The sequence below is a fragment of the Azospirillum terrae genome (assembly GCF_053470425.1).
The window spans coordinates 1-110780 of sequence record NZ_JBPXMR010000008.1 but is presented as its reverse complement, the minus strand read 5'-3'; the positions used below and the strand labels follow the sequence as shown (position 1 = coordinate 110780).

Below are 110780 nucleotides of genomic sequence, written 5' to 3'. Positions count from 1 at the left end.
CAGTATGAAAATAGTTAACGATAGGTAAATACTTTGCTGTGTGGGCTGAGTGTGATGCGGGTGACTTGACTTTTTATATATGCCGGCAGTAAATGTTTCCCGCCCAACCGCGATATCAGCGGCTTTCGACGGACGTTGCCAGAAGGCGGTGCCGTATGCTGGTTTCCATCGTCGGGCACCGCGAGGTTTGTCCCTCCCGCCGGCCGGTGTGCGCTGCGCTGCACCAGCGGGTGGAAAAGGGGGTGACTGTCACGACCGTTTCATCGTGCTGAGGTATGAACGGCCGGTCGCGCAGAGCAGCAAGCAAGAAACCGAGCGCCTTCCCTCAGGAGCATCTAGTATGGACACCGTGTTCGACGTCGCTAAGAACGGGACCACCATGATCGAGAACGTCACCTTCGAAGAGATCCAGATCGGCCAGTCGGCCAGCCTGTCGCGTCGTCTGACGATGTCCGACATCGAGCTGTTCGCGACCGTGTCGGGCGACATCAACCCGTCCCACCTCGATGAGGAGTACGCGGCCGACAGCCTGTTCCATAAGGTGATTGGCCACGGCATGTGGTCCGGCTCGCTGATTTCGGCCGTGCTCGGCACGCTGCTGCCCGGCCCCGGCACCATCTACGTCGGCCAGGATCTGCGCTTCAGCCGCCCGGTCGGCGTGGGCGACGTCATCACCGCCACCGTCACCGCCCGCGAGAAGCGCAACGAGAAGCAGGTCGTCGTCTTCGACTGCGTCTGTCTGAACCAGGACGGCAAGGAAGTGGTCTCCGGTCAGGCGGAAGTCATCGCGCCGACCATCAAGGTCCGCCGCGAGGCGCACGAGCTGCCGCAGGTGCAGGTCATCCGTCACGACAAGCATGACGAGATGCTGAAGAAGTGCGAGCTGCTGCCGCCGGTGCCCACCGCCGTGGTGCACCCGTGCGATGAAAGCTCGCTGCGCGGCGCCGTCGAGGCCGCCGAGGCCAACCTGATCGCCCCCGTGCTGGTCGGCCCCGAGGGGAAGATCCGTTCGGTCGCCGAGAACTTCGGCATCGACCTGTCGCACTGCCGCATCGTCGACGTGGAGCACAGCCACGCCGCCGCCGAAACCGGCGTGGCGCTGGCCCGCTCGGGCGAGGTCGAGGCGGTGATGAAGGGCTCGCTGCACACCGACGAGCTGATGGCCGAGGTGGTCCGCAAGGACAAGGGCCTGCGCACCGGCCGCCGTCTCAGCCACGTCTTCGTGATGAACGTGCCGACCTACCCGCGCGCCCTGCTGATCACCGATGCGGCGATCAACATCTACCCGACGCTGGAAGACAAGGTCGACATCGTGCAGAACGCCATCGACCTGTCCAAGGTCCTGGGCGTCGAGACGCCGCGCGTCGCCATCCTGTCGGCCGTCGAGACCGTCAACCCGAAGATCGAGACCACCTTGCAGGCCGCGGCGCTGTGCAAGATGGCCGACCGCGGGCAGATCAAGGGCGGCATCCTCGACGGCCCGCTGGCCTTCGACAACGCCATCTCCATGGAAGCCGCGCGCACCAAGGGCATCACGTCCGAGGTGGCGGGCCGTCCCGACATCCTGCTGGTCCCCGACCTGGAGGCCGGCAACATGCTGGCCAAGCAGTTGTCGTTCCTCGCCAACGCCGACGCCGCCGGCATCGTGCTCGGCGCCCGCGTGCCGATCATCCTGACCAGCCGCGCCGACAACGTCCGCACCCGTCTGGCGTCGTGCGCCGTCGCGGTGCTGGTGGCCGCGGCACGCCGCCGCGCCGCCATCTCGGCGGCCGAGTGAGGAGCGCCGGCATGACCAATGTTAGCACGGGCAAAGGCAACGCCATCCTCGTCATCAACGCCGGTTCGTCGAGCCTGAAGTTCTCGGTGTTCCGGGAAGTCGCGGGCGGCGACGTCGCGGTCGCGATCAACGGCCAGATCTCCGGCATCGGCACCGAGCCGAAGTTCGAGGCCAAGGACACGTCCAAGCATCTCCTGGCCGACAAGGCCTGGGGGCCGGGTGAGAAGAGCGACCGCACGGCGCTGCTGGGCTACCTGCTCGACTGGGTCGAGGAGCACCTGGACGGCGCCAGGCTGATCGGTGCCGGTCATCGTGTCGTGCACGGCGGGTCGAAGTACTCGCACCCCGTGCGGCTGACGCCGGAGGTGATCGCCGAGCTGGAGGCGCTGGTGCCGCTGGCGCCGCTGCACCAGCCGCACAACCTCGCGGCCATCAAGGCGCTGGCCGAGGGGCACCCGGAGCTGCCGCAGGTGGCCTGCTTCGACACCGCCTTCCATCGCGGCCAACCCTGGCAGTCGCAGACGTTCGCGCTGCCGCGGGCGATGACCGAGGAGGGCATCCGCCGCTACGGCTTCCACGGCCTGTCCTACGAGTACATCGCCCGGCGCCTGCCGGAGGTGGCCCCGGAGCTGGCCGGCGCACACACCGTCGTCTGCCACCTGGGCAGCGGTGCCAGCATGTGCGCCATCAAGGGCGGCAAGAGCATCGACAGCACCATGGGCTTCACCGCCGTGGACGGGCTGCCCATGGGCACCCGTACCGGCCGGCTCGATCCGGGCGTGCTGATCTACCTCATGCGCGCCAAGGGCATGGGGGCGGACGAGTTGGAGAAGCTGCTGTACAACAAGTCCGGCCTGCTGGGCGTGTCGGGCGTGTCCAACGACATGCGGGTGCTGCTGGAATCGGCCGACCCGCACGCTGTCGAGGCGGTCGAGCTGTTCTGCCACAGCGTCGCCAAGGAGACCGGCGCGCTGGCCGCCTCCATGGGAGGGCTGGACGCCATCGTCTTCACCGCCGGCATCGGCGAGCGCTCCGCGCCGGTGCGCGCGCGGGTGGCCAAGAAGCTGGCGTGGCTCGGGGTCAGGCTCGACGCCGACGCCAATGACGCCAACGAAACGAAGATCAGCACCGCCGACAGCCGCATCCCCGTCTTCGTCATCCCAACCGACGAGGAGCGCATGATCGCCCAGCACACCGTCGAGGTGATGGAGGCGGTCTGACGCCATCGTCGTTCAACGAAAAAGCCCTCCCCGGCAGGCCGCCGGGGAGGGCTTTTTCGTGTCGGTGAGGCGGCTATATACCTTTCCAGGCGCGCAGGTAATCCAGCAGCTTGCGCTCGTAGAACGGCTGCGGCTGCGAGTAGCGGGCGACGAGGCCGGCGGTGCCGTCCATCTTCACCACCGTACCGTGGCAGGCAAACTCGATGTGGTCTTCGCCGAGCGTGAAGGCGATGCGGAAATCGAACTGCTGCTTGGCGATCAGGTCGCCGTCGTAGGGCCGGATGCGGAACGAGCCCACCGCGAACTCCGCCGGCTCGTACTCGTTCCGGTCGATGAGGACGCGCGGCGGCCCAGCGGGGCGCTGTTTCTGTTCCACGGCGGTGGCGGCGGAGGTGGGCTTGCCCTTGCCCTTGCCGCTAAATTTCGACAGCCACGACATGACGATCAGCGCCTTTTACAGTACGGCGAAACGCCGTTAACCGAAATCTTGCCGCAGTGTGAGTCGAATACCGTTGAGCAAACGTTAACATTGCCTGGTGATCGCACGTCGCCGTGGGAACGGCCAGCCGGCGGCACCCCCTGATGGCAATGCTGGGCTGTTATGTCGCATGTCGGTAGGTCATGCCTACCATGCTTCCCATTCGGGTGCGAATACTCGTGCAAGTTCTCAAAACGGGCTAGTCTTTGCTGTCAAAGACCGGCGACTCATCACGACTTGGTCTTTCTGGCTGGTCTTCGCATTCGCAGCAAAATATTGTGCGTTTGCGAAATCTACAGGCGCTCTAAGGTTCTGTTTTGGGCAGTTTCGTCAAGCCCTTATACCGGCAAAAAGAGGAACGCAGCCATGATGCACCGCAATGTCGGGGAGATGCTCAGCAATCGTCGTGTTGTGGCCTTGCCGCCGGACGCCTCGGTCCGCCAGGCGGCCACGGAGATGAAGGCGGCGCACGTCGCCTCTGTCGTGGTCACTCACGCCGGTGATGATGGCCTGGAGGGCATCTTCACCGAGCGCGATCTGGCCGAACGCGTCGTCGCCAACGGCCTCGATCCGGAGCAGACCCGGCTTTCGGACGTTATGACGCCGTGCCCGATCACCGTCGACCTCGACACCAGCGTGCGCGACGCCTTGCGGCAGATGTCCGGCAATGGCCTGCGCCACCTGCCCATCGTCCACAGCGGCAAGGTGATGGGCGTGGTCTCCATGCGCGACTTCATGGGCGAGGAGCTTGCCGTCCTGGATCGCGAAAAGGAACTGATGGAGAGCCTGACCGAGGTTCTCTAAGTTTTCCCTCAGCCCCTCCTGTCGCTCTCCCGGCGGGGGTCTCTGAAACCGCCGGGAGCGGGGAGGGGCTATCGTCTACCGCATCATCACCGCCCGTCGGCGGGATTCCGCTTCGTCGCTGGTCAAAACCTCCGTACCGATGGGCCACAGCGCCAGCCCGGCCAGCTTGAGGTGCGCCCAGGCGAAGGGCAGGCCGATGATGGTCACCGCCAGCCCGACCGCCGTGATGAGGTGGCCGAGCGCCAGCCACCAGCCGGCGAACACGAACCACACGATGTTGCCCAGCGTGCCGAGCACGCCGGTGCCCAGATCCTCACGCCCGTAGGCGTCGCGCCGCACCGCCGTCTGCCCGAAGGGCAGCAGCGTGTACCACGCCATGGTCAGCGCGGACCGCGCCCACGGAATGCCGACGATGGTGACGACCATGACGACCGCCGCGACCAGCCAGGCAATCGCCATCCACAGGCCGCCGAACACAACCCACAGAATGTTCAGGACGAGGCTCAGCAAGGGCATGGCATGTTCTCCTTCCGCCAACATGTGGGGAGGCGCGCGCGGCACTCAAGGACCCTGGTCCTCCATTCCGCGCCGGCCCGTGCTATACAGGCGGGCATGAGCCGGACCGAGAGATTGCAGTTCGACCTGCGATGGGCGTGCGACGCCCTGCGCGCCGTCAAGGAAGCGCTTGCCGGGCCGCCCGAGCGCTGGGCGCCCGGCGAGCGGCGCGACGGCGTGGAGCGGCGTTCGCTGGGCGGCATCAGCTATCTGGCGGCCGGCGATCCGTCCGGCCGCCGCGTCGTCCTGGTGCACGGCAGCCCGAGCGTGGCCGAAGAATGGGCGGGCCTGTTGCGCGGCGTGCCGCCGGGATTGGAGTTCGTCGCCGTCGATCGGCCGGGCTTCGGGTACAGCGGCCCCGCCGCGGTGCCGGTGGTGCTGGCGGAGCAGGCCGCGGCCATAGCGCCGCTGCTGGAAGGGCGGGGCGGCAGGCGAGCGCTGCTGGTCGGCCACTCGATGGGGGCGCCGGTCGCCATGCGGGCCGTGCTCGACCATCCCGAGCGTGTCGGCGGGCTGCTGCTGTCCGGCGCCGCGCTGGCGTCCGAGCTGGAGCGCGTCCACCCCATGCAGCGCGTGGCGGCGCTGCCCTGGGTGGCGCCGCTGCTGCCGCGGGCGCTGCGCAACTCCAACGCCGAACTGATCGCGCTCAAGGAACAACTGGCGCTGATGGAGCCGCGGCTTGGCGAGGTGGCGGTGCCGGTGACCGCCGTGCACGGCACCGACGACCCGCTGGTGCCCTTCGCCAACGTCGCCTTCCTGCGGACGGCGCTGAACGGCCCCGGTGCCCGGCGCTTCGTCGACGTGCCCGGCGCCGACCACTTCCTGCCCTGGAGTCATGAGGACCTGATCCGCTCCTCCATCGCCGAACTGGCGACGGCTGCGGACGCCGCGGGGGTGTGAAGCCTTACATCCCCTGAGCCGTCAGCGCCGCCTGGGTGCGGTTGCGTACGCCGAGCAGGCGGAGAATGGCGGTGACGTGGACCTTCACCGTGCCTTCGGTGAGGCCCAGTTCGTGGGCGATCTGCTTGTTTGACTTGCCCTCGCGCAGACGCTCCAGCACCTCGCGCTGGCGGGGTGTCAGCTGTTCGCCGCCGCCGGGGCCGACATTGGTCAGCGTGTCGTCGGCGATGAGGTCGTGTTCGGTGATCAAGTCGCCGCGGATCGCCTGGGTCGGCACGTAGATGCCACCGGCCAGCACCAGCTGCAAGGCGCCGAGCAGCACCTTGGCGCTGGACGATTTGGGAATGTAGCCGGCCGCGCCGTTCTCCAGCGCCGACAGCAGGTCGGCGCGCCGCTCCGAACCGGACACCACCACCAGCAGCGCGCGCGGAAGCCGCTCGTGGATGTCGCCCAACTCGTGAAAGCCGGTCCATCCCGGCATGCCCAGATCAAGCAGGATCAGCTCGAAATCGGTGTCGCCGTCGGTCAAGGCCCTGACCTCGTCGAAAGTACTGGCCTCGAAGAAGGTCATGTCGTCCTTGAATTGCGACAGCAGCCGCCTCAGCCCGTCCCGGAACAGCAGATGATCATCAGCGATCAGTACGTTCATGGATAGGCCCTTTGGCGGTTCTGGGGCGGCCCAATGCTACACCTGAGTGGAGGGCGGCCGATCAAAAACGTTTGTCAATTAATGCTGAGGGAGTGTGCGGGTAAAGTGAGCTTTTGGTGCTAGGACTGCCCATATAGCCGGAAAGCCAGGGGCAAAAAGGAAAGGCCGGCCGCAGCGAAGCGGCCGGCCCGCACACGGGGCGCCGGTATCGATACAGGCGTGGGTGTGGCGTCAGACCATGGAGGCGCTGACCCCCTCGGTATCGGCCGTCTGGTCGCCGATGCCGTTGTTCAGCGCCCAGATGGCGGCCTGCGTGCGGTTCGAGGCGTTGATCTTGCGCAGCAGGCTCTTGAGGTGGACCTTCACCGTCGCCTCGGTGATCTTCAGGTGGTTGGCGATCATCTTGTTGGAGTTGCCGTTCAGCAGACAGCGCAGGATCTGCACCTCGCGCTGCGACAGCCCCTTGCGGCGGGTCGGCGCCTCGCCCCCCATCTCGTCGGTGCGGCCGGAGACCAGCAGCGCCGCGAGGTGCGTGGGGAACACCTTCTCGCCCATCATCACCAGGCGCAGCGACTGCATCAGCGCCTCGCAGGCGATGTCCTTCATCAGATAGCCGTCGGCCCCGGCGCCCAGCGCCCCGGAGAGCAGACGCGTGTCCAGCGTGCCGGTCAGGATGACAACGCGGATCTGCGGGTTGCGGGCGCGCAACGCTCGCAGCGCTTCGACTTCGTCGTCACCGCCGCTGGCGAGGTCGATGAGGATCAACTCCGGACCACCGCCCGCCGCCTCGGCCGCGGGGAGGCCTTCCCGCAGGCTGCCGGCCTCGCCGATCACTTTGAACGGCGAACTCTCGAACAGCCGCTTCATGCCTTCGCGGAAGAGCTTGTTCGCATCGATGAGGAAAACGTTCACGGGGTCCATCGTCGTCTGCCCGCCTTTTTTCTGTGTTCACGTCGTCGGGGTCGTCTCGTTGCCACCCATCGGTGCCGGGAGTGCTACATTCCGACGTGACCATACCCCAGATTCGCACAACAGAAAATTTCCCCAAAGTGGCAGGTTGCGCATGAAATCGGCATATGCCCAAAGCTGTGCCAAGACAAACCATCCGGCGTGCAGTCGCTGGTGCCATGCAATGGAATAATAATGCATCAAAAACCACTGTGAACAATCGCGTGCTGTGGTCGATGCAGGAGGGAATGCATGCGGTGCCTCGGGCATGTCTTATGATCCGCGGTGCGGTTCCCTCAGCCAAGGGAAATGGTGTCGGCCGACCGGAACGCCCAGAGGCGTATGACCGAGGGCCGAGGTGCTCGGGCTCGGTCAGCCCCGTGCTCCTGGGGGCTTCGTCGCGCGCGCGAGCGTGCTATATGCTGCGGTCATGACCGATGCGTACGACGACGACCCGCTGAGCCACGCCGGCCCGCCCATTGGCCCCCACGCCGGAGCCATGTCACCGGCCCCCCGCTTCGCCTACCTGGACGGCCTCAACCCGGTCCAGCGCGAGGCCGTGGAGGCGCTGGACGGCCCCGTCCTGGTGCTGGCCGGCGCCGGCACCGGCAAGACGCGGGTGCTGACCACGCGTCTGGCGCACCTGCTGATGACGCGCAGGGCGATGCCGTTCCAGATCCTCGCCGTCACCTTCACCAACAAGGCGGCGCGCGAGATGCGCGAGCGCGTAGCATCCCTGGTCGGCATGGAGCCGGAGGGCTGGTGGCTCGGCACCTTCCACGCGCTGGCGGCGCGCATCCTGCGCCGCCATGCCGAACTGGTGGGGCTGAAGTCCAACTTCACCATCCTCGACACCGACGACCAGATCCGACTGATCAAGCAACTGCTGGAGGCGGAGAGCGTCGATTCGAAGAAGTGGCCGGCCCGTCAGGTGCTGGGGGCTATCGAGCGCTGGAAGGATCGCGGCCTGACCCCCGACAAGCTGTCCGAGTCCGATGGCGGCGACGTGGCCGGCGGGCGTCTGGTGGCGCTGTTCCGCCAGTACCAGGACCGCCTGCGCACGCTGAACGCCTGCGACTTCGGCGACCTGCTGCTTCACAATCTGACGGTCTTTCAGAACCACCCGGACGTGCTGGCCGAATATCACCGCAAATTCCGCTACGTTCTGGTGGACGAGTACCAGGACACAAACGTGGCGCAGTATTTGTGGCTGCGCATATTGGTAAGTGGAAACAAGAATATCTGTTGCGTCGGCGATGAAGATCAATCAATTTATGCTTGGAGAGGCGCCGAGATCGGCAACATCCTGCGTTTCGAGACCGACTTCCCCGGCGCCAAGATCATCAAGCTGGAGCAGAACTACCGCTCCACTGGGCACATCCTGGCCGCCGCGTCGGGGCTGATCGCCCACAACATGGGCCGGCTCGGCAAGACGCTGTGGACGCAGGCCGATGGCGGCGAGCGCGTGCGCGTCAAGGCCGTCTGGGACGGCGAGGAGGAGGCGCGCTGGGTCGGCGACGAGGTGGAATCGCTCCAGCGCCAGGGCGTCCCGCTTGGCCATATGGCGGTGCTGGTGCGCGCCGGCTTCCAGACACGCGAGTTCGAGGAGCGCTTCATCACCCTGGGCCTGCCCTACAAGGTGATCGGCGGCCCGCGCTTCTACGAGCGGCAGGAAATCCGCGACGCGATGGCTTATCTGCGCGTGGTGAACTCCCCCGACGACGATCTGGCGTTCGAGCGCATCGTCAACGTGCCCAAGCGCGGCATTGGCCCGGCGGCGATGCAATGCCTGTACACGGCGGCGCGCGGGCAGGGCCGGTCGCTGACCGAGGCCGGCTGGGCGCTGACCGAAACCGACGAGTTGAAGCCCAAGGTGCGCGCCACCGTGCGCACGCTGTTGCAGGACTTCTTCCGCTGGCGCGGGCTGGCGCTGACCATGCCGCACACCGATCTGGCCCGCATGGTGCTGGACGAGTCCGGCTACACCCGCATGTGGCAGGAGGACAAAACCCCCGAGGCGCCCGGCCGGCTGGAGAACCTGAAGGAACTCATCACCGCCATGGCGGAGTTCGAGAATCTCGGCGGCTTCCTCGAACACGTCAGCCTCGTCATGGAGAACGCCGAGGCCGCCGGCTCCGAACAGATCTCGCTGATGACGCTGCACGGCGCCAAGGGCCTGGAGTTCGACATCGTCTTCCTGCCCGGCTGGGAGGAGGGCGTGTTCCCCAACCAGCGCGCGCTGGACGAAACCGGCATCGCCGGCCTGGAGGAGGAGCGCCGCCTCGCCTATGTCGGCCTGACGCGGGCGCGCAAGCGGGCCTACGTGACCCACGCCGCCAACCGGCGCCTGTACGGCAGTTGGGTGAGCGCCATCCCCTCGCGCTTCGTCGACGAACTGCCGCCGGGGGATGTCGAGGCCGAAGCCGGATCCGGCCTCTATGCCGGGGCGAGCGCCGCCGGCTTTGGTTCCCATGGCAGCGGCGGCGGGGCTCGCGAGTCGTCCGGCGGCTTCAATTTCCGCCAGCCGCAACGCCAAGCACCGGCGCCGCGCGGCGTCACGCTGGAGGGCACCGCCTACCACGTCGAAGCGCGCCCGCGCCCGTCCTCGCCCTACGGCGAGGGGGAACGGGTGTTCCACAAGAAGTTCGGCTACGGCACCGTGGTCGCGGTGGAGCAGGACAAGCTGGAAATCGCCTTCGACGAGGCCGGCACCAAGAAGCTGATGGATTCCTTCGTCGTGCCCGCCGACCAAGCGGACTGAGGGCCGGGCTGAAGAGGCGCGGCGAAACCCGTTGATCCGCGGCCCGGTTCGGCCTCAGGATCGATCGGAGCTGTGGAGGTGGCAGGCCTTGTTCAAGGGTGCCCTGTTCGAGGTGCAGGTTCGCATCGACGACCGCTGGCGGATGGAGGCGACCTTCACCGAGGAGCAAGCGGCGCTGTCCTGCGCCCGCGTCCAGCTCACCGTGTCCGGCGTCCAGGAGGTGAAGGTCTTCAAGTCGCGCAGCCTTGCCGGCATGGCCTTGCAGACCGCCATCTTCCACCGCAAGGCGCCGGAGCAGAAGACCAAGCCGCTGGGCATCACCGGCACGGCCGAGGGGGCGCCCTACTGCACGGAACTGGCTGAACTGTACGGGTTCGGGAGCCGCATCGTCATCGGCCGCCTGTTGCGCCAGTTCCTCGATAAATTTCAGGTGACGCCGACCGAACTGCTGCACGGCTGGAGCTACGCCCGCCGGCTGGACGAGCAGGGCACGCTGATGGGGGCGGCGATCCACGCCGTCGCCCGTCACCACGGCGAAACCCAGAAGGTAGCGGTTGCCGCGCGGGTGAAGGATCTGCGGGCGCTGGTCGATCGGGCCTTGGTCCGGGCGCGGGATTTCGCCGCTGAGCGCAAACGCCTGCCGGCCTTCGACGACGGCGATTTGAGCGAGACCAGCCGCAAGATCGAAGCCGCGGTGGGGGCGGAGCAGCACGACTTCGTCTTCTTCGCCATGCTCACGCAGTATTTGAGCGCCGGCAACACGCTGACCGGCAAGCTGGACCTGCTGGTCAAGCTGATGGCCGGAACGGACGACGAGCGTCCGTCGGCGCTGCTGGAGGGCGTGATCGCCGATGGGCTGGGCGCGGCCGAGGTGGTGAAGGAGTTGCTGGGCGCGCAGCCAACGCTCGCCGATGGGCTGTGCGCGCTGGCCGACACGCTGTACGGCCGGCCGCCCGGCGACAAGGGCGCGCCGGTGAACCCGTTGCTCACCCGCATCGGCGCGCTGATCGCCGCTGGGCGGGCGCCGTGCTGCCGGATCGTGCTGGTGGAGCGTGTGCGCTCGGCGCTCAACAGCGACCAGCCACTCGACCGCCGCGACGCCAAGTCCGAGGCGATGCTGATCGAGACCGTCATCGCCCGCCTGAAGGGCGCCGACGGCACGCTGCTGGGCGGCGTGGAAACCGAGAAGGCGCTGGCGAAGCGCCTGCTGCGCCATCGTCAGGCGATCTTGCGCGAGCAGGGCATGCACGACATCGCCGACCGCCTGTCGACCACCTTCCGGCCGGGCGAGGGTGGGTGAGGGGCGGCCTCGCGTGGTTCGAAAGATCCCGCGGGGGGCACAACATTCACACGGATTGCACGGATTGAGGCACGGATTACACGGATTTTTTGATGCTTGCAGGGCGTCGGGTCATCCCGAAGGCCGCTGCTGCGCACGAATAAGAAAAATCCGTGTAATCCGTGTTCAAATCCCCAAAATCCGTGTGAATGTTGTGCGCACAGCGTCAGTTGCGGAAAGACCGCAGGCTCAATACCCGCCCTTTTTCCCGGTCCCCACGAACTTGAAATCCCCCTTGAACTCGAACGGCTTCCACCAGGCGGCCACGCCCGTCTCCTTGTCGGTGTGCCGCATGAACGCATGCTCGCCGCCGCCCGCCGGGGGAGCGATGCGGAAGGTCACGTCGTACTGCCCCGGCCCGCTCAGCGCCACGTTGGCGCCGTAGTGCGGGCCGTCGTTGGCGACCATCGGGTGCAGCATTCCCTTGGCCTTCCAGTCGCTGCCGCGCTTGGCGATGGTGTAGTCCACCATCAGGTACGGAACCCAGGAATCCTCGCGGAAGCCGTTCGGGTTGTCTTTCAGCGCCTTAATGTCGGCTTCCAGGTGGATGTCGGTCTTCTTGGCGTCCTGGTCGGCCATGGCCGGCTGCATCACCACCGGCTGCAAATAGACGCCGATGACGTTCAGTCCGTTCGCTTCGAGCGGCTGTCCAATGGGAATCTCACCCGCGAGCGCCGGCGTCGCGGCAAGGCCGAGGGCGAACACCGAGGCGGCAATGGGGCGTGCGAGAATCATCATGCAAGTCTCCAGAAAGGGGCGAGTGAAAAAGGTCAGGCGCCGAACAGCGCCGGATACCAGGCGGCGCCGATGGCGAAACTGCCGAGCGCACCGGGAAGGAGCGGGAGCCATCGCCACGTGGCCGGCACGCCCTGCGCCGCCAGCAGGCGGTCGCCGAGGCGCAGGCTCCACAGGGCGCCCAGCGCGAAGACCAAGCCCTTGGCACCGAGCACCGCCGCCGGCTTTAGGCCCAGCAGGGCCAGCGTGTCGAACAGCCCGCTGCCGAGGCCGAGCAGCAGCGACACCATGGCGACCGGCGCGTACTGGTAGCCGAGTTGGACGAAGCGCGCCCGCACCCCAGCCACCCCCGGCGCCAGCCGCGCCGACAGCCACGCGGATGCCGCCGTGGTGGCCGACAGGGTGGCGGTCAGCGCCGCCAGCCAGCTCAGCATGTAGCCGACGATCAGGATGAAATCGAGCCAGCGGAACACCTCGCGGCGCTCCGGGTAGACCGCCATCAGCCAACTCGGCCCCGCCTCGCCCAGCCAGTACCAGCCGTGGTCGATGCCCCAGTCGCCGACCGCCATGCGCAGGTTCTGGTACGACGGTAGCACCAGCCACAGGAAGCCACCCAGCGCCACCCCGGTGCCCATGAACAGGAACAGCACCTCGGACAGGCTCGGGTTGTGGGCGGCGACGGTCTCGATCTCGGCGCCGGGCGCCCGCAGCTTCAGGTACAGCCCGCCCTGGGAGGACGGGCCGACGCAGCGGAAGCACTCGATGCAGTGGCGCGATTCCGTTTTGCGCTTGAGGTCGATCAGCGTCGGGCAGACGGTCTTTTCCGTCCAGCGGTCGCCACCGGTCTCCGGGCGCTTCGGCGCGAACTCGACGGCGCCCAGGCGGGAATAGACGCCGAGCAGCAGGCCGATGGGGCAGGCGTGCCGGCACCACGCGCGCTTGCCGCGCCCGAACAGGAAACCGATGACCAGCGCCGCTGCGAACACCGAGCCGAACAGTATGGCGGCGGATTCCGGGTGGTCGCGCACGCCCACCGTCTGGCCCCACACGGTGACCAGGATGAAACTGGCGACCGGCGTGCCCGGCCAGCGCAGCCACGCCGGCACCGGCCGTTTCAGCCCGACCTTGCCCGCCCATTCGGACGAGGCGCCCATGGGGCAGAGCAGGCCGCACCAGCTACGCCCGGTCAACACCACCGACAGGAAAGCGAGCGGGAACCACACGCCCCACAGCAACGTGTGCGCCAGCACGGTGACATGGTCGAACGGTCCGGCGTCGGCCGGCGGATCGTCGAACAGCAGCGGCACGAATAGGATGGCGAGGAACCCCACGAACATCACCGCGTGCACCGCCGGCAGCCACGGCCGCAGCCATACGAACAAGCGCTCCGCCGCAGCGCCCAGCCGCACCAGCCGCCCGCCGCGCCGGAACGGGGCGCGGCGGCGGGCGGCGTCGGCATTCTCTATCGTGGTTGGAACCCCGCGGGTGTCCATGGCGTACTCGACACTAAGAATGAAAGTCGTTCGCGCATGAAGCCTGCATTTGAGACTGAATCGCAATGCGACAGCCGGTCGCACCTCTGTGGTTGTTGTGGTTGGCGGTTTTACAGGTAAATGCGAGCAACGCAGTACTCGGTGCGAATGAAAACTGTGCGCCGGGCAGCACGTCCAGAAAATCCGTGTGGAACCGATCCGCATCGCAGGGGTTAACCGGTCTGCTGTGCTGCAACGCACAAACCCACGCCGGAGGTCCCCGTGACGACAATCCAGCAGACCCAAGGCTCCGTTGGTTCACGGGCGTCGCGCAAAGGCACCCTGATCGGCATCGCCGCCGCGGCGCTGGCGGCGACCGCGGTGATCAACGGCTATCAGGCGCGCCGGGCCGAGCGGCGGAACCCTCCCAAAGGGCGGTTCGTGGACGTCGACGGCGTTCGGCTCCATTACCTGGAAAAGGGCGCCGGACCGCCGGTCGTCCTCATCCACGGCAACATCGTTTCGGCCGAGGACTTCGCGCACAGCGGCCTTCTCGACCTGCTGGCCACGCACCACCGGGTCATCGCCTTCGACCGCCCCGGCATGGGCTACAGCGACCGCCCGCGCGGCACAGTGTGGACACCCACGGCGCAGGCGACCCTTCTCCAACACGCCTTCGACGCGCTGGGCATCGAGCGCCCGGTCGTCCTCGGCCACTCGTTGGGAGCCATGGTGGCCGTGGCGCTCGGCCTCGACCATCCCGAGGCGGTGAGCGGCCTCGTTCTGCTGGGCGGCTACTACTACCCGACCGCACGCGCCGACGTCGCCCTGGCGGCACCGCCCGCGATCCCGGTCCTGGGCGACGTGCTGCGCTACACGGTCTCGCCGCTCGTTGGGGCCGCGTTGCTGCCGGCTTTCATCAAGGGCATGTTCGCGCCGTGCCCCATCCCCGCCCGCTTCATCGAGACCTTCGCTCCGGCCATGGCGTTGCGCCCCTGGCAAATCCGCGCCATGGCCGAGGACGGTGCGATGATGATCGGCGCCGCGGCGGCGGTGGACCACAGGTACAGGGAACTGACGATGCCGGTCGCCATCCTGGCGGGGGCCGAGGACAAGGCCGCCGATGTCGCGCGGCAATCGGCCCGTCTCCATACGGAGATCCCGCACAGCACGCTGAACCTCGTGCCCAACGTCGGGCACATGGTCCACTACGCGGTGCCCGGCGAGGTTCTGTCCGCCATCGACACCATGACGGCGCCGGCCGCCGGCCCGAAGGCCGACCGCACGGTGTCCGCGTGGCAGTGAGGGGAGGGCGCTCTCCTACGCGAACAGCGCGTCGATGTCCGACTGGGAGATGTTGCCGGCCACCGTGTCGTCCGAGGGGCCGTGCAGTTCCAGATCGCCGTCCATGGCGGTGGTGGTGGCCGGCAGCGGCATTGCCTCGAACTCGCGGCGGTTCCACAGGTTCATCATCGACTCGATGCGCTCCTCAATGAAGGAGAGGGCGCGGACGACCTTGGTGATGCGCTGGCCGGTCAGATCCTGGAAGTTACAGGCCTCGTAAACCCGCACGACGACCTCGTGCATGTCGTTGAGGCGGTCCTTCTGATAGGCGTCGGTCGACGACGCCTTCAGCTCGTTGACGATCTCTTCCAACTCCTCGGCACAGCCCATGATGGTGTTGGTCGCCGCCTCGGTCGAGGAGACCACCGCGCTCAGTTCCTGCGACGCCTGGATGAAGCGGTCCTCGCCGGCCAACGGGTGGCGCAGCGCCGCCATCTCGACCTTGGTGGCCTTGATGCGGCCGGAGATGTCGGCGACCTCGGTCTGGATCTGGTCGATCTGCTGGATGTCCAGCGCTAGGAAGCGGTCGATCTTGGCGCCGACGTCCTGGATGGCCTTGAGGACTTCCGACTGGTCGATGGCGATCGGGCCGGACAGCGCAGCGATGGGAGACGCCGCGGCCGCCGCGGTGGCGGCGACGAAGGGGTTGCCGTTGCTGCGCTGGGATTTCTGCAGCTCGGCCATGAACGGCTTTTGATTGTGCTTCATGAGGCCCCCCGCCTCTCGTCCCGGTGGCCCGGTTTCTGCGCTCCGGCCGGTGGTGATGTTGACCCGCCGGTACAGCGGCGGCGCGAAAAACTAGCAAACCTGGCGCATTTTCGCGCTCGTTCTTTTCCTGGACTCCGGTCGTCCGTCACCCGAACAGCGCGTCGATGGCCGACTGATCGAGCGCCGGTATGGCGGCCTCCGGCGCGGGTGCCGGCGCCGGCGCCGCCGGCTTGGCGGCCGGAGTGGGCTTAGGCGCCGGCTTGGCCGGGGACGCCAGTGGCTTGGGCGGCAGCTTCGGGGGCGGCTTGAGCGCGGGCGGCGCCGGCTTGGCGGCCGGAGCCGGGGCCGGGCTGTCGAACATGCTGTCGATGTCCGACTGGTTGACCTGCGCGGGCGCTGCGGGTGCCGGGCTGTCGAACATGCTGTCGATGTCCGACTGACTGGCTTTCGCCGGCGCTGCGGGTGCCGGGCTGTCGAACATGCTGTCGATGTCCGACTGGCTGGCCTTTGCCGGCGCTGCGGGTGCCGGGCTGTCGAACATGCTGTCGATGTCCGATTGGCTGGCCTTTGCCGGAGCAGCCGGTGCCGGCTCCGGCTCCGGCGCCGAAGCCGCCGCCGCAGGGGCTGCCGCCGGGCTGTCGAACATGCCGTCCACATCGGCTTGGCTGACGCCCAGGCCGTCCAGCTGCGGACCGTTCAGCAGGTGCGCGTCCGGCCGCGTGTCGGTGGACTCGTGGTGGATGCGGATAGCCGCCAGCGCATCTTCGCCGAAGATGCCGATCATGGCGTTGATGCGCTGCTCGATGTAGCGCAGCGCGTTCACCACCTTGTTGGTGCGCTGGCCGGTCAGGTCCTGGAACGAGCAGGCGGTGAAGATGTTGGACACCTCCCCCTCGATCTCGTTGCACAGGCCGCCGTCGGCGCCACCGGCGCGCAGCTTGTTCGACAGCTCCATCAGCTTTTCGGCCGCGTTCAGGATCTCGAACGAGGCCCGTTCGGTGGAGATGACGATGGCGTCCAGCTCGTTGGTGGCCGACAGGATCTTGTCGTTGGCCCCATCGGGGGGACGCAGAGCTGCGACCTCTCGCCGCGCCGTCTCGATGGAGCCGGCCATCTCGATCAGCTCGCGGCGCAGGACGTCCACGTGCTTGGCGGATTCGGCGACCATGCTCTGCTGTTGCCAGGAGTTGCGAAACTCCGTCAGCATGCCGCGGACTTCCTCCGCCGAGGCGCCCATCGCCCGGCGATGGAAGCGGCGCAGGAACGCACGCCCCTTCGCCGTCCGAGCGACCGCCTCTTCGATCTGGTCGAACTCTTCGTCGCTGAGCTGCGGCAGTGTCTCCACCGGGTGGCTCCTTGCCCGCCGGGGTTAGCCGCCGATGACCGACTGGATCTTCTGCTTCAGCGTGTCGGCGTTGAACGGCTTGACGATGTAGTTGTTCACGCCGGCCTGCTTGGCGGCGATCACGTTCTCGGTCTTGCTCTCGGCGGTGACCATGATGAACGGGATGCCGGCCAGCTTGGCGTCCGCGCGCACTTCCTTGAGGAGCTGGAGGCCGGTCATCGGCTCCATGTTCCAGTCGGAGATGATCAGGCCGAACTTGGACTCGCGCAGCTTCGCCAGCGCGGACACGCCGTCGCCCGCCTCGTCGATGTCGGTGTAACCGATCTGGGTGAGCAGGTTGCGAACGATGCGCCGCATGGTGGCGTAATCATCGACGACGAGGATCTTCATCTAGGCGTCTCCGCGTTTTCCGTTGGCTCAGCCCGCCCTCGCGTCCTGCGCGCGTGCTGGCTGGACTGTATTGCCTCAAATCTGGGGAAATGTCATCCCTTTGAGCGACTGTGCCGCAGGTGGGTAAACAAGGGGTTAGTTCCGCCGGCCGATTTGGCCCGTCACGCAACGATCACACCCCCGCGTTTCACCGGGCTTCACCGTGCGACGGGTTGCGTCGCTGCGGCCAGCCACTCGGCCGTCGGCCCGTCGAGCAACGGCGACAACGCGTCGCGGACCCGTGCGTGGTAGGCGTCGAGCCAATCCAGTTCCACGGACGTCAGCAGAGTCGGCTCGATCAGCGCCCGGTCGATGGGAACCAGCGTCAGCACCTCGAACCCCAGCATCGGCCGCTCGACCGTGGGCGTCGCCGTCGAAGGCTGCACGACGACCAAATTTTCGATGCGGATGCCGTAGGCGCCGGTCTTGTAGTAACCCGGCTCGTTGGACAGGATCATGCCGGGCTGCAACGCCACGGTGTTGGGAACCTTGGAGATCCGCTGCGGCCCCTCGTGCACCGACAGATAGCTGCCCACCCCGTGCCCGGTGCCGTGGTCGTAGTCGAGCCCGGCCAGCCACAGCGGCAGCCGCGCCAGCGTGTCGAGTTGCGAGCCGCTGGTGCCGCGCGGGAAGCGCGCGGTGGACACCGCGATGTGGCCCTTCAGCACCTGGGTGAAGCGCTCGCGCATCTCGGGACTCGGCGTGCCGATGGCGACCGTGCGGGTGACGTCGGTGGTGCCGTCCAGATATTGGGCGCCGCTGTCGATCAGGTACAGGTTGCCCGGTTCCAGCCGGCGGTCGGTCTCCGGCGAGACGCGGTAGTGCACCACGGCCCCGTTCGGCCCGGCGCCGGAAATGGTCTCGAAGCTCAGGTCGCGGAAATGCTCGCCGTCCTCGCGGAAGCCCAGCAGCCGCTCGGCCGCCGCCAGTTCGGTGACCGCTCCGCTCGGCGCCGCTTCGGACAGCCATTTCAGGAAGCGCACCATGGCGACGCCATCGCGCCGGTGGGCGCGCCGCGTGCCGTCCAGCTCGACCGCGTTCTTGCAGGCCTTGGGCAGCGCGCAGGGGTCGGTGTCCCGCGCCAGCCGCGCCCCGGCCGCCGTCAGCCGGTCGAAGATCCACGCCGAGGTGGTCGCCGGGTCGGCCAGCACCTTGCGGCCGGAGCTGCCCAGCGAGTCGAGCGCCGCGCCGAACTTCGCCGGCTCGCGCACCGCCACATGGTTGCCGAGGTGCGCCTCGACGCCCGGCGCCAGCTTGCGGCGGTCGATGAACAGGTCCACCGCACCGTCGTCGCAAACGATGGCGAAGGACAGCGGCAGCGGCGTGCAGGCGACGTCACCGCCGCGCAGGTTGAGCAGCCACGCGATGGAGTCGGGCTGCGTCAGCACCGCGGCGCCGATGCCGTCCTGTTCCAGCTTGCGGGCGATGTCCGCCCGCTTGTCGGCGGCGGCGGTGCCGGCGAAGGCGAGGTCATGGGCGACGACCGGGGCCAGCGGCGCCGGAGGCTGGCCGGCCCACACGGAATCCACCGGGTTCTCAGAGGCGGCGACCAGCTCGATCCCGGCGCGCTCCAGCGCGCTTCGGGTCTTCTCCACCCAGCCGATGGTGTGCAGCCACGGATCGTAGCCCAGCTTGGCGCCGGCCGGCAGCGCTCCCGCCACCCAGTTGGCCAGCGGGTCGTCCACCAGATGCTTGTACTCGTACAGTTCCTCCGGCACCTCGTGGCGGACCTGGAGGGTGTAACGGCCGTCCACGAACATGGCGGCGCGGTCCCGGCCCACCACCGCCAGCCCGGCCGAGCCGGTGAAGCCGGTCAGCCACGCCAGCCGCTGCGCGCGCGGCGGCACGTACTCGCCCTGGTGCTCGTCGCCGCGCGGCACGACGAAACCGTCCAGCCCCAGGCGCTTGAGCGCGCCGCGCAGCGCCGACATGCGCGCGGCGTGGTCGGGGGCGGCGGTCGGCCTGCGGTCCACCAGATCGGCCTTGAGCGCCTGAAGCTGATCGGCGAGGTCCGCCGGCAGCCGCTCGCCCACCAGAACGAGCCATGCATCGGGGTCGTGGGCCGGCGGTGCGGCCAGCACGCCGGCCGCCAGGGCGCGCACCTCGTCCGGCGTCTGCGCCACGCCGGCCTGCTTCAGCAAACCCGCCAGATGCCCGTCGCCACGGTAGCCGCGCGGAGTGTCCTGCACCGTTCCATCTCCAAGCCCTTGATCCCTGTGGCAAAGGCTAGAACCGGCACGGGTTCGGGACAAGCACTATCCCCGCGGCACCACCATTGGCGAGGCCGTCAGCGCCGCATCACCAGCGTCGTCCACTCGCCCATGGGGATGCGGGCGACGAGGTGCAGGCCCTGCGTGCGGTGCGCCTGGATGACGTGCCGCTCCTGCCGGGCCAGCAGGCCGGCGAGCACGGCGTAGCCGCCCGGCGCCAGCTCGTGCGCCAGACGCGGCGCCATGCGGGCGAGCGGGCGGGCCAGGATGTTGGCGGTGATCAGCTGGTACGGCCCGTTATGGCCGACGATGCCCGTGTCGTAGCCGTCGCCGCCCTCGGCGTGGATCAGCGCGTGCAGGCGGTTGATGCGGGCGTTCTCCAGAGTGACGCGGACCGCCTCCGGGTCGATGTCCACGGCGACCACCGGCACATGCCATGTCTTCGCCACCGCCAGCGCCAGGATGCCCGAGCCGCAGCCCATGTCGAGCGCCGCACCCATGCGGCGCGGCAGCCGCAGCCGCTTCGCCAGCCGGTCGAGCGCCAGCAGGCAGCCTTTGGTCGAGCCGTGCTCGCCGGTGCCGAAGGCGGTGGCGGCGTCCACCTGCAAGCCGATGGAGCCCGGCGGCACCACGCCCTCGTGGTGCGAGCCGTGCACGAAATAGCGCCCGGCGCGGATCGGCGGGAAGCCCTGGTAGCTGTGCGACACCCAGTCGATGGCCGGCACTTCCTCGATGACCAGCGCCGGCTCGGGCAGGCCCAGCGCCTCGGCCAGGATGGCGACGCGTGCGGTCAGCCGCGGCCGGTCCGGCTCGCCGTAGACGGTCGCCTCGACCAGCCAGGTGACGTTCTCCTCCAGCTCGAAGGTCGACACAGCGTCGGCGTGGTCGCCCACCGCGTCGGCGAAAATCTGGGCGTGGATCTCGGGAACGGCGAGCGCGATGCGCCAGAGCTTGGGAGCGGCCATGGGGGCTGGGTTTCCGCTGGAATGCTGGGTCGGTGGCGGCTTTTACCACCAAGACATCGGGAGGCGAAGAAAATCACGCCGTCAGCGCGTCACCCCGATCCGCTCCAGCAGCGGGCGGAACAGTCCGGGGTCGCGGGTGCCGTGCAGGGGATCGGTCAGGTCCGCCGCATCGATGGCCCAGTCGGCCTCGTCGAACAGCGCCGAGAGGGCGGGGAAGATGTCCTCGTTCTCGTGCTGGATGTGGCGATGCTGATCGCTCACGTAACGCCGAAGCTCGGCCAGAAGGTCGTCCTGCGGCGGGCGCGCCTCCGCCGCAAGCGCCTCGAACGCGTCGAGCAGGCGCTGGCTGGACGGGGGGAGCCGGTCGTGCTCGGCCATGACCTGGGCCAGCAGCGCCTCGCACTGCGGGTCCTTGCGGATCGCCCGCGCAAACAGAACCTCCTCGCGGGGGTGGTGGAACCACTCCGGGAAGTCGCGGAGATACCGCAGGGCCAGGACGACGAGGCCGGCATCGAACGGCCGGCCGGCTTGCGCCGCGCCGATTTCCCGCTCGACGGCCTCGATTACGGCGTGCATGACGCCGTGGTCCCGCATCAGTTGCTTCAGCCCGGATGGCATCGTCGCGACCCCTGGTGAAAGGCGTGAGCGGCCACTGTGATCGAGCCCAGGCTAGGGCGCAATCCGGTCACGGTCAACCGAAGCCGGCCCATTCAGCCCCGGTTCAGCTTCATGGATGTCAATTACGGCGGCCGTCCAGGAGGCGGTTGCCTGTTTCGCCTGTTGTTCTCCGAAGAGAGCCGCCGATGACACTCCCCACCTACCGGTCGATCCTGCTGCGCGTCGCGCTTGCGGCGCTGCTCCTTGCCGTGGCCGTCGGCACCGCCGCCTTCCTCGTCGAGGTGGAAATGGCCGATACGCGGGTGTCCGAGCTGGCCAAGCGCGAGTCCGCGGCCTTTCTCTCCGAGGCCAGCGACGCGCTGTCTGCCGGAGCCGGCGACGCGCGGGCCGCCGACCTCCTGCACCGCTTCATGACCAGCCGGAAGGATGCCGGACGGGCCGAAACCGACGGGATCTTCATCGTCGCCGAACTCTACGACGCCACCCAGGCCAAGAGTGCCGAGTATGTGGCACCCGGCGCCGAATGGGCGGAGGAGCGGTTGACGGCAAACCGCCATCACTTTCCCCAGGTGGGCGAGTTCCGCTACGAGCGGTTCCATCTGGACGGCCTGTTCTTCATCCAGACGATGGAAGCGATGGTCGACCGGGAGGGCCGGCTTCTCGGCTATTTCGAGAGCGTCTTCCAACTCTCTCCCGAGCGCTCCGGCGAGATCGTCAAGGACACCGCGACGGTGGTCGCCGTCTCCACCCTGTCGGTGCTGGCGGCGGCGCTGGTCCTATTGCCGATCTTCGTCGCCTTCAACCGCGGCGTCATGGGCCTGTCGCGCCGGCTGCTGGACGCCAACATCGACATCCTCACCGTTCTCGGCAGCGCCATCGCCAAGCGCGACAGCGACACCCACGCGCACAATTACCGCGTGACGATCCTCGCCATCCGTCTGGCCGAGGCGGTGGGCCTGGAGCCTGCCGGCATCCGGCGGCTGGTGAAGGGCGCCTTCCTGCACGACGTCGGCAAGATCGCCATTCCCGACCGCATCCTGCTGAAGCCCGGCAAGCTGGACGCCGATGAGTTCACGGTGATGAAGACCCACGTGGTGCATGGGCTCGACATCCTGCGCTCGTCGGCGTGGCTGGACGACGCCGCCGACGTGGTGGGCGGCCATCACGAGAAGTTCGACGGAACCGGCTATCCCATCGGGCTGGCGGGCGAGGCGATCCCGGCCGTTGCGCGCATCTTCGCCATCGCCGACGTGTTCGACGCCCTGACCTCCCGCCGCCCCTACAAGGAGCCGATGCCCTTCGCCCAGGCGATGGCCATCCTACACGACGGCGCCGGGCGGCATTTCGACCCGGAGATGCTGACGCAATTCGCCATCATCGCCAAAGACCTGCACACGCGATTGACCACGTTGGGCGATGCGGGCGTGGAAGGCGAACTGCGCCGCCTCGTCGGGCACTACTTCGCGGCGTCTTAGCGCGTTTCGATCCGACCGGTCATCCCCCGATCAGGTCGAGCCATTCCCGTTCGCTCAGCACCGTCACGCCCAGTTCACGCGCCTTGGCGGCCTTGCTGCCGGCGTCGGCGCCGACCACCACGTAGTCCGTGCGCTTCGACACCGACCCGGTGACCTTGGCACCCTGCGTCTGGGCGCGCTCCTGCGCTTCCTCGCGGGTCATGGTTTCCAGCGTGCCGGTGAACACCACGGTTTTGCCGGCCACCGGCGTGTTTCCCGCCTTCGGCCGCTCGGCGTCCAGCACCCGCAAGCCGGCTTTGCGCAAGCCCTGGATGATCGCGCGGTTGCGCTCCTCCAGGAAAAAGCCGGCGATCTCCTCCGCCGCCACCTCGCCCACGTCGGGCACGCGGACCAGCGCGTTCCACGCCTCGCCCGGCATTTCGCGGGCCGCCCCGACCATGGCGTCGCGCCACGCCTCCAGCGTGCCGTAGTGCTCGGCCAGCGCCTTGGCGGCGTTGCTCTTGACGTCCTTGATGCCGAGCATGCCGATCACCGTCTCCAGTCGCAGCGCTGGCTGGTTGGCGTAGAAGTCCACCTTGGCGATGTTCTCCGCATCGGCGAACCACGCCAGCAGCGCCGACACCGTCGACGGGCCGACGCCCTTGAGCGCCGTCAGTTGGCGCCACGCAGCACCCGGCATCGCTGCGACGGCGGCGTCCATGCCCGCCAGCCACGCGTCCAGCGAGACATAGTGCCGGGCCAGCGCGCGCGCCGTCACCTCGCCCACATGGCGGATGCCCAGGCCGAAGATCACCCGGTGCAGATCGATGCCGTTGCGGCGCTCGTTGATCGCCTTGAACAGGTTCTCGACCGACTTCTCCTTCCAGCCCGGTCGGCCGAGGATCTGAATGGCGCCGTCGCGCGCACGCTCCTCCAGCGTGAAGATGTCCACGGGCGAGCGGACCAGACCGTCGTCCCAGAATTCCTCGATGATTTTTTCGCCCAAGCCCTCGATGTCGAAGGCGTTGCGGCTGACGAAGTGGCGCAGGCGTTCCTTGGCCTGGGCCGGGCAGATCAGGCCGCCGGTGCAGCGCCGCACCACCTCGCCCTCCTCGCGCACGGCGAGGCTGCCGCACTCCGGGCAGTGGTCGGGGAAGCGGTAGGGCTCGGTATCGGCCGGGCGCTGGGACTCGACGACGCTGACCACCTGCGGGATCACGTCGCCGGCCCGCTGCACGACGACCAAATCGCCGACGCGGATGTCCTTGCGGGCGATTTCGTCCTCGTTGTGCAGCGTGGCGCGGCTGACCACGACGCCGCCGACCGTGATGTCCTCCAACTCGGCCACTGGGGTCAGCGCGCCGGTGCGGCCGACCTGGATGGTGATGCCCTTGAGCCGCGTCTGCGCCCGCTCGGCCGGGAACTTGTGGGCGATGGCCCAGCGCGGCGCGCGCGACACGAAGCCCAGCCGCTCTTGCAAGTCCAGCCGGTCCACCTTGTAGACGACACCGTCGATGTCGAACGGCAAGGACGAGCGCCGCTGGCCGACCTGCTCGTAATAGTGCAGCAGCGTTTCCACGCCGTCCACGTGCGCGGCCGGGCGGTTCAGCGCGAAGCCCCAGTCCTTCAGCCGCTCGCGGATGCCCCACTGGGTGTCGGCAATGCGTTCCGACACCTCGCCCAGCGCGTAGCCGAAGAAGCACAGCGGCCGAGCCGCGGTGATCTTCGGGTCGAGCTGGCGCAAGGAGCCGGCGGCGGCGTTGCGCGGGTTGGCGAACAGCGGCTCACCCTTGTCGGCGCGGGCGCGGTTCATCTCCAGGAACTCGTTGCGGTTCATGTACACCTCGCCGCGCACCTCCAGCACGGCGGGAATGAGAAGTGGTACAGCTTTGGACTTCAGCACCTTTTGTGTGGGATGGAGCGGGATAGGCACAGCGCTAATCGGAGTGCTGAGGAATCTTACATTCTTTCGTTCGGCCCGTGGGGGCTTTCTGACATTTCGCTTGTTTGCCCACGGCGTGCTGGAGGGCCTTCTCGTTTTTTTGAGAATCTTCGGCACGTCCTTGATGGTCATCACGTTGGCGGTGACGTCCTCGCCCTCCGCACCGTCGCCGCGGGTGGCGGCCAGCACCAGCCGCCCGTCCTCGTACCGCAACGAACAGGACAGCCCGTCGATCTTCGGCTCGGCCACGAAGGCGATGGGCGTGTCCTCGCCCCAGCCCAGGAAGCGGCGGATGCGCGCCACGAACTCCGCGGCGTCCTCCGGCGCAAAGGCGTTGCCCAGCGACAGCATCGGCACGGCGTGCCGCACCTTCCCGAACCCCGCCGCCGGGGCCGCGCCGACGCGCAGCGAGGGCGAATCGGCGCGTTGCAGTTCCGGGAAGCGCGCCTCGATGGAGCCGTTGCGGCGAACCAGCGCGTCGTATTCGGCGTCCGGGATTTCTGGCTGGTCTTGCTGGTGATAGAGCCGGTCGTGGTGGGCGATCTCCGCCGCCAACGCCGCCAGTTCAGCCTGCGCCTGCTCCAGGGTCAGCGCCTCCACGGGGGTGGCGCGCAGGGTGGCGGGCGTGGCGAAGAGGTCGGTCATGGTGCGGCTCGGCTTGCTGAGACGGGGCGAAACGGAGGACTGGCGGAAGCGCTGGTGTTGGGGCAACACTGGCACGACCGCCTGTGACGACGCTACGGATCCTTCATGCCCAGCCCTCCCGTCAAGCCCCTGACCATCGACGAGCGCATGCTGGTGGCCGCTGCGCTGGACCGCATCCTCTACGACGACCCGGAGCGCTTTTCGGCCGATGACGCGCGGTTGGTGCGCAGCCTCATCCCGCGCACCCGCATCTCCTGGCTGAGCCTCGGCTTCCGCGCCGAGACGCAGGGGCCGTCGGTGGGCGGCGAGGCGGCCGGCATCGGCTCGGTGGAGATGGAGGGCGACCGCAAGGTCGTGAAAGGCAGCGTCGGCGAGAGCGCCGAGTGGCGCTGCGGCCAGTACAAGGTCAGCAACTACGGCGACGGCCTGGAAGTCTGGCAGGTCATGAGCAACGAGTTCGACGAGCAGCCAAAGGGCGCCCGCCTGGAGTTCGCCGCCGCCGACACCCCGCGGCGTCTGCTGTTCTTCCGTCCCCGCGACGTGGCGATCCCCATCCCCTTCACCAGATACCAGGTCGGCCTGCGCATGGGCGCCTGGGGGCCGTGGAAGGTGGTTGGATAGGCATCCCGCGGCGTGTGCGTGTTATGCCGCACACACGCGATGGTGTGCAATTCGCGCCCGCTGTGCTGAAATGGAATGCCGGCCGGGAATGGACCCGGCCGGCAATCAAGGGAGAACAAGATGGAAGACCCCATCTTCTCTCTCGAGCTTCGTTTCCGGGGATGGCGGATCAAGATCCGCATCACCTTAACGCGACGCTAGAGGTGGCCGGGGGTGTTACGAGCACCCCCGGCTTCCTTCAAGATAGCAATTCTCCCCGCCCGAGACAACCGCCCCACTCAGATTCGCCGGGCCAGCGCCAGCAACCCGCCCGCGCCAATCATCAGGCCGCCGCTCAGCCGGTTCAGGCTGCGCACCGCCGAGGTGCTGGACAGGCGCGCGGCGATGGTCTGGCCGCCCGCCGCGTACGTCATGATCCAGCCGTACTCGATCACCGCCATCACGGCGACCAGGGCGGTGAGCTGCGGCAGCAGCGGGCGTTCCGGCTCGATGAACTGTGGGAACAGCGCGGCCATGAACACCAGCGCCTTGGGGTTGCTGAAGGCGACCAGCGCGCCCCGCACGAACAGGCGCCCGGCCGAGCCCGCCGCGTCGGCCGGTGCGGCGTCGCCCGGCGCGGCGTCACGTGGGCGCACGGCTTCGACCGGAGCGCGCCATGTGCTGTAGCCGAGCCATGCGAGATAGCCGACACCCAGCCATTTAATGGTCAGGAAAGCCGGTTCGGAGGCGGCCAGCACCGCACCCAGGCCCAGCACCGACGCCGTAGCCAGAACGGTCAGCGCCGCCACCATGCCGAACCCCGCCCACGCCGCCTGACGCACGCCGAAGCGCAGGCCGACGCTCATGGCGAGCAGCATGTTCGGGCCGGGCGTCGCCGAGACGACGAAGGTGGTGACCAGGAACAGACCGAGCGTGTGCCAGCTCATGATGCGCTTCCTACCCGCGCCCGGCGATCAGGCTGTCGGCGGCGGCGCGCGCCTCGGCGGTGACGGTGGCGCCGGAGAGCATGCGGGCGATCTCCTCGCGGCGCTCGTCGCCGTCCAGTTCGGCGACGCCGGTGGTCACGATCTGCCCCTTGACCGCCTTCTGCACCTTCAAATGCACGGAGCCGCGCGCCGCGACCTGCGGGCTGTGCGTCACCACCAGCACCTGAAGGCCGTGGCCCAGCGACTCCAGCCGCTGGCCGACCGCGGCGGCGACGGCGCCGCCGATGCCGGTGTCCACCTCGTCGAAAACCAGCGTGCCGACCGTGCTGGTCTGCGCCAGCACCACCTTCAACGCCAGCATGAAGCGCGCCAGTTCACCGCCCGAGGCGATCTTGTTGAGCGCCCCCGGCGGGGCGCCGGGGTTGGTGGCGACCTGGAAGGCGACTCGGTCCATGCCGGCCGGCCCCCAATCGGCGTCGCCCAGAGGCTCGACCAGCGTGCGGAACTTGGCCTTGTCGAGCTTCAGCGGCGGCAACTCGACCGCCACCGCCTTGTCGAGCAGGCCGGCGGCCTTCTGTCGCGCCTTGCTGAGATCCTCGGCGGCGGTGCGGTAGGTCTCGCGCGCCGCCTCCGCCTGCTTGGCGAGGCGGGCGAGCAGGTCGCCCTGGTCCTCGATCAGCGCCAATCGGCCGGCCATGTCGTCGCGCAACGCCGCCAGCCCGTCCACCGCGACGCCATGCTTGCGCGACGCGGCGCGCAGCGCGAACAGGCGCTCCTCCAGCTTTTCCAGCGCCGCCGGGTCCATGTCCACGTCGCTCGACGCGGCCTGGAGCGCGTTGACCGCCTCCGACGCCTCGGCGGCGGCGCGGTCGAGCGCGGCGATGGTCTGGTCCAGCTTGCCGCCGGCCTTCTCGGCGATGCGCGTCAGAATGCGCAAAGCCGAGGCCAGCGAGCGCTCGACGCCGCGGTCGCCGGACAACTCGGCGTAGGCGGAGTTCATCGCCTCGACGACCTTCTCGCGGTGCATCAGCACGGCGCGTGTCTCGGCCAGTTGCTCCTCTTCGCCGGGCACCGGGGCGAGGTCGTCCAGCTCGGCCACGGCGTGGCGCAGATATTCCTCTTCAGAGCGCGCGCGGGCAATTTCGCCGGCCGCGTTGGCGCGCGCGTCCTCGACCTGACGCCATGCGCGGTGCGCGGCGGCGACGTGCGCCGCCTTGCCGTCCAGGCCGGCGTAGGCGTCGAGCACGCTGCGGTGCGTGGCGGGGTTGAGCAGACCGTGCGTCTCGAACTGGCCGTGCACCTCAACCAGTTCCTCGCCCAGGCGCTTCAGCAGGCCGACGCCGACCGCCTGGTCGTTGACCCAGGCGCGCGAGCGGCCATCGGCGCTGACGGTGCGGCGGACCACCAGATGCTCATCCGGGTCCAGCCCCTGCTCGCGCAGGATGGCGAAGGCCGGGTGGTCGCCGGACAGGTCGAACTCCGCGGTGACGGAGGCCTGCTCGGCGCCGTGGCGGACCAGCGAGGAATCGCCGCGCGCGCCCAGCGCCAGCCCCAGCGCATCCAGCAGGATGGACTTGCCGGCGCCGGTCTCGCCGGTCAGCACGCACAGGCCGGGACGGAAGGACAGCGCCAGCCGTTCGATCAGGACGACGTCCCGGATCGTCAGCGCGGCGAGGGAGGACCGCCCTAGAACAGGGAGTTCCAGGCTTTGCTGAGCCACGATTTGGTGTTCCGCTCCGGCTGCAGTTTGTGCTCGACCAGCATGGCGTAGCTGTCCTGATACCATTCGCTGCCCGGGAAGTTGTGGCCGAGGACGGCGGCGGCGGTCGACGCCTCGTCGTTGACGCCGAGCGCCAGATAGCATTCGACGAGCCGGTGCAGCGCCTCGGCGGTGTGCGAGGTGGTCTGGTACTGCTCCACGACCGTGCGGAAGCGGTTGATGGCCGCCGTGTACTGCGCCTGACGCATGTAGAAGCGTCCGATCTCCATCTCCTTGCCGGCGAGGTGATCGTTGGTCAGGTCGATCTTGATGCGCGCGTCGCGGGCGTAGGGCGTATCCGGGAAGCGGCGCACCACGTCGGACAGCGCATCCAGCGCGCGGCGCGTCATGCGCTGGTCGCGGGCGACGTCGGTGATCTGCTCGTAATAGCTCAGCGCGCGCATGTAGTACGCGTACGCGACTTCCGGGCTGCCGGGGTGCAGCTGGATGAAGCGGTCGAGCGCCAGGATGGCGTCGTCGTACTTCAGGTTCTCATAGTGCGCGTAGGCCGCGCGCAGCTGGGCACGGGTCGCCCAGGCCGAGTAGGGGTGCTGACGCTCCACCTCGTCGAACAGCTTGGCGGCGGTCTTGTAATTCTCCTTCTTCATGTTGGCTTCCGCCTCATCGAAGATCTGCTCGGGCGGACGCTCGACGTAGGCGAGGTCGTCCTTGTCGGACGAACAGGCCGCGAGCGCGGACACGAGGAGGAGGGCGGCAACCGGCGTGCGGAGAAGGCGAGGGGAGGGCATCGTCGTCTTAGGACCGTGAAATGGTGGCCTTATATAGCACGCCCGAGCGCGGGCGCGGCAAGTCGGATCAGTCGGGGAGGGGAGAAAGGCTGCCGTGCCGGAATGATCATGGCGGGACGCCGGCCTCCTCTTTTGAGATATGACATAAGAAAACCTCTATAAGCAATTGATAAAATTCAATGTTTCAGAGATTTTCGTTGCGCTGGAATCCCATGTGTGGTGCGCGTCGCGGTTACGCAACCCCAGCAGGGGAGGGGGCTTTGTACGATTCTGACCGGCACGGCGCGGCAGGGGAGGGCGGAACGCGCGACTCCTGCGACAGACTGTCGGGCAGGGCAGGGGGTTCGCACAAAACAAAACGCCCTCCCCAGGGAGGGGAGGGCGTTCCAGGCTGGCCCAACGCCTGGAAAACTACCGGAGGAACGCTCAGGCGACGGCGCGCGGCTCGTAAGCGCACCAGCCCGACGGCAGCATGGCGGCGGGCGTGTCGTAGCACCACGCCGAGCGGTCGGCGAACAGCGCGCGCAGCAACTGGTTGTTCATCGCGTGACCGGCGCGGCTGCCGTGGTAGCGGCCGAGAATCGGTCCACCGGCGAGGTACAGGTCGCCCACCGCGTCGAGGATCTTGTGGCGGACGAACTCGTCCGGGCTGCGCAGGCCATCGGCGTTGAGCACGCGGTCCTGCTCCTTGTCGACGACGACGGCGTTGTCGAGCGAGCCGCCGCGGGCCAGACCGGCGCGTTGCATGGCTTCCACGTCGTGCAGAAAGCAGAAGGTGCGGGCGGCGCCGATCTCCTGGCCGAAGTGGCCGGCGGACAGCTCGAAATGGCCGGTCTGCTGGCCGATCACCGCGCTGTCGAAGTCGATCTCGAAGCTGAATACCGCGCTCTGCGACGGCATCAGCGTGGCCGTGGTGCGGCCCGAACCGATGGTGACCGGCTTGAGAATGCGGATGACGTGGCGAACGGCGTTCTGCTCGACCCGGCCGGCGCGCTCGATCGCGGCCACGAAGGGCGCGGCGCTGCCGTCCATGATCGGCACTTCCGGGCCGTCGATGGAGAGGATGGCGTTGTCGATGCCGCAGCCGGCCAGCGCCGCCAGGACGTGCTCCACCGTGCCGACCGTGGTGCCCTCGGCGTTGCCGAGCACGGTGCACAGGCGGGTGTCCACGACGTTGTCGTAGGTCGCCGGAATGCGCGCGGCGAAACCACGCTTGTCGGTGCGGATGAAGGTGATGCCGGCTTCGGGCGCCGCAGGCGAAATCGTCAGCGTGGCCGAGGCCCCGGAATGCAGGCCGATGCCGGTGCAGCGAATGACAGACTTCAGCGTGTGCTGAAACATTCCGTCCGTATTACCACCGATGTGAGTCACGGCAACGTCCTGAGCTGGTCTCGTTCGTGGGCGCTGCCGCCGATTCTGTTCACCGAACTGCTCACGGTATGTTCGCGACGGCAACAAAACGACTTGGCAAAAAACCACACATGCTACCTAGCACCGTACCCCGACCAGGACAAATCACTCTTTATTACGGAATGTTGCAATCGGCCTAGGCCGGTCGGCCAGGGCAAGAACCAGACGTGACAAAGGGACCTCCGGGGTGCGCGGGGCACCCCGGAGGCAAGTCAAGGAAGGTTCCGAGAGGACCCGCCGGCCTTTGGAAGACCAGTGCCGGCGGGGTGCTTTACTTGGTCGTCCTCAGTTCGCCTGACGGCGCAGGAAGGCCGGAATGTCCAGCACGTCTTCCTCCGTCGCCTGCATCTTCGGCTGCGGGGCAGCCTGGATGCCGAGGCTCGGCTGTTGCGGCTGCGGGGCGGCCACCGGCTGCTGCGGCTGTTGCGGCGCCATCTGCATCTGCGGCTGCGGCTGCATCTGCGGCTGGGGCTGCGCGAGCGGAACCTGCGGCGCCGGCTCGTCCTTGCGGCCGCGGCCGAGGCCGGTGACCAGACCGAACAGCGACATGCGCTTCTTGGCCTGGGCGTCCGGCGTGTCGGCGATCGGCGGAGCGACGGCCGGGGCGGGACCGGCGGTCATCGGGCGGGGACCGGGGTCGACGGCCTTCGGCGGGATGAAGGCGCCGTCACGGCGTTCGGCGTGCAGCGAGCCGGCCGGAGCGTGCGTCGGCGCCGGAGCCGGAGCCGGAGCGGCCTCGGCGACCGGGGCCGTGGCGACCGGAGCTTCATAGTAGGCGACCGGAGCGGCTTCGGCGACCGGCGCGGCAACCGGGGCGGCCGGCTGGGCGACCGGGGCTTCCATGGCGTACGCGGTCGCCGTGGTGGTGACCGGCTGCGTCTTCAGGGCCGACGCGGTGGCCGCGGCCGGCATGGGAATCGGCGCCGCGGTGGCGAGGCCGGCGATGCCGCTGACGGCGGCTGGGGCGGTGGCGCCCAGGCCCGGCATGGCGACGCCCGGCTTGCGCGTGCGGTCGGAGACCACCGAAAGGTTGACGGGGTGCGCGGACGGGCGCGGGTGGGCCATGGAGGCGGCGTCGATGCCGGTGGCGACCACCGACACGCGCATGGTGCCGTCCATCGAGCTGTCGAAGGTCGAGCCGAAGATGATGTTGGCTTCCGGGTCGACCTCGTCGCGGATGCGGTTGGCCGCCTCGTCGACTTCGAAAAGGGTCATGTCGTAGCCGCCGGTGATGTTGATGAGGACACCGCGCGCCCCCTTCATCGACACGTCGTCCAGCAGCGGGTTGGAGATGGCGGCCTCGGCGGCGTCGATGGCGCGGCGCTCGCCCATGGCTTCGCCGGTGCCCATCATTGCCTTGCCCATCTCGGTCATCACCGAACGGATGTCGGCGAAGTCGAGGTTGATCAGGCCGGGCATGACCATCAGGTCGGTCACGCCGCGCACGCCGGAGTGCAGCACGTCGTCGGCCATCTTGAAGGCGTCGGCGAACGTGGTCTTCTCGTTGGCGATGCGGAAGAGGTTCTGGTTCGGGATGATGATCAGCGTGTCGACGTACTGCTGAAGCTCGGCGATGCCGGCCTCGGCCAGACGCATGCGGTGCGCACCTTCGAAGTGGAAGGGCTTGGTCACCACGCCGATGGTCAGCACGCCGCGCTCACGCGCCGCGCGCGCGATGACCGGAGCCGCGCCGGTGCCCGTGCCGCCGCCCATGCCGGCGGTGATGAACACCATGTTGGAGCCTTCGAGATAGCTGACGATCTCGTTGACCTGCTCCTCGGCCGAGGCCCGGCCGACGTCGGGCTTCGAGCCCGCGCCCAGACCGCGCGTCGTCGTGGTGCCGAGCTGGAGGCGCTTCTCGCAAAGGCTGCCCTTGAGCGCCTGCGCGTCGGTGTTGCCGACGACGAAGTCCACACCTTCCAGGTTCGACTTGATCATGTTGTTGACGGCGTTGCCGCCGGCGCCGCCGACACCGAACACGGTGATGCGCGGCTTCAGCTCGGTCTCGATGGGGGGGATGCTGACGTTGATCATGTTAGCCTCTCCTCAGCCTTCCTTGGTTTCGTTCGTTAGCTCTGTCGCTCTCGGTGCCGGTTGGTTCCGGCGGGGTTTTAGGCGGTGAAACGTCTTTGGGATATCCCATCACAGGTTCTCCCGCAGCCACGAACCGACCCGTCCCCAGATGCCGCCGCCGGTCATGGCCTCGTGGGCGCTGACCGGCAGTTCGGTTGGGTGGCGGACGGCATGGATCAGCAGGCCGGCGGCCGTCGAGAAGGCCGGGCCGCCGTTCGCCTCGGCGAGGCCGCCGATGCGCGTCGGCCGGCCGAGCCGGACCTGCTTGTCGAGGATGAGCTGGGCAAGCTCGCGCGTTCCCGGCAACTGGCTGGCCCCGCCGGTCAGGACGACGCGGCGTCCAGCCAGCTTGGCGAAGCCCGATTGCTCCAGGCGCGAGCGCACCAGCTCGAAGATTTCTTCCAGGCGCGGCTGGATGATGCGGACCAGCAGCGACTTGGGCACGTGGTTGCCCGACGCGCGCTCCTCCTCGCCGACCTGGGGAACGTCGATCATCTCGCGTTCGTCCGCCGCGCTCGCCATGGCGCTGCCGTACAGCGTCTTCATGCGCTCGGCGTGGACGACGGGGGTGGTCAGGCCGCGGGCGATGTCGTTGGTGACGTGGCTGCCGCCGACCGGGATGCAGTCGGTCCACACCATCTGACCCTCGAAAAAGACCGAAATCGTCGTGGTGCCGCCGCCCATGTCGATGCACGCGACGCCCAGCTCCATCTCGTCCTCGACCAGGGTGGCCAGCGCCGAGGCGTAGGGGCTGACCACCATGGACTCGATATCCAGGTGGCAGCGCGCCACGCAGGTCTGAAGGTTGCGCACCGCGCCGGCCGCGGCGGTGATGACGTGGACGTGCACGGCCAGCCGGTCGCCGTACATGCCCTTGGGGTCGCGGATACCGCGGTTGCCGTCCAGCGAGAACCCCACCGGCAGCGCGTGGATCAGCGTCGAATCGGCGCCGACCTGCAAGGCACGGGCGTGCGCCAGCGCGCGCCTGAGGTCGCCGTCGGTCACCTCCTGGCCGGACACCGAGACCTCGGCGTTGAAGGTGTGCGACACGGGATGGCCGCCCGACACGTTGACTACCACGTCGCGGATCGTCTCGCCGGCCATCTGCTCGGCCGCGTGAACGGCGGCGCCGATGGAGGTCTCGGCCGCTTCCATGTCGTTGATGGCGCCGGCGCGCACGCCGGCCGCCAGCTGGTGCCCGACGCCGATGACCTTGACGTTGCCCTGGTCCTCGATCCGCGCGATGAAGCAGCAGACCTTGGTCGAGCCGACGTCCAGCGCCGCGACGATGCCGCCGCGCGTTGCCCGTTTCGGCTTCTTGCCGCCGTTGAAGGCCATCTTCATCACGTCTTCTTTCCCGACTTCTTCTTATCGTCTTCCATGCCCGGCAGGATGACGGTCGTCTGAAGCACCATGCGGTCGGGCTGGCGCAGATCGACCACGACGATGTCGCGGTCCAGCACCTTGCCCGTGGCGTCCATGTCGGCGAGCTGGCGCAGCGCCGTCAGCATGCCGCCCTCGGGCAGCTTGACGACGACGCCGTTGTCCATGGTCAGGTCCCAGCGCCGGTCGCCCACCCAGGTCGCGGCCTTCAGCCGCTTGTGGACGGCGGGCACGCGGTCGAAGGCGGCCAGCAGCTTCTGCACCTGGGCCGGCGCGTTGGCGCCGATCACCTGCGGCAGGCGCTCCACGTCGCGGTTGCCGCGGCGCGCCAGTTCGGCGGCGTCGGCCAGCGGACGGCCCTCGCGGTCGATGACGGTGAACTTGCGATCGTGCTGCCAGATCGCCATCGGCTGGCGCTCGGACAAGCGGACGTACAGCGTGTCCGGCAGGTGCCGCTCGATGGAGGCCGAAGCCACCCAGGGCAGTTGCTCCAGCCGCGCCTTGGCGTCCGTCAGATCGATGTCGAGGATCGGAGCGCCTCGCTCGACGCCCAGCGTCTTCAGCACCACCTCCGGCTCGGTCGCGGTGCGGCCGTGCACCGCCACGTCCTGCACCGCCAGCCCGATCTCGGCGCTGGTGGTGATGAAGGCGGTGCGCGCGTTGGTGATGGCGCTGCCCAGCGTGCCGGCGCGCACGTGCCAGATGCCGGCGCCGAGCAGACCGGTCACCGGCAGCAGCAGCACCGCGATCTTCATAGCCGGCTTGGTCCAGCGCGGCCACGCGCGGCGGCGATTGCCGCGCTGGGCGGCGTGCGCCATGGCGCGCGGCGGCGCCGGCGTGTCCTTGGCCGTGCCCGAGGTGGGCGTGCGGGGCGGGGCGCTCAGGCGTGCTGACATGAGGCGTTCTCCACCAGCCAACTCACCAGCGCACCGTAGGAGATTCCCACGTGCGCCGCCTGCTCGGGCACCAGCGACAGCGGCGTCATGCCCGGCTGGTTGTTGATTTCCAGGAAGTACAGGCCCTCGGTGCCGGGCTTGGACTCGTCCCAACGGAAGTCGCTGCGCGACACGCCGCGGCAGCCCAGCGTCTCATGCGCCACGACGGCGAGGCGTTTGGCCTCCTCAGCGACAGCGTCGGGAATTGCGGCCGGCAGCGTGTGCACGGCGTGCCCGGCGCTGTACTTGGCCGTGTAGTCGTAGACCTGCGCCTCGAAGACGATTTCCGTCACCGTCAAGGCCCTGGTGTCCTTACCGCCTGCGCCCATGACGGCGACGGTCAGCTCGCGGCCGGGAATGAACTCTTCGACCAGGGCGCGCTCGCCAAAGGTCCAGGAATCGCCCACCGGGCTGTTCTGCCCCTCGCGCACCAGCGTGACGCCGACCGTCGAACCCTCGTCCACCGGCTTGACGATGTACGGCGCCGGCATCGGGTGGGCGCCGCCGGTTAGCTCGCCCTTGGTCAGGACGATGCCCTTGGGCGAGCGCACCCCGGCGGAGGCCAGCACGCGCTTGGTCATCTCCTTGTCCATGGCGACGGCCGAGGCGCGCACGCCGGAATGCGTGTAGGCGAGCCCCAGGAAATCCAGAACGCCCTGGATGGTGCCGTCCTCGCCACCGCGCCCGTGCAGCGCGTTGAAGACGACGTCCGGCCGCGGGTCGCTCAGCGCCGTGACCAAGCCGTTGAGGTCGCGCTGCACGTCCACCGCGGTGACTGTGTAGCCTTCCTCCTCCAGCGCCTTGGCGACGCCGGCCCCGGAGACCAGCGACACCTCGCGCTCGGCCGACCAGCCGCCCATCAGCACCGCGACATGCTTCTTGCGCGTGGTCATGCGGCGTCTCCCTTGGGCACACCGATACGCTTGATTTCCCACTCCAGCGACACGCCGGACGTCTCCAGCACGCGCCGCCGCACCTCCTCGCCCAGCGCTTCCAGATCCGCCGCGCTGGCCGCATCGAGGTTGAGCAGGAAGTTGCAGTGCTTCTCCGACACCTGGGCGTCGCCGACGCGCAGGCCGCGGCAGCCGGCCTCGTCGATGAGCTGCCACGCCTTCCTGTCGCCGGGCGGATTCTTGAAGGTCGAGCCGCCGGTGCGTGCGCGGACCGGCTGGGTGTCGCCGCGCTTGTCGGAAATCTCGGCCATGCGCCGCGCGATGGCGAGCGGCTCGTCCTCGCTGCCCTCCAGCACGGCGCCGGTGAAGATCACGTCGTCCGGCACCGCGCAGTGGCGGTAGGTGAAGCCCATCGCCTCGTTGGAGAAGGTGAGGATCTGGCCCTGGCGGTCCACCGCCTGCGCCGCCACCAGCACGTCCTTGATCTCGCGGCCATAGGCGCCGCCGTTCATGCGCAGCGCGCCGCCGATGGTGCCGGGGATGCCCGACAGGAACTCCAGCCCGGCAATCCCCGCGTCCCGCGCCACCGTCGCGACGTGCAGGTCGAGCGCCGCACCGCCCACGGTGACGCGCGTGCCCGCCGCGTCGATCCCGGCGAAGCCGCGGCCCAGGCGGATCACCACGCCGGGAATGCCGCCGTCGCGGATCAGCAGGTTGGACGCCACGCCGACCACGGTGACCGGAACGTCGTCGGGCAGGGCCGCCAGGAACTCGGCCAGATCCTCGGCGTCGGCCGGGCGGAACATCACCTCGGCCGGGCCGCCGACGCGGAACCACGTCACGTTCGCCAGCGGCGCGTCGGCGGTCAGCCGGCCGCGGCACTTGGGCATCAGGTCGATGAGGTGGAAGTTGGTCATGGCCCGCGCAGCCGTCATCCGTTCCTCCCCTCGTACAGCTTGTCCAGTTCGCCCGGCAAGGTGTTGGCCCACTGCGTGATGTTGCCGGCCCCCAGGCAGACGACGAAATCGCCGGGGCGCGCGATCTCGCGCACGAGCTGCGGCAGCTCGTCCGGGCCGTGCAGCGGGATCACGTGGCGATGGCCGTGCATGCGCAGGCCCTCGACCAGGGCGTCGCGGCTGACGTTCTCCATGGGCTGCTCGCCGGCCGCGTAGACGTCGGCGACGATGACCGCGTCGGCGTCGTTGAAGCAGGTGCAGAAGTCTTCGAACAGGCTGGCGAGGCGCGAATAGCGGTGCGGCTGCACGACGGCGATGGTGCGGCCCTTGCCGGCGGTGCGCGCGGCGCGCAGCACGGCGGCGATCTCCACCGGGTGGTGGCCGTAATCGTCGATGACCGTGACGCCGTTCGACACGCCGGTGCGGGTGAAGCGGCGCTTGACCCCCTGGAACGAGGTGAAGCTGTCGCGCATCGCCTCGTTGGCGATGCCCATCTCATGGCCCACCGCGAAGGCGGCCAGCGCGTTCTGCACGTTGTGCGGCCCGAACATCGGCAGGCGCACGCCCGAAAGTGTCGCGGCCTTGCCCGAGGTGCGGTCGGTGATGATGACGTCGAAGACGGCGCCCTCGGCGCCCAGGCGCACGTTGTCGGCGCGCACGTCGGCCTGCGGCGAGAAGCCGTAGGTGATGATGCGGCGGTCCGACACGCGCGGGATCATCGCCTGCACCTCGGGGTGGTCGATGCACAGCGCGGCGAAGCCGTAGAACGGGATGTTCTGGACGAAGGTGTCGAAGGCGGCGCGCTCGTGCTCGAAGGTGCCGTAGTGATCCAGGTGCTCGGGGTCCATGTTGGTGACGACCGCGATGCAGGCCGGCAGCTTGGTGAAGGTGCCGTCGGACTCGTCGGCCTCGACCACCATCCAGTCGCCGGAGCCCAGGCGGGTGTTGGTGCCGTAGGCGTTGATGATGCCGCCGTTGATCACGGTCGGGTCGAGCCCGGCGTGCTCCAGCATGTGGCCGACCATGGAGGTGGTCGTGGTCTTGCCGTGCGTGCCGCCGATGGCGATGGCCCATTTCAGGCGCATCAGCTCGCCCAGCATCTCGGCGCGGCGCACCACGGGGATGAGGCCGGCGCGGGCGGCGACGACTTCGGGATTGTCCTTCTTCACCGCCGACGAGACGACGACCACCGCGGACGAGCCCAGATTCTCCCCCCGGTGGCCGATGGACACGGGAATCCCTAAGTCGCGCAGGCGCTTGACGTTGGCGCTCTCGGCGATGTCCGAACCCTGGACTTCATAGCCCAGGTTCTTCAGCACCTCGGCGATGCCGCTCATGCCGATGCCGCCGATGCCGACGAAATGGATGGTGCCGATGGAGAGGGGGAGAGCGCGCATATCGGTTTACTCGTGTTCGCTTATTCGTGACCGCGGCGCAGCGACAGGCGCAGCGTGGCGTCCACCGCGTCGTCCGACAGGACGGGGGGGAGGGGCATCGCCCCGGTGAGGATGTGCAGGCGGTCGCGCAGGAAGCCGTAGGCGGCGACGGCACGCGGCAGCAGCGGGCATTCCGGCCGCATGATCCAGCTCCGCTCCGTGCGGGTCAGCTCGGCCGGCCATTCGCGCAGCGGGCGGGTGGTGTTTCGCGTGACCGTGCGCGTCTTGATCATTCCGCTGCCTCCGTGGCGTTGGCGTGGTTTCCGTTTGCACCGGTGTTTCGGCCGGCCAGTTCCAGCACGGCGTCGGCGAGCGTCGCCGCGGCGGCGTCCGTGCCCCAGGCGGCGCTGGCCTGCGCGGCGCGCGTCAGTTGCGCCGGATCGGCCAGCAGCGCGGTCAGGCGTGCGGCCAGCGTCTCGGCGGTGAACTCCGGCTGCGGCACCAGCCACGCCGCACCGGCCTCGGCCACCGCGCGGGCGTTGGCGGTCTGGTGGTCGTCGGTGGCGAAGGGGTAGGGGACGAGCACCGCCGGGCGGCCGATGCAGGTCAGCTCGGCCACCGTGGACGCCCCGGCGCGGGTCACCGCGAGGTGCGCCGCGGCCAGCCGGTCCGGCACGTCGCGGAAGAAGCTTTCCAGCTCCACCCCGCCCAGGCCGAGCGGGGCGATGGCGGCGCGCACGCCCTCCAGATCCTCCGGCCGGCACTGCTGCGCCAGATGGATGCGCGACCGCAGGGCCGCGGGAAGCAGGGCCAGCGCCGCGGGCATGACGTCGCTGAAGATCCGCGCACCCTGGCTGCCGCCCATGACCAGCACGCGCACCGGGCCGTCCGCCGCGGGCGCGTCGTAGGGGGCGGCGCGCTTGGCGGCGACGGCCGGGCGAACCGGGTTGCCGGTCAGCACGATCTTGGCGGGCTCGCGCACGCCGGACACGGATGGATAGGCGACGGCCAAGCGCCGGGCGCTGGAGATCAGCAGGCGGTTGGCGCGGCCGAGCACGGCGTTCTGCTCGTGCAGCAGCACCGGCACGCTGGCCCGTCCGGCGGCGTAGACGGTCGGCACCGAGGGGTAGCCGCCGAAGCCGACGACCGCCGCCGGGGCGATCTGGCGGATCAGCGAGCGCGCATCGAAAATCCCGATGGCGAGCTGCACGGCACCCTTGAGCTTGCCGAGCACCCCGCCCGAAGGGGAGGCCGCGCGGATGCGGTGCACGGGGACTTCCGGCAGCGTGTCGCCGAAGGCATGGCCGCGCTTGTCGGTGATCAGCGTCACGGCGTGGCCGCGCGCCAGCAGTTCGCGCGCCAGCGCTTCCGCCGGGAAGATGTGTCCGCCGGTGCCGCCGGCCGCGAGGATGATGGGCTTCGGGGCCATGGTCAGTCTCCCGGTCCGAAGCGTTTGCGGGTCAGCGCCAGCACCATGCCCATGCCGAAGCCCAACGCGATCAGCGACGAGCCGCCGTAGCTGATGAAGGGCAGCGTCATGCCCTTGGTCGGCATGAGGTGCAGCGCCGAGCCCATGTTGATGGCCGCCTGCAATCCGAACTGGATCAGCAGGCCGGCGGCGGCGAGCAGCGCGAAGTAGTTGTTCTCGTTGAACACCCGCGCGAAGCCGCGCAGCACGATGAAGGCGAACAGGGCGACGACGAACAGGCAGAAGATCAGCCCCAGCTCTTCACCCGCGACGGCGAAGATGAAGTCGGCGTGGCTGTCCGGCAGGGAGAACTTCACCGTCCCCTGGCCAGGGCCGGTGCCCAGCAGGCCGCCGTTGGCGAACGCCTCCATGGAGCGGCTGACCTGATAGTTGTCGCCGGCCGCCGGGTCGAGGAAGCGGTCGATGCGGCTGGCGAAGTGCGGCAGCGTGTAATAGGCGCCGATCAGCCCGGCCACGCCCACCCCCGCCAGACCCATCACCAGCATGATGTTGAGGCCGGCCAGGAAGAACTGGGTGAACCACACGGCCGAGACCACGAAGGTCATGCCCATGTCCGGCTGGAGGACCAGCCCGGCCACGGTGACGCCGTACAGCGCGATGGAGACCAGCGCACCGGGGAAGCCGGGGTTGGTGCGCGACAGCGAGAACAGCCACGCGGCGACCACGGCGAAGGCCGGCTTGATGAACTCCGAGGGCTGGATCGACAGGCCCGGCACGTGAATCCAGCGCCGCGCGCCCTTGATCTCGACGCCGACGACCAGCGTGGCGAACACCAGCGCCAAGGCGACGAGATAGAGCGCCAGAGCCGCGCGCTTCACGCCCTTGGGCGACAGCAGCGAGATGAGGACCATGATCGCCACCGCCGGGACCAGCATCATCAGATGCCGCTCGACGAAGTAGAAGGTGTCCTGGATGCCGATGCGCTCGGCGACCGGGGGGCTGGCGGCGGTGATCAGCACCGTGCCCAGCCCCATCAGCACGGCCAGCGCGCCGAGCTGCAACCGGTCGATGGTCCACCACCAGCGCCCGAAGACCGACTGGTCGGTGCGGTCGAACGTCATCATGCCGCACCTCCTGAAAGCTCGTTCACAAAGCGGGCGAACGCATCGCCGCGCGCTTCGAAGCTGGTGAACTGGTCCCACGACGCGCAGGCCGGCGACAGCAGCACGCACGCCCCGGCGCGCTTTTCGGCCAGCGCCAGTTCCGCGGCCTTGGCGACCGCGATGTCCAGCGTTCCGCAACGGGTGTGCGGGACGTTGTGCGTCTCCAGCCACGCGGCGAATTGCTCGGTCGCCTCGCCGATCAGGAAGGCGTGGCGGACGCGGTCCATGTAGCCGTCCAGGCCGGTCAGCCCGGTCGACTTGGCCTGGCCGCCGAGGATCCAGTAGATCGGGTCGAAGGTCGCCAGCGCCTTCTCGGCGGCGTCGGCGTTGGTGGCCTTGCTGTCGTTGACGAAGCGCACGCTGTCGATGGTCCGCACCAGTTGCTGGCGGTGCGCCAGACCGGGGAACGTCGCCATCGCCGCGACGATGGCCGGCACCGGCACGCCCGCGGATTTGCACGCGGCGAACGCCGCGGCGGCGTTCTGCCAATTGTGCTTGCCCAGCAGCGTCGGGAAGCCCGCCAGATCGGCGACGCGCTCGGCCTTGCCCTGGGTGTCGTCGATCAGCCAGCCGTCCTCGGCGTAGACGCCGCCCGCGGCGCGCCCCTCGGCGGAGATCGGCCAGACGGTCTGGTCGCCCACCGCCTGCAAGTCCTCGCAGATCGTGCGGCAGATGGCGTCATCGACGCCGACGATGGCGGTGCGCGGCTTGGTCTGGCGGTGGAAGATCTGTTTCTTGGCCTGGACATAGCCGTCCATGCCGCCGTGCCGGTCCAGATGGTCCGGCGTGATGTTCAGCAGCACCGCCACGTCGAAGGTGATCGAGAGCGTCAGCTCCAGCTGATAGCTGGACATTTCCAGCACGTAGGTGCCGCCGACGCCCAGCGGCTCCAGCGTCAGCACCGGCGTGCCGAGGTTGCCGCCCACCGCGACGCGGCGCTTGGCCTCCTGCATCACGTGACCGATCAGCGAGGTCGTGGTGGACTTGCCGTTGGTGCCGGTGATGCCGACGTAGGCGGCGTCGCGCTCGGAGCGGCCCAGCAGCTCGATGTCGCAGACGATCTCCAGGTTGGCCTTGCGCGCGCGCTCGGCCACCGGGTGCGGCTTCGGGAAGGTGTGGGGAATGCCCGGCGACCAGACGATGGTCGTCAGCTCCGACAGGTTGGCGGTGTTGAGGTCGACGATGCGAAAACCCGCAGCGGCGGCCTCGTCGCGCTTGGCGGCGGTGTCGTCCCAGGCCCACACCTCGGCCCCGGCGCGGGTGAGCGCGTCGGCGGTGGCCATGCCGGACTTGCCCAGCCCCATGACCGCAACCGGAAGACCTTCCATGTAGAACAGGTTGATCATCGGCGTCTCACCGCAGCTTCAGCGTGGAAAGGCCGACCAGGGCGAGCACCCCGGCGATGATCCAGAAGCGGATGACCACGGTGGACTCGGCCCAGCCCTTCTTCTCGAAGTGATGGTGCAGCGGCGCCATGCGGAAGACGCGCTTGCCGGTGAGCTTGAAGGAAGCGACCTGGACGATCACCGACACCGTCTCCAACACGAACAGCCCGCCGATGATCGCCAGCACGATCTCGTGCTTGGTCACCACCGCCACCGCGCCCAGCGCACCGCCCAGCGACAACGATCCGGTGTCGCCCATGAAGACCATGGCCGGCGGCGCGTTGAACCACAAAAAACCGATGCCGGCGCCGATCAGCGCCCCGCAGAACACCGCCAGCTCGCCCGCGCCCGGCACGTGGTGGATCTGCAAATAATTGGAGAAGATCGCGTTGCCGGTCAGATACGCGATCAGGCCGAAGCAGCCCGCCGCGATGATCGACGGCACGATGGCGAGGCCGTCCAGCCCGTCCGTCAGGTTCACCGCGTTGGAAGCGCCGACCATGATGAAGGCGCCGAACGGGATGAAGAACCAGCTGAGCTGGATCATGAAGTCCTTGACGAACGGCACCGCGACGCCGCCGGACAGCGCCGGGGGTTCCAGCACCATGATCAGCGCCGTCGCCGCCGCGCCGATGCCGATCTCCCAGCCCAGGCGGAAGCGGCCGGACAGGCCCTTGGTGTTGCGCTTGGTCAGCTTCAGGTAATCGTCGCCGAAGCCGATCAGCCCATAGCCCACCGTCACGAACAGCACGATCCAGGTGTACCAGTTGGTCAGATCCATCCACAGGATGGTGCTGATCGCCACGGCGATCATGATCATCAGGCCGCCCATGGTGGGCGTGCCCTTCTTCTTGAAATGCGTCTCCGGCCCATCGGCGCGGATCGGCTGCCCTTCGCCCTGCTTGTGCTTAAGCCAGGAGATGAGGCGCGGGAAGAAGACGAAGCTGATGACCAGCGCCGTGATCACCGCCCCGCCGGTCCTGAAGGTCAGGTAGCGGAACAGGTTGAACGGCGTGAAGACGTCCGACAGCGGGAAGAGGAGGTTGTACAGCATGCGCGCGCTCAGCCCCGCTGACCGTTGACGGCGGCCTTGTCAGGCCCAGGCCGGGTTGAGAAATTGCCCTGGTCGAGCGCGCCCAGCGCGTCCACCACCAGACTCATGCGGCTGCCGGCGGAGCCCTTGACCAGCACCACGTCGCCGCCGCGCACGTCGGCGGCCAGCAGCGCCGCAAGCGCCGCGCTGTCCTCGGCGTACTTGCCGCGCATGGGGGCGGGCAGGCGGTCCCACAGCGCCTTCATGTGCGGGCCGCAGCAGTAAACGGTGTCGATGTGCGCGCCCCGGAGCGGCGCGGACAGCCCCGCGTGCAACTGGTCGGCGCGGGTGCCCAGCTCGCGCATGTCGCCCAGCGCCGCGATGCGCCGGCCGCCGGCGCCGGGATCGACCTTGCCCAGCACCTCGATGCTGGCGGCGATGGACACCGGGCTGGCGTTGTAGCTCTCGTCGATCAGCGTGAAGGCGCCATGGGCGACCTGGATGCGCTTGCGCGTGCCGCGGCCCTTGACCGGCTGGAGCGTAGACAGTGCGCGGGCGGCCGCGGCGAGGTCGCCCCCCGCGGCGCGCACGGCCAGCAGCACGGCGAGGCTGTTCATCACCCAATGCTTGCCCGGCAGCGACAGCGAATACTGGATGCGCTCGCCCTTGAACGAGGCGGTGACGGCCGAGCAGGTGGCGTGCAGCGAATACTCCAGCAGCCGCGCGTCGGCATCCTCATGGCTGCCGAAGCCCCAGATCCGCGTCAGGCCCTGCGTGCGGGCGGCGGCGAGCAGGCGGCCGAAATGCGGGTTGTCGCGGTTCAGCACGGCGACGCCGTGCGGCGTCATGCCCTCGAAGATCTCCGCCTTGGCGTCGGCGATGGCCTCCACCGTCTCGAAGAACTCCAGGTGCACGGCCTCGACGTTGGTGATCAGCGCCACCTCGGGCTGCACCATGCGCGACAGCGGCCCCAGCTCGCCCGCGTGGTTCATGCCCAGTTCGAAGATGGCGTATTCGCTGTCCTGCGGCATGCGCGCCAATGAGAGTGGCACGCCCCAATGGTTGTTCAGCGAGCCCTCGGTGGCGAAGGTGCGCCCCTGCGCCGACAGGCAGTGGCGCAGCGCCTCCTTGGTGCCGGTCTTGCCGACCGAGCCGGTGACGCCGATGACGCGCGCCTGCGTGCGCATGCGCGCCACCCGCGCGAGGTCGGTCAGCGCCGCCAGCGTGTCCTCGACGGCCAGCAACGGCGCGTCGCCTTCCACCCCGGCCGGCACGCGGCTGACCATGGCGGCGGCGGCGCCGTTCGCCAGCGCCTGCGCCACGAAATCATGGCCGTCGAAGCTCGGCCCCTGGATGGCGACGAACAGGTCGCCGGGGGCGATCTTGCGGCTGTCGATGGACACGCCGGTGGCGCGCCACGGACGCGTCGCCTGGCCGCTGGTCGCGGCGGCGGCGTCCTCTGCGGTCCACAGGACCGGCTTTTCGGCGGTCTCGGTCATGCTCCGGCAACCTCTGCTACGGCGGTCCGGGCCTCGGCCGCATCGTCGAACGGCCGCACCTCGGTACCGACAATCTGTCCCTGTTCGTGGCCCTTGCCGGCAACCACCAGAAGGTCGCCGGGGCCCAGGCCCCGGACGGCCGCGCGGATCGCCGCGTGGCGGTCGCCGATCTCCTCCGCGGCCGGGTAGCCCGCCAGCACCTCGGCCCGGACGAACGCCGGGTCTTCGGTGCGCGGGTTGTCGTCGGTGACGATGACCCGATCGGCCAGACGGCCGGCGAGTTCCGCCATCACCGGACGCTTGCCCCGGTCACGGTCGCCGCCGCAGCCGAACACCACGACCAGCTTGGCCGAGGCGTGCGGGCGCAACGCCGTCAGCACCGTCTCCAGCGCGTCCGGCGTGTGGGCGAAGTCCACGAACACCGGCGCCCCATTGGGGTGCGTCGCCACGTGCTGAAGACGCCCCTTGACGCCGTCCAGCGTCGTCAGGGCCTCCACAGCCTTGTCCGCGTCAGCCCCCGTGGCGAGCACGAGACCCAGCGCGCACAGCGCGTTCCACGCCTGGAACCGGCCGACCAGCGGCAGTTCCACGACGACGTCACGCCCGAGGACCGTGAGGTGCAGGCGCTGCCCATGGGGCAGCGGCTCCACGCTCCGGACCGTCAGTTCGCGGCCGGCAAACCCATACCCGAACAGGCGGTGACCGCGTTGGGTACAAATCTCGGAGAGCGCATCGAACTCGGGAGAATCGGCGTTGAGCACCGCCCCGCCGCCCGGTGACAAAACGCGTCCGAACAGCTGCGCCTTGGCTGCCGCGTACGCTTCCATGGTGCCGTGATAGTCGAGATGGTCGCGCGTGAGATTCGTGAATCCCGCAGCACTGACCCGCACCCCGTCGAGTCGAAACTGCTCCAGCCCGTGGCTGGAGGCTTCCAGCGCCAGATGATCGACGCCCGCATCCTTCACCTCGGCCAGCACCTTGTGCAGCGCCACCGGGTCGGGCGTGGTCATGGAGCCGTACGTGTCCACACCGGGGCCGGTGATGCCCAGCGTGCCGAGCGCCGCCGCTTTGCATCCCAGCTTGCCCCAGATCTGCCGGGCGAACTGCACGGTGGAGGTCTTGCCGTTGGTCCCGGTCACCGCCACCACCGTTTCCGGCTGGCGCCCCTGGAACGCCGCCGCCATGCGGGCGAAGGCAAGGCGCGGCTGGTCGTCCTCGATCAGCACGGCGGTGGAACCGGCGGGCAGTACCGTCCCGCGCGGCGCCAGCACGGCGACCGCACCCCTGGCCAGCGCGCCTTCGATGAAGGCGCGGCCATCGGCCTTCACGCCGGGCAGGGCTGCAAACACAAAACCGGGCTCGACCGCGCGGCTATCCGCGGTCAGCCCGGTCACATCGCAGTCACCGACCTTCGGGTCAGTTGCGGGTAGGAGGCGGGACAGAAGCAACGGTGCTCCCCCGGGCTGGAATGGTGCCGTTGAGGTTGATGTCCACGGCGTTGTGGATATCGGGCGAATTCTCGTCCTGGGGCTGAACGCCCAGAAGCGGACCGATCTGCTTGACGATGCGGCCGACGGTGGGGGCCGCGACCCAGCCGCCGGTGGCGAAGCCGTAGGTCTTGGCGGTGGCCTTCGGCTCGTCAACCAGAACGTAGACGATGTATTTCGGGTCGTTCATCGGGAAAGCGCCGACGAACGACGACATGCGGGCGTTCTTGACGTAGTGGCGCCCCTTCTGCTTGTCGGCGGTGCCGGTCTTGCCGCCGACGACATAGCCGGGAGCGGCGGCGCCCTTGGCGGTGCCCTCGGTGACGACGAGACGGAACAGCCGGCGCATGATGTCGGAGGTCTGCGCCGACACCACGCGCTCGCCGGGGATCTCGGCGTTGGGGTCGCGCTTCAGCAGGGTCGGCGGGTGCAGGATGCCGCCGTTGATCACCGATGCCGCGGCGGTCACCGTATGCATCGGGCTGACCGAGATGCCGTGGCCGAACGAGATCGTCATGGCGTTGATTTCGCGCCACGGGTTGGGCACCAGCGGCCAGCCGTTCTCCGGCAGCTCCAGCGACGTCGGGCGCATGAAGCCCATCTTCTGCATGAAGGCGCGCTGCGTCGGCACGCCGGCGGTCAGCGCCATGCGCACTGAGCCGATGTTGGACGAGTGCTGGAAGATCTCGGCCACCGACAGTGCGCGGTGCAGGTTGTGGTAGTCGCTGATGGTGAAGCGGCCGATGGAGATGCCCTTGGAGGCGTCGAACATGTCGGTCGGGCGAACCTTGCCGGATTCCAGCGACATCGCCGTGTTGAAGATCTTGAAGGTGGAGCCCATCTCGAACACGCCGAGCGTCGCCCGGTTGAACAGCGTGTCCTGGTCCAGCCCGGTGGGATCGTGCGGGTCGAAGTCGGGCAGCGATACCATGGCCAGCACTTCGCCGGTCCGCACGTCGAAGATCATGCCGGCGGCACCCACCGCGTGGAACTCCTCCACCGTGGCCGACACTTCCTTTTTCAAAATGTGCTGGAGGCGCAGGTCGAGCGACAGTTGCAGCGGCTGCGGGTCGTTGCGCAGGCGCTTGTCGAGGCCGCGCTCCAGCCCGGCCAAGCCGTTGTTGTCGATGCCGGTGTAGCCCACCACGTGCGAGGTCAGCTTGCTCGCCGGGTAGAAGCGCCGCTCCTCGCGCTCGAAATACAGCCCGGGCAGGCCCAGCCGGTGCACCTGCGCCTGCTGGCGCGGCGTCAGATTGCGCTTGATCCAGACGAAGCGCTTGTCGCTGGAAAGCTTGTCGTAGATGTCCTTGTAGTCGAGGTCGGGCAGGGCGCTGACCAGCTTGCGCGCCGCTTCCTTGGCGTCGATGACCACCTTGGGGTCGGCGTGCAGCGAGGCGGTGGCCAGCGAGGTCGCCAGCAGATTGCCGTTGCGATCCACAATGTCGGCGCGGCCGACCGGCGGGGCGTGCGCCTCGGCCGCCAGGGTCTGGCGCGGCTCGGCGCCGCTGCGCAGCAGGGTGGCGTCGATCAGCTTGCCGCCGATGGCGAGGAAGGCGAGCGACACGACGGCCGCCGTCACCATCAGGCGGTTGCGGCTCTGCTCCAGCGCCACGGTCAGCGAGCTGCGCGGCTTGCTCACCGTCGGCGCGGTCGCGTAGACCGCCGCCAGGGGATCGTAGCCGAGCGGCGCGTCGCTCATCGAGTGCCTCCGAGGCGGGCGATCATCACACCCAGAGAGTCGGTCTTGGTCGGGGCCGGCGGCTTGACGTTGGCCGGCACGAGGTTCTTCGGCGGCGTCAGGGTCTGCGGCGACTGCTGCGGCTTGACGACAGCCGGCTGCGCCTTCGGCGCCACCTTGACGGAAGCCGGTTCGACGACAGCCGGAGCCGGGGCGGGCGACGACGGGGCAGGGGCCTTGGCCGGCGCGGGCGCGGCCTTGACGACGGCGGCAGTGGTGGCGGTCTGCGGCGCGCGCACCAGCCCGGCCATGGGCGGCAGCGGCGGCGCCACCTCCGGCACCGGGGCGGGGGCCGGTCGCATGGGGATGATCTCGGCCGAGGCGAGGAACTGACGGGCGTCGGTCGGGCGCAGGCTGAGGTGCGTGCGCGCCATGGTCTCCAGGCCCGACGGGTCGTTCAGATAGCTCCACTCCGCCTTGAGAATCTGGATGGATTCCTGCTCGGCGACGATCTTGCGGTTCAGCGAGGCGAGCAATTCCTCGCGTCCCTGCACCTGATAGCTGGTCTGGAAGAGGACGGCCCCGGCGACCCCGGTCAGGCCGAGCCAGATCAGAGCGGATTTGCCCTTCATGCCGCCTCCTTTTCGGACGCCGGGAACGCCGGCGCCTCGGTGCGTTCAGCCGCGCGCAGCCGGGACGAGCGCGCGCGGGGGTTTGCTTTCTGCTCCGCCTCGCCCGGTGAGACGGGCTTCCTGTGGATCAGGCGGAACGACGGTGTGCGGTGATCGCCAGCCATCGCCGGCGCGTGCCGGGACGGCGATGGGGGAGGGGAGGAGCGCGTCTTCAGGAACGCCTTGACCTCCCGGTCCTCCAGCGAATGGAACGAGACGACGGCCAGCCGGCCGCCGGGCTTCAGCATGCGTTCGGCGGCGACGAGGCCGCGGCGGATCTCGCCCAGTTCGTCGTTCACGTGGATGCGCAGGCCCTGAAAGGTGCGGGTGGCCGGGTCGATGCCGTTCTTCCCGCTCTTGGGCACCACGCCGCGGACGATGTCGGCCAGTTGCCCGGTGCGGGTGATCGGCGCGTCCTTGCGCGCGGCCACGATGGCGCGCGCGACCCGGCGCGCCATGCGTTCCTCGCCGTAATGGAAGACGATGTCGGCCAGTTCCTCTTCCGACGCGGCGTTCACCACATCGGCGGCGCTCGGCCCATTGCGTCCCATGCGCATGTCGAGCGGGCCGTCGAAGCGAAAGGAGAACCCCCGCTCGGCCTGATCGATCTGCGGCGAGGAAACCCCGAGATCGAGCGCCACGCCGTCCACCGACTCGACCCCGTGGTCCTCCAGCAGCGTGTCCATCGCGCCGAAGCGGCCCTCGACGACGTTGAGCCGGCCGGGGTAGGCGAGGGCGAGCGCCCTGCCCCGCTCCACCGCCTCCGGATCGCGGTCGATGCCCCAGACCCGGCAGTCCGCCGCGTCGAGGATGGCGCGGCTGTAGCCGCCGGCCCCGAAGGTGCCGTCCACATAGACGCCGCCGTCACGCGGAGCGAGTGCTTCGACCACCTCGGCCAGCAGGACCGGGGTGTGCAGGGGGGACGCGGTGGTCATGCACCCTCCCCTCGCGCCGCTGCGCCGCGCGATGCCTTGGCGACGATCTGGCTGAGCGAAATGTCCTTGCGCACGACCTGCTCGCGCAGCGTGTCCTCGTGCGCCTGGAGCGCCTTGGGCTCCCACACCTGGAAGGTCTTGCGGCGGCCGATGAAGGAGGCTTCCTCGGTGATGCCGGCGAATTCGGCCAGCGACGGCGGCAGCGAGATGCGGCCCTCGTTGTCGAGGGACACCGGGATCAGCTTGCCGAAGATGAAGGTCTCGATCATCTCGCGCTCGTCGGCGTCGAGATCGGGGGACTCAAGGCTCTCGGAGAGGATGTCGATGTAGTCCTGGTCGGCGCCTTCCAGCGCCTGATGGTTCAGCGAGGGCCACAGATAGACCGTTCCCGCCGCCGACGTCTTGGCAAGGGACTGGCGGAACTGCGCCGGAATCGAGACGCGCCCCTTCCTGTCGACCTTGTTGACGTATGTGGACAGAAACATGGCCATCGGCCTGGTCGACTCCCCCTAGGACTCCCACCGCGACACCCTTGCCGCGGCCCCTGACCCGAACGCCCGCCACCCCCGAAGGGGTACCCTGAGTGGGCAGGAATACCCTATTCTCTGGGTGTCTCTGGGATAGCATGGGATTGCATGGGCGGTCAACGGGGCCAGAGTAATGGGGCGGGGGTGTCAAGAGTTTTCGCCCGATGTGTTGCTTCCACGCAAATAGGTGATCGGCATTTGAGGAACTTCGCAATATTCCAGCGCCTTATCCGCCTGTGGATAACTTATCCACAGAAGGTTCCGCGAATGTTCCTAAAATGAGCCTGCGTGAGCACCTGAGATATCATTGCTCGCACGCGAAACATACTGCCCGTTCGGGCTATGCGCCGGGGGTAGCCTTGGCGGTCCAGCCATGGGATGGCATGGGAAAGCGCGCCAAGATATCCACCGGCTGTGGATCGTTGTGGGGATAAAAGTGCCAGACGGCCTGTAAGCCGGGTTTTGTCCCCGGGTTGCCCCGGTGGATGGTCATTCGTCTGGGACGCCCGTTACCGGACGCCTCGCGCGACCAACCCGGACGACAGCGCGGAAACACGCTTGGCGCACAACGTCCTTGCGGACGTCTGAACCCGGTCGTCCCTATTCGGTCTTGCTCCCGGTGGGGTTTACCTTGCCACCCCCGTTACCGGGGGCGCGGTGCGCTCTTACCGCACCCTTTCACCCTTACCTGCGGCACTAGGCCGCAGGCGGTTTGCTTTCTGTGGCACTTTCCCTGGGGTCGCCCCCGCCGGCCGTTAACCGGCACCGTGTTTCCGTGGAGCCCGGACTTTCCTCCCCCAGCGCGAAGCTGAAGGCGACCATCCAGCCGTCTGGCACGGCGCCTGTTTATCGCTCCGAGTCGCGGGATGCAATGGGCGTGGCGGAAATTCCCAGATCGACGTTGGCGTAGAGCAGGGCCAGCGGCTGTGCATAACCGATGCTGTCGAGGCGCAGCACGTCCTCCGCCTCGGTCAGCAGGTCCACCTGCCAGCGCGTGCCGTCCTCCAGGCGCCGGTGGACCTCGCCGTACAGCCGTTCCGAATGGACGAGAACGATCTCCTGCACGCTGGGGATCGCGCGGTAGACCGGCAGCTTGACCTTGCGGTCGTCGGCCTCGGTGGAGGGCGACAGGATCTCGACGATGATGAGCGGGTTGGGGACGGCGTACTGCTTCGGCTCGTGCGGCGAGCAGGTCACCGCAAGATCCGCCTGGAAGTAGTTGCGGATGCTGTTCGGCTTGAGAATGCCGGCCTCGGAGCGGACGTGGCAGGGCGGGCGGGCATCCAGCGCATTGCCGATGTGGCGGCCAATGTTGGCCGCGATGATCTGATGGGCGCCATACGTGGGAGCCATCGCCACCGGCACGCCATCAATCAGCTCATAGCGGGTGTCGGTCCCGTCGTCCCAGACGAGGAACTCGTCCACGCTCATGCGCTTGTAGGCGAACTCCGACATGACGCGCCCCCGATTTGGCCGGATCGGTAAAGACTATAATGTAGGCCCGATGGGCGATAGCGCTATCGCCCCGTCACCCGCACCAGCGCCCGTAGCCTCCGCACCGTCTCCGCATCCGCTTCTCCGGTCAGGCACTCCGGTGCAAAGTGGCGCTGGAACGACAACAGCGCCCGCGGGCACGCCGTGTCGTACCCATAGCGTCCCAGCAGTTCCGTCACCTCTCCCCCAGTGAAAGCCCCCTCGTCCGCCTGGGACGGCATGGGCCAGATCCCGACGCCCACCCGCGCCAGCCTCACCCAGTCGAACAGCTCGCCGGGGTCTTCCTTGCGGGCCGGCGCGATGTCGCTGTGGCCGAGCACGTTCTCCGGGCGAATCCCATGGCGTCCCATCACGGCCACGCACAAGTCCTCGACGGCGTCCATCTGCACGCCCGGAAACGGCCGGTAACCGAACTCGTGGCCGGGGTTGACGATCTCGATGCCGATGGAGCGGCTGTTGATATCCCCGCCGCCGCGCCACGAACTCACCCCGGCGTGCCACGCGCGGCGGTCCTCGGGGACGTGAGCGTAGATCGTGCCATCCTCGTCCACCGTATAATGAGCGCTGACCTGCGCCGCCGGGTCGCACAGACGGCTCAGCGCGTCGGCCACCGTCGGCATGCCGGTGTAATGCAGGATCAGCAGCTCCGCCCCCACGCCATCCGGCCGCGGCCCGTGGTTGGGGGAGGGGAGGTCGAGAATGCGCATCGCACCCCTCACGTCAGATTGGTCACCTTGTCGTTCACCACGCGCGGCACCTTCAGCACGATGATGCCGACGCCCGCCACCGTCAGCAGGCCGCCCACCACCAGCGTCCAGGTCACCGGCTCATCCAGCAGCACCACGCCGGACAGCACGCCGAACAGCGGGATCAGCAGCATGAACGGCACCGCCTGATTGACGTCGTAGCGCCGCATCAGACGATACCACAGCCCGTACGCCACGATGGTCGCCAGCACGGCGATGTAGAACAGCGCCCCCCAGCCGGCCCAACTGGCGCTCCGCACCGCCTGCCACTGCCCGTGCTCGAACAGGCCGGACAGGATCAGCAGTTGCGGGGCGGCGAACAGCGCCATCCAGGCGTTCAGCGCGAAGCCGTCGATGTTGCCCAGGCGCTTGATCTGCACGTTCGCCGCGGCAAACGCGAAGCTGGCGGCCACCACCAGCCCCAGCGCCCACAAACTGCCGCCCAACCGCGGCTCCCCGGCGATCAGCAGCACGCCGGCAAACGCCACCAGCATGCCCAAGGCGCGTTTCCAGCCCAGCCGGTCCTTGAACACCAGCGCCGCCAGCAGCGAGGCGAACGGCACCTGCAACTGCGCCACCACCGAGGCGGTGGCCGCGTCGATGCCCTTGATGCCGTTGAACATCATGGGAAAATGGATGGTGCCGAGGATCACCGACAGCACAAACACACCCAGCACCCGTCCACGCGGCATGCGCACGAACGGCAGCAGCAACGCCGCGACCAGCACGAAGCGCATGCCCATCAGGAACAGCGGCGGAAAGTCCAGCAGCGCGACCTTGGCGACGCCGAAGTTGATCCCCCACAGCGCCACCACGACCAGCGCCACCAGGAGGTCGAGCGGGCTCATCCGCGCCCGCCTTCCAACTCCTCGCGCAGGGCTTCCAACTCCAGCCAGCGTTCCTCGGCGGCCGACATCTCGGTCTGCCGGGCGTGCAGCGTGTCGGAGGTCTTCTGGAACTTGGCCGGGTCGCGGGTGAACAGGTCCGGGTCGGCCATGGCCGCTTCGAGTTTGGCGATCTCCTTGCCCAGCTTGTCCATCCGGCCGGGCAGCTCGTCCAGTTCGCGCTGGTCCTTATACGTGAGCTTGCCGCGCGCCTTGGGCGCTGCCGTCTCCGCGACCGGCTTCGGCTTCGCCGCGGCCGCAACCACGGATGCCTTGGCCGCCGGCCGCTGCACCAGATAGTCCGAATACCCGCCGGCATACTCGGCCGCCGTGCCGTCGCCCTCCAGCACGATGGTGCTGGTCACCAGCCGGTCGAGGAAGTCGCGGTCGTGGCTGACCAGCAGCAGCGTGCCCTGATAGTCGCCCAGCACGTCCTCCAGCAGGTCCAGCGTGTCCATGTCCAGATCGTTGGTCGGCTCGTCGAGGATCATCATGTTGGACGGCCGGGCGAACAGCCGGGCCAGCAGCAGCCGGTTGCGCTCGCCGCCGGACAGGCTCTTGACGGGAGAGTCGAGCTGGCGCGTGTCGAACAGGAAGTCCCGCATATAGCCGGCGACGTGGCGCGGCTGGCCGTTGACCATCACCTTGTCGCCGCCGAACGGGCACAGCACGTGGCGGATCGTCTCCTCCGGGTCCAGCCCTTCGCGGCGCTGGTCGAAATAGGCGGTCTCCAGGCTGGTGCCGAGCTTCACCGTGCCGCTGTCCGGCTCCAGTTGCCCGGTCAGCATCTTCAGCAGCGTCGATTTGCCCGCCCCGTTCGGCCCGATCAGCCCGACGCGGTCGCCGCGCAGGATGCGGGTGGAGAAGTCGGAGACGATCACCTTCCGCCCTTCATCGCTGTCGAACGCCTTGGCAATGTTCTTCGCCTCGATGACCAGCCGGCCGCCGCGCTCGGCCTCGGCGATGGCGAGCTTGGCCTGCTGGCCGCCCTTGATCTGCTCGGAGCGGTCGGTGCGCAGCTGCATCAGCGCCCGCACGCGGCCCATGTTGCGGGTGCGCCGGGCGGAGATGCCCTCGCGCAGCCACTTCATCTCGCCCTCGATCTTGCGGTCGAGCTTCTGCGCGGCGATCTCGTCGGCGGCGAACACCTCGGCCTGCCACTCCTCGAACTGCGCGAAGCCCCTTTCCGAGACGCGCACCCCGCCGCGGTCCAGCCACAGCGTGCGCTTGGCGAGGTGATTGAGGAACGTCCGGTCGTGGCTAATCAGCAGCAGCCCGCCGCGGAACGCCTGCAACTCCTCCTCCAGCCACTCGATGGTCGGCAAATCGAGGTGGTTGGTCGGCTCGTCCAGCAGCATGACGTCGGGCTCGCCGACCAGCGTGCGGCCCAGCGCCGCGCGCCGCGCCTCACCGCCCGACAGCGTCATCGGGTCGAGGTGGCCGGCGACCTGCACGTGGTCGAGCACGGCGTCCACCCGGTGCGACTCGTCCTGTTCGGGCGCCGGCAGGCCGGCGGCGACGTAGTCGTGCACGGTGGCGAAGCCGGTGAAATCGGGTTCCTGCGGCAGATAGGCGATGCGCGCGCCGGGCTGCACGAAGATGGAGCCGCCATCGGCGTGCGTGATGCCGGCCAGCACCTTCATCAATGTGGATTTGCCCGAACCGTTGCGGCCGACGAGGCACGCCTTGTCGCCGCGGCTGACGGCGACGTCGACGTTTTCGAACAGCGGCCGACCGCCGAAGGTGACGGACACGCCCTGGAGAGCGACGATGGGAGTGGGGGGAGCCATGGAGCGGTCACGTGGGGAAGCGGGCAGGGGAGGAGTGTGTATACCCTCCCCGCCCGCGTCCGGCGACCCTTACCTACGCACAGGCGCCCTGCCGAGGGCTCAGGCGTTCTCCTTCACCTTCTGGCCGGCTTCGGTGTTCGGCTGCGGCGTATCCGGCTTTTCCGGTGCGGCCACCTGCTGCTCGTTCATTTTGAAGCCGAAATAGGTGCCGTGGCTGATGCCGGTCAGGGCCAGCAGTTCGGGCGAAAGCTCCGGCATGCTGAGCGTGCGCGCCACCTCGTAGAGGAAGGCGATGCCGAGCACCCCGGTCCAGACCAGAAGCTGCAACCGGTGCGCGCTCATGCCGTGGGCGTCGGTCAGGACGTCGTCGATGAAGCCGTTCGAGGTCGGATAGATCTCGTTCTGCAAACGCTTCATCCGGGCAAGCAGATCCCGCGTCTCGGTCGTGTCCTCGTCGACGATGACGGGCTGAGCCGTGAGGGAAAAGTCCGGCTTTTTCGCGACAACCAGTGCCGCGAGATCACGGTACGCCTTACCGTAGTCCTTCCGGCGATCATCGTCGTCGCTCGGCCGGCCGGACTGCACGAACGACAGCACCGACGCGCCGCCGACGATGCCCATGAGACCCATCGTCCCGGCCGTGATGGTGTCCATGGCGCCCGTGGCGACGAGAATGGCGGCGTAGGACCACACGACAATGACGGTCCACCAGACGAGCTGGGTGCGCGACAGGCTGTAGGTGCGCTTGAAATTCCTAGGCAGCGGCACGCCCTCGACGGGCTCCGGGACCGGATCGCGCGAGACGCCGAAGGCCAGCGCAAAGATGAACAGGCCGGCCGCGAGGACGAAGGCCACCGCGTCGATCGCGGCGATGCTCCATGGGGTGACGGTGACGTCCTTGCTGTCGCTGCCCGTGGCGAAGGTGCCGTTGGTCGTGCCGAACGCCAGATCGACGGTGCGGTTCGTGATGAAGCTGAGGCTACCCAGCGCCATCTGCCACGCCTTTCGGCGGTTCTTGCCGTCGTCGCCGCTGCCGGCGATGGAGGTCAGGGCGTGGCCGGCGAGGGCGCCGTCCTTGTCGCAGTCGAACCACGCGCGCGCACCGGGAATGGGCTGGCCGTTGGCGAACAGCACGAGGTTCTGGCCCGTCAGGTCCTTCACCCGCGCGTCGCAGCCCGGACTGGCCGGCTTGCCCAGATTGACGTCGGCACGCGCCCCAAGCAGCAGCGCCCCATCGGCGCGCGCCGTTCCGGCGGCGAAAACGAACACCATCAGGAACAGAAGTGCGGACAGAAGCCTCTGCATCATGGGATGACTCTCCAGGGCATACGATTGCGTGAAATGGTGCAAATCGCTTCAATTCTATGCCGAGCAGGAGAGCAAAGATAACCGCCGAGCGCAACGCGCACGCGATGTCACTGCGTCGGACAGCCTTTCATCGTGGCATGCTGGTTGGCATCACAACGAGCGACGATCATGGCGACGCCGATCAAGTGCCGAAGGTTGGTGTATGGCGAAACCGGAAGCGCCTCCCGCCCTTTCGCCTATCGTGGATTGCTACTCTTTGTCGCGTCGGCTGTAACGTCTTGTTTTTCTTTGTTTTCTTCCTGCGGTGGCCATCCCTGGCTCTGTGGTGCCTTGATATACCGTGACCCTTCATGGATGACGGCTTCACCAAGCATTCGAGCGGACCAAAGGCGACGGGCATCGCCTTTAACGGCAGGATCAGGAGAGTGATCGTAATCCACGATGGCGACGCGCGCCAGAGACTCGGCCTCCTCCAGGCGCTGATACGTCTGATCCGGCTTGAAGGTTGCCAGCAGACCCGCCGATACGGCAGCTGCCACAGCCGTGGTTGCGCGCACAGCTTCGTTGGGAAATATTTCCTTGACCGCGACGATGGCGGCCAAGACAACGGATACAGTGGTCAGCGTGTAAGTCTGTATCTGCGCAATTTTCTTGAATGAACTCCACCAGTTGATCGTGCAGTTCACTTCATATTTTATGTCGTTGACGTAGGGGCCGCAATCTACCCAGAGCACCATTGCGTATGCGGCGGCTCCGGACATAATAACGACCATGGCTATTATGACAAGCCACGGTATCCATACCCATTTTCGATCATTGCCCATGAGTCGATCTCGTCGGTAGAGTGGGGCAAGGCCTCATTCGCGCAGCCAGATTGTAATGCAAGTATGTCCGCTGTGTGAAGGCGCAGCATTGGCTATGTCTTTCCGGAGAGCAAGCTTGTTCATGCGGAGCGCGCATCGGTTATTGCGCGCATACTGTGGTATGCGGCCGATCAATCGTGATCGGACTTTAAAGCGGGATGTGGCCCTATGCCCGACCCGCACTCACGCCGGCTGGCGTTCCTTGCGGATGCGCGTGTAGGCGGCGTTGATGGCCGCCATCTTCTCGGTGGCGAGATCGAGGAACTCCTGCGGCAGGCCCTGCGCCATCAGGCGGTCGGGGTGGTGCTCCTGCACCAGCCGGCGGTAGGCCGTCCTGACCGCGTCGTCATCGGCGTCGCGCGCCACGCCCAGCACCGCGTACGGGTCGGCGTCGGGCCGCCCGCACAGCGCGCAGTGCTCGGCCAGGATGCGCTGCATGTCGGCCTCGGTGAAGCCGAAGATCGTCGCCACCTCGCGCAGATAGCCAAGTTCGGCCTCGTGCACCTCGCCGTCCGCTTCGGCGATGCGCAGCAGGCTCTCCAGCAGTTCCTCCAGCACCGGGTCGCGCTTCTGGAACAGGTCGGCGACCTGCCGGGCGTACACTTCGAACCCCTGCGAATCGCGGCGCGCCAGATCGAAGACGCGGCCGACGTTCTTCATCTCGTCCGGCGGCACCTGGAACGCGCGCTTGAACGCCTCCACCTCGACGCGCCGCACCACGCCGTCCGCCTTCGCCAGCTTGGCCGCCAGCACGACGACGCCGATGGTGAAGACGACGGACTTTGTCCCATCCCCTTCCGCCGGCCCGCACGGCCCCAAGCGGTCCACCGCGTGCCCGGCGACCGCGCCCAGCAGCGCGCCCAACGGTCCGCCGATGGCGAAGCCGGCCGCCCCGCCCAGGATCTTGCCCCAGATGCTCATGTCGTCGCTCCCTCGCGCCGCGCAGCATACCGGCGGGGCGGCGGGCCGCCAACTGTGGCGGTTGCGTCACACACAACCCTGCATCCCTCCCGTGGGGCTGGAACTCCCTGGTGAACGCCTATGTTGCAGTGCAATATAAATTCGAGCCAGCGGCGAAGACCGTGGCCGGACCTGGGGGCGAACGCTCGGAAACGTGTGTCACCGTGACGGCAACGTGAGAGCAGGAACCATGCCAGTCTATCGCAAATTGCTGCCGGCGGAGCATCACCGCTACCCCGGCCATCTGCTTCGCCTGGACCGGACGGACCGCTACGCGCGCTTCACCGGGACCGTCTCGGACGCGGTCATCGAACGGCACGGCGACACCCTGGACTGGCGGCGGACCATCGTCGTCGGCGGCTTCCACCAGGGCGAACTGCGCGGCGCGGTCGAGCTGTGCACCGACCGCATGCTCTGGCCGCACGACGCCGAACTGGCGATGAGCATCGAAAAGCCCTTTCAGGAGCAGGGGATGGGCACCGCGATGGTGCGCTGCGCCCTGACCATCGCCCGCAACCGGGGAATCGAGCGGGTCCACATGCTGTGCCTTGCCGACAACCGGCGCATGCGCGCACTCGCCAGCCGTTTCGGCGGGACCATGGAACGGGACGGCGGCGAGGTGACCGTCACCATCACCCTGCCGCCGCCCAACCAGTTCTCGCTGGCGCTGGAGGCGTTCGAGGCCGGAGCAGGGGCGTTCGGCGCCGTGCTCGACCAGTGGCAGGCCGCCGGCCCGGATCTGGCCGCCGCGTGACGGGCGGCCGCACCCGCACACATCACTTCTTGCTCATATTTAAGGTGAGGGTATTTTTGTTTCCGCATTGTTGAACATTCGTACGCAAACCGGTATCGTGACTTTCGCAATAACGGGAATGTGCGGTACGGCGTGATCAAGGCATCTTCGGCGAAAGCGACGGCGGAATTGCTCGACGCGCTGTTCCGGCGCTACCACGTGGAGGCTTTCACCGGCGGCCTGAACCCGGCGCAGTGGGCGGCTCTGCGGTTTTTCTCGCGCGACCTCACCGACAGCAGGACGGCGGTCTCGCTCGCCCGCTACCAGGGGGTGAGTCGCGCCAGCGCCAACGACACGGTGCGCGCCCTGGTGCGCAAGGGTCTGCTCGCCCGCGTGGTGTCGGCCGAGGATGGCCGGCGGCAGGAGGTCTCGGTCACCGAACAGGGCGTCGAGGCGTTGCGCGGCGATCCCCTGGGGCTGCTGGTCGAGCCCATCGGCGCGTTGCCCGAAGACGTGCGCAACGACTTCACCGACATCGTCTCGGACCTGCTGGCCGCCATGCCCGCGCCGACGCGCGGCAACCGCTAGACCGGCCCCGAAAAGACCGCGATAGAAAAAGTCGCGGCGGGCGGTAGAACAGCACGACTATTCGCGCGGCTACGATTTTTGGTCGTTCCTGGGGGGCGACGCGTCTGCCGGGTTGACCTGGGCTCGCCAATCGCCACACTCCGTGCCGGACACCGGGGAGAGTGGGTATGAGCACGAGCAGTGTGAAGGGCGACGCCGGCCGCTGGCAGTTCTGGATCGACCGCGGCGGCACCTTCACCGACATCGTGGCGCGGCGGCCGGACGGCGCCGTGCTGACGCACAAACTGCTGTCGGAGAACCCCGAGCACTACCCCGACGCCGCGGTGCAGGGCATCCGCGACCTCTTGGGCCTCGCCGTCTACCAGCCGATTCCGGCCGAGGCGGTCGAGGCGGTGAAGATGGGCACCACCGTCGCCACCAACGCTCTCCTGGAGCGCAAGGGCGAGCAGACGCTGCTGCTGATCACCGAGGGCTTCGCCGACCAGCTTCGCATCGGCTATCAGGCCCGCCCAAACATCTTCGCCCGGCGAATCGACCTTCCCGAACTGCTGTACGAGCGCGTCGTCGAGGTGCCGGAGCGGCTGCGCGCCGATGGCACGGTGCTGCGCCCGGTGGAACTGCGCACCGTCCGACTCGCCCTGGAGCAGGCCCACCGCGACGGCTTCCGCTCCTGCGCGGTGGTGCTGATGCACGGCTACCGCTTCCCCGACCATGAGCGGCAGGTGGCGGCGCTGGCACGCTCGCTGGGCTTCACCCAGGTGTCGGTGAGCCATGAGGTGAGCCCGCTGATGAAGATCGTCGGGCGCGGCGACACCACGGTGGTGGACGCCTACCTGTCGCCGATCCTGCATCGCTACGTCGATCAGGTGGCCCGCGAGCTGAACGGCGTGCGGCTGATGTTCATGCAGTCGAACGGCGGGCTGACCGACGCGCGCTTTTTCCACGGCAAGGACGCCATCCTCTCCGGACCGGCCGGCGGCGTGGTGGGCGCGGTGCGCACCGCGAAGATGGCCGGCTTCGACCGCGTCATCGGCTTCGACATGGGCGGAACCTCCACCGACGTGACGCACTACGCAGGCGACTACGAGCGCGGCTTCGAAACCGTGGTGGCCGGCGTGCGCATGCGCGCGCCGATGATGCACGTCCACACCGTGGCGGCCGGCGGCGGCTCGATCTGCGTGTTCGACGGCGCGCGCTTCCGCGTCGGTCCCGAGAGCGCCGGGGCCAACCCCGGCCCGGCGTGCTACCGCCGCGGCGGGCCGCTGACGGTGACCGACTGCAACGTCATGGTCGGCAAGCTGCACCCCAATTTCTTCCCGCGCGTCTTCGGCGCGGACGCCGACCAGCCCCTGGACGCCGACGTGGTGCGCGCGAAGTTCACCGACCTCGCCGCCGAGATCCGCGCCAAGACCGGCCGCGACCTGACGCCCGCCCAGGTGGCCGAGGGCTTCCTGACCATCGCCGTGGACAACATGGCGAACGCCATCAAGAAGATCTCCGTCCAGCGCGGCTACGACGTCACGCAATACACGCTGAACGGCTTCGGCGGGGCGGCCGGGCAGCACGTCTGTCTGGTGGCCGACGCGCTGGGCATGACGCGCGTCTTCCTGCACCCGCACGCGGGCGTTCTGTCGGCCTACGGCATCGGGCTGGCCGACACGGTGGCGATCCGCGAGCGCGCGGTTGAGGCGCGCCTGGACGCCGCCCTGATCCCGGCGCTGACCAAGGCGCTCGACGCGCTGGAGGCCGAGGGCCGCGCCGAGCTGACCCGCCAGGGCGTGGAGGAATCGCGCACCTCCGTGCTCCGCAAGGCGCTCTTGAAGGTCGAGGGTTCCGACACGCCGCTGGTCGTCGCGTTCGGCCCGCTGGCGGCCATGCAGGCTGCCTTCGAGGCGGCGCACCGCCAGCGCTACGGCTTCATGATGGACGGCAAGCCGCTGGTGGTCGAATCGGTCCAGGTGGAGGCCATCGGCCACACCGAAACCGCCGACGACCCCGACCTCCCCGTCTCGTCGTCCAACGCGCTGCCGCGCCGGCTGGCGACGCTGACCGTGCACACCGGTGGACAGTCGCGCGAGGCGCCGGTCTACGACCGCGACCAGTTCGCCCCCGGCAACCGCGTCTTCGGTCCGGCGGTCGTCAAGGAGAAGATCGCCACCACCATCATCGAGCCAGGCTGGATGGCGGAAGTGACGCGCAAGAACCACCTCGTCCTCACCCGCGTCGAGGCGCTGCCGGCGCGCACGGCGCTGGGCACCAAAGTCGATCCGGTCATGCTGGAGGTGTTCAACAACCTCTTCATGTCCATCGCCGAGCAGATGGGCTTCACCCTGGAGAAGACCGCCTACTCCGTGAACATCAAGGAGCGGCTGGACTTCTCCTGCGCGCTGTTCGACGCCGATGGCGGGCTGATCGCCAACGCGCCGCACATGCCCGTGCACCTCGGCTCCATGGGCGAGAGCGTGCGCGCGGTCATCGAGGCCCGGCAGGGCAGCATGGCGCCCGGCGACGTGTACATGCTGAACGACCCCTACCACGGCGGCACCCACCTGCCGGACATCACCGTCATCACGCCGGTGTTCGACGACGCGGGCGCGGAGGTGCTGTTCTACGTGGCGAGCCGCGGCCACCACGCCGACGTCGGCGGCGCCACGCCGGGCTCCATGCCGCCGGACAGCCGCACCATCGACGAGGAAGGCGTGCTGATCGACAACTTCCTGCTGGTCGAGGGCGGTACCTTCCGCGAGGCGGAAACCATCGAGCTGTTCACCGCCGGCCCGCACCCCGTGCGCAACGTCCAGCAGAACCTCGGCGACCTCAAGGCGCAGATCGCCGCCAACGAGAAGGGCGTGCAGGAACTGAAGCGCATTTCCGCGCAGTTCGGCCTGACCACCGTGCGCGCCTACATGCGCCACGTGCAGGACAACGCCGAGGAGCAGGTGCGCCGCGCCATCGACGTGCTGAGCGACGGCCGCTTCGCGCTGGTGCTGGACAACGGCGCGGTGATCCGCGTGGCGATCTCCATCGACAAGGAGGCGCGCTCGGCCAAGGTGGACTTCACCGGCACCAGCGCGCAGCTGTCCAGCAACTTCAACGCTCCGAGTGCCGTGTGCCGGGCGGCGGTGCTGTACGTCTTCCGCACGCTGGTGGACGACGAGATCCCGATGAACGAGGGCTGCCTGAAGCCCATCGAGATCGTTATCCCCGACGGCTGCATGCTGAAGCCCCACCACCCCGCCGCGGTGGTGGCCGGCAATGTCGAAACCTCGCAGTGCATCACCGACGCGCTGTACGGCGCACTCGGCGTCATGGCGTCGGCGCAGGGGACGATGAACAACTTCACCCTGGGCAACGAGCACCACCAGTACTACGAGACGATCTGCGGCGGCTCCGGCGCCGGTCCGGGCTTCGACGGCACGTCAGCGGTGCACACGCACATGACCAACTCACGCCTCACCGACCCCGAGGTGCTGGAGTGGCGCTTCCCGGTGCTGGTGGAGAGCTTCCGCATCCGCGCCGGTTCCGGCGGGGCGGGCACGTGGCATGGCGGCGACGGCGTGGTGCGCCGCGTGCGCTTCCTGGAGCCGATGACGGCGGCGATCCTGTCCAACCGCCGCCTCATCCCGCCCTTCGGCCTGAAGGGCGGAGCACCGGCCCTGGCCGGCCGCACCTGGGTGCAGCGCAAGGACCACAGCGTCGAGGAACTCGGCCCCACCGACAAGGCGGCGATGCAGGAGGGCGACGTGTTCGTCATCGAAACGCCGGGCGGCGGTGGGTACGGGGAGGTGTAATCGGAAAGGCCGTTACATCCTGTCGCATGGACAATTCGCGTTCACGACGGATAGTTGCGCGTATGAAGAAAACCGATCCCTCCCTGGAGGAAGTCCTCCGCAATCTTCGCGCGGTGTTCGAGGCCGAGAAGGAGATTGCCGAGGAAAGCCGCGTCATCGAGGCCGGGCAGGGCGAGCTGAAAGTGCAGCTTGGCCGGCTGGAGGCCCTGCTCGCCGACATTCTCGACGGGCAGGCGGAACTGCGCGCGCGGCTCGGCGCGCTGGAGAGGGGGGATCGCGACCTCGGCCGGCTGGAGGATCTGGTCTTGCGGCTGGTGGCGCGTCTGCCGCTGGCCGGCTTGGCGGGCGAGCCGGCGCAACCGGACGGGGTGAACTGATCCGGTCGTGCGGAACGCTTGCCAGAACCGCGGGATTCTGACAGGACTACAGTCCGAAGCCGCCCGGAGTCGGCCTTTCTATGCCGGGTCGAACGGAACACACCCCGCACAGTGTTGCATGGTGTTCCAAACTGTTCCATTCGCGGGGGACGCAGCCGTGTGCGCGTCCCGCTTGCCAGCCTTCGCAACCGGCCTTAGCTTCCTGGTAAGACCAGACACGCCAAGAACCAAAGCGGAGGGAATCCCATGTCCGTCGTCACCGCGCCGCCGCGCGCCGCCCCCAGCGAGGATGCGCTGGCCGAGCTGCGGGCTCTGCTGGGCGACCGCCTGAGCACCTCGGGCGCGGTGCGCGAGCACCACGGCAAGGACGAATCCTACCACCCCATCATGCCCCCCGACGCCGTGGCCTTCGCCACCTCCACCGAGGAGGTCGCCGCTATCGTCAAACTGTGCGCCAAGCACCGGCTGCCGGTCATCCCGTTCGGCACCGGCACCTCGCTGGAGGGCGGCGTGGCGGCGATGAACGGCGGCGTTACCATCGACGTCTCCGGCATGAAGGACATCCTGCGCGTCAGCCCCGAGGATCTGGACGTCACCGTCCAGGCCGGCGTGACCCGCAAGCAGTTGAATGAGCATTTGCGCGACACCGGCCTGTTCTTCCCCATCGACCCCGGCGCCGACGCTTCGCTGGGCGGCATGGCGGCGACGCGGGCGTCGGGCACCAACGCCGTGCGCTACGGCACCATGCGCGAGAACGTGCTGGGCCTCACCGTGGTGCTGGCCGACGGGCGAATCATCAAGACCGGCGGGCGCGCCCGCAAGTCGGCCGCCGGCTACGACCTCACCCGCCTGTTCGTCGGCTCGGAAGGCACGCTGGGCATCATCACCGAGGTGACGCTGCGCCTCTACGGCATCCCCGAGGCGATTTCCGCCGCGGTCTGCCCGTTCGAGGACGTGCGCGGCGCGGTGGACACGGTGATCGCCACCATCCAGTCCGGCATCCCGGTGGCGCGCGTTGAGTTCCTCGACGAATTGCAGATGGAGGCCATCAACCGGCACTCCAAGCTGAGCATGGCGGTGAAGCCGACGCTGTTCTTCGAGTTCCACGGCACCACCCGCGGCGTCGAGGAGCAGGCGGAGATGGTCGGCGCCATCGCCCAGGAAAACGGCGGCCTGGAGTTCGAATGGGCGACCCGGCCGGAGGACCGCTCCAAGCTGTGGGCGGCGCGGCACGACGCGTATTACGCGGCGCTGGGGCTGCGGCCGGGCTGCAAGGGCTGGCCGACCGACGTGTGCGTGCCGATCTCGCGCCTCGCCGACGCCATCCTGGAAACCAAGGAGGATCTGGCGGCGTCGTTCCTGATGTCGCCGGTGGTCGGGCATGTCGGCGACGGCAACTTCCACCTCGTCTTCCTGGTCGATCCCGACAAGCCCGAGGACATGGCCGAGGCCACGCGCCTCAACAACCGTCTGGTCGAGCGCGCGCTGGCGATGGGCGGCACCTGCACCGGCGAGCACGGCATCGGCTACGGCAAGATGGCGTTCCTGGCCCAGGAGACGGGCGAGGCCTACAGCGTCATGGGCGACGTCAAGACGGCGCTCGACCCGCTGAACATCATGAATCCCGGCAAGGTGGTGCGGGTCTGAGGGGGGCGAGTTCTTCCAGTTCGGCATCGGTGAACAGGCGCGAGCGGGCGAGGAAGCGCAGCCCCTCGGGCGCTTCGAGCGAGAAGCTGCCGCCGCGCCCCGGCACCGCGTCCACGATGAACTGGGAGTGCGCCCAGTATTCGTAGTGGTTCGCCCCCATGTAGAAGGGGCAGCCGGCGATGTCGCCGAGCCGCAGGTCACCGTCGCCGAGGTGGAATTCCCCTTCGGGGTAGCACATCGGCGCCGAACCGTCGCAGCACCCGGCCGATTGGTGGAACATCAGCGGTCCGTGCACCGCCTTCAGCCGCTCGATCAAGGCCACCGCGGCAGGGGTGACCGTCACACGTTCGACCATGCTCGCCTCCGATGAAAAAACGGCCGGGAACCGTGAGGCTCCCGGCCGAGTGCACCCGTTGAAACCGTCCGAGGTTTTTCGGGATCAGAAGAAGCCCAGAGCGTTCGGGCTGTAGCTGACCAGCAGGTTCTTGGTCTGCTGGTAATGGTCGAGCATCATCTTGTGCGTCTCACGGCCGATGCCCGACTGCTTGTAGCCGCCGAACGCCGCGTGGGCCGGGTAGAGGTGATAGCAGTTGGTCCACACGCGGCCCGCCTGGATGGCGCGGCCCATGCGGAAGGCGCGGTTGCCGTCGCGCGTCCACAGCCCGGCGCCCAGGCCGAAGGCGGTGTCGTTGGCGATCTCCAGCGCCTCGGCCTCGTCCTCGAAGGTGGTGACCGACACCACCGGCCCGAAGATCTCCTCCTGGAAGACGCGCATCTTGTTGTGGCCTTCCAGCACCGTCGGCGTCACGTAATAGCCGCTCTCCAGCTCGCCGCCGAGATGGGCGCGCTCGCCGCCGATCAGCACCTTGGCGCCTTCGGCCTTGCCGATCTCGATGTAGGAGAGGATCTTCTCCAGCTGCTCCTGCGACGCCTGGGCGCCGATCATCGTGCTGGGATCGAGCGGGTGGCCTTGGCGGACCTTAGCGACGCGATCCACGGCACGCTCGATGAAGCGGTCGTAGATCGACTTCTGGATCAGCACGCGGCTGGGGCAGGTGCACACCTCGCCCTGGTTCAGCGCGAACATGGCAAAGCCTTCCAGCGCCTTGTCGAAGAAGGCGTCGTCCTCGGCCATCACGTCGGCGAAGAAGATGTTGGGCGACTTGCCGCCCAGCTCCAGCGTCACCGGGATGATGTTCTCCGAGGCGTACTGCATGATCAGCCGGCCGGTCGAGGTCTCGCCGGTGAAGGCGACCTTGGAGATCCGCTTGGAGGTGGCGAGCGGCTTGCCGGCCTCGACGCCGAAGCCGTTGACGACGTTGAGCACGCCCGGCGGCAGCAGGTCGGCGATGAGGTCCATCAACACCAGGATGCCCATTGGCGTCTGCTCGGCCGGCTTCAGCACGATGCAATTGCCGGCGGCCAGCGCCGGCGCCACCTTCCAGGCTGCCATCAGCAGCGGGAAGTTCCACGGGATGATCTGGCCGACGACGCCGAGCGGCTCGTGGAAATGGTAGGCGTAGGTGGTGGAGTCGATCTCGGCGATCGAACCTTCCTGGGAGCGGATGCAGCCGGCGAAGTAGCGGAAATGATCAATGGCCAGCGGCACGTCGGCGGCGCGGGTCTCACGGATCGGCTTGCCGTTGTCCAGCGTCTCGGCCAGCGCCAGGATCTCGGCGCGCTCTTCCATGCGGTCGGCGATGCGATTGAGGATCAGCGCGCGCTCGGCCGGCGAGGTGCGGCCCCAGGCATCCTTGGCCTTGTGCGCGGCGTCCAGCGCCAGTTCCACGTCGGCGGCCTGCGAGCGGGCGACCTCGCACAGCGGCTTGCCGGTGATCGGGGTCAGGTTGGTGAAATAGCGGCCGTCCAGCGGCGCCACCCATTGACCGCCGATGAAATTGTCATACTTCGGCCGGATGGCGATGGACTTGTTCAGCGTCTCGAGAGCCTGGTGCAGCATGGCGGTCCCACCGTTGTGCGGTTTTGATCATAACGACTGCGCTATGATCGCCACGTCACAACGGCGGCGCAATGCGACTATGGTCGAAGACGACCCGACACCCCGGAGGCGCTCCGTTTACGGTTTCAGGCGCTTGATCAGGCTGGACGTGTCCCAGCGCCCGCCGCCCATGGTCTGAACGTCGGCGTAGAACTGGTCGACCAGTGCGGTCACCGGCAGCGTGGAGCCGTTGCTGCGCGCCTCGTCGAGCACGATGCCCAGGTCCTTGCGCATCCAGTCCACCGCGAAGCCGTAGTCGAACTTGCCGTCCAGCATGGTCTTGGCGCGGTTGTCCATCTGCCAGGACTGCGCCGCCCCCTTGGAGATCACGTCCACCGCCTTGCGCGCGTCCAGCCCGGCCTTCTCGGCGAAGGCCAGCGCCTCCGACAGCGCCTGCACCAGACCAGCGATGCAGATCTGGTTGACCATCTTGGTGAGCTGTCCGGCGCCCGACCCGCCCATCAGCACCACCGACCGGCCGAAGGCCGTCATCACCGGCTGCGCCTTGTCGAAGGCTTGGGAGTCGCCGCCGACCATGATGGTCAGCACGCCGTTCTCCGCCCCGGCCTGCCCGCCGGACACCGGTGCATCAAGGAAGGCCACGCCGCTCCTGGCCGCCAGTTCCGCCATCTCGCGCGCCACTTCGGCGGACGCGGTGGTGTGGTCGGCCAGGATGGCGCCGGGCTTCATGGCCGGTATCGCCTCGCCGGCGACCTGCCGCACGTCGTCGTCGTTGCCGACGCACATGAAGACGAAATCGGCGTCCCGGACCGCCTCGGCCGGGGTTGCGGCGCGGCTGCCGCCGTGCTTGACGACCCATGCCTCGGCCTTGGCCGGGCTGCGGTTGTAGACGGTGACGCTGTGGCCGGCCTTGGCCAGGTGCCCGGCCATGGGAAAGCCCATGACGCCCAGCCCCAGGAACGCGACGCGATGCGTGTCGGACATGCCTTCTTCTCCCCGTGTTCGTTGGACCAAAGGGTAGGGCGGGACACCCCGCCGCGCAAAGGCCGGAATTGCACCATCGGCCCCTTGTTCCGGGCGTCGGTTGTGCTAAAGGTTGGGAAGGCCGACCGCGCTGCGGTGCGGCGTACCAGGCCCCGCGCCGCCAAGACACTAAGGGAAGGATAAGCCGCATGACCACCAAGGGCTTCCAGGATGCGCCGGACGATCGGAGCGAACTGACCGCCGAGCAGGAGAGCGCCGTCCGCATCGTCGCCAACAGCCTGCACCGCCTGAACGAGGCGGTGGTCAAGTGCGTCGACGCCGGCATCACCGTCGAACTGATGCGCACCGCCCGCTATCACAACGAGACCGGCAACTGGGGCGACCAGCTCACCCCGGTGATCCGCACCAAGTAAGTTTCGCGCGCGTCCGCGCCGAACCAGCGGCCCGCCGGCTCACCCCGGCGGGCCGTTCGCGTGTCTGGGCATTACCGCCGCGCCAGCGCCGCGGCACCCCAGGCCAGCCCGGCCGCCAGCATCACCCCACCCGTCGCCGCCAATCCACGCGCCGTCCCCTCGCGCAGCACGGGGGCGCGCGGGCTGGCCTCGCGGTCGAAGTCGCCGTGCGTCGCGTGCGGGGCGTGCACGGGGTCGTACAGATTGTCGCGGTAGCCCTCCGGCAGCGGATCGGGGCGGAGCTGCTGTTCATAGGCCATGCCGGCGACGACGCGGTCCATCAGGCCGGGCGCCACCATCTGGCCGAGGATCGTCTGCACCGTCGAACCGCCGACCCACAGCGCGCGCGGGGCATGGATGGCGGCGTGGACAATGGCTTGCGCCGCGCGCTCCGGCTGCATGATCGGGCCGACCGGCTTCGGCCGGCGGTTGAATCGCACGCGCGCCCAGTCGAACTGCGGGGTGTTCATGGCCGGCAGGTGCACGGCGCTGAGCCGGACGTTGCTGCCGTCGTGGATCAGCTCGGCGCGCAGCGAGTCGGTGAAGCCGACGATGGCATGCTTGGCCCCGCAATAGGCTGCCTGCAAGGGAATGCCGCGGAACGCCAGCGCCGAGCCCACCTGCACGATGGTGCCCCGGTCGCGCGGCAGCATGCGGCGCAGCGCCGCCATGGTGCCATGCACGCAGCCGAAATAGCAGACCTCCGTCACCCGGTGCAGCTCATGGGCTTTCAGCCGCTTCACCGGCGAGAAGACCGTGGTCATGGCGTTGTTGACCCAGACGTCGATGTGGCCGAACGCCTCCTCGACCGCGGCCGCGGCACCATCCACCGGGCCGAACTCGGAAACGTCGGTCGGCAGCGCGATGGCCGCGCCGCCCAACCGCTCGACCTCGCGTTGGGTGTCGAGCAGGGCCTGTGGATCGCGTGCCAGCAGGCCGATGCGGGCACCCCGACGGGCGAAAGCGTGCGCCGTGGCGCGGCCGACGCCGGCCGAGGCGCCGGTGATGACGACGACGGAAGGGGAGGGCATGGGGCGTTCTCCGAAGGATGGTCTTCCCCCCTCAACGACGCAGACGCCGGTCGGTGCCCTACGAAGCCTTGCGTTCGGAAAATCGCTCGCGCAGGAAGGCGCCCAGGCGAAAATCGTCTTCCTGGATGTGGTCGATCAGCCAGCGGCCGAGGAAATCCACGATGTTGGGGCCGGGCCCGGCCTCCGGCTGCGCGTTGAGCAGCGCCTCGAAATGGTGGAGCTGCTTCAGCAGCTCGGCGTGCGCGTCGGTGTGCGTCCGCAGTTCGGGATAGCGGTGCACGCGCATCAGGTGTTCTTCGTGGTCGAAGTGGCGGCACACGTGCTCGGCCAGCGAGTCCAGAGCGGTGCGCTGGAAAGCTTGATCGCCGCGGTGCGCCGGGTCGATCAGCCGCGCGAATCCGGCCACCAGCGCCGCGTGCTGGCCGTCGATGGCCGGCACGCCCGTGGACCACGCATCCTTCCACGCAAGCAGCGTCGCTTCGGTCATCCCACTACCATTCCAACCATTCCACGGCGAACTACATTAACAGCTATGCATCTGCGCCGCGACGCAAAAACCCCTCCCGGTGGCAACCGGGAGGGGTTTTTTGACGCAAGCGGGTGATCAATCGCGCTTGACGGTGTCGGAGTTGAGCGCCGCCTGCGCCGCCGCCAGCCGCGCGATCGGCACGCGGTAGGGCGAGCAGGACACGTAGTCGAGGCCGACCGACTCGCAGAACGAGATCGACGCCGGATCGCCGCCGTGCTCGCCGCAGATGCCGACCTTGAGGCCCGGCCGGACCTTGCGGCCGCGCTCGGTGCCGATGCGCACCAACTCGCCCACGCCGTCCTGGTCCAGGGTGGTGAACGGGTCATGCTCCAGGATGCCGGCCCGCTGGTAGTCGGGCAGGAAGCTGCCGGCGTCGTCGCGGCTGATGCCGAACGTCGTCTGCGTCAGGTCGTTGGTGCCGAAGCTGAAGAACTCCGCCGTCTCGGCGATGTCCCCCGCGCGCAGGGCGGCGCGCGGCAGCTCGATCATGGTGCCGACATGGTAGGCGAAGGTCTGGCCGGTCTTCGCCATGACGTCCTTGGCGACGCGATCGACCACGGCCTTGAGGATGTCCAGCTCCTTCTTGGTGCCGACCAGCGGGATCATGATTTCCGGCGTCACCGGCTGGGCCGTCGTGGAGACCTCGGCCGCGGCGGTGAAGATGGCGCGCGCCTGCATCTCATAGATCTCCGGGAAGGAGATGCCGAGGCGGCAGCCGCGGTGACCCAGCATCGGGTTCGCCTCGTGCAGCTGCACCGAGCGCTGCTGGACGCGCAGCGGGTCGGTGCCGGCGGCCTTGGCGACCTCGGCCATGTCCTGCTCGGTCGAGGGCAGGAACTCGTGCAGCGGCGGGTCGAGCAGGCGGATGGTGACCGGCAGCCCTTCCATGATGCGGAACAGCTCGACGAAGTCCTGCTTCTGGAACGGCTCCAGCTTGGCCAGGGCGGCGCGGCGGCCCTTCTCGTTCTCGGCCAGGATCATCTCGCGCACCGCCAGGATGCGCTGCGGGTCGAAGAACATGTGCTCGGTGCGGCACAGGCCGATGCCTTCGGCGCCGAACTTGCGCGCGGTGCGCGCGTCCAGCGGCGTTTCGGCGTTGGTGCGCACCTTCATGCGGCGGATGCCGTCGGCCCAGGCCATCAGCGTGGCGAAGTCGCCGCTCAACTCCGGCTGGATCGTCGGCACGGCGCCCAGCATCACCTCGCCGGTCGAACCGTCGATGGTGATGAGGTCGCCCTCCTTCACCACGAGGTCGCGGACCATCATGATCTTGGTCTTGTGGTCGATGCGCAGCTCACCCGCACCCGACACGCAGGCGCGGCCCATGCCGCGGGCGACCACGGCGGCGTGGCTGGTCATGCCGCCGCGCGTCGTCAGGATGCCCTTGGCGGCGTGCATGCCGTGGATGTCCTCGGGGCTGGTCTCGATGCGGCAGAGGATCACCGCGTCGCCCAGCGCCGCCTGGGTCTCCGCCTCGTCGGCGGTGAACACCACCTTGCCCGACGCCGCGCCCGGCGAGGCCGGCAGGCCCTTGGCGATGACCTTGCGCTCGGCCTTGGGGTCGAGCGTCGGGTGCAGCAGCTGGTCGAGCGAGGCAGGGTCGATGCGCTTGACGGCTTCCGTCTTGTCGATCAGCCCCTCGCTGGCCATGTCCACGGCGATCTTCAGCGCGGCCGGCGCGGTGCGCTTGCCGTTGCGGGTTTGCAGCATGTACAGCGTGTTCCGCTGCACCGTGAACTCGATGTCCTGCATGTCGCGGTAGTGCTTTTCCAGGCGCAGGCGGACGTCGTTCAGCTGCTTGAAGACCTCCGGCATCACCTCTTCCATGGCCGGCAGATCGGAGTGGTTGGCGTGCTTGCCGGCAACGGTCAGGTGCTGCGGCGTGCGGATGCCGGCGACCACATCCTCGCCCTGGGCGTTGACCAGATACTCGCCATAGAAGGCGTTCTCGCCGGTGGACGGGTTGCGGGTGAAGGCGACGCCGGTGGCGCAATCCTGGCCCATATTGCCGAACACCATGGACTGCACGTTCACCGCCGTGCCCCAGTCGGCCGGGATGTCGTGCAGCTTGCGGTAGGTGATGGCGCGGGTGTTCATCCACGAGCCGAACACGGCGCCGATGGCGCCCCACAGCTGCTCCTGCGGGTCCTGCGGGAACGGCTGGCCCAGTTCGCGCTCTACCATCGTCATGTAGTCGGCGATGACCGCTTCCCAGTCCTCGGCCGTCAGATCGGTGTCGAAGGACTTGTTGCGGTCGCGCTTGTGGCCGTCGAGGATGTCCTCGAAGTGGTGGTGATCGACGTCCAGCACGACGTTGCCGTACATCTGGATGAAGCGGCGGTAGCTGTCGAAGGCGAAGCGCGGATCACCCGAGCGCTTGGCCAGGCCCTGCACCGTGACATCGTTGAGACCGAGGTTGAGGACCGTGTCCATCATGCCCGGCATCGATGCCCGCGCGCCCGAGCGCACGGAGACCAGCAGCGGGTTGACCGGGTCGCCGAACTTTGCGCCCATGGCCTCTTCGATGCGGTTCAGCGCCGTCGCGACCTGGGCCTTCAGCTCGGCCGGGTAGGTCTTGCCGTTGGCATAGAAATAGGTGCAAAGCTCGGTGGTGATGGTGAAGCCTGGCGGCACCGGCAGCCCGAGGTTGGCCATCTCGGCCAGATTGGCGCCCTTGCCGCCGAGCAGGTTCTTCATGTCCGCCCGACCTTCGGTCTTGCCCGCACCGAAGCTGTAGACCCACTGATTCTCGCCTTGGCTCGCCATGGCTTATTCCATCCCCTGGGTTGGTCGTCTGCCCGCCGGCGCATCGGCCGGGACGGACTGGTAGCACCGCTCACGCTCCCTTCTAGTCTGCCGCGGACGGGTAAGACAAGACCAACCGAAGTGCTGAGGCGGATGGGCGGTGCGCGCCACACTCATGGAATAGGATTCGCCCGCCACCGGCATGAGACAATATGCGCCACCCCAACGAAGTCTGCCGAATTCCGACCGGCCGTCCGGCGTGGCATTCTGCCGTGGTTCGGCGCCCGCCCCCTCCCGCGGAAAAGGGCCGCCGGTGCACCAACGGGAGCCAGTCCATGCGCCGTTTGCCGATTCTCGCCGTCTCCGCTCTGGTTCTGCTCGCCACCGCCCCGGCGCAGGCCGGCGGGTACACCTGCCCCAACGGCGCCACGCTGCGCTCCAACCGCACCTGCTCGGACGGCTCCATGGCCGTCTACAAGGCGGACGAAGTGAAGCCTTATCGCTCCACCGACGTGAAGCCCCGACGCTCCGACGCTGTGCGTCCGGCGATCCCGATGGGCTCCGGAACCATCGAGAAGCATCAGTCCCGCGAGGTGAAGCCGTTCACCAAGGAAGAGCGTCAGCGCATGCTCGAGAACGACCGGCGCGCCGGCAAGGAGCTTGCGGGCAAGATCGCCCCCGATGGCAAGCTGAACCAGCAGCAATTGAACGCGCTGTCGAACCAGCGCTGCCTCCAGGCCGCCGCGGTCAACCCCGACGTGCGCTGCGTTCCGCGCTGAGGCGCGGGCATGAAAAAGCCGGGCGCCACGAAGGTGCCCGGCTTTTTCGTGCTGCGGATTGGGTGGATCAGCCCTCGATGCGCGAGAAATCGGCCACGCTGTTCAGCGTGGCGCGGATCTGGCTGAGCAGGCGCAGGCGGTTGGCGCGCAGGCCGGAATCCTCGGCGTTGACCGTCACCTTGTCGAAGAAGGCGTCCACCGGGCCGCGCAGGCGGGCCAGGGCGCCCATGGTGCCGGTGAAGTCCTCGTTGTCCAGCAACGGCTTGGCCGTCGCGGCGGCGTCGGTCAGGGCGCCGTACAGGTCCTTCTCCTCGGTGAGCGTCAGCAGCGCGGCATCGACCGGCTGGTCGTAGGCCTTGCCGTCCTTCTTCTCTTCGATGCGCACGATGTTGGAAGCGCGCTTGTAGGCGGTCAGCAGGTTGGCGCCGTCCTCGGAGCCGACGAACTCCTGCAACGCCTTCACGCGGGCCAGCAGACGCACGAGATCGTCCTCGCCGCCCAGCGCGAACACCGCGTCCACGAGATCGTGCCGCACGCCCTGGTCGCGCAGGGTCACCTTCAGGCGGTCGGCGAAGAAGGCGAGGAGATCGCCCGCCACCGCGTCCGCCGCGGCAAAGCCGCCGACGCGGTAGAGGCCGTGCGACGCCTGGAACACCTGGGTCAGGTTCAGCCGCAGGCCGTTTTCCAGCACCAGACGGATGATGCCCAGCGCAGCGCGGCGCAGCGCGTACGGGTCCTTGGAGCCGGTGGGCTTCTCGTCGATGGCGAAGAAGCCGACCAGCGTGTCCAGCTTGTCGGCCAGCGCCACCGCCACCGACACCGGAGCGGTCGGGCAGGAATCGGTCGGGCCGAGCGGCTTGTAGTGCTCGGCGATGGCGTCGGCGACGGCCGCGCTCTCGCCCTCGCCCAGCGCGTAGTAGCGGCCCATGATGCCCTGCACCTCGGGGAACTCGCCCACCACGCCTGAGACGAGGTCCGCCTTGGCGAGCAGCGCCGCACGGGACGCAGCGTCGGCGTCGGCGCCGATGGCGCGGGCGATTTCGGCGGCCAGCACCTGCACCCGGTTGACCTTCTCGGCCACGGTGCCGAGCTTGGCGTGGAAGGTGATGTCCTTGAGCGCCGGAACGCGGTCTTCCAGCTTGATCTTGCGATCCTGGTCCCAGAAGAACTTGGCGTCCGACAGGCGGGCGCGCAGCACGCGCTCGTTGCCGGCGACCACGGCCTTGCCGCCGTCCGTCGTCACCATGTTGGCGGCGACGATGAAGCGCGGCGCCATTTTGCCGGCCTTGTCCAGCACGGCGAAATACTTCTGGTGCGTGCGCATGGAAGTGATCAGCACCTCGGCCGGCACGTCCATGAACGCCTCATCGATGCTGCCCATCAGCATCACCGGCCACTCAACGAGGCCGGCGACCTCCTCCAGCAAGCCGTCGTCGGGCGACAGGGTCAGGCCCTGCGACGCGGCCAGCGCCTCGGCGTCGGCCTTGACCTTCGCCTTGCGCTCCTCGCGGTCGAGGATCACGTGCGCGTCGCGCAGCTTGGCCTTGTAGTCGGCGAAGCTCTCGACCGTGAACGCGTCCGGCGACAGGAAGCGGTGGCCGCGCGTGGTGTTGCCGAAGGCCAGCTTGCCCTGGCGCTCGCCCAGGAAGAACGAGCCGTCCAGCGTCCGGCCGCCGAACACCGCGATGATCGAGTGCAGCGGGCGCACCCAGCGCGTGTCGCTGGAGCCCCAGCGCATGGACTTCGGCCACGGCAGTTCGGCCATGACGGCGGGGATGATCTCGGCCAGCACCTCGGCCGTCTCGCGGCCCTTCTTCTCGGCGACGGCGAAGTAGAAGATGCCTTTTCCGGTGTCGCGCTGCTCGCACTGGTCGAGGCTGCTGACGCCGGCGGACTTGAGGAAGCCCTGCACCGCCTGCTCGGGCGAGCCGACGCGCGGACCCTTCTTCTCTTCCCGAACGTCGGCCGTGCGCTCGGGAAGGCCGTCGACCACCAGCGCCAGCCGGCGCGGCGTCGAGTGCGCCTGCGCGCCGGTGAAGGTCAGGCCCGACGCGGTCAGCCGGTCGGAGACGAGACGCTTGAGGTCGTCCGCCGCGCGCGCCTGCATGCGGGCCGGGATTTCCTCGGAAAAGAACTCGATCAGAAGCTCGGGCATGTTACTTGGCCCCTCCGGCGGTCCACGCCTCGCAGCACGCCTTGGCCAGCGCGCGCACGCGGCCGATGTAGGCGGCGCGCTCGACGACGCTGATCACGCCGCGCGCGTCCAGCAGGTTGAAGAGGTGCGACGCCTTGATGCACTGGTCGTAGGCGGGCAGGGCCACGCCCTTGGCGACCAGCGCCTGGCACTCGGCCTCGGCGTCCTTGAAGTGCTGAAGCAGCGCGTCGGTGTTGGCGTGCTCGAAATTGTAGGCGGAGTACTCGATCTCGGCGCGCTTGAAAACGTCGCCGTACTTCACGCCCTCGCCGTTGAAGTCGAGGTCGTAGACGTTCTCGACGCCCTGCACGTACATCGCCAGACGCTCCAGCCCGTAGGTCAGCTCGACCGACACTGGGTCGCACTCGATGCCGCCGACCTGCTGGAAATAGGTGAACTGCGTGACCTCCATGCCGTCACACCACACCTCCCAGCCCAGACCCCAGGCGCCCAGCGTCGGGCTCTCCCAGTCGTCCTCGACGAAGCGGATGTCGTGCAGCTTGGGGTCGATGCCCAGCACTTCCAGGCTCTTCAGGTACAGCTCCTGCGCGTTGGCCGGCGAGGGCTTGAGGATCACCTGATACTGGTAATAGTGCTGGAGCCGGTTCGGATTCTCGCCGTAGCGGCCATCCTTCGGGCGGCGCGAGGGCTGCACGTAGGCGGCCTTCCACGGCTGCGGCCCAAGCGCGCGCAGCGTCGTCGCGGGATGGAAGGTGCCGGCCCCGACTTCCATGTCGTAGGGCTGGAGAATCACGCAGCCCTGCTCGGACCAGAACTGGTGAAGCTTCAGGATGAGGGCCTGGAAAGACAGGCTCTTTGAGGACGCCATGGGCAGTCACATACGGGTCGGTTGAAAGCGCCGCGCACGATACGCGGGCGACTCCGCCAAATCAAGCGGTCACCAAGCCCCAGAGATTAGCCGGGCGTCACCGCCCGTACGGGCACCCCGTCCGCCCGCACGACGTGGCCGAGCGCGGCGCCACGTAGGCTCCGCATTCCGGGCACTTCTCCATATCCTCGGCCGACACGTCGCGGGCCGGCTCGGGCTGGGCGCCGCGGTGCGGCGATGCGGCGGGGCGCGGGGCGGCCTGACGGCGCAGATGCTCGCGGCGCACGGCGTCGACGCGCTGGAACCAGCGCCAGCCGAACCATACGGCGCCGATCACCAGGGCCAGCAGGATGAGCTTGGAGAACGAAAGCATGGCCGCAGGATGCGGGCACCGCGGCGGGGGGTCAAGGGCGGATGCGGTGGACTTCGTCCAAGCTCAACACGAGGGAGCGGAAGCGGTCGTGCTGCCGGGCCGCCCGGACAAGCCGGCGATCATCGGTGACCAGAGGCGCGTTCTCGCGCTCGGCAAGCGCCAGATAATAGCAGTCGTAAATGGGGTGCCGCAGTTCGATGGCGATCTCCAGCGCAGTGCGCTCCAACTCTCCGCAAGGGAAATATCGGATCGTTCCCGCAGCCAAATCATCCAATGAGCCAAAAGCCTCGTCCAAGGGCAGCGCATTTCCGTTCACCAGACGCCACAGCACGTTGCTGCACTCGATCCTCAGCAAATCCGGTGCGATCAAGTCAAAGCGCCGCAGATCGGCCGCCATGTCCGAGCCGTCCTCCGGCACCATCCATTTGATGGCAACGCTGCTGTCGACGACAGACACCGCGTTCATTCAGGCTCATCCGGGATGAGCCCGGCGCGCCGATCCCGATCGTCGCGAATCATCTGCGTCGTGTCTGGGAATGTCCGCCCGCGCAGTCTTTCACGGCGTTGCGCAGCCAACTCCCAAAAATCCGGGCCCGAGGCCGGCGGTTGCACCGGCGTCTGCAACACCTCCCTGAGGATTTCCTGATGCTCTTCCTCAAGGGTTCGCCCATGCGCCGCGGCGCGGCTCTTCAACCGGCCGATCAACTCGTCGTCCCGGATGTTCAGGGTCAGGTGGCCCATGGCTGCGTCCTCCGTCCGCCAGAAAGATACCCCGGCCAGCGCCCCTCTTCAACGGACCCTACTTCCCCTTGCCCCCGTGCGCCGCCTCCACCTGCGCGGCGAGGCTGCGGGCGGAGTCGAGCACGATCTGGATCAGCTTGCCGACGATGGGATCGGCCTTGCGCAGCGCCTCGCGCACGTGGTCGCCCTGGATCTGCACCAACACCGTCTCCTCCATGGCCGACGCGCTGGCCATGCGCGGCTTGCCGTCGAAGATCGCCATTTCGCCGAAGATGCCGCCCTGCGGCACCACGCCGATCTCCACCTTGTCCTCGGCCGTGCCGCGCCAGATCCGCACGCGGCCGCTCTGCACCAGGAACATGACATTGCCCGGTTCGCCCTCGCGGAAGATCACCTGATCCTTGTGGACCACGCGGCGGCTCAACACCTGCCCCTGACTCTGGCTCATCCCCACCACTCCCCTACAGGCCGAAGCGCGCCCACAGCGCGCGCTCCTCGACGGCGCCCAGCGCCCCCTCGGCGAGTTCTGCGGCGAACTCCGCGGCCCAGGGCCGGGATTGGGAACGAAACGGCAGGCGCCGCCACCATGGCCGGTGCTCGTGCAGCAGGTCGATGCGCACCTTCTCGCCATAGCGTGCCCGCAGTGTGCCGCGCGCGTCGCCGATGCCGTCGATCAGCCCGAGGTCCAGCGCCCGCCGCCCGGCCCAGAAGGCGCCGGAGAACAGCTCGTCGTCCGGTCCGTTCAGCTTGGCGCCGCGCCGGGCGCGGACCATGGCCTTGAAGCTGTCGTGGATCTCCGCCTGGATGGCCTTGAGGTGCGCCACGCCGTCCTCGCGCTCCGGCGAGAAGGGGTCGAGCAGCACCTTCTTATCGCCGGCGGTGTGCACGCGCCGCTCGATGCCGTGCCGCTCGATGAAGTCGTTGAGGCCGAAGCTGGAATAGACCACGCCGATGGAGCCGACGATGGAGCTTTCGTCGGCGAAGATCTCGTCCGCCGCGCAGGCCAGCCAATAGCCGCCGGACGCCGCGACGTCCTCACAGAAGGCCAGCACCGGCAGCTTCTTCTCTTCCGACAGGTCGCGGATGCGCTTGGCGATCAGCGCCGACTGCACCGGCGAGCCGCCGGGCGAGTTGATCAGCAGCGCCACCGCCGCCTGTCCCTTGCGGGCGAAGGCGCGCTCCAGCAGCGGCGCCACCGCTTCCAGAGACAGGCCGGGGCGGAACGGGCCGACCTGACCGATGGCGCCGGACAGACGCACCACGGACACCAACGGGCCGCGCTCGCACCACGGGCCGAAGGGGAGTTTGGAGAGGAGGGAGCGGATCATCGCCGAAAGAGATGGGTATGAAGACGCGCCGGTCAAAGAGGCAGCCCCTCCGCATCGCGCAGGACGCGCTCCGCCGCCGTGGTGTAGCTCCCGTCCGCCTCGTGCAGCACCATCCCGGCGGCCAGCCGCATCGGCGCCTTGCTGTCCCGCTGTGCGGACACCAGCACGCGCTTCGCCGCCTCTCCGGCCCGCGGCCACAGCGGGAACAGCACGGTGCCGCCGAAGCGGCCGTGCAGCAGCGCCAGGATCTCGTCCACCCGGTCGGCGCGGTGCACCAGCGTCAGCATGCCGCGAGCCTTCAGCATGGTGGCGGCGAAGGCGATCCAATGGGCCAGCGTCGCCTCTCCCTCGACGTTGGCGACGGCCTTCCAGGGGTCGGGCGGGGCCGTGGCGGCGTCGGCCCTGAGATAGGGCGGATTCATCATCACCCGGTCGAACGAGGCCGGCGCCACCGTCAGCGGCGGCGACAGCAGGTCGGCGACCACCACCCAGGTCCGGCCCGGCAGGCCGTTCAGCTCGATGTTGTGGCGGGCGTAGGCGGCGACTTCCGCGTACTTCTCCAGCCCGACGACGCGGCACTCCGGCACCCGCGTGGCGAGGCACAGCGAGGCCGCTCCGGTGCCGGCGCCGACGTCCAGCACCCGCTCCCCCGGCTCGGCCGCCGTGCACGCCGCCAGCAGCACCGGGTCGATGGCGGCGCGGTAGCCGTCCGGCGGCTGCGCGATGCGCACGCGCCCGCCCAGCAGCGTATCCTCACCCTCAGCCGCGGCTTCGGTCATGACCCCAACTCCTCTCCAGCATCCTTCAGAACGCGGCGCGCCGCCGCCTCGTCGTCCGCCAACACCATGAGCCGGCGCGGGAAGGCGCCGATGGAGCCTTCCAGGATCGACATGTGGGTGTCGAAAATGTGCGCCTCGATCCCGGCGTCCGCCAGCAAGGCGACAAGCCATGACAAACGCACGGCGTCGGTGGTACGCAGAAGCTCTCGCATGGCTCTCCGGTGGGCATGGGCGAGCGGACTTGACCGAACAGGGTATGCCGTTATGCTCGCTGCCGGGTGTCGCCACGTCAATCATGATTGGAGCCGGCCTTGGCGGTCGTAACGAACCTCGATCCGAAACGGCGCAAATCCACCCCGCTGGACGAGTTGACCGGACTGGTCGACCACGATCTCGGGGCGGTCAACGAGCTGATCCTGGCGAACATGCATTCGTCGGTGGAGATGATCCCGCAGCTGGCGGGCTACATCATCGCCGCCGGCGGCAAGCGGCTGCGCCCCGTCCTGACGCTGGCCGCCGCCCAGATGTGCGGCTACCAGGGCGACAATCACAAAATGCTCGCCGCCGTGGTGGAGTTCATCCACACCGCGACGCTGCTGCACGACGACGTGGTGGACGAAAGCGACCTGCGCCGCGGCCTCGCCTCGGCCAACGCGGTGTTCGGCAACAAGGCCAGCGTGCTGGTCGGTGATTTCCTGTTCTCGCGCGCCTTCCAGCTGATGGTGGACGTGGGCTCGCTGGACGTGCTGCGCATCCTGTCCAACGCGTCGGCCGTCATCGCCGAAGGCGAGGTGCTCCAGCTCCAGACCTCCAACGACACCGAAACCAGCGAGCAGGCCTACCTCGCGGTCATCAAGGCCAAGACGGCCGAGCTGTTCGCCGCCGCCTGCCGCGTCGGCGCCGTGGTGGCCGGCCGCCCGCAGGCGGAGGAAATGGCGCTCTACGACTACGGCATGAACTTAGGCATCGCGTTCCAGCTCGTTGACGACGTGCTGGACTACTCGGCCAAGCAGGCGAAGCTGGGCAAGACTGTCGGCGACGATTTCCGCGAGGGCAAGATCACGCTGCCCATCGTGCTGGCGTTCCGCCGCGGCAACGACGAGGAGCGCGCCTTCTGGCGCCGCACCATGGAGGATCTGGACCAGCAGGACGGCGACCTGGAGCATGCGCAGCAGCTGATGGTCAAGCACACCGCCCTGAAGGACACCGTGGAGCGTGCTCGCCACTATGGCGCCATCGCCCGCGACGCGCTCGGCCTGTTCCCGGACAGCGCTGTGAAGCGGGCGCTTCTGGACGTCATCGATTTCGTTATCGATCGCGACTATTAAGAGCTTGCAGGGCGGGATCGGAGCCGTTATATACCCGCTCCACCGGCGGCGACGCCGGTCGAACGGAGAGTAGCTCAGCCTGGTAGAGCACTGCTTTCGGGAGGCAGGGGCCGGAGGTTCGAATCCTCTCTCTCCGACCAAGGTTGCAAGCAGCCCGATGCTTGCGGACAGTGCCCGGTGGTTCACACGAACCACCGGGCATTTTCTTTTCCGGGACTCCATCATGCCGCGCACTGTCGGAAAGCCCTGGACGATCCTTGATCGCCGCAGCCTGTTCACCACGCCGCGCGGCCTGGAGGTGGCGGTGGAGACGGTCGAGCTGCCGTCCGGCCGAATCGTCGACGACTATTACCGGATCGAGAAGCCGACCTCCGCCATCGTCGCGGCGCAGACCGCCGGCGGCGCCATTCTCACGCTGCGGCAATACCTGCACGGCCCGCGCCGCGCCGGGCTCACGCTGCCCGGCGGCAACGTGGAGCCGGGCGAGGACCCGCTCGACGCCATCCGGCGCGAATTGCTGGAGGAAACCGGCCACACCGCCGCGGACTGGCGGCCGCTGGGCACCTTCATGCGCGATGCCAACCAGGGCTATGGGACCGAGCACGTCTACCTCGCCACCGGCGCGGCACGGGTCCAGCCGCCCTCCTCCGGCGACCTGGAGGCAAGCGAGGTGGTGGCTCTGACCCCGGCGCAACTGCGCGCCGCGCTGGCGGACGGCTCCGTGCCCATCGTCTCGCATGCCGCCGGGATGGCGCTGGCGCTGCTGGCGCTCGGCTGACGGAACTCCCCCGGCGCCATGCCGTTCGCCGCCGCCGGCCCGGCGCGTTTGCTCCTGCCGGTCATGTGCTGCAGGATGCAATTCCTCGTTGGCAAGGTGCGTCCGCACGACGCCGAACGGATGCAACGCTCGCTGAAATCGCGTTGCATAACGTTGCATTCCGTTGCAAGGGCGGCTGGGGCTCTACCGGTGCCGGTCGAACAGCTCCACGTCGCCCTCCAGTGGCGCGTGCCTGAGCGTTCTGAGGTAGTCCAGTTCCTGCGACACGGTTTCGCGCTCGGTCTCCGGGCGCAGCAGGCGGCGCATGGCCTTGCCGGTGGTGGGGAAGAAGTGGACGCGCCGGCCGCTGGCGCCGCCCAGGTCGCAACCGCTCAGCGTCAGCCCCTCGCGTTTGACGAAGTCCAGCACGAAGGCGGCGTTGGAGGCGCCCACGTCCATGCGGCTTTCGATCACCCGCGCGGCGCCGAACAGCTTGACCTCCAGCCGCTCCTTGGCGGCGCCGCGGGCCAGCAGATCGTTGATCAGCCGCTCCATCGCGACGCTGCCGTACCGGGTGGCGACGCCGATGCCGCCCTCCGCCGGGGCGCCGGGCAGCAGGAAATGGTTCATGCCGCCGACCCGCGCCACCGGATCGTGCAGGCAGGCGGCCACGCAGGAACCCAGCGTCGTCACCAGCATGTCGTCGATGCGCGACGAAATGCGGTGATGGCCGAGCACCACCGGCACCACGTAAGCCTTGAAGTCGGGGTCGTAGTAGGAGCCATCGGAGCGCACGCCTTCGGCACCGGCGGCCCGCCGGTCCTGCGCCGTGTCGCTCCCATCCTCCGCCATGCCGGAGCCCTCCTGCGCGCACGACGCTAGACAGGATCACTTATGAAATCGCTAACGGACTTTTGTGCACACGGTCGAATGTCGCGCCCCGTATTTCACACAAGCGGAAGCGGGGCGGCCGGGTTGTTTTGGTGGCGTTTGCGGCCCATCTGCGGGACAGTCGACATCGGTTGACGATAAGCCCGGCGCACAACGGGCAATGGCGATAGGGGAGGATATACATGGGTGACGCCGCCGTGACTCTGTCCGGCTTTCCGTGGGAACGCGACTATCCGAAGGACGTGGACTACCACGCGCCGCTGCCCTGCCGGCCGCTCTACGAGCTGATGGACGAGGCGGCGACGGCGTTCGCCGACCGCCCCTGCCTGGACTTCCTCGGCAAGCGCAGCACCTACCGCGAGGTGTCCGCCCTGGTGGACCGTGCCGCCAAGGGCTTTCAGGAGCTGGGCGTGCGCAAGGGGGTTCGCGTCGGCCTGTTCCTGCCCAACACGCCCTATTACGTCGTCTGCTACTTCGCCATCCTCAAGGCCGGCGGCACGGTGGTGAACTTCAACCCGCTCTACGCCGAGCGCGAGCTGAAGCACCAGATCGACGACAGCGGCGTCGAGACCATGGTGACGCTCGACCTCGCCGTGCTCTACGACAAGATGGCGCGGATGCTGGTGGAGACCGGGCTGAAGCGCGTCGTCGTCTGCCCGATGGCCGACATCCTGCCGTTCCCCAAGAACTGGCTGTTCCCCATCGCCCGGCGCAAGGAGCTGGCGCAGGTCCCGGCCGACGAGCGCACCGTTCCCTTCCGCCGCCTGACCGCCAACGACGGCCGTCCCGACCCGGTCGCCATCGACCCGACGCAGGACGTGGCGGTGCTGCAATACACCGGCGGCACCACCGGCGTACCCAAGGGGGCGATGCTGACGCACGCCAACCTGTACGCCAACACGGTGCAGTGTTCGCTGTGGTTCGTCGGCGCCGAGCCGGGAACGGAGCGCATGCTGGGCGTGCTGCCGTTCTTCCACGTGTTCGCCATGACCGTGGTGATGAACCTGAGCATCCGGTTCGGCGCGGAGATCATCCTGCTGCCGCGCTTCGACCTCGATCAGGTCATGCGGACCATCCACGACCGGAAGCCGACGCTGTTCCCGGCGGTGCCGACCATCTACACGGCGATCAACCACCACAAGGATCTGGCGAAGTTCGACCTGTCGTCGATCCGCTTCTGCTTCTCGGGCGGCGCGCCGCTGCCGGTGGAGGTGAAGGAGGCGTTCGAGCGCAACACCGGCTGCGTCCTGGTGGAGGGCTACGGCCTGTCGGAATCCTCGCCGGTGGCCACCGGCAACCCGCTGCGCGGGGGCAACAAGCCGGGCTCCATCGGCCTGCCGCTGCCCGGCACGGTGATCGAGATCGTCAGCCTGGACGAGCCCCGGCGCGTGCTGGGCATCGGCGAGAAGGGCGAGGTGTGCATCCGCGGCCCGCAGGTGATGAAGGCCTACTGGAACAAGCCGCACGAGACCGCGCAGACGCTGGTGGACGGCCGGCTGCACACCGGCGACGTCGGCACCATGGACGAGGACGGCTACGTCTTCATCGTCGACCGCATCAAGGACATGATCCTGTGCAGCGGCTTCAACGTCTACCCGCGCAACATCGAGGAGGCGATCTACCTGCACCCGGCGGTGGCCGAGTGCGTGGTGGCCGGCCTGCCCGACGACTACCGCGGCCAGACGGTGAAGGCCTATGTGCGCGTTCTCGACGGCGAGACGTTGACCAAGGAGGAACTGTGCGGTTTCCTCAAGGACAAGCTGTCGCCCATCGAGATGCCGAAGATCATCGAGTTCCGCGACGAACTGCCGAAGACCATGATCGGCAAGCTGAACCGCAAGGCGCTGGTGGACGAGGAGACGGCGAAGCGTGCCGAAGGAGGAGAACGCGTTGAGCATGGCTGACACGAGGCCCGATGCCCCACCGCCCGATCCCGCCGCCGATCCGGCTGTCGATGCCGCCAAGCGCCGCCGGCTGCGCGGCTTCCTCAACCACCTGATCGCCTATTTCGCGGTGATGGTGGTGTTGGTGCCGGTCAACGCGGTGCTCGATCCCGGCACGCCGTGGTTCGCGCTGCCCCTGGTCGGCTGGGGCGCGCCGCTGGCGATCCACGCCGCCTACGCCATGGGCCTGATTGGCCGCAAACCGCCGGGCGGGGAGGGGGCGTGAGCGGGCGCAAGTCGGTTCTGGCGCGGATTTCGGGCCGCGTGCAGGGCGTGTGGTACCGCGGCTGGACGGTGGAGCGGGCGAGGGCGCTGGGCTTGAACGGGTGGGTGCGCAACCGCGCCGACGGCACGGTGGAGGCGCTGTTCGCCGGCCCGGCGGATCGTGTGGACGCCATGCTGGCCGCCTGCCGCGAGGGCCCGCCCGCCGCAATCGTCCGCGACGTGGCCGTCGAGCCCGCCGCCGATCCCGGAACTGGCCCGTTCGAACAGCGGCCGACGGCGTGAGTTATTCGGCGGCCAGCGCCCGCACCACCGCGCCGGGATCGCGCTCGATCACCGTCAGGTAGGCGAGGGTGGCGGAGTCCGGCACCCGCCGGCCCTGCTCCCAATCGCGCAGGCTCGCCACTGGGATGCGGAACCGTTCGGCGAAGGCGGCCTGGGTCAGGCGCAGCTTGCCGCGAATCCTGCGGATTCGCGCATTGGCTTCCATCCGGTCGAGTTGGTCGTCGTGCAGGGGCTGGGCGTCCGGATCGGCCATCGCGTTGGCCGTCAGTTCCTCGTCGCTCATCGCATCCAGACGCGCATGATCCGGTTCCGGAATGGCGTAGGGCTCTTCCCGTCCGTCCGGAAAGACCCGGACCGCGGTGCCGTCAGGATTGACCCTGAGCGTGATCATATCGGCGTTGCTCACGGCGGTTTGCCTTTCTGACGGAAATGATGCGCAGGGCGTCACCACGTTGCGTGTAGGTCACGACGTACACCCGGTCGCCAACCCGGCCCAGGACGTTCACCCGCTTCTCGCCGTAATCGTGACGGCTGTCCACGTCCGACAGGCGATCCGGGTCGGCGAGCACGGCGATGCCGAAGGTGAGGCTGACCCCATGCTTCTGAATATTGGAGGCGTCCTTCGCCGGATCAAACTCGGCTCGCATCGGGCAACGCTAACTCGGAATCGAGCATGCGGCAATGCCGTACATACCGCAATATGCGCTCGCCGGTTAGCGAAGCGTTAGCCATGTCCAGGCTACCCTCCACCGCATGACCCGTTCCGGCCTTCTCCACAGCGTCGCGGCGTGCGCCGCTTTCCTGGCCTTCCCGGCCATGGCGGCACCGCTGGAGCGCACCGATCCGCAGCATTTGGCGCCGCTGCCGCCGGGCGGCTACGACCTGCCCTTGTCGCCGCCGGTGGTGCATTTCCCGATGCCGCCGCAATGGGTGACCATCCGCTCCGACCTGGACTGGCGTAAGGCCGGCACGTTCGACAAGAAGCTGACGGACGCCTGCGCCGCCCGGAACTTCGTCGAAAAGCAGGCGCTGCGTTTCCGCGCCGTCTACAAGGGCGAGGTGCTGGGCGTGGCCTTCGGGCACGGGCTGAACCTGCACGACCCCGGCAAGCTCGCCAACCCGAAGATGATCTACCTGTTCCGCAACGGCGACAGCACCCAGTGCGCCGTCCTGTCCATGCGCAACGAGGACCGCGCGGTGTCCGGGCTCCCGGCTCCCACGTCCAAGCGCCGTTAGCCGAACACCTCCTCCCACGCCGCGATCATCGCCGAATCGACGTCGGGCATGGTCACCAGATGCCCCAGCGCCACCATCGACGTCACGCCGTACTGGCTGATGCCGCAGGGCACGATGCCTTGGAAGTGCGTCAGGTCCGGCTCGACGTTGAGCGCCACGCCGTGGAAGCTCACCCAGCGGCGCACCCGCACGCCGATGGCGGCGATTTTGTCCTCCTGGCCTTTCAGCCCGCCATAGGGGCTCTTGTCGACCCAGATGCCGACGCGGCCCTCGCGCCGCTCGCCCTTGATGTTGAAGGAGGCCAGCGTGCGAATCAGCCACTCCTCCAGGTCGCGGACATAGGCGCGCACGTCCGCCCCGCGCGTCTTCAGGTCGAGCATCACGTAGGCCACCCGCTGCCCCGGCCCATGATAGGTGAACTGCCCGCCGCGGCCGGTGCGGTGGACCGGGAAGCGGTCGGGCTCCAGCAGATCCTCGTCGCGCGCACTGGTGCCGGCCGTGTAGAGCGGCGGGTGCTCCAGCAGCCAGACCAGCTCCGGCGCGTTGCCCGAGCGGATCGCCTCGACGCGGGCCTCCATCTCGGCGATGGCCTGCTCATAGGGGACGGGCTCGTCGCTGATGCGCCATTCGATAGGGTTCATGGGTGGGCAGACCACTTTCTTGCGTACAGATGAAATGCGCGGCTTGATCCCGCCATCGGGATCTGGTATTCCCCCGCCCACTCCGGTGCAAGCATCGGATGACTACCAGATGCGGTCGTGGCGGAATTGGTAGACGCGCAGCGTTGAGGTCGCTGTGACAGAAATGTCGTGGAAGTTCGAGTCTTCTCGACCGCACCATCTCCAAGCCCCTTGGAGATAAACGAAAAGCCCGCAGGCCTCTGGCCGAGCGGGCTTTTTCGTATCCGGGCTCCGGCCCTATCGGATGTCGAGGTACTGGTCCAGCGACACCCGGCGCATAGTCTGGACGATGTAGGGCTGGGCGTTCACGACGCTGACGCTGCCCTTCCGGTCGCGGCAGCGGTTGGCTAGGATGAACAGCATGCCGATGGCCGTCGAATCCACGAACGTCAGATAGCGCAGGTCGAGCGGGATGTCCGGCTTGGCCGCGAAATCCCACTCATCGAGCATGTCGTGGAACTTGGGGCTGTCGTCGTAGGTGAAGCGCCCGGACAGCAGGATGCCCTCCTGTCCCTCCACGTCGGTGAAGGCATATTCCATCGTTTGCGTGCTCACCTGCTCTCGTTCGTGCCCATATTACCCACGTATGCCGGCGATGAAACAAAGTTCGTGCGCCGAGCTGGTCTGGCGCGCTGGACAAAGGCGCGCCCCGCCTATATTCCGTGCGTGCCCTGTCGGCCGCGCCCAACCGGATTGCCGGGGCCGGGTCGCCGGGGCTCCTCGACAAACCGAGCACCCCAAACCGAGCACCGGTGTGCGCCATGGCCGCGAAGGGTCCTGACCGCACGGCCAACGCACACGCCGGTGCCTGCCGCAACGGGAGCGGACGATGGACGTGGCCGAGAACCGTGACCCGCACCTGCCGCCGCCAGAGGACCCGCGCCCCAACCAGTTCCGCGAGGACGAGGAGGAGCGCGCCTACGGCGTCGATCCCGACTTCGTGCAGGAGATCCGCGACCTGCTGCGCGACTCCCGGCGTGACGAGGCGCGCGCCCAGGTCGAGGAACTGCACGCCGCCGACGTCGCCGACCTGATCGAGCAGATCGGCCCGGACGAGCGCGAAGCCCTCATCGACGTCCTGCGCCCGAACTTCGACGGCGAGGTGCTGTCGCACCTCAACGAAGATTTGCGCGAGGAGGTCATCGACCTCTTCGAGCCAAAGGAGCTGGCCGCTGCGGTGGCCGAGCTGGACACCGACGACGCCGTCGACCTCATCGAGGACATGGACGAGGAGACCCGGCGGGAGATCCTCGACAACCTCCCCGCCGAGGACCGTGCCCTCGTTCAGGAAAACCTGACTTTCGAGGAGTACACCGCCGGCCGCATGATGCAGCGCGACCTGGTCGCGGTGCCGCAGTTCTGGACGGTGGGCAAGGCGCTGGACTTCCTGCGGGCGTCCGGCGACGATTTGCCGGAGGATTTCTACGACATCTTCGTGGTGGACCCGCTGCACCGGGTGGTGGGCTCAGTGCCGCTGTCGCGGGTGATGCGGCAGAAGCGCTCGGTGCGCATCGCCGACCTCGCCAGCGAGGACTGCCACACCATCCCCGTCACCATGGACCAGGAGGAGGTGGCGAACCTGTTCCGCCAGTACGCCCTGGTGTCGGCCCCTGTCGTCGATCCGACTGGGCGGCTGCGCGGCGTCATCACGGTGGACGACGTGGTGCACATCATCGACGAGGAGGCCGAGGACGACATCCTGAAGCTCGGCGGTGCCGGCGACACCGGCGTCTACAGCCCGGTGCGCGAGATCTCCAAGTCGCGGGTTTGGTGGCTGCTGGTGAACCTCGGCACGGCATTCGCCGCGTCCGGCGTCATCTCGCTGTTCGAGGCGACCATCGAGAAGCTCGTGGCGCTGGCCGTGCTGATGCCAATCGTCGCCTCCATGGGCGGCAACGCCGGCACGCAGACGCTGACCGTCGTGGTGCGCGCGTTGGCGACGCGCGAGCTGTCGGCCTCCAACGTCTGGCGCGTCTTCGGCAAGGAACTTCTGGTGGCTCTCATCAACGGCATCGTCTTCGCCGTGCTGGTCGGTGCCATCGCCTGGGTGTGGTTCGAGCCGACCATCGGCGTCGTCATTGCCTGCGCCATGATCATCAACCTGTTCGTCGCCGGCCTGTTCGGCGTGCTGATCCCGCTGGGCCTTGAGAAACTGGGCGTCGATCCGGCGGTGTCCAGCACGGTGTTCCTCACCACGGTCACCGACGTGGTTGGGTTCTTCGCGTTCCTTGCGTTGGCGACGGTCTTTTTGTTGTAAAAAGTTCTTGCTTTGGTTGCGTCGGCCCGCCACCATGCGGGCCTCGGCATGGGGTGCTGCGCGTGGTGCGCGGCTGAGATCAAACCCATCGAACCTGTCTGGGTAATGCCAGCGAAGGGAGCCGCGCATGAGCGATTCTGCGCCCGCAGTCCATCCAACCGTAGTCCATTCATCCGCATCCAAATCCCTGTCCGTCGCCGTGATCGGCGCCGGAGTCATCGGCCTGGGCATCGCCTGGAGGCTGGCCTCGGCCGGCGCCCGCGTGGATGTTTTCGACCAGGGCGAGGCCGGCCGCGGCGCCAGCCATGCCGCAGGCGGCATGCTCGCCGCCTGCATCGAGACCGAGCCGGGGGAAGAGTGGATGCTCCCCCTCAACCGCGACAGCCAGACGCGCTGGCCCGCTTTCGCCCGCGACCTGGAGGCGGCCACCGGCCTGTCCGTGGAGCTGCGCACCGAGGGCACGCTGGTCATCGGCCACACCGCCGACGACATGGCGCGCCTGCGCTTCCTCCACGAGTTCCAGACCGGCCTGGGTCTGCCCATCGAACTGCTTAGCGGTGCCGAGACCCGCAAGCGCGAGCCCTACCTGCAACCGGGCATCGCCGGGGCGCTGTACAGCCGCGAGGACCATCAGGTCGACAACCGCAAGCTGGCGACCGCTCTGCACACCGCCGTGTTGGCGGCCGGCGGCCAGGTGCACGAGAACGCCGGGGTGTCCCGCGTCGAGCTGCGCGGCGGCCGGGCGACCGGCGTCTGGGTCGGCGACGCGCTGCACGCCGCCGACGTGGTGGTTCTGGCCGCCGGCCCGTGGTCGCGCGGCATCGACGGGCTGCCCGCCGCGGCCCGTCCGCCGGTGCGGCCGATCAAGGGGCAGATGCTGGCGCTGCGCATGGACTCGGCCGAACCGCTGCTGCGCCACGTCGTGTGGACGCCCAGCGGCTATATGGTTCCACGCTTGGACGGCCGGCTGCTGGTCGGCGCCACCAGCGAGGAGCGCGGCTTCGACACCGACCTGACGGCCGGCGGGGTCTTGTCGCTGCTGGAGGGCGCGTGGCGGGCGATCCCCGGCGTCGCCGAACTGCCCATCGACGAGATGTGGACCGGCTTCCGTCCCGGCAGCCGCGACGACGCGCCGATCCTTGGTTTCGGTGAGGTTGAAGGGCTGGTCTATGCCACCGGCCACCACCGCAACGGCATCCTGCTGGTGCCGGTGACCGCCGACGCGATTTCCCGCCTGATCCTCACCGGCGAGACCGAGCCGGTCATCGCCGGCTTCGGCCTCGGCCGTTTCACGGAGGCCGCATGACGGTGATCCCCTCCATGATCCGGGTGAACGGGCAGGCGGAGCCGCTGGGAGCGGCCTCCGTCGCCGAGTTGCTGCTGGCGCGCGGCATCGGGCTGGACGCTCCAGCCGTCGCGGTGGCGCTGAACGGCGCGGTGGTGCGCCGGGCGCAGTGGGCCAAAACGTCGCTGAAGCCCGGCGACGCGCTGGAAATCGTCCGTCCCTTCCAGGGCGGCTGAGCGGGAGACCTAATATGACGACGAACGACACGCTCACCATCGGCGGGCGCAGCTTCCGCTCGCGGCTGTTTATGGGCACCGGCGGCTACCCCAACCAGAAGGCCATGCTGGACGCGCTGGCGGCCGGCGGCACCGAGGTGGCGACCGCCGCCATCCGCCGGATCAGCCTGGACGGCTATGGCGAGAGCCTGATCGACGTGCTGGGCGGCCGGGTGACGCTGCTGCCCAACACCGCCGGCTGCCTGACCGCCAAGGACGCGGTGCTGACCGCCCAACTCGCCCGCGAGGCGCTGGGCCTGGACTGGGTCAAGCTGGAGGTCATCGGCGACCGCGAACTGCTCTACCCCGATTCCGAGGAGTTGCTGAAGGCGACGGCGGAACTGGTGGCGGACGGCTTCACCGTGTTGCCCTACTGCACCGACGATCCGGTGACCTGCCGCAAGCTGGCCGACGCGGGTGCCGCGGCGGTGATGCCGCTGGGGGCGCCGATCGGCTCCGGCCTGGGCATCCGCAACCCGCACGCCATCGAGGTGATCTGCGCCCGCAGTTCTGTGCCCGTCGTGCTCGACGCCGGCATCGGCACGGCGTCCGACGCGGCGCTCGCCATGGAGTTGGGCTGTGCGGCGGTGCTGCTCAACACCGCGGTGTCCAAGGCGCGTGATCCCGTGCGCATGGCGGCGGCGATGCGCGACGCGGTGGCCGCCGGCTGGAACGCGCGGGCTGCCGAGCGGATTCCCAAACGTTTCGGCGCCGAAGCGTCCAGCCCGCAACTCGGCTTGATCGGATCGTGAGTTCGCGCCAGTTTAGGGCATCTCATTTTGCAACTGCGAGCGCCCTGACGTGACCGACTTCAAGCCCCGCGACCCCGATTGGAAGGCCCGCTGTCTGGCGGCGTTCGAGAAGCAGCCCATCGCCAAGACGCTGGGCATCTCCATCGCCACGCTGGAGCCCGGCTTGTGCGAGATGCGCCTGCCGTTCCGCGCGGAGCTGACGCAGCAGCACGGCTTTTTCCAGGCGGGCATCGTGGCGATGCTGGCCGACAACGCCGGAGGCTGGGCGGCCTACACGCTGATGCCGCCGAAGTCGGAGGTGCTGGCCGTCGAGTTCAAGATCAACCTGATGGCCCCGGCCAAGGGTGACGAGATGATCGCCCGCGCGCGTGTCGTGAAGTCCGGCCGCACGCTGACCATCACCACCATCGAGGTGTCGATGCTCGACGGCGGGCGCGAGGTGGACTGCGCGCTGATGCAGCAGACCTGCATCGCCATCGTCGACTCCGGCAAGGGCGGCTGACGATATTTGTCTGTTGCGATTTGTCTGTTGCACCGGCTGGTGGCTGGGGAATACTGGCGGCGGCCATCCCCGGCCGGAAGTTAAGGATGAGGGAACGATGATGCGTTCGAGCGTTGCGGGTGTGTGTGCGGTTGCCCTGATGGCGGGGGTTGCGCTGCTGGCTTCGCCCGCGCAGGCGAAGGAGCCGGCGGCGTGCCAGGCGATCTCCTTCCGGCCGATCCCGACCGGTGCGCCCGATGGCGTGCAGGACGCCGGCCTGAAGCCCACCAAGTCCGGCAAGGTCGAAATCAAGGCCGAGGTGCAGGGCGGGGCGGCGAAGAACTACTTCATGGCGCTCAAGGGCAACAAGATCGACGGCGGCGAGAAGGGGCCGAAGGTCTCCGACGGCTGCCTGAAGGCAAAGCACGTGGCGCTGCCCTACAAGACCCAGCCGGCCGGCGCCTGCACCGGCGAGCGCTTCCGCGTCGTCATCGAGAGCCAGGGGAACAAGAAGGTCGCCCAGTTCTTCGGCCTGCACGGCAGCGCCTGGGAGGCCTGCTCCAGCGCTACCATGTGACGGGCGCAGAACGGCATCGGAACGGGGCGCTTCGGCGCCCCGTTTTCGTTTTGCTGCGTTCCATACGCTACCGTATCTTCCCAAGCGGTCCGCCACGGGTTATGTTAGGGCAACGAACGACATTCCGGGGGAGGAAACCATGCTGTCCAACCAGCTGCCGTCGCTGAACTTCGACCTTGGCGAGACGGCGGACATGCTGCGCGATTCGGTGCGCAGCTTCGCGTCGGACGAAATCGCGCCGCGCGCCGCCGACATCGACCGCGAGAACGAGTTCCCGGCCGACCTCTGGCGCAAGATGGGCGACCTGGGCATCCTCGGCGTCACCGTCGAAGAGGAGTACGGCGGCGCCGGCATGGGCTATCTGGAGCACGTGGTGGCGATGGAGGAAATCTCCCGCGCTTCGGCCTCGGTGGGCTTGAGCTACGGCGCGCACTCCAACCTGTGCGTCAACCAAATCCGCAAGAACGGCAACGACGTGCAGAAGCGCAAGTATCTGCCCAAACTGGTGTCCGGCGAGCACGTCGGTGCTCTGGCGATGTCGGAGCCGGGGGCGGGGTCGGACGTGGTGTCCATGCGCCTCAAGGCCGAGAAGAAGGGCGACCGCTACGTCCTCAACGGCACCAAGATGTGGATCACCAACGGGCCGGACGCCGACACGCTGGTTGTCTACGCCAAGACCGACGTCACCGCCGGCCCGCGCGGCATCACCGCCTTCCTCATCGAGAAGACCATGAAGGGTTTCTCGGTAGCGCAGAAGCTGGACAAGCTGGGCATGCGCGGCTCCAACACCGGCGAGCTGGTGTTCGAGGACTGCGAGGTGCCGGAAGAGAACGTGCTGGGCGGGGTGGGGCGCGGCGTCAACGTGCTGATGTCCGGCCTGGATTACGAGCGCGCGGTGCTGTCGGGCGGGCCGCTGGGCATCATGCAGGCTTGCATGGACGTGGTGATCCCTTACATCCACGACCGCAAGCAGTTCGGCCAGCCCATCGGCGAGTTTCAGCTGATGCAGGGCAAGATCGCTGACATGTACACGATCATGAACGCCGCCAAGGCGTACGTGTACGCGGTGGCCAAGGCCTGCGACCGCGGCGAGACGACGCGCAAGGACGCGGCGGCGGCGATCCTGTTCTCGGCCGAGAAGGCGACCTGGATGACGCTGGAGGCGATCCAGACGCTGGGCGGCAACGGCTACATCAACGAGTACCCCACGGGCCGCCTGCTGCGCGACGCCAAGCTCTACGAGATCGGCGCCGGCACCAGCGAGATCCGCCGCATGCTGATCGGGCGCGAATTGTTCAAGGAAACCACGTAAGCTCGGCAGCCGGTGCCCCCACCCCATCCCTCCCCCGCCCAGCGGGGGAGGGTTAGGGTGGGGGAAACGCGCACGGGAGAATCGCATGACCGGCACGTTCGGCTCTCTCATCGCCGCAGGCCTGTTCCTGCTGGTCACGCATTTCGGCATCGCCTCCACCCCGTTGCGGAACGCGCTGGCCGCCCGCATCGGCGAGCAGCCGTACCTCGGCGTCTTCTCCCTCATCAGCGCCGTGTCGTTCTGGTGGCTCGGCTCGGCCTACGCCAACGCCCCCACCACGCCGCTGTGGCCCACATACGGCTGGCAGGCGTGGGTGCCGCTGCTCGTCGTTCCCGTATCGCTGCTGTTGCTCGTCGCCGGCTTCTCGACCCCGAACCCCACCGCGGTCGGCCAGACCGCACGCCTCGACCGGCCCGACGCCGCGCGCGGCATCCTGCGCGTCACCCGCAACCCGTTCCTCTGGGGCGTCGGCCTGTGGGCGCTGGCGCATCTGGTACCCAATGGCGACACCGCGTCGCTGGTGCTGTTCGGCACGCTGGCGGTGCTCTCGCTCCTCGGCTCGGTGCTCATCGACGCCAAGCTGGCGCGCCGGCTCGGCCCGGCGTGGGAGCGCTTTGCCGCCGAGACCTCCAACGTCCCCTTCGCCGCCATCCTCGCCGGCCGCCAGCGCTTCGTCTGGTCCGAGATCGGCTGGGCGCGGCTGGCCGGCGCGCTGGTGCTCTACGCCGCCCTGCTGCACTTCCACAAAGGAGTGTTCGGCGTGTCGCCGCTGCCGGCCTGAGTTACAGCTTCAGCCCCCGTACGGTGTCGGCCAGCGTGCGCCGCGCCTCGTCGGCGTCCTTGCGGGCGGCGGCCAGATCCTTGCCCAGACGTTCCAGCTGCGTCTCCAGTTCGCCCATCTTGGTCACCGTCCGGCGTCCGAGATCGCTGTTCTGCGGCACCGCCTGGAGGTTCTCGCGCAACCGCGCCTGATCCTTGGCCGTTTCGTCGCGTTCGCGCTCGATGGAGCCGACGCGGCGATCGCGCTCGGCCACCAAGGTGCGCTGCACGAAGACCTTGCCCAGCGCCTCGCGCACCGCGGCCGGCAACTCGGGCGCCGTGGCGTAGGCGTTGATACGGTCGGACGACAGGTCGGTGAGCGTCAGCTGCTCCTGCCGCGGGCGTTCGGCCGTCACGGTCAGCGTGACGGTGCCGCCGGCCGGGACATCGACCGGCAGGCGATAGGCGGCGGGCGTCGCCTCCGGGGTGCCGGCCGGCTGCACCAGCGACCAGCCGGACCGGCGCGGGTGCTCGACCAGGACGGTGCGCGCCTCGCGGGCGGCGCCGGCCAGGGTGTAGGTGGTGGTCTGCCGCTCGGTGACGGTCAGACGCAGCAGGCCATCGGCGATGGCGGCGCGCGACAGCGTCTGGCTGGGCTGCTCGCTGCGGTCCACCTTGACCTTCTGGTCCACGGCGAAGCTCAGCAACCGCTTCTCCCCAGCCGGCAGCGCGGCGAGCTGCGCGTCGCCGACATAGCTGACGTTTCCGCCGTCGCGCTCGTACAGGGTCAGCACGCCGGGCGGCAGGCCGGAGCCGGAATCGTTGTCCAGCCGCACGGCGGCCAGCGGATGGCGCGGCTGCGTGCCCGGCTGGTAGAGGTCGAGGCGCGCCGCCGGCACCGCGCGGGCGACGATGGGCAGCAGCAGCGAGCTGCCGTTAGGCGCCGACACCGGCTGCGGGTAGCGGAAGACCACCTGCGTGGTGGCCTCGGTCGCTTCCGCCGCCATCGGCTCGGCGGCGCGCTGCGGCGGCGGCGGCGCCATCTTGGCCATGGGCGCCGGGGCCGCCATCGGCATGGGTGGCGGCGGTGCCGCCTCGGCGCTGCGGGCGACCGCCATGGGGACGGCGACCGAGCCCTCGTCGGGGCGGGGCAGCACGCGGCCCAGCACTTCCACCGGCACCTCCGGCCGGTTGACGTAGTAGGCGGTGTAGAGCGCCTGGCGGAAGGTCACCGGGTTGCCGGACACCACGGTCAGCTCGACGCCGTTCCAGTCGGCGCCGCTCATGTTCTCCAGCACCGCCCAGCCCTGGAGGTCGCCGGCTTGCGCCTCACCGGCCGGCAGCGTCAGGCGGTAGCTCGCCTTCCACAGCGGTGCGGCCACCACATAGGCGACGCGGATCGTCCGGGCGCCGTCGCCGGTGGTGCGGATGGTCAGCCGGCGGCGGTCGCGGGCGGTGTGCTTGGCCGAGGCCGCCAGCGCCCCGTCCACCTGCGCCTGGAGCGCCGGATCGGCGAGGCGCAGCGACTCGGCATCCTCCAGCAGCACCTGTTGCAGGCCCGTCGCCGTCATCAGGCTGACGCGGTGGCGCGTGGCGGTGCCGGCGCCGTTCGGCAGCGTCACGGTGTCTTCGGTGACCGACAGCAGCCGCCCGGCGATCTCGCGGGCACCGGCGGTGCGCACCTCCGCCCCCTTCAGCGCGTTCAGCAGCGCGGTGGGCGACTCCAGCGCGTCGGGGCCGAAGGGCAACTCGCGGAACAGTTCGCGCAGCGGCTCCTCGCCGGGCAGGCCGATGGTGCCGACGCCGCCGCGGTCGTCGTAGACGACGATGCTCTTCAGCACGTCGTCCACCTGATCGCGCCGCACCTCCAGCGTCAGCTCCGCGTCGCCGGTCACCGCCGCCTCGTGCTCGAAATAGCCGACGCCGCCGGTGGACAGCAGCACGCGCTTGAGCGTCAACCCATCAGCCGCCTGCGCGTGCGGAGCCAGGAGCAAAATGGCGGTCACGACCAGGAGCGTCGGGCGGATCATGCGGGGGTTTCCTCGTCGCGTGGATTTTCCACCGATGATACCGGCAAATGAGGAAACATTGCGGCCATGCGCTGCCGTATGTTGGAAAAAACTGCGCGGCGCGCTTACATGGTGGCCGCCCAACAATCAGAGCCCAGGAGGATGTCACCATGGCCACCGAAGATCCCATCGTCATTGCCGGTGCCGCGCGCACGCCGATGGGCGGCTTCCAGGGCGACTTGGCGGGCCTGACCGGGCCGCAGCTCGGCGCCACGGCGATCAAGGCGGCGGTCGAGCGCGCCCGCATCCGCCCCGAGGAGGTCGGTGAGGTGCTCATGGGCTGCGTGCTGCCGGCCGGCGTCGGCCAGGCGCCCGCCCGTCAGGCGTCGCTGGGCGCCGGCATCCCCGAGGCCATCGGCTGCACCACGGTCAGCAAGGTGTGCGGCTCGGGCATGAAGGCGGCGATGCTGGCGCACGACCTCATCAAGGCCGGCACCGCCGACATCATCGTCGCGGGCGGCATGGAGAGCATGTCGAACGCCCCCTATCTGCTCGACCGCGCGCGGGGCGGCTATCGCCTGGGGCATGGCCGGGTGCTCGACCACATGTTCCTCGATGGGCTGGAGGACGCCTACGACAAGGGCCGCCTGATGGGCACCTTCGCCGAGGAGTGCGCCCAGTCCTACCAGTTCACCCGCGAGGCGCAGGATGCCTACGCCATCGAATCCCTGACCCGCGCCCGCCGCGCCATCGAGGGCGGCGCCTTCACGGCGGAGACCGTTCCGGTGACCGTCAAGGGCCGCAAGGGTGATACCATCATTGATAAGGACGAGCAGCCGCTGAAGGCCTCGCCCGAGAAGATCCCGACGCTGAAGCCCGCCTTCCGTCCGGACGGCACGGTGACGGCGGCCAACGCGTCGTCCATCTCCGACGGCGGTGCGGCGCTGGTGCTGCTGCGCCGTTCCGAGGCCGAGCGCCGCGGCCTGCCGATCCTCGCGGCGATCCGCGGCCACGCCACGCACGCCCAGGCGCCGGCGCTGTTCACCACCGCGCCGGTGTTCGCCATCCGCAAGCTGCTGGAAAAGACCGGCTGGACCGCCGGCGACGTCGATCTCTTCGAGATCAACGAGGCGTTCGCCGTGGTCGCCATGGCGGCCATGCGCGACCTCGACCTGCCGCACGACAAGGTCAACGTGCACGGCGGCGCCACGGCGCTCGGCCACCCCATCGGCGCCTCGGGGGCGCGCATCCTGGTGACGCTGCTGGCGGCGCTGGAGAAGTACGGGCTGAAGCGCGGTGTCGCCTCGCTGTGCATTGGCGGCGGCGAAGCCACCGCCATGGCGGTCGAACGGGTGAACTGAAGCTTGTCCCTCCCCCAGCCCTGCTGGGGGAGGGACTGGCGCATGGCTCCGCATTGTGGCATGTTCTGGTGAATCAACCAGAAAGCGCATCCGGGAGGTTCGCCGTTGACTCGCACGCTCATCTCCTCCGGGTCCGAGTTCGAGAGGGTTGCCGGCTACTCGCGCGCCGTGGTGGACGGCAAGTGGGTGTTCGTCTCCGGCACCACCGGCTTCGATTACGAGGCCGGCACCATCTCCGACGATGTGGTGGAGCAGGCGCACCAGACCTTCCGCAACATTTGCGCGGCGCTGGAGCGCGGCAAAGCCTCGCTCGCCAACGTCGTGCGCGTCCGCGTCTACCTTTCGGACGCCAAGGACTTCGCCAGGGTGGCGCCGGTGCTGGGCGAGTACCTGGGCGAAGCGCGGCCGGCGAACACCACCGTGGTCTGCCAGATGATCGACCCGCGCATGAAGATCGAGATCGAGGTCACCGCCAGACGGTGACCCGTACATAAAGAACCGGAGGAAACCACCCATGCGCCTGACGGAAGAGCAGGAAATGGTGCGCGACATGGCGCGCCGATTCGCCGAGGAACGCCTGAAGCCCTTCGCCGCCGAGCGCGACCGCACCGGTGCCTTCCCGGCCGCGGAACTGGCCGAGATGGGGGCGCTCGGCCTCATGGGCATGATCGTGCCGGAGGAGTTCGGCGGCGCCGGCACCGATTTCGTCGCCTACGCGCTGGCCATCGAGGAGATCGCGGCGGGCGACGGTGCCGTTTCCACCATCATGGCCGTGCACAACTCGGTCGGCTGCGCGCCGATCCTCAAGTTCGGCACGCCGGAGCAGAAGGAGCGCTTCCTCACGCCGATGGCCCAGGGCGACATGCTCGGCTGCTTCTGCCTGACCGAGCCGCAGGCCGGCTCCGACGCCGCCGCCATCAAGACCCGCGCGGTGCGCGACGGTGATCATTATGTGCTGAACGGGTCCAAGCAGTTCATCACGTCGGGCCGGAACGCCAAGGTCGCCATCGTCTTCACCGTCACCGACCCGGCCGCCGGCAAGAAGGGCCTGTCGGCCTTCATCGTCCCCACCGACACCCCCGGCTACACGGTGGCGCGCCAGGAGGAGAAGATGGGCCAGCACGGCTCGGAGACGTGCCAGATCGTCTTCGAGGATTGCCGGGTGCCGGCGTCGCTGATGCTGGGCCGGGAAGGCGACGGCTACCGGGTGGCGCTCGCCAACCTGGAGGGCGGACGGATCGGCATCGGCGCCCAGGCGGTGGGCATGGCCCGCGCCGCCTTTGAGGCGGCGTTGCAGTACGCCCAGGAGCGCCAGAGCTTCGGCACCGCCATCATCAACCATCAGGCGGTGGCGTTCCGGCTGGCCGACATGGCGACCCGTGTCGAGGCGGCGCGGCAGATGGTGTTGCACGCCGCAAGCCTGCGCGATGCCGGGCTGCCCTGCCTGAAGGAGGCGGCGATGGCCAAGCTGTTCGCCTCGGAAGCCGCCGAGCGCGTCTGCGCCGACGCCATCCAGGTGCACGGCGGCTACGGCTATCTGAATGATTTTCCGGTGGAGCGGATCTATCGGGACGTGCGCGTGTGCTCGATCTACGAGGGCACGTCCGACATCCAGCGGCTCATCATCTCGCGCCAGATCGTCGCGGGCTGAGGCGAATCGGGCAGCGAGTCGGACGGCAAACCGGCAAAAGAACCCCTCCCCCGCGACGGGGGAGGGAAGGCAAGGGAATGCAGCCGGTCACCCTCCAGCTGCGTCGCACAACGGGGCCGCCCATGGGCGGGGGTGCCGTTTGCTTGACGGCATGCCCGGCGCCCGCCCACGGCCGTGCGGTGCGGCCGATCGTGCCGGCGCTCCGTCTGGTCCAGGGTTCGCAGGGGCAGTGCCATGTCGGAATTCCTCAGGCGGCTTGGCGATAGAGCGACTGCGCCGACTCGATGTGGCGGCGGGCTTCGCTGAGCAGCGCGCGATGCTGGGCGATGGCCTCGCGGACCGGGATGCCAGGGCCATAGACACGCACTTCGCTGAGGATGCGGTCGGCCCGATCCAGCAGGGCGATGCGGTCGAGGCATTGGTTGAAGCCGTTCATGTCTTCCCTCATCCATCCGTTGGGGTGCGTCCCATCGCCCCACGGGTTGGATTAAGCCCTACCGATATGTCTTGCCGATTTCAGGTTTCTGAGCTTTTTGTTTCGATCACGCGAGTTGCTGTTTCATCCCGCACACCCTTTCACGGTGGAGGGATAGTGTGTTACAAGCCTGTAACCGAGTGCGGCCAACCCGCCGGATGGCGTCCGAAGAACAGGGCGAAGAGGAAGCGCGATGCACATTCTTGCGGTCGATGACGACGAGCCAATTCGCGAGCTGCTGGCTTCGTATCTGACGGCCGAGGGCTACCGCGTTTCCACCGCCCCCGACACGGCGAGCGCCAAGCAGGTGCTGGAAGGCGATCCCGTGGATCTGGTGGTGTGCGACCTGCGCCTGCCGGACGGCGACGGCCTGGGGCTGGTGCGCCAGATCCGCACCGAGTCGCAGATTCCCGTCATCATCCTGTCCTCCAAGGACCAGGACGTCGACCGCATCGTCGGGCTGGAACTGGGCGCCGACGATTACCTGACCAAGCCCTTCAACCCGCGCGAGCTGCTGGCCCGCATCAAGGCCGTGCTGCGCCGGGTCTCCACCGAGACGCGCCCGGCGCGCAGCGCCGACGATCTGCGCGCCGTGGTGCAGTTCGCCAGTTGGGAGCTGGACCTCACCGCGCAACGCCTGCGCAACCAGGAAGGCCGCGAGGTGGAGCTGACCAAGGCCGAGTTCGGCCTGCTCGCCGCCTTCGTCAAGCGCCCGCAGCGGGTGCTGAGCCGCGACCAGTTGCTCGACCTGACGCGCGCCGACGGGGCGGAGGTGTTCGACCGCTCCATCGACGTGCTGATCCTGCGCCTGCGCCGCAAGATCGAGGCGAACCCCAAGGAGCCGCGCATCATTAAGACCGAGCGCGGCGCCGGGTACGTCTTCGACGCCAAGGTCCGGGCGATTTGATTCCGGGCGATTTGATTCGCAAGGCGGTGTGACCATTCGACCGTTGCCCCGGCCGGCGCGCCGGGGTTAGCCTTCCCGGAAAATCACGCCCGGGGAGGGGACAAGGATGGCTGCGCCCATCGACTTCTATTTCGACTTCGCGTCGCCGTACGGCTATTTCGCCAGCCTGCGCATCGACGAACTGGCCGCCAAGCATGGCCGCGCCGTGAACTGGCACCCGATCCTGCTGGGCGCGGTGTTCAAGATCACCGGCATGAAACCCAACTTGCAGCAGCCGTTGCGCGGCGAGTACCTCCAGCACGACGTGAAGCGCATCGCGCGGCTGATGGGCTGCCCCTTCGCCTTCCCCGACTCGACGCCGGTGAACTCGGTGGCGGCGTCGCGCGCCTACTGGTGGCGGTTCGACCGCAACCCGGAGTCGGCGAAGGCGCTGGCCCGCGCGCTGTTCCGCGCCCATTGGGGCGAGGGCCGCGACATCGCGCCCGCAGAGACCGTCGCCGCGATTGCCGGCACCATCGGCCTCGACCCGGCCGAGGTCGCCGCGGGCATGCAGGACCAAGCGGTGAAGGACCGCCTGCGCGAGGAGAACGAGCAGGCGATCAGCCACGGCGTCTTCGGCTCGCCCTTCGTGCTGGTCGGCAACGAACCCTTCTGGGGCTGGGACCGCCTGGACATGATCGACCGCTGGCTGGCGACGGGCGGCTGGTGACTGTCCTTGCTCCGCGTGTGACTGTGAGGGTTTCACGGATTTCGCGGATTTTTCCACGGATTTCACGGATTTTTTGATGCTTGCAGCGCGTCGGTTCGTCCCGAAGGCCGCTGCTGTGCACGATCATCTAAATCCGTGAAATCCGTGACTCAATCCGTGAAATCCGTGGAAAATGGTGGCGTAGGGCGTTTCGGGTCTTCCGCTGTGCGACACGCAAAACCGCTTGCCCATACGGTGCCGTATGGTGCAAGCTTGGCCCCTATCCTGGCACAGAAGGGTGCGCCAAGCACTGCCAGCGGGGAGGAAACCATATGGCCGTTTTGACGACCGCGCTCGACACGCGCGGGGAAGAGTTCGCCCGCAACCGCGAGGCCATGCAGGCGCTGGTCGGCGATCTGCGCGACAAGGTCGCCCAGGTCAAACTGGGTGGCGGCGCCAAGGCGCGCGACAAGCACACCGCGCGCGGCAAGCTGCTGCCGCGCGACCGCGTGCAGGCGCTGCTCGACCCCGGCTCGCCGTTCCTGGAGTTCTCGCAGCTCGCCGCCTACGGCCTCTACAACGACGAGGTGGCGTCGGCCGGCGTCATCACCGGCATCGGCCGGGTGTCGGGGCAGGAGTGCGTCATCATCGCCAACGACGCGACGGTGAAGGGCGGCACCTACTTCCCGATGACGGTGAAGAAGCATCTGCGCGCGCAGGAAATCGCCCAGCAGAACCGGCTTCCCTGCATCTATCTGGTCGATTCGGGCGGTGCCAACCTGCCGAACCAGGACGAGGTCTTCCCCGACCGCGACCATTTCGGCCGCATCTTCTACAACCAGGCCAACATGTCGGCGCTGGGCATCCCGCAGGTCGCCATCGTCATGGGCAGTTGCACGGCCGGCGGCGCCTACGTGCCGGCAATGTCGGACGAGGCGATCATCGTGCGCAACCAGGGCACCATCTTCCTGGGCGGTCCGCCGCTGGTGAAGGCGGCGACCGGCGAGGTGGTGTCGGCCGAGGATCTCGGCGGTGCGGACGTGCACTCGCGCATCTCCGGCGTCACCGACCACTACGCCATGAACGACCCGCACGCGCTGGCGCTGGCGCGCCGAGTGATGGCGAACCTGAACCGCAGCAAGGCGCCGCAGGCGACTCTGCGCGCACCCATCGACCCGCGCTACGACGGGCAGGACCTCTACGGCATCATCCCCGCCGACCCGCGCAAGCCCTACGACGTGCGCGAGGTGATCGCCCGCATCGTCGACGGTTCGGAGTTCGACGAGTTCAAGGCGCTGTACGGCACCACGCTGGTGACCGGCTTCGCGCGGATCTTCGGCTATCCGGTGGGCATCATCGCCAACAACGGCATCCTGTTCTCCGAATCGGCGCAGAAGGGCGCCCACTTCGTCGAGCTGTGCAGCCAGCGCGGCATCCCGCTGATCTTCCTGCAGAACATCACCGGCTTCATGGTCGGCCGCAAGTATGAGGCCGGCGGCATCGCCAAGGACGGCGCCAAGATGGTCACGGCCGTGGCGAGCACCAAGGTGCCGAAGTTCACCGTCATCATCGGCGGCAGCTACGGCGCCGGCAACTACGGCATGTGCGGGCGCGCCTACAGCCCGCGCTTCCTGTGGATGTGGCCGAACGCCCGCATCTCGGTCATGGGCGGCGAGCAGGCGGCGGGCGTGCTGAGCCAGGTCAAGCGCGACAACATCGAAGCCCAGGGCAAGACCTGGGACCCGGCCGATGAGGAGGCGTTCAAGGCCCCCATCCGCCAGCAGTACGAGACGCAGGGCCACCCCTATTTCGCCTCGGCGCGGATCTGGGACGACGGCATCATCGACCCGGCGGACACCCGCATGGTGCTGGGGCTGGGCCTGTCGGCCGCCTACAACGCGCCGGTCGAGAAGACGTCGTTCGGCGTCTTCCGCATGTGAGGGCAGGGGACATGAGCGACATTCTGACGGACATCCGCGCCGATGGCGTCGCCACGGTGACCATGAACCGCGCCGATGTGCACAACGCCTTCAACGAGACGGTGATCGCCGATCTCGCGAGCGCGTTCCAGCGCTTGGGCGCCGACCCGGCGGTGCGGATCATCCTGCTGCGCGGCACCGGCAAGAGCTTTTCGGCCGGCGCCGACCTCGCCTGGATGCAGCGCATGGCCGGCTATTCCCACGACGAGAACGTCGCCGACGCCATGGGCCTCGCGGTCATGCTGCGCACGCTCGACACCTGCCCGAAGCCGACGGTGGCGGTGGTGCAGGGGCCGGCTTACGGCGGCGGCGTCGGCTTGGTCGCCGCCTGCGACATCGCGGTGTGCGCCGACACCGCCAGCTTCGCGCTGACCGAGGTGCGGCTGGGCCTGATCCCGGCGGTGATCTCCCCCTACGTGGTGGCGGCCATGGGTGAGCGCGCCTGCCGCCGCTATTTCCTCACCGCCGAGCGCTTCTCCGCGTCCGAGGCGTACCGCCTCGGCCTCGTGCACGAACTGGTGCCGGCCGACCAGCTCGACGCAGCGGCCGAGTCCATGGTCGCCAGGCTGCTGGACGGTGCCCCCGCCGCCCAAGGCGCCGCCAAGGACCTGATTCGCGCGGTGGTCAACCACCCGCTGGACGACGCGCAGGTCCGCGACACCGCCGAACGCATCGCCCGCCAGCGCGCCAGCGACGAGGGCCGGGACGGGGTCGGAGCATTTTTAGGAAAATCCAAGCCGTCCTGGCAAAAACGCTGACGGTCTGCGACGCCGCTGCACTATAAGAAGCCGCAGGATTTTGCTTATAGTGTCATATGGATCAGTCCGTTCCCGAACGCCGGCCCAAGGTGGTGTCCGCGCCCCCACCCGCGACCGTGCAGCACACCACGCGCCGCTCCTGGCTGGGCGGCGCGGTTTTCACGGCGTTCCTGCTCGGCCTGATCGCGCTGTCGATCCGCTCGGTGTCCGGCGACTTGGCGTTCGTGCTGCTGGGATCGGTCGGCATCGTGGTGGGCGTGTTCCACTACGTGTTTCCGGGCAGCCAGTTCTTCACCATCGCGCTGGCGAATTTCATCGGCGTGTACGCCTGCATTTTCGTCTTCTTCCTGGAAAGCAACTTCCACTCCATCGGCCCGCTGTCGCAAGGCGTGGGCTTCGCCATGCCGCTGGTGGCGTTCCTGGGAGGGGCGTGGTGGCGCGCCAAGGACATCCGCAGCATCGTCCAATCGCGCCGCCTGCGTGAGGGCGGGCAGCTCGACCGCGTCTTCCTGTGGATGGCGCCGGTGTGGGGCATCGGCGCGCTGACCTTCCTGGTGCCCGGCCACGACATGGCGCCCGAACTGCTGTCCGAACTGTTCGTCAGCGCCATGGGGGCCATCGCGCTGGTCGTGCTGTTCGTCAGCCGCGACATCGCGATCTTCCTCCTGGACGCCGGGCTGCTGTTCGAAGGGTTTTTCCAGCAGGCGTCGCGTCTGGTGCTGCCGGCCTTCGCGTTCCTGACCTTCTACTCGCTGACCATCATCCTGTTCGGCTCGATCTACACGATCATGGACCGCTTCATGGGCGAGCCGAACTTCATCATCGACGGCGTGCGCCGCGACCTGACCTTCCCTGAAGGTCTGTACTTCTCGCTGATCACCTTCGCCACCGTGGGCTACGGCGACATCTACCCTATCACCGGAACGGTGCGCATCGTCTGCGCGGTGGAGATCGTCACCGGCGTGCTGCTGCTGCTGTTCGGCTTCAGCGCCATCATCCGCCACACCCAGCCGCGCGACGGCCACGACCACAGAGATCCTTTGTAACTCCTGACGACGGACAGGGGAGGGCGCTCGCCCTCCGACCACCCGCGCACACGCTTTACAATACGGTACCGTATGGATAAGCTGCGTGGAGAAGAAGAAAGGCACCGGGGAGGACCAGGGCCGTGTTTTCCAAGATTCTCATCGCCAACCGTGGCGAAATCGCCTGCCGCGTCATCCGCACGGCGCGCCGCATGGGCCTGAAGACGGTGGCGGTCTATTCCGACGCCGACGCCGAGGCCATGCACGTCGCTTTGGCCGACGAGGCCTACCGCATCGGCCCGGCGCCGGTGCGCGAGAGCTATCTCCTCACCGACGCCATCCTCGACGCGGCAAAGCGCTCGGGCGCGGAGGCGATCCACCCCGGCTACGGCTTCCTGTCGGAGAACGAGCGCTTCGCCGAGGCGTGCGCCGCCGCCGGCATCGTCTTCATCGGCCCGCCGCCCGCCGCCATCCGCGCCATGGGCGGCAAGTCCGAGGCCAAGGCGCTGATGGAGCAGGCCGGCGTGCCGCTGGTCCCCGGCTACCACGGTGCCGACCAGGACCCGGCCCTGCTGCGCGCCGAATCCGAGCGAATCGGCTGGCCGGTGTTGATCAAGGCGTCGGCCGGCGGCGGCGGCAAGGGCATGAAGGTGGCGGCTTCGGCCGCCGAGTTCGACGCCCAGCTCGCCAGCGCCAAGCGCGAGTCGGCCGCCGCCTTCGGCGACGACCGCGTGCTGGTCGAAAAGTATCTGGAGCGCCCGCGCCACGTGGAGATCCAGGTCTTCGCCGACACCCAGGGCAGCTGCGTCTATCTGTTCGAGCGCGATTGCTCGATCCAGCGCCGCCACCAGAAGGTGATCGAAGAGGCGCCGGCTCCCAACCTGCCGTCCGAGATCCGCCGCCGCATGGGGGAGGCGGCGGTCGCCGCCGCCAAGGCCATCGGCTATGTCGGCGCCGGCACGGTGGAGTTCCTCTACGACCCGGCGCAGGGCGGCTTCTACTTCATGGAGATGAACACCCGTCTCCAGGTCGAGCACCCGGTGACCGAGATGATCACCGGCCAGGACCTCGTGGAGTGGCAGCTCCGCGTCGCCAGCGGCGAGCCACTGCCGGTCGGCCAGGACGATTTGACCATCCAGGGCCACGCCATCGAGGCGCGCCTGTACGCCGAGGACCCCGACCGCGACTTCCTGCCGCAGACCGGCCGGCTGGAGCATCTGGGCTTCCCGCCCTGCGGCCCGCACGTGCGCGTCGATGCCGGCGTGCGCGCCGGCGACGCCATTTCGGTGCACTACGACCCGATGATCGCCAAGCTGATCGTCTGGGACACCGACCGCGCCGCCGCCGTGCGCCGCATGCGCGCGGCTCTGGCCGCCACGCAGGTCGTCGGCCTCGCCACCAACGTCCGCTTCCTGGAGACGGTGGCGAGCCACCCGGCTTTCCTCGGCGCCGACCTCGACACCCGCTTCATCGACCGCCACCGCGCCGACCTGCTGCCCGAGCCGGCCGTCGCCGGCCCGCGCGCGCTGGCGCTGGCGGCGCTGGGCGTGTTGCTCGACCGCGAGCGGACGGCCCGCGAATCGGCCGCCACCTCCGCCGACCCCTGGAGCCCGTGGACGCGCACCGACGGCTGGCGCCTCAACGAGGAGGCGCGCGACACTCTGACCTTCCGCGAGAACGGTGAAGACCGTGCGGTCGGCGTCGTCTACCGCCGTGACGGCTTCCGGCTGGAGCTGCCGGGTGGCGAATCGGTGACCGCCGGCGGCGAGTTCCACCCCGGCGGCACGCTGGAGGTCGATCTGGACGGTGTGCGGCTCTCGGCCGTGTGGGTGCGCCAGGGGGCGGACATCACCGTCTTCCACCCCGGCGGCAGCCACCGCCTGACCCTGGTCGAGCCGCTGACCGGCGCGCTGGACCAGGAGGTGCCCGGTGGCCGTGTCGCCGCTCCGATGCCCGGCAAGATCATTGCGCTGCTGATCGAGCCCGGTACCAAGGTGGAGAAGGGCCAGCCGCTGCTGGTGCTGGAGGCTATGAAGATGGAGCACACCCTGAAGGCCCCCGGCTCCGGCACGGTGTCCGCCTTCCGCTGCGCCGTCGGCGATCAGGTGGAAGAGGGCAACGAGCTGGTGACGTTCGAGGCGGCGGAGTGATTCTGCTGCCAGTAAGGGCGTAGCGCCGCTAACAAAATCGACACGGATTTCACGGATTGGAGCACGGATTACACGGATTTTTTGATGCTTGCTGTGCGTCGGGCCATCCCGAAGGCCGCTGCTGTGCACGAATAAGAAAATCCGTGTAATCCGTGTTCAAATCCCCAAAATCCGTGTGAATGTTGTTCCCAGCACCAGGACTGCACGGTCCCGCAGGAGCCAAAAATGCCATTCCCCACTCGGGTGAAGATCGTCGAGATGGGCCCGCGCGACGGGCTTCAGAACGAGGCGAAGACCGTCCCCCTGGACGCCAAGGTCGAACTCATCGAGCGCTTGGCCGACGCCGGCCTGCCGGCGGTGGAGGCCGGCGCCTTCGTCAGCCCGAAGTGGGTCCCGCAGATGGCCGACTCCGCCGAGGTGCTGCATCGCATCCGCCGCAAGCCGGGCGTCTCCTATCCCGTGCTGGTGCCCAACCTGAAGGGCCTGGAATCGGCGATTGCCGCCGGTGCGCAGGAGGTGGCGGTGTTCGGCGCCGCGTCCGAAGCGTTCAGCCAAAAGAACATCAACTGTTCCATCGCCGAGAGCATGGAGCGCTTCGCCCCGGTCTGCGCCGAGGCGCTGTCGAAGGGCCTGAAGGTCCGCGGCTACGTCAGCTGCGTGCTCGGCTGCCCCTACGAAGGCGCGGTCTCCCCCGCCAAGGTGGCCGAAGTCGCGGCGAAACTGGTGGACCTCGGCTGCTACGAGGTGTCGCTGGGCGACACCATCGGCGTCGGCACGCCGGTGCAGGCGCGCGCCATGCTGGAAACCGTGGCGCGCACCGTACCAATCGAGCGCTTGGCGCTGCACTTTCACGACACCTGGGGGCAGGCGCTCGCCAACATCCTGGCTTGCCTGGAGTTGGGCGTGTCGGTGGTGGATTCGGCGGTCGCCGGTCTGGGCGGCTGCCCGTACGCCAAGGGGGCGTCCGGCAACGTGGCGACGGAGGACGTCGTCTACATGCTGCACGGCCTGGGGCTGGAGACCGGAATCGACCTCGACCGGCTGGCGGCCACCGGCGCTTGGATCTCCGGCCTGCTCGGCCGGCCGACCGCATCCAAGGCCGGCCGAGCGCTCGCTGCACGTGCGGCGTGATACCGCAAGAATTCGGTAACCCTCGCGTGCCACACTCACGCCCGAGACGAGTGGGAGAACGCACCGATGTCTGAGGTTGTCGCCGGCATTACCAATTGGATGCATATGTTTCGCTGGATCGTGAAGCTGATCCGCGACGATTTCGGCATCGACGAGAAGGGCCTCACCCGCACTGCGGTGCTGGAGGAGATCGGTCTGACTCCCGAACAACTGGAACAGGTGCTCGATTTCATCCGCGAGGGCTTCGAGGTGGAATTCCCCGAAGACACGCTGGACGAGGCTATCCATCTGGAAGACCTCTGCATGCTGGTCAGCTGGATGAAGGGGTTCTACAAGAAGCCCGACTTCGTGACCGACGAGTTCGAGGCGCGTTGCCGCTCGCTCAACGCGATCCCCGACTGAACGGCGGGGCCAACGGGAGGCGAGAGGGCAGGGCGCGCCGCCGGACTCCCGGCCGCACCCGCAACCTTGATTGCTCCCATGCCCCTCAATCTGATCAAGCTTGCCGTCGGCATCACCGACATCGACCACCTCCGCGCGGTGCAGGCCCGCCGGGTTCAGGTTCGCGACGACGGCTCCGCCCTCATCCCCGTCTACACCCGACAGGTGCCCAAGCGCGGCACCGAGATCGTCGGCACCGGCTCGCTTTACTGGGTGGTGCGCGGCTCGACGGTGGTGCGCCAGCGCGTGCTGTCCATCGACACTGGCGTGGACGAGGACGGCAAATCCTTTTGCATCATTGGCGTCGATCCCGATCTGGTGCCCACCGTGCCCACCGTGCAGCGCCCGTTCCAGGGCTGGCGCTACTTGCAGCCGGAAGCGGCGCCAGCCGATTTGTCCGGCGCGGCCGGGGACGGCGACGAGCTGCCGCCTCACCTCGCGGCCGAATTGCGGGCCTTGGGACTGCTCTGAGGGACTGGAAGAAAAATCGTCATACAGCGAAAAAAGCGCTTGCCAGTTCCCCGAGGCTCCCCCTATAAACCGCTCACCGACGCGGCGGCCTCCACTGAGAGGCGGGCGGGTCGGGAAAAGCCCAGAGGGTTGCGGTTCTCCGCAGAAAGCGGCGCCGGTTCGGCGTTGCGCTTTTCGTCTCTGGGTCCAACGAGACAATTCGCGGCTCCGCCGCCGGTCCCGAAAGGGGCAGGCTCGGGCCGCTGTCGCTCCGGCTGACGGAGCGGCCCGGATCTTGAACAACTGAATACCGTGTTGTGAGAAGGGATGCGCAGGCGGTCGGCTTTGCGGGTCGGGGTTCTCGGGTTTCAGAGGACACGGCACAATCGCAAGGATCGATCGGAGCGCATCCGACAAGCCAAGCAAGAGACGAACAGAATCGCGCTTAGGTGTAAGGAGTATCGCTTCGGCGACCCTTATCAATTGCCTCCGGCCTTCGGGCAGGGCGGCGAATTGAACCTGAGAGTTTGATCCTGGCTCAGAACGAACGCTGGCGGCATGCCTAACACATGCAAGTCGTACGAAGGCTTCGGCCTTAGTGGCGCACGGGTGAGTAACACGTGG

The 110780-nt window shown here is 68.4% G+C and carries 105 protein-coding genes, 2 tRNA genes, 1 rRNA gene, 1 other RNA gene, 1 pseudogene and 1 riboswitch; of the genes and pseudogenes, 45 read left to right on the top strand and 65 right to left on the bottom strand.

Going from position 1 to position 110780, the window contains the following annotated elements:
- Positions 1–379 precede the first annotated feature (379 nt).
- Both ACSVDD_RS20320 and ACSVDD_RS20315 read left to right on the top strand, forming a co-directional pair.
- Complete coding sequence (locus tag ACSVDD_RS20320; RefSeq protein WP_448191337.1) at positions 380–1777, top strand: bifunctional enoyl-CoA hydratase/phosphate acetyltransferase; 1398 nt, start codon at positions 380–382, stop codon at positions 1775–1777.
- 11 nt (positions 1778–1788) lie between these two features.
- Positions 1789–2997: an acetate/propionate family kinase gene (locus tag ACSVDD_RS20315; protein ID WP_448191210.1), complete on the top strand. Its 1209-nt coding sequence runs from the start codon at positions 1789–1791 to the stop codon at positions 2995–2997.
- Between the two features lie 73 nt (positions 2998–3070).
- Here the strand turns inward: ACSVDD_RS20315 and ACSVDD_RS20310 are convergent, their stop codons facing one another.
- A complete protein-coding gene (locus tag ACSVDD_RS20310; RefSeq protein WP_448191209.1) occupies positions 3071–3436 on the bottom strand; it encodes a hypothetical protein in 366 nt (121 codons plus the stop codon).
- Positions 3437–3841: 405 nt separating this feature from the next.
- Between ACSVDD_RS20310 and ACSVDD_RS20305 the strand changes: the two genes are divergently transcribed.
- Positions 3842–4279, top strand: coding sequence for a CBS domain-containing protein (locus ACSVDD_RS20305; RefSeq protein ID WP_448191208.1), 438 nt, complete (start codon positions 3842–3844; stop codon positions 4277–4279).
- Positions 4280–4354: 75 nt separating this feature from the next.
- On the opposite strand, the gene ACSVDD_RS20300 is transcribed toward ACSVDD_RS20305, so the two are convergent.
- Positions 4355–4795 (bottom strand): YccF domain-containing protein, encoded by a 441-nt coding sequence (locus ACSVDD_RS20300; RefSeq protein ID WP_448191207.1) that lies wholly within the window; start codon positions 4793–4795, stop codon positions 4355–4357.
- A 96-nt stretch (positions 4796–4891) separates the two neighbouring features.
- Here ACSVDD_RS20300 and ACSVDD_RS20295 point away from each other — a divergent pair, with 96 nt between their 5' ends.
- Entirely contained in the window at positions 4892–5734 is an 843-nt protein-coding gene (locus ACSVDD_RS20295) for an alpha/beta fold hydrolase (RefSeq protein WP_448191206.1), read from the top strand.
- Between the two features lie 4 nt (positions 5735–5738).
- Here the strand turns inward: ACSVDD_RS20295 and ACSVDD_RS20290 are convergent, their stop codons facing one another.
- Together ACSVDD_RS20290 and ACSVDD_RS20285 are read right to left on the bottom strand one after the other, a co-directional pair.
- Positions 5739–6383, bottom strand: coding sequence for a LuxR C-terminal-related transcriptional regulator (locus tag ACSVDD_RS20290; protein WP_448191205.1), 645 nt, complete (start codon positions 6381–6383; stop codon positions 5739–5741).
- A 231-nt stretch (positions 6384–6614) separates the two neighbouring features.
- Positions 6615–7304 (bottom strand): LuxR C-terminal-related transcriptional regulator, encoded by a 690-nt coding sequence (locus ACSVDD_RS20285; RefSeq protein ID WP_448191204.1) that lies wholly within the window; start codon positions 7302–7304, stop codon positions 6615–6617.
- 457 nt (positions 7305–7761) lie between these two features.
- Here ACSVDD_RS20285 and ACSVDD_RS20280 point away from each other — a divergent pair, with 457 nt between their 5' ends.
- On the top strand, positions 7762–10092 hold the full coding sequence (locus ACSVDD_RS20280; RefSeq protein ID WP_448191203.1) for an ATP-dependent helicase: 2331 nt from the start codon (positions 7762–7764) through the stop codon (positions 10090–10092).
- A gap of 88 nt (positions 10093–10180) precedes the next feature.
- On the top strand, positions 10181–11392 hold the full coding sequence (locus ACSVDD_RS20275; protein ID WP_448191202.1) for a hypothetical protein: 1212 nt from the start codon (positions 10181–10183) through the stop codon (positions 11390–11392).
- Positions 11393–11620: 228 nt separating this feature from the next.
- Here the strand turns inward: ACSVDD_RS20275 and ACSVDD_RS20270 are convergent, their stop codons facing one another.
- Together ACSVDD_RS20270 and ACSVDD_RS20265 are read right to left on the bottom strand one after the other, a co-directional pair.
- Positions 11621–12169, bottom strand: coding sequence for an iron transporter (locus tag ACSVDD_RS20270; protein ID WP_448191201.1), 549 nt, complete (start codon positions 12167–12169; stop codon positions 11621–11623).
- Between the two features lie 32 nt (positions 12170–12201).
- Positions 12202–13659 (bottom strand): 4Fe-4S binding protein, encoded by a 1458-nt coding sequence (locus ACSVDD_RS20265; RefSeq protein WP_448191200.1) that lies wholly within the window; start codon positions 13657–13659, stop codon positions 12202–12204.
- 261 nt (positions 13660–13920) lie between these two features.
- Between ACSVDD_RS20265 and ACSVDD_RS20260 the strand changes: the two genes are divergently transcribed.
- Positions 13921–14943 (top strand): alpha/beta fold hydrolase, encoded by a 1023-nt coding sequence (locus tag ACSVDD_RS20260; protein WP_448191199.1) that lies wholly within the window; start codon positions 13921–13923, stop codon positions 14941–14943.
- 15 nt (positions 14944–14958) lie between these two features.
- Here ACSVDD_RS20260 and ACSVDD_RS20255 read toward each other — a convergent pair whose 3' ends face one another.
- The 6 genes from ACSVDD_RS20255 to ACSVDD_RS20230 all read right to left on the bottom strand — a co-directional run bounded on the left by ACSVDD_RS20255 (position 14959) and on the right by ACSVDD_RS20230 (position 21257).
- Complete coding sequence (locus ACSVDD_RS20255; RefSeq protein ID WP_448191198.1) at positions 14959–15690, bottom strand: protein phosphatase CheZ; 732 nt, start codon at positions 15688–15690, stop codon at positions 14959–14961.
- Between the two features lie 145 nt (positions 15691–15835).
- A complete protein-coding gene (locus ACSVDD_RS20250; protein WP_448191197.1) occupies positions 15836–17035 on the bottom strand; it encodes a protein phosphatase CheZ in 1200 nt (399 codons plus the stop codon).
- A gap of 24 nt (positions 17036–17059) precedes the next feature.
- Entirely contained in the window at positions 17060–17425 is a 366-nt protein-coding gene (locus ACSVDD_RS20245; RefSeq protein WP_448191196.1) for a chemotaxis response regulator CheY, read from the bottom strand.
- Positions 17426–17622: 197 nt separating this feature from the next.
- Positions 17623–19395, bottom strand: coding sequence for an aminopeptidase P family protein (locus ACSVDD_RS20240; RefSeq protein WP_448191336.1), 1773 nt, complete (start codon positions 19393–19395; stop codon positions 17623–17625).
- A 356-nt stretch (positions 19396–19751) separates the two neighbouring features.
- Positions 19752–20639, bottom strand: a complete 888-nt coding sequence (locus tag ACSVDD_RS20235) for a 50S ribosomal protein L11 methyltransferase (RefSeq protein WP_448191195.1) — start codon at positions 20637–20639, stop codon at positions 19752–19754.
- A gap of 81 nt (positions 20640–20720) precedes the next feature.
- Positions 20721–21257 (bottom strand): hemerythrin domain-containing protein, encoded by a 537-nt coding sequence (locus tag ACSVDD_RS20230; RefSeq protein ID WP_448191194.1) that lies wholly within the window; start codon positions 21255–21257, stop codon positions 20721–20723.
- Between the two features lie 185 nt (positions 21258–21442).
- Here ACSVDD_RS20230 and ACSVDD_RS20225 point away from each other — a divergent pair, with 185 nt between their 5' ends.
- Entirely contained in the window at positions 21443–22732 is a 1290-nt protein-coding gene (locus ACSVDD_RS20225) for an HD-GYP domain-containing protein (RefSeq protein WP_448191193.1), read from the top strand.
- Positions 22733–22751: 19 nt separating this feature from the next.
- On the opposite strand, the gene ligA is transcribed toward ACSVDD_RS20225, so the two are convergent.
- Both ligA and ACSVDD_RS29765 read right to left on the bottom strand, forming a co-directional pair.
- Positions 22752–25085, bottom strand: a complete 2334-nt coding sequence (gene ligA / locus ACSVDD_RS20220; protein WP_510167011.1) for an NAD-dependent DNA ligase LigA — start codon at positions 25083–25085, stop codon at positions 22752–22754.
- Positions 25062–25298 (bottom strand): annotated as a pseudogene (locus ACSVDD_RS29765) (DNA ligase LigA-related protein); the annotation flags it as partial. The gene ligA and the pseudogene ACSVDD_RS29765, both read right to left, overlap by 24 nt.
- Positions 25299–25403: 105 nt before the next feature.
- On the opposite strand from ACSVDD_RS29765, the gene ACSVDD_RS20215 reads away from it, so the two are divergent.
- On the top strand, positions 25404–25919 hold the full coding sequence (locus ACSVDD_RS20215) for a hypothetical protein (RefSeq protein WP_448191192.1): 516 nt from the start codon (positions 25404–25406) through the stop codon (positions 25917–25919).
- Positions 25920–26197: 278 nt separating this feature from the next.
- Here ACSVDD_RS20215 and ACSVDD_RS20210 read toward each other — a convergent pair whose 3' ends face one another.
- The 29 genes from ACSVDD_RS20210 to ACSVDD_RS20070 form a co-directional block, all read right to left on the bottom strand.
- Positions 26198–26845: a LysE family translocator gene (locus ACSVDD_RS20210; protein ID WP_448191191.1), complete on the bottom strand. Its 648-nt coding sequence runs from the start codon at positions 26843–26845 to the stop codon at positions 26198–26200.
- 10 nt (positions 26846–26855) lie between these two features.
- Positions 26856–28565: a DNA repair protein RecN gene (gene recN, locus ACSVDD_RS20205; RefSeq protein ID WP_448191190.1), complete on the bottom strand. Its 1710-nt coding sequence runs from the start codon at positions 28563–28565 to the stop codon at positions 26856–26858.
- Positions 28532–29353: an outer membrane protein assembly factor BamD gene (locus ACSVDD_RS20200; protein ID WP_448191189.1), complete on the bottom strand. Its 822-nt coding sequence runs from the start codon at positions 29351–29353 to the stop codon at positions 28532–28534. Before ACSVDD_RS20200 ends, recN begins: the two co-directional genes overlap by 34 nt.
- A 426-nt stretch (positions 29354–29779) precedes the next feature.
- Entirely contained in the window at positions 29780–30724 is a 945-nt protein-coding gene (gene lpxC / locus ACSVDD_RS20195) for a UDP-3-O-acyl-N-acetylglucosamine deacetylase (RefSeq protein ID WP_448191188.1), read from the bottom strand.
- 324 nt (positions 30725–31048) lie between these two features.
- Complete coding sequence (gene ftsZ, locus ACSVDD_RS20190) at positions 31049–32797, bottom strand: cell division protein FtsZ (RefSeq protein ID WP_448191187.1); 1749 nt, start codon at positions 32795–32797, stop codon at positions 31049–31051.
- Positions 32798–32905: 108 nt separating this feature from the next.
- On the bottom strand, positions 32906–34174 hold the full coding sequence (gene ftsA, locus ACSVDD_RS20185; RefSeq protein ID WP_448191334.1) for a cell division protein FtsA: 1269 nt from the start codon (positions 34172–34174) through the stop codon (positions 32906–32908).
- 5 nt (positions 34175–34179) lie between these two features.
- Complete coding sequence (locus ACSVDD_RS20180; protein WP_448191186.1) at positions 34180–35115, bottom strand: cell division protein FtsQ/DivIB; 936 nt, start codon at positions 35113–35115, stop codon at positions 34180–34182.
- Complete coding sequence (locus ACSVDD_RS20175; protein ID WP_448191185.1) at positions 35100–36047, bottom strand: D-alanine--D-alanine ligase; 948 nt, start codon at positions 36045–36047, stop codon at positions 35100–35102. Before ACSVDD_RS20175 ends, ACSVDD_RS20180 begins: the two co-directional genes overlap by 16 nt.
- Positions 36044–36982, bottom strand: coding sequence for a UDP-N-acetylmuramate dehydrogenase (gene murB, locus ACSVDD_RS20170; RefSeq protein ID WP_448191184.1), 939 nt, complete (start codon positions 36980–36982; stop codon positions 36044–36046). The genes ACSVDD_RS20175 and murB overlap by 4 nt, the downstream gene beginning before the upstream one ends.
- The gene (gene murC, locus ACSVDD_RS20165; RefSeq protein WP_448191183.1) at positions 36979–38400 is read right to left on the bottom strand and encodes a UDP-N-acetylmuramate--L-alanine ligase; all 1422 of its coding nucleotides are present in this window, start codon (positions 38398–38400) and stop codon (positions 36979–36981) included. Before murC ends, murB begins: the two co-directional genes overlap by 4 nt.
- Positions 38401–38420: 20 nt before the next feature.
- Positions 38421–38672, bottom strand: coding sequence for a hypothetical protein (locus ACSVDD_RS20160; RefSeq protein ID WP_448191182.1), 252 nt, complete (start codon positions 38670–38672; stop codon positions 38421–38423).
- A complete protein-coding gene (gene murG / locus ACSVDD_RS20155) occupies positions 38669–39808 on the bottom strand; it encodes an undecaprenyldiphospho-muramoylpentapeptide beta-N-acetylglucosaminyltransferase (RefSeq protein ID WP_448191181.1) in 1140 nt (379 codons plus the stop codon). The genes ACSVDD_RS20160 and murG overlap by 4 nt, the downstream gene beginning before the upstream one ends.
- A 2-nt stretch (positions 39809–39810) precedes the next feature.
- Complete coding sequence (locus tag ACSVDD_RS20150) at positions 39811–40932, bottom strand: FtsW/RodA/SpoVE family cell cycle protein (RefSeq protein ID WP_448191180.1); 1122 nt, start codon at positions 40930–40932, stop codon at positions 39811–39813.
- A complete protein-coding gene (gene murD, locus ACSVDD_RS20145) occupies positions 40929–42317 on the bottom strand; it encodes a UDP-N-acetylmuramoyl-L-alanine--D-glutamate ligase (protein WP_448191179.1) in 1389 nt (462 codons plus the stop codon). Before murD ends, ACSVDD_RS20150 begins: the two co-directional genes overlap by 4 nt.
- A 7-nt stretch (positions 42318–42324) precedes the next feature.
- A complete protein-coding gene (gene mraY / locus ACSVDD_RS20140; protein ID WP_448191178.1) occupies positions 42325–43410 on the bottom strand; it encodes a phospho-N-acetylmuramoyl-pentapeptide-transferase in 1086 nt (361 codons plus the stop codon).
- Between the two features lie 8 nt (positions 43411–43418).
- Positions 43419–44888 carry a UDP-N-acetylmuramoylalanyl-D-glutamyl-2,6-diaminopimelate--D-alanyl-D-alanine ligase gene (locus tag ACSVDD_RS20135; RefSeq protein WP_448191177.1) on the bottom strand — a complete coding sequence of 490 codons (1470 nt, stop codon included), beginning with the start codon at positions 44886–44888 and terminating at the stop codon, positions 43419–43421.
- Complete coding sequence (locus tag ACSVDD_RS20130) at positions 44885–46336, bottom strand: UDP-N-acetylmuramoyl-L-alanyl-D-glutamate--2,6-diaminopimelate ligase (RefSeq protein ID WP_448191176.1); 1452 nt, start codon at positions 46334–46336, stop codon at positions 44885–44887. Before ACSVDD_RS20130 ends, ACSVDD_RS20135 begins: the two co-directional genes overlap by 4 nt.
- Positions 46305–48074, bottom strand: a complete 1770-nt coding sequence (locus ACSVDD_RS20125) for a peptidoglycan D,D-transpeptidase FtsI family protein (protein ID WP_448191175.1) — start codon at positions 48072–48074, stop codon at positions 46305–46307. Before ACSVDD_RS20125 ends, ACSVDD_RS20130 begins: the two co-directional genes overlap by 32 nt.
- Complete coding sequence (gene ftsL / locus ACSVDD_RS20120; protein ID WP_448191174.1) at positions 48071–48685, bottom strand: cell division protein FtsL; 615 nt, start codon at positions 48683–48685, stop codon at positions 48071–48073. Before ftsL ends, ACSVDD_RS20125 begins: the two co-directional genes overlap by 4 nt.
- Positions 48682–49659 (bottom strand): 16S rRNA (cytosine(1402)-N(4))-methyltransferase RsmH, encoded by a 978-nt coding sequence (gene rsmH / locus ACSVDD_RS20115; protein ID WP_448191173.1) that lies wholly within the window; start codon positions 49657–49659, stop codon positions 48682–48684. The genes ftsL and rsmH overlap by 4 nt, the downstream gene beginning before the upstream one ends.
- Complete coding sequence (locus tag ACSVDD_RS20110; RefSeq protein WP_448191172.1) at positions 49656–50150, bottom strand: division/cell wall cluster transcriptional repressor MraZ; 495 nt, start codon at positions 50148–50150, stop codon at positions 49656–49658. Before ACSVDD_RS20110 ends, rsmH begins: the two co-directional genes overlap by 4 nt.
- A 471-nt stretch (positions 50151–50621) precedes the next feature.
- An RNA gene (gene rnpB, locus ACSVDD_RS20105) (RNase P RNA component class A) lies at positions 50622–51020 on the bottom strand.
- 12 nt (positions 51021–51032) lie between these two features.
- Positions 51033–51641: a Uma2 family endonuclease gene (locus ACSVDD_RS20100; RefSeq protein WP_448191171.1), complete on the bottom strand. Its 609-nt coding sequence runs from the start codon at positions 51639–51641 to the stop codon at positions 51033–51035.
- 62 nt (positions 51642–51703) lie between these two features.
- Positions 51704–52387, bottom strand: coding sequence for an N-acetylmuramoyl-L-alanine amidase (locus ACSVDD_RS20095; protein WP_448191170.1), 684 nt, complete (start codon positions 52385–52387; stop codon positions 51704–51706).
- A gap of 8 nt (positions 52388–52395) precedes the next feature.
- Entirely contained in the window at positions 52396–53274 is an 879-nt protein-coding gene (locus tag ACSVDD_RS20090) for a DMT family transporter (protein ID WP_448191169.1), read from the bottom strand.
- Positions 53271–55100, bottom strand: a complete 1830-nt coding sequence (locus ACSVDD_RS20085) for an ATP-binding cassette domain-containing protein (protein WP_448191168.1) — start codon at positions 55098–55100, stop codon at positions 53271–53273. The genes ACSVDD_RS20090 and ACSVDD_RS20085 overlap by 4 nt, the downstream gene beginning before the upstream one ends.
- Positions 55101–55199: 99 nt before the next feature.
- Positions 55200–56408, bottom strand: a complete 1209-nt coding sequence (locus ACSVDD_RS20080) for a hypothetical protein (RefSeq protein ID WP_448191167.1) — start codon at positions 56406–56408, stop codon at positions 55200–55202.
- Positions 56409–56644: 236 nt separating this feature from the next.
- Positions 56645–57232: a hypothetical protein gene (locus ACSVDD_RS20075; RefSeq protein WP_448191166.1), complete on the bottom strand. Its 588-nt coding sequence runs from the start codon at positions 57230–57232 to the stop codon at positions 56645–56647.
- A 222-nt stretch (positions 57233–57454) separates the two neighbouring features.
- Complete coding sequence (locus tag ACSVDD_RS20070; protein ID WP_448191165.1) at positions 57455–58192, bottom strand: TerB family tellurite resistance protein; 738 nt, start codon at positions 58190–58192, stop codon at positions 57455–57457.
- Positions 58193–58421: 229 nt separating this feature from the next.
- On the opposite strand from ACSVDD_RS20070, the gene ACSVDD_RS20065 reads away from it, so the two are divergent.
- The 5 genes from ACSVDD_RS20065 (at position 58422) to ACSVDD_RS20045 (ending at position 65367) form a co-directional block, all read left to right on the top strand.
- Positions 58422–58985, top strand: a complete 564-nt coding sequence (locus tag ACSVDD_RS20065; protein WP_448191164.1) for a GNAT family N-acetyltransferase — start codon at positions 58422–58424, stop codon at positions 58983–58985.
- Positions 58986–59117: 132 nt separating this feature from the next.
- Complete coding sequence (locus tag ACSVDD_RS20060) at positions 59118–59552, top strand: MarR family winged helix-turn-helix transcriptional regulator (RefSeq protein ID WP_448191163.1); 435 nt, start codon at positions 59118–59120, stop codon at positions 59550–59552.
- Between the two features lie 167 nt (positions 59553–59719).
- Positions 59720–63343 (top strand): hydantoinase B/oxoprolinase family protein, encoded by a 3624-nt coding sequence (locus ACSVDD_RS20055; RefSeq protein WP_448191162.1) that lies wholly within the window; start codon positions 59720–59722, stop codon positions 63341–63343.
- Positions 63344–63405: 62 nt separating this feature from the next.
- Positions 63406–63720: a hypothetical protein gene (locus ACSVDD_RS20050; RefSeq protein WP_448191161.1), complete on the top strand. Its 315-nt coding sequence runs from the start codon at positions 63406–63408 to the stop codon at positions 63718–63720.
- Positions 63721–63966: 246 nt separating this feature from the next.
- Entirely contained in the window at positions 63967–65367 is a 1401-nt protein-coding gene (locus ACSVDD_RS20045; protein ID WP_448191160.1) for an FAD-binding oxidoreductase, read from the top strand.
- Here ACSVDD_RS20045 and ACSVDD_RS20040 read toward each other — a convergent pair.
- The 3 genes from ACSVDD_RS20040 to ACSVDD_RS20030 all read right to left on the bottom strand — a co-directional run bounded on the left by ACSVDD_RS20040 (position 65336) and on the right by ACSVDD_RS20030 (position 68311).
- Positions 65336–65722, bottom strand: coding sequence for a DUF779 domain-containing protein (locus ACSVDD_RS20040; RefSeq protein WP_448191159.1), 387 nt, complete (start codon positions 65720–65722; stop codon positions 65336–65338). The genes ACSVDD_RS20045 and ACSVDD_RS20040 overlap by 32 nt on opposite strands.
- A gap of 84 nt (positions 65723–65806) precedes the next feature.
- The gene (gene adh, locus ACSVDD_RS20035; RefSeq protein ID WP_448191158.1) at positions 65807–67327 is read right to left on the bottom strand and encodes an aldehyde dehydrogenase; all 1521 of its coding nucleotides are present in this window, start codon (positions 67325–67327) and stop codon (positions 65807–65809) included.
- 117 nt (positions 67328–67444) lie between these two features.
- Entirely contained in the window at positions 67445–68311 is an 867-nt protein-coding gene (locus tag ACSVDD_RS20030; protein WP_448191157.1) for an NAD(P)-dependent oxidoreductase, read from the bottom strand.
- A gap of 188 nt (positions 68312–68499) precedes the next feature.
- Here ACSVDD_RS20030 and ACSVDD_RS20025 point away from each other — a divergent pair, with 188 nt between their 5' ends.
- Complete coding sequence (locus ACSVDD_RS20025; protein WP_448191156.1) at positions 68500–68724, top strand: SMc00767 family acetate metabolism repressor; 225 nt, start codon at positions 68500–68502, stop codon at positions 68722–68724.
- A gap of 71 nt (positions 68725–68795) precedes the next feature.
- Here the strand turns inward: ACSVDD_RS20025 and ACSVDD_RS20020 are convergent, their stop codons facing one another.
- The 3 genes from ACSVDD_RS20020 to ppdK form a co-directional block, all read right to left on the bottom strand.
- Complete coding sequence (locus ACSVDD_RS20020) at positions 68796–69794, bottom strand: SDR family oxidoreductase (protein ID WP_448191155.1); 999 nt, start codon at positions 69792–69794, stop codon at positions 68796–68798.
- A gap of 58 nt (positions 69795–69852) precedes the next feature.
- Positions 69853–70281, bottom strand: coding sequence for a bacteriohemerythrin (locus ACSVDD_RS20015; RefSeq protein WP_448191154.1), 429 nt, complete (start codon positions 70279–70281; stop codon positions 69853–69855).
- Positions 70282–70398: 117 nt separating this feature from the next.
- The gene (gene ppdK, locus ACSVDD_RS20010) at positions 70399–73089 is read right to left on the bottom strand and encodes a pyruvate, phosphate dikinase (RefSeq protein WP_448191153.1); all 2691 of its coding nucleotides are present in this window, start codon (positions 73087–73089) and stop codon (positions 70399–70401) included.
- 314 nt (positions 73090–73403) lie between these two features.
- Between ppdK and ACSVDD_RS20005 the strand changes: the two genes are divergently transcribed.
- Positions 73404–73847: a hypothetical protein gene (locus ACSVDD_RS20005; protein ID WP_448191152.1), complete on the top strand. Its 444-nt coding sequence runs from the start codon at positions 73404–73406 to the stop codon at positions 73845–73847.
- Positions 73848–73914: 67 nt separating this feature from the next.
- Here the strand turns inward: ACSVDD_RS20005 and glyS are convergent, their stop codons facing one another.
- The 9 genes from glyS to ACSVDD_RS19960 all read right to left on the bottom strand — a co-directional run bounded on the left by glyS (position 73915) and on the right by ACSVDD_RS19960 (position 80303).
- Positions 73915–76002 carry a glycine--tRNA ligase subunit beta gene (gene glyS / locus ACSVDD_RS20000; RefSeq protein WP_448191151.1) on the bottom strand — a complete coding sequence of 696 codons (2088 nt, stop codon included), beginning with the start codon at positions 76000–76002 and terminating at the stop codon, positions 73915–73917.
- A 1-nt stretch (position 76003) separates the two neighbouring features.
- Positions 76004–76870: a glycine--tRNA ligase subunit alpha gene (locus ACSVDD_RS19995; protein ID WP_448191150.1), complete on the bottom strand. Its 867-nt coding sequence runs from the start codon at positions 76868–76870 to the stop codon at positions 76004–76006.
- Positions 76871–76967: 97 nt separating this feature from the next.
- Positions 76968–77243, bottom strand: coding sequence for a hypothetical protein (locus tag ACSVDD_RS19990; RefSeq protein ID WP_448191149.1), 276 nt, complete (start codon positions 77241–77243; stop codon positions 76968–76970).
- Positions 77244–77274: 31 nt separating this feature from the next.
- Positions 77275–77709, bottom strand: coding sequence for a type II toxin-antitoxin system VapC family toxin (locus ACSVDD_RS19985; protein WP_448191148.1), 435 nt, complete (start codon positions 77707–77709; stop codon positions 77275–77277).
- On the bottom strand, positions 77706–77984 hold the full coding sequence (locus ACSVDD_RS19980) for a FitA-like ribbon-helix-helix domain-containing protein (RefSeq protein WP_448191147.1): 279 nt from the start codon (positions 77982–77984) through the stop codon (positions 77706–77708). Before ACSVDD_RS19980 ends, ACSVDD_RS19985 begins: the two co-directional genes overlap by 4 nt.
- 58 nt (positions 77985–78042) lie before the next feature.
- Positions 78043–78432, bottom strand: coding sequence for a cyclic nucleotide-binding domain-containing protein (locus ACSVDD_RS19975; RefSeq protein ID WP_448191146.1), 390 nt, complete (start codon positions 78430–78432; stop codon positions 78043–78045).
- 13 nt (positions 78433–78445) lie between these two features.
- Entirely contained in the window at positions 78446–79312 is an 867-nt protein-coding gene (locus ACSVDD_RS19970) for a S49 family peptidase (protein WP_448191145.1), read from the bottom strand.
- A gap of 32 nt (positions 79313–79344) precedes the next feature.
- Positions 79345–80091, bottom strand: a complete 747-nt coding sequence (locus tag ACSVDD_RS19965; protein ID WP_448191144.1) for a tRNA1(Val) (adenine(37)-N6)-methyltransferase — start codon at positions 80089–80091, stop codon at positions 79345–79347.
- Entirely contained in the window at positions 80088–80303 is a 216-nt protein-coding gene (locus ACSVDD_RS19960; RefSeq protein WP_448191143.1) for a putative signal transducing protein, read from the bottom strand. Before ACSVDD_RS19960 ends, ACSVDD_RS19965 begins: the two co-directional genes overlap by 4 nt.
- Before the next feature lie 99 nt (positions 80304–80402).
- On the opposite strand from ACSVDD_RS19960, the gene ACSVDD_RS19955 reads away from it, so the two are divergent.
- The 3 genes from ACSVDD_RS19955 to ACSVDD_RS19945 all read left to right on the top strand — a co-directional run bounded on the left by ACSVDD_RS19955 (position 80403) and on the right by ACSVDD_RS19945 (position 82197).
- Positions 80403–81419 carry a polyprenyl synthetase family protein gene (locus tag ACSVDD_RS19955; protein WP_448191142.1) on the top strand — a complete coding sequence of 339 codons (1017 nt, stop codon included), beginning with the start codon at positions 80403–80405 and terminating at the stop codon, positions 81417–81419.
- A 63-nt stretch (positions 81420–81482) separates the two neighbouring features.
- Positions 81483–81559, top strand: a tRNA-Pro gene (locus tag ACSVDD_RS19950).
- Between the two features lie 83 nt (positions 81560–81642).
- The gene (locus ACSVDD_RS19945) at positions 81643–82197 is read left to right on the top strand and encodes an NUDIX hydrolase (RefSeq protein ID WP_448191141.1); all 555 of its coding nucleotides are present in this window, start codon (positions 81643–81645) and stop codon (positions 82195–82197) included.
- 183 nt (positions 82198–82380) lie between these two features.
- On the opposite strand, the gene ACSVDD_RS19940 is transcribed toward ACSVDD_RS19945, so the two are convergent.
- Complete coding sequence (locus tag ACSVDD_RS19940; RefSeq protein WP_448191140.1) at positions 82381–83028, bottom strand: chemotaxis protein; 648 nt, start codon at positions 83026–83028, stop codon at positions 82381–82383.
- A gap of 221 nt (positions 83029–83249) precedes the next feature.
- Between ACSVDD_RS19940 and ACSVDD_RS19935 the strand changes: the two genes are divergently transcribed.
- The 3 genes from ACSVDD_RS19935 to ACSVDD_RS19925 are packed head-to-tail and all read left to right on the top strand — an operon-like array spanning position 83250 to position 85517.
- Positions 83250–84971, top strand: coding sequence for a long-chain-fatty-acid--CoA ligase (locus ACSVDD_RS19935; RefSeq protein ID WP_448191139.1), 1722 nt, complete (start codon positions 83250–83252; stop codon positions 84969–84971).
- Entirely contained in the window at positions 84964–85236 is a 273-nt protein-coding gene (locus ACSVDD_RS19930; RefSeq protein WP_448191138.1) for a 2TM domain-containing protein, read from the top strand. Before ACSVDD_RS19935 ends, ACSVDD_RS19930 begins: the two co-directional genes overlap by 8 nt.
- Complete coding sequence (locus ACSVDD_RS19925; protein ID WP_448191137.1) at positions 85233–85517, top strand: acylphosphatase; 285 nt, start codon at positions 85233–85235, stop codon at positions 85515–85517. The genes ACSVDD_RS19930 and ACSVDD_RS19925 overlap by 4 nt, the downstream gene beginning before the upstream one ends.
- A 1-nt stretch (position 85518) precedes the next feature.
- Here ACSVDD_RS19925 and ACSVDD_RS19920 read toward each other — a convergent pair whose 3' ends face one another.
- Together ACSVDD_RS19920 and ACSVDD_RS19915 are read right to left on the bottom strand one after the other, a co-directional pair.
- The gene (locus tag ACSVDD_RS19920; protein WP_448191136.1) at positions 85519–85923 is read right to left on the bottom strand and encodes a helix-turn-helix domain-containing protein; all 405 of its coding nucleotides are present in this window, start codon (positions 85921–85923) and stop codon (positions 85519–85521) included.
- A complete protein-coding gene (locus ACSVDD_RS19915; protein ID WP_448191135.1) occupies positions 85883–86164 on the bottom strand; it encodes a BrnT family toxin in 282 nt (93 codons plus the stop codon). Before ACSVDD_RS19915 ends, ACSVDD_RS19920 begins: the two co-directional genes overlap by 41 nt.
- A 106-nt stretch (positions 86165–86270) precedes the next feature.
- Between ACSVDD_RS19915 and ACSVDD_RS19910 the strand changes: the two genes are divergently transcribed.
- Positions 86271–86753, top strand: coding sequence for a DUF8265 family protein (locus ACSVDD_RS19910; protein ID WP_448191134.1), 483 nt, complete (start codon positions 86271–86273; stop codon positions 86751–86753).
- On the opposite strand, the gene lipB is transcribed toward ACSVDD_RS19910, so the two are convergent.
- The gene (gene lipB, locus ACSVDD_RS19905) at positions 86750–87394 is read right to left on the bottom strand and encodes a lipoyl(octanoyl) transferase LipB (protein WP_448191133.1); all 645 of its coding nucleotides are present in this window, start codon (positions 87392–87394) and stop codon (positions 86750–86752) included. The genes ACSVDD_RS19910 and lipB overlap by 4 nt on opposite strands.
- A gap of 111 nt (positions 87395–87505) precedes the next feature.
- On the opposite strand from lipB, the gene ACSVDD_RS19900 reads away from it, so the two are divergent.
- A tRNA-Leu gene (locus tag ACSVDD_RS19900) sits at positions 87506–87592 on the top strand.
- A gap of 78 nt (positions 87593–87670) precedes the next feature.
- Here the strand turns inward: ACSVDD_RS19900 and ACSVDD_RS19895 are convergent.
- Positions 87671–87988 carry an STAS domain-containing protein gene (locus ACSVDD_RS19895; protein ID WP_448191132.1) on the bottom strand — a complete coding sequence of 106 codons (318 nt, stop codon included), beginning with the start codon at positions 87986–87988 and terminating at the stop codon, positions 87671–87673.
- Between the two features lie 274 nt (positions 87989–88262).
- Between ACSVDD_RS19895 and mgtE the strand changes: the two genes are divergently transcribed.
- The 8 genes from mgtE to ACSVDD_RS19855 all read left to right on the top strand — a co-directional run bounded on the left by mgtE (position 88263) and on the right by ACSVDD_RS19855 (position 95153).
- Entirely contained in the window at positions 88263–89690 is a 1428-nt protein-coding gene (mgtE, locus tag ACSVDD_RS19890; RefSeq protein WP_448191131.1) for a magnesium transporter, read from the top strand.
- Between the two features lie 39 nt (positions 89691–89729).
- A riboswitch (TPP riboswitch) is annotated at positions 89730–89826 on the top strand.
- Positions 89818–90996: a glycine oxidase ThiO gene (gene thiO, locus ACSVDD_RS19885; protein WP_448191130.1), complete on the top strand. Its 1179-nt coding sequence runs from the start codon at positions 89818–89820 to the stop codon at positions 90994–90996. (Overlaps the previous riboswitch by 9 nt.)
- A complete protein-coding gene (gene thiS / locus ACSVDD_RS19880; protein ID WP_448191129.1) occupies positions 90993–91211 on the top strand; it encodes a sulfur carrier protein ThiS in 219 nt (72 codons plus the stop codon). Before thiO ends, thiS begins: the two co-directional genes overlap by 4 nt.
- Positions 91212–91225: 14 nt before the next feature.
- A complete protein-coding gene (locus tag ACSVDD_RS19875) occupies positions 91226–92002 on the top strand; it encodes a thiazole synthase (protein ID WP_448191128.1) in 777 nt (258 codons plus the stop codon).
- A 49-nt stretch (positions 92003–92051) separates the two neighbouring features.
- Positions 92052–92504: a PaaI family thioesterase gene (locus ACSVDD_RS19870; RefSeq protein WP_448191127.1), complete on the top strand. Its 453-nt coding sequence runs from the start codon at positions 92052–92054 to the stop codon at positions 92502–92504.
- 97 nt (positions 92505–92601) lie between these two features.
- Positions 92602–93060, top strand: a complete 459-nt coding sequence (locus ACSVDD_RS19865) for a hypothetical protein (protein ID WP_448191126.1) — start codon at positions 92602–92604, stop codon at positions 93058–93060.
- Positions 93061–93199: 139 nt separating this feature from the next.
- The gene (locus tag ACSVDD_RS19860; RefSeq protein ID WP_448191125.1) at positions 93200–94372 is read left to right on the top strand and encodes an isovaleryl-CoA dehydrogenase; all 1173 of its coding nucleotides are present in this window, start codon (positions 93200–93202) and stop codon (positions 94370–94372) included.
- A gap of 85 nt (positions 94373–94457) precedes the next feature.
- Positions 94458–95153 (top strand): NnrU family protein, encoded by a 696-nt coding sequence (locus ACSVDD_RS19855; protein ID WP_448191124.1) that lies wholly within the window; start codon positions 94458–94460, stop codon positions 95151–95153.
- A gap of 1 nt (position 95154) precedes the next feature.
- On the opposite strand, the gene ACSVDD_RS19850 is transcribed toward ACSVDD_RS19855, so the two are convergent.
- Positions 95155–97161, bottom strand: coding sequence for a DUF4139 domain-containing protein (locus tag ACSVDD_RS19850; protein ID WP_448191123.1), 2007 nt, complete (start codon positions 97159–97161; stop codon positions 95155–95157).
- A 149-nt stretch (positions 97162–97310) separates the two neighbouring features.
- Here ACSVDD_RS19850 and ACSVDD_RS19845 point away from each other — a divergent pair, with 149 nt between their 5' ends.
- The 3 genes from ACSVDD_RS19845 (at position 97311) to ACSVDD_RS19835 (ending at position 100152) form a co-directional block, all read left to right on the top strand.
- Positions 97311–98501 (top strand): acetyl-CoA C-acyltransferase, encoded by a 1191-nt coding sequence (locus tag ACSVDD_RS19845; protein WP_448191122.1) that lies wholly within the window; start codon positions 97311–97313, stop codon positions 98499–98501.
- 105 nt (positions 98502–98606) lie between these two features.
- A complete protein-coding gene (locus ACSVDD_RS19840) occupies positions 98607–98984 on the top strand; it encodes a RidA family protein (RefSeq protein WP_448191121.1) in 378 nt (125 codons plus the stop codon).
- Positions 98985–99015: 31 nt separating this feature from the next.
- Positions 99016–100152, top strand: a complete 1137-nt coding sequence (locus tag ACSVDD_RS19835; RefSeq protein WP_448191120.1) for an acyl-CoA dehydrogenase — start codon at positions 99016–99018, stop codon at positions 100150–100152.
- Between the two features lie 247 nt (positions 100153–100399).
- Here the strand turns inward: ACSVDD_RS19835 and ACSVDD_RS19830 are convergent, their stop codons facing one another.
- Entirely contained in the window at positions 100400–100588 is a 189-nt protein-coding gene (locus ACSVDD_RS19830) for a hypothetical protein (protein WP_448191119.1), read from the bottom strand.
- Positions 100589–100820: 232 nt separating this feature from the next.
- On the opposite strand from ACSVDD_RS19830, the gene ACSVDD_RS19825 reads away from it, so the two are divergent.
- The 10 genes from ACSVDD_RS19825 to ACSVDD_RS19780 all read left to right on the top strand — a co-directional run.
- Positions 100821–101534: a response regulator gene (locus tag ACSVDD_RS19825; RefSeq protein WP_448191118.1), complete on the top strand. Its 714-nt coding sequence runs from the start codon at positions 100821–100823 to the stop codon at positions 101532–101534.
- Between the two features lie 106 nt (positions 101535–101640).
- The gene (locus ACSVDD_RS19820) at positions 101641–102243 is read left to right on the top strand and encodes a 2-hydroxychromene-2-carboxylate isomerase (RefSeq protein WP_448191117.1); all 603 of its coding nucleotides are present in this window, start codon (positions 101641–101643) and stop codon (positions 102241–102243) included.
- 311 nt (positions 102244–102554) lie between these two features.
- Positions 102555–104162, top strand: coding sequence for a carboxyl transferase domain-containing protein (locus ACSVDD_RS19815; protein WP_448191116.1), 1608 nt, complete (start codon positions 102555–102557; stop codon positions 104160–104162).
- 11 nt (positions 104163–104173) lie between these two features.
- Positions 104174–104959 (top strand): enoyl-CoA hydratase/isomerase family protein, encoded by a 786-nt coding sequence (locus ACSVDD_RS19810; protein WP_448191115.1) that lies wholly within the window; start codon positions 104174–104176, stop codon positions 104957–104959.
- A 56-nt stretch (positions 104960–105015) separates the two neighbouring features.
- The gene (locus ACSVDD_RS19805; RefSeq protein WP_448191114.1) at positions 105016–106005 is read left to right on the top strand and encodes a potassium channel family protein; all 990 of its coding nucleotides are present in this window, start codon (positions 105016–105018) and stop codon (positions 106003–106005) included.
- A gap of 122 nt (positions 106006–106127) precedes the next feature.
- Entirely contained in the window at positions 106128–108134 is a 2007-nt protein-coding gene (locus tag ACSVDD_RS19800) for an acetyl/propionyl/methylcrotonyl-CoA carboxylase subunit alpha (protein WP_448191113.1), read from the top strand.
- A gap of 225 nt (positions 108135–108359) precedes the next feature.
- Positions 108360–109265 carry a hydroxymethylglutaryl-CoA lyase gene (locus tag ACSVDD_RS19795; RefSeq protein WP_448191112.1) on the top strand — a complete coding sequence of 302 codons (906 nt, stop codon included), beginning with the start codon at positions 108360–108362 and terminating at the stop codon, positions 109263–109265.
- A gap of 105 nt (positions 109266–109370) precedes the next feature.
- Complete coding sequence (locus tag ACSVDD_RS19790; protein ID WP_448191111.1) at positions 109371–109667, top strand: acyl carrier protein; 297 nt, start codon at positions 109371–109373, stop codon at positions 109665–109667.
- Between the two features lie 78 nt (positions 109668–109745).
- Positions 109746–110177, top strand: a complete 432-nt coding sequence (locus ACSVDD_RS19785) for a DUF1489 family protein (protein ID WP_448191110.1) — start codon at positions 109746–109748, stop codon at positions 110175–110177.
- 494 nt (positions 110178–110671) lie between these two features.
- Positions 110672–110780, top strand: a 16S ribosomal RNA gene (locus ACSVDD_RS19780); the annotation flags it as partial.

Coding starts and splice junctions, on each gene's coding strand:
- ACSVDD_RS19785 (WP_448191110.1), top strand. CDS start 109,746: ATGCCCCTCAATCTGATCAAGCTTGCCGTCGGCATCACCGACATCGAC.
- ACSVDD_RS20045 (WP_448191160.1), top strand. CDS start 63,967: ATGTCCGTCGTCACCGCGCCGCCGCGCGCCGCCCCCAGCGAGGATGCG.
- ACSVDD_RS19990 (WP_448191149.1), bottom strand. CDS start 77,243: ATGCTTTCGTTCTCCAAGCTCATCCTGCTGGCCCTGGTGATCGGCGCC.
- ACSVDD_RS19915 (WP_448191135.1), bottom strand. CDS start 86,164: ATGCGAGCCGAGTTTGATCCGGCGAAGGACGCCTCCAATATTCAGAAG.
- ACSVDD_RS19995 (WP_448191150.1), bottom strand. CDS start 76,870: ATGGCGTCCTCAAAGAGCCTGTCTTTCCAGGCCCTCATCCTGAAGCTT.
- ACSVDD_RS20300 (WP_448191207.1), bottom strand. CDS start 4,795: ATGCCCTTGCTGAGCCTCGTCCTGAACATTCTGTGGGTTGTGTTCGGC.
- murG (WP_448191181.1), bottom strand. CDS start 39,808: ATGGCCCCGAAGCCCATCATCCTCGCGGCCGGCGGCACCGGCGGACAC.
- ACSVDD_RS20175 (WP_448191185.1), bottom strand. CDS start 36,047: ATGACCACGCGCAAGAAGCATGTCGCGGTGCTGATGGGCGGCTGGTCG.
- ACSVDD_RS20270 (WP_448191201.1), bottom strand. CDS start 12,169: ATGATGATTCTCGCACGCCCCATTGCCGCCTCGGTGTTCGCCCTCGGC.
- ACSVDD_RS20285 (WP_448191204.1), bottom strand. CDS start 7,304: ATGGACCCCGTGAACGTTTTCCTCATCGATGCGAACAAGCTCTTCCGC.
- ACSVDD_RS19825 (WP_448191118.1), top strand. CDS start 100,821: ATGCACATTCTTGCGGTCGATGACGACGAGCCAATTCGCGAGCTGCTG.
- ACSVDD_RS20235 (WP_448191195.1), bottom strand. CDS start 20,639: ATGGCCGCTCCCAAGCTCTGGCGCATCGCGCTCGCCGTTCCCGAGATC.
- ACSVDD_RS20065 (WP_448191164.1), top strand. CDS start 58,422: ATGCCAGTCTATCGCAAATTGCTGCCGGCGGAGCATCACCGCTACCCC.
- ACSVDD_RS19930 (WP_448191138.1), top strand. CDS start 84,964: ATGGCTGACACGAGGCCCGATGCCCCACCGCCCGATCCCGCCGCCGAT.
- murC (WP_448191183.1), bottom strand. CDS start 38,400: ATGCGCGCTCTCCCCCTCTCCATCGGCACCATCCATTTCGTCGGCATC.
- ACSVDD_RS20280 (WP_448191203.1), top strand. CDS start 7,762: ATGACCGATGCGTACGACGACGACCCGCTGAGCCACGCCGGCCCGCCC.
- ACSVDD_RS20150 (WP_448191180.1), bottom strand. CDS start 40,932: ATGATGACGTTCGACCGCACCGACCAGTCGGTCTTCGGGCGCTGGTGG.
- ACSVDD_RS20025 (WP_448191156.1), top strand. CDS start 68,500: ATGACCACCAAGGGCTTCCAGGATGCGCCGGACGATCGGAGCGAACTG.
- ftsA (WP_448191334.1), bottom strand. CDS start 34,174: ATGGCCTTCAACGGCGGCAAGAAGCCGAAACGGGCAACGCGCGGCGGC.
- ACSVDD_RS20320 (WP_448191337.1), top strand. CDS start 380: ATGATCGAGAACGTCACCTTCGAAGAGATCCAGATCGGCCAGTCGGCC.
- ACSVDD_RS20050 (WP_448191161.1), top strand. CDS start 63,406: ATGAAGAAAACCGATCCCTCCCTGGAGGAAGTCCTCCGCAATCTTCGC.
- murB (WP_448191184.1), bottom strand. CDS start 36,982: ATGACGGCTGCGCGGGCCATGACCAACTTCCACCTCATCGACCTGATG.
- ACSVDD_RS19985 (WP_448191148.1), bottom strand. CDS start 77,709: ATGAACGCGGTGTCTGTCGTCGACAGCAGCGTTGCCATCAAATGGATG.
- ACSVDD_RS20070 (WP_448191165.1), bottom strand. CDS start 58,192: ATGAGCATCTGGGGCAAGATCCTGGGCGGGGCGGCCGGCTTCGCCATC.
- ACSVDD_RS20015 (WP_448191154.1), bottom strand. CDS start 70,281: ATGACCGAAGCGACGCTGCTTGCGTGGAAGGATGCGTGGTCCACGGGC.
- adh (WP_448191158.1), bottom strand. CDS start 67,327: ATGCTGCACCAGGCTCTCGAGACGCTGAACAAGTCCATCGCCATCCGG.
- ACSVDD_RS20295 (WP_448191206.1), top strand. CDS start 4,892: ATGAGCCGGACCGAGAGATTGCAGTTCGACCTGCGATGGGCGTGCGAC.
- ACSVDD_RS20200 (WP_448191189.1), bottom strand. CDS start 29,353: ATGCCCTCCCCTCGCCTTCTCCGCACGCCGGTTGCCGCCCTCCTCCTC.
- ACSVDD_RS20265 (WP_448191200.1), bottom strand. CDS start 13,659: ATGGACACCCGCGGGGTTCCAACCACGATAGAGAATGCCGACGCCGCC.
- ACSVDD_RS20005 (WP_448191152.1), top strand. CDS start 73,404: ATGCGCCGTTTGCCGATTCTCGCCGTCTCCGCTCTGGTTCTGCTCGCC.
- ACSVDD_RS20085 (WP_448191168.1), bottom strand. CDS start 55,100: ATGGCTCCCCCCACTCCCATCGTCGCTCTCCAGGGCGTGTCCGTCACC.
- ACSVDD_RS20040 (WP_448191159.1), bottom strand. CDS start 65,722: ATGGTCGAACGTGTGACGGTCACCCCTGCCGCGGTGGCCTTGATCGAG.
- ACSVDD_RS20125 (WP_448191175.1), bottom strand. CDS start 48,074: ATGAGCGACGCGCCGCTCGGCTACGATCCCCTGGCGGCGGTCTACGCG.
- ACSVDD_RS20255 (WP_448191198.1), bottom strand. CDS start 15,690: ATGAAGCACAATCAAAAGCCGTTCATGGCCGAGCTGCAGAAATCCCAG.
- ACSVDD_RS19935 (WP_448191139.1), top strand. CDS start 83,250: ATGGGTGACGCCGCCGTGACTCTGTCCGGCTTTCCGTGGGAACGCGAC.
- ACSVDD_RS20240 (WP_448191336.1), bottom strand. CDS start 19,395: ATGTCGGCGCTGCGCGGCGCGCTCAAGCGCCTGGGGCTGGACGGTTTC.
- ACSVDD_RS19795 (WP_448191112.1), top strand. CDS start 108,360: ATGCCATTCCCCACTCGGGTGAAGATCGTCGAGATGGGCCCGCGCGAC.
- ACSVDD_RS20315 (WP_448191210.1), top strand. CDS start 1,789: ATGACCAATGTTAGCACGGGCAAAGGCAACGCCATCCTCGTCATCAAC.
- lipB (WP_448191133.1), bottom strand. CDS start 87,394: ATGAACCCTATCGAATGGCGCATCAGCGACGAGCCCGTCCCCTATGAG.
- ACSVDD_RS20215 (WP_448191192.1), top strand. CDS start 25,404: ATGCCCAGCCCTCCCGTCAAGCCCCTGACCATCGACGAGCGCATGCTG.
- ACSVDD_RS19975 (WP_448191146.1), bottom strand. CDS start 78,432: ATGAGCCAGAGTCAGGGGCAGGTGTTGAGCCGCCGCGTGGTCCACAAG.
- ACSVDD_RS19820 (WP_448191117.1), top strand. CDS start 101,641: ATGGCTGCGCCCATCGACTTCTATTTCGACTTCGCGTCGCCGTACGGC.
- ftsL (WP_448191174.1), bottom strand. CDS start 48,685: ATGAAGGGCAAATCCGCTCTGATCTGGCTCGGCCTGACCGGGGTCGCC.
- ACSVDD_RS19945 (WP_448191141.1), top strand. CDS start 81,643: ATGCCGCGCACTGTCGGAAAGCCCTGGACGATCCTTGATCGCCGCAGC.
- ACSVDD_RS20310 (WP_448191209.1), bottom strand. CDS start 3,436: ATGTCGTGGCTGTCGAAATTTAGCGGCAAGGGCAAGGGCAAGCCCACC.
- ACSVDD_RS19815 (WP_448191116.1), top strand. CDS start 102,555: ATGGCCGTTTTGACGACCGCGCTCGACACGCGCGGGGAAGAGTTCGCC.
- mraY (WP_448191178.1), bottom strand. CDS start 43,410: ATGCTGTACAACCTCCTCTTCCCGCTGTCGGACGTCTTCACGCCGTTC.
- ACSVDD_RS19970 (WP_448191145.1), bottom strand. CDS start 79,312: ATGATCCGCTCCCTCCTCTCCAAACTCCCCTTCGGCCCGTGGTGCGAG.
- ACSVDD_RS20075 (WP_448191166.1), bottom strand. CDS start 57,232: ATGGGCAATGATCGAAAATGGGTATGGATACCGTGGCTTGTCATAATA.
- ACSVDD_RS19845 (WP_448191122.1), top strand. CDS start 97,311: ATGGCCACCGAAGATCCCATCGTCATTGCCGGTGCCGCGCGCACGCCG.
- ACSVDD_RS20090 (WP_448191169.1), bottom strand. CDS start 53,274: ATGAGCCCGCTCGACCTCCTGGTGGCGCTGGTCGTGGTGGCGCTGTGG.
- ACSVDD_RS19790 (WP_448191111.1), top strand. CDS start 109,371: ATGTTTCGCTGGATCGTGAAGCTGATCCGCGACGATTTCGGCATCGAC.
- thiO (WP_448191130.1), top strand. CDS start 89,818: ATGAGCGATTCTGCGCCCGCAGTCCATCCAACCGTAGTCCATTCATCC.
- ACSVDD_RS20135 (WP_448191177.1), bottom strand. CDS start 44,888: ATGACCGAGACCGCCGAAAAGCCGGTCCTGTGGACCGCAGAGGACGCC.
- ACSVDD_RS19850 (WP_448191123.1), bottom strand. CDS start 97,161: ATGATCCGCCCGACGCTCCTGGTCGTGACCGCCATTTTGCTCCTGGCT.
- ACSVDD_RS19960 (WP_448191143.1), bottom strand. CDS start 80,303: ATGCGAGAGCTTCTGCGTACCACCGACGCCGTGCGTTTGTCATGGCTT.
- ACSVDD_RS20020 (WP_448191155.1), bottom strand. CDS start 69,794: ATGCCCTCCCCTTCCGTCGTCGTCATCACCGGCGCCTCGGCCGGCGTC.
- mgtE (WP_448191131.1), top strand. CDS start 88,263: ATGGACGTGGCCGAGAACCGTGACCCGCACCTGCCGCCGCCAGAGGAC.
- rsmH (WP_448191173.1), bottom strand. CDS start 49,659: ATGACCACCGCGTCCCCCCTGCACACCCCGGTCCTGCTGGCCGAGGTG.
- ACSVDD_RS19940 (WP_448191140.1), bottom strand. CDS start 83,028: ATGGCGGAGGATGGGAGCGACACGGCGCAGGACCGGCGGGCCGCCGGT.
- ftsZ (WP_448191187.1), bottom strand. CDS start 32,797: ATGATCAACGTCAGCATCCCCCCCATCGAGACCGAGCTGAAGCCGCGC.
- ACSVDD_RS19855 (WP_448191124.1), top strand. CDS start 94,458: ATGACCGGCACGTTCGGCTCTCTCATCGCCGCAGGCCTGTTCCTGCTG.
- ACSVDD_RS19910 (WP_448191134.1), top strand. CDS start 86,271: ATGACCCGTTCCGGCCTTCTCCACAGCGTCGCGGCGTGCGCCGCTTTC.
- ACSVDD_RS19980 (WP_448191147.1), bottom strand. CDS start 77,984: ATGGGCCACCTGACCCTGAACATCCGGGACGACGAGTTGATCGGCCGG.
- glyS (WP_448191151.1), bottom strand. CDS start 76,002: ATGCCCGAGCTTCTGATCGAGTTCTTTTCCGAGGAAATCCCGGCCCGC.
- ACSVDD_RS20290 (WP_448191205.1), bottom strand. CDS start 6,383: ATGAACGTACTGATCGCTGATGATCATCTGCTGTTCCGGGACGGGCTG.
- ppdK (WP_448191153.1), bottom strand. CDS start 73,089: ATGGCGAGCCAAGGCGAGAATCAGTGGGTCTACAGCTTCGGTGCGGGC.
- ACSVDD_RS19965 (WP_448191144.1), bottom strand. CDS start 80,091: ATGACCGAAGCCGCGGCTGAGGGTGAGGATACGCTGCTGGGCGGGCGC.
- ACSVDD_RS20230 (WP_448191194.1), bottom strand. CDS start 21,257: ATGCCATCCGGGCTGAAGCAACTGATGCGGGACCACGGCGTCATGCAC.
- thiS (WP_448191129.1), top strand. CDS start 90,993: ATGACGGTGATCCCCTCCATGATCCGGGTGAACGGGCAGGCGGAGCCG.
- ACSVDD_RS19805 (WP_448191114.1), top strand. CDS start 105,016: ATGGATCAGTCCGTTCCCGAACGCCGGCCCAAGGTGGTGTCCGCGCCC.
- ACSVDD_RS20245 (WP_448191196.1), bottom strand. CDS start 17,425: ATGAAGATCCTCGTCGTCGATGATTACGCCACCATGCGGCGCATCGTT.
- ACSVDD_RS19830 (WP_448191119.1), bottom strand. CDS start 100,588: ATGAACGGCTTCAACCAATGCCTCGACCGCATCGCCCTGCTGGATCGG.
- ACSVDD_RS19860 (WP_448191125.1), top strand. CDS start 93,200: ATGCTGTCCAACCAGCTGCCGTCGCTGAACTTCGACCTTGGCGAGACG.
- ACSVDD_RS20055 (WP_448191162.1), top strand. CDS start 59,720: ATGAGCACGAGCAGTGTGAAGGGCGACGCCGGCCGCTGGCAGTTCTGG.
- ACSVDD_RS20225 (WP_448191193.1), top strand. CDS start 21,443: ATGACACTCCCCACCTACCGGTCGATCCTGCTGCGCGTCGCGCTTGCG.
- ACSVDD_RS19835 (WP_448191120.1), top strand. CDS start 99,016: ATGCGCCTGACGGAAGAGCAGGAAATGGTGCGCGACATGGCGCGCCGA.
- ACSVDD_RS19810 (WP_448191115.1), top strand. CDS start 104,174: ATGAGCGACATTCTGACGGACATCCGCGCCGATGGCGTCGCCACGGTG.
- ACSVDD_RS20110 (WP_448191172.1), bottom strand. CDS start 50,150: ATGGCCATGTTTCTGTCCACATACGTCAACAAGGTCGACAGGAAGGGG.
- ACSVDD_RS20095 (WP_448191170.1), bottom strand. CDS start 52,387: ATGCGCATTCTCGACCTCCCCTCCCCCAACCACGGGCCGCGGCCGGAT.
- ACSVDD_RS20080 (WP_448191167.1), bottom strand. CDS start 56,408: ATGATGCAGAGGCTTCTGTCCGCACTTCTGTTCCTGATGGTGTTCGTT.
- ACSVDD_RS19875 (WP_448191128.1), top strand. CDS start 91,226: ATGACGACGAACGACACGCTCACCATCGGCGGGCGCAGCTTCCGCTCG.
- ACSVDD_RS20210 (WP_448191191.1), bottom strand. CDS start 26,845: ATGAGCTGGCACACGCTCGGTCTGTTCCTGGTCACCACCTTCGTCGTC.
- ACSVDD_RS20180 (WP_448191186.1), bottom strand. CDS start 35,115: ATGTCAGCACGCCTGAGCGCCCCGCCCCGCACGCCCACCTCGGGCACG.
- ACSVDD_RS20160 (WP_448191182.1), bottom strand. CDS start 38,672: ATGATCAAGACGCGCACGGTCACGCGAAACACCACCCGCCCGCTGCGC.
- murD (WP_448191179.1), bottom strand. CDS start 42,317: ATGATCAACCTGTTCTACATGGAAGGTCTTCCGGTTGCGGTCATGGGG.
- ACSVDD_RS20030 (WP_448191157.1), bottom strand. CDS start 68,311: ATGTCCGACACGCATCGCGTCGCGTTCCTGGGGCTGGGCGTCATGGGC.
- ACSVDD_RS20100 (WP_448191171.1), bottom strand. CDS start 51,641: ATGTCGGAGTTCGCCTACAAGCGCATGAGCGTGGACGAGTTCCTCGTC.
- ACSVDD_RS20305 (WP_448191208.1), top strand. CDS start 3,842: ATGATGCACCGCAATGTCGGGGAGATGCTCAGCAATCGTCGTGTTGTG.
- ACSVDD_RS19865 (WP_448191126.1), top strand. CDS start 92,602: ATGATGCGTTCGAGCGTTGCGGGTGTGTGTGCGGTTGCCCTGATGGCG.